Origin of the sequence: Pseudomonas sp. AM8 (genome assembly GCF_036346475.1) — a bacterium.
GTDB classification, from domain to species: Bacteria; Pseudomonadota; Gammaproteobacteria; order Pseudomonadales; family Pseudomonadaceae; genus Aquipseudomonas; species Aquipseudomonas marginalis.
This window is the reverse complement of the sequence record NZ_JAOTNX010000008.1, coordinates 230,152-340,583: the sequence shown is the minus strand read 5'-3', so window position 1 is coordinate 340,583 and position 110,432 is coordinate 230,152. Positions and strand designations below refer to the sequence as shown.

The following is a 110,432-nucleotide window of genomic DNA, read 5'->3' as shown; positions in this document are numbered from 1 at the left end:
TCGACGATGAGGCCATTGTGCAGACCCCGGGAGGTGAGGTGTGCTGGTGGATCACCGCTATCGAGTACGTGAAGTAAGCGACATTGACCCGCCCCCCGTGAGGCAGGCGGGTCATGGACCGCTCAGCCCTCGCGCAAAACCGTCAGCGGGCTGGCATTCAGCGCACGGCGCGTGCCGAACACCCCGGCACCGCCGATCAATGCGGCGCCGATCACAGGCAGCAGCAACAGCCAGGGGTGCGGTTGCCAGGCCAGGTCGAAGGCATAGCGGTACAGCACCCACGTCACCAACTCGGTACCCAGTGCCGCCAGCAAGCCGCTGACTGCGCCCAGCAAGCCAAACTCGATGCGCCGCGCCTTGACCAGCAGCTTGCGCTCCGCGCCCAGTGCCCGGAGCAGTGCACCTTGGCGAATACGCTCATCCAAGGTGGCTTGCAGGCCGGAGAACAGCACCGCCATCCCAGCGGCCAGCACAAACAACAACACGTACTCCACCGCCAGTGTCACTTGGGCGAGGATGCTGCGCAGTTGCTCCAGCAGCGCCTCGACCTGCAGGATGGTCACCGCCGGGAAGGCGCGGGACAGATCAACGATCTGCTGATCATGCCCTGGCGCGAGGTAGAAGCTGGTCAGGTAGGTGGCCGGCAGGTCCGTCAAGGTTCCCGGTTGGAAAATCATGAAGAAGTTCGGCTGGAAGTTATCCCAGTTGATGGTTCGCAGGCTGGCAACCCGCGCCTCACGGTTTTCCCCGGCGATGGTGAACACCAGGTGATCGTTCAACTTGAGCTTGAGGCTCTGCGCGACCTTGGCTTCTACCGAGACTCCGGGCATTCCATCGGGGGGGTGTTGCGACCACCATGAGCCTTCGGTCAGGGTATTGCCCGGCGGCAGGTCGGCGGCCCAGGTCAGGCTCAAGTCGCGTTGTACGGCGCGGTCACCGCTGGAGTCCTTGCTGACTATTTCCTGTACCGGCTCGCCATTGATACTGATCAACCGACCTGGCACGACCGGGTACAGCGGCGCGGATTGCGCCTGCACTTCCAGCAGGCGAGCACCAAAGGCGTCCTTATCGGCCGGCAGGATATTCAGGGCGAAATAGTTGGGGGCGTCCTTGGGCAGCTGGTTTTGCCAGGTGTCCAGCAATTCGCCACGCAGCAGGGCGATCAAGCCCATGGACAACAGGATCAGGCCGAACGCCAGGGACTGGCCCGCCGCCGCCAGCGGGTGGCGCAGCAATTGGCCCAGGCCCAGGCGCCACGGCAGGGACGCCCGGGCCAACAGACGTCGCAGGCTTTGCAACAGCAGCAGAAGCAAGCCCCCCAGAACCAGCGCGGCGACCACGCCGCCGCCCAGCAGGGCGAAGGTCAGCACCAGGTCGAGGCTCAGGCGCCACATGATCAGGCCCAGGGCGAACAACGCGGCGCCGTAGACCATCCAGGTGCTGGACGGGATAGGCAGCAGGTCGCGCCTCAGCACTCGCAGCGGCGGTACGCGACCGAGGGCGGCCAACGGTGGCAGCGCGAATCCCGCGAGAGCAACCAGCCCGGTGCCGATCCCGGCAATGGCCGGCAACAGTCCACCAGGCGGAACATCCGCCGGCAACAGGTCGTGCAGGAAATAGAACAGGCCAAACTGTGCCAGCCAACCGAGCAGGGCGCCGGCCAGGCTCGCCAGCAACCCCAGTACGCTCAATTGCAGGCTGAACAGCAACATGGCCTCGAGTCGCGATAACCCAAGGCAACGTAGCAACGCACTGGCGTCGAAACGGCGGGTGGCAAAGCGGTTGGCCGACAGGGCCACGGCGACGCCGGCCAACAGCACGGCCACCAGGCTGGCCATGTTCAGGTAGCGCTCGGCTTTGCCCAGGGCGCCGCCGATCTGCTGGTTGCCGTCCCGTGAATCCTGAAGACGCTGGTTGGCAGCGAGCCCCGGCTTGATCAGGTCACGATAGGTTTGCAGCGCGGTGCTGGCCTGCGGGCCACGCCACAACTCGCGGTAGCTGACGCGACTGCCTGGCTGGACTACGCCGGTGGCGTCCAGGTCCGCCAGGTTGATCATCACCCTGGGCGTCAGGCTATAGAAGTTGCCGGCGCGATCCGGCTCGTAGGTCAGTACGCGTGCCAGGCGCAAGGTCTTCATACCCACATCGATAGTGTCGCCGACGTTCAGGTCCAGTGCCGTCAGCAGCCGCGACTCGACCCAGGCTTCACCGGGTTTCGGCCCGCCGCCCGGGGTTTCGTCCCCAAAGGGGGCTGCTGCGCTCTTGAGTTGACCGCGTAGCGGATACTGCTCGTTGACCGCCTTGATGCTGGAGAGCTGGATACCATTATCGGTGGCAATGACGCTGGAAAACTCAACCACACGGGCGTGATCCAGGCCCAGTTCGGTCCCGGATCTGATTTGTTCGGGGCGTGCTGGTGAGCTGCCTTCGAGTACCAGGTCGGCGCCGAGGAACTCCGTGGCGCGCAACAGCATGGCGCCGTTGAGGCGGGCGCCGAAATAACCGATGGCGGTGCTGGCGGCCACGGCCACCAACAGGGCGAAGAACAACACACGCAATTCGCCGGCGCGGGCATCACGCAGTAATTGGCGCAGGGCAAGGCTGAACAGGCGCAACAGCGGCAAACGTGCCATCAAGGCTCCAGGGGGGCGACCATCAGGCCGGCTTCAAGGCGGATCAGGCGTCGGCAACGATGAGCCAGGCGCTCGTCATGGGTAACCAGCACCAGGGTCGTGCCGCTTTCTTTATTGAGCTCGAACAGCAGGTCGCTGATGCGCTCGCCGGTGTGGCTGTCGAGGTTGCCGGTGGGCTCATCGGCAAACAGCACGTCCGGTTCGGCGGCAAAGGCGCGGGCAATCGCTACCCGTTGCTGTTCGCCCCCGGAAAGCTGGCGTGGGGAGTGGGTCAGGCGCTGGCCGAGGCCCACGCGCTCCAGCAGGTGTCTGGCGCGTTCGCGGGCGTCCTTGCGGCCATCCAGCTCCAGCGGCAGCATGACGTTCTCCAGCGCATTGAGGCTGTCGAGCAGTTGGAACGACTGGAACACAAAGCCCACGTGTTCGGCACGGATGCGCGCGCGCTGGTCTTCGTCGAGGGTGCTGAGCGCCTGGCCGGCGAGGGTGACTTCACCGCTGCTGGGCAGGTCGAGGCCGGCGAGCAGACCGAGGAGGGTGGATTTACCGGAACCGGAGCTGCCGACGATAGCCAGGCTATCGCCCTTGTTCAGTTCCAGGCTCAGTTCGTGCAGGATAGTCAGTTCACCTTCCGCGCTGGGAACCACTTTGCTGAGGTTCCGCGCGGTGAGAATGCTTGCGCCCATGGAGAATCCGATGCGAATGTGGTTTTTGAGTGCTGGCCTGGCCTTGATGTGCATGGCCCAGAACGCAGCGGCGGGTACAGTCCTGATCGTTGGCGATAGTATCAGTGCCGGTTTCGGCCTGGATACCAGCAAAGGGTGGGTCGCATTGCTGCAGCAACGGCTCAAGAAGGAAGGTTTCGACGATAAAGTGGTCAATGCCTCCATCAGCGGCGACACCAGTGCCGGAGGCCTCGCGCGCCTGCCGGCGGCGCTCGCAGCGCATAAGCCGGACGTGGTGGTGATCGAATTGGGTGGTAACGACGGCTTGCGCGGGCAGCCGCCGGCGCAATTGCAACAAAATCTTGCGTCGATGATCGAGCAGTCCCAGGCCAGCGGTGCGAAGGTACTGTTGCTGGGCATGCAGATTCCGCCCAATTACGGGAAGCGCTATGTCGATGCATTCGCCAAGGTATTCAATGACGTCGCAACGGCTAAAAAGGTGCCGTTGGTGCCATTTTTCCTGGAGGGTATCGGTGGCAACCCGGCGTTGATGCAGGCTGATGGACTGCACCCGGCTGTCGGCGCCCAGGGCAAATTGCTGGAAAATGTCTGGCCGACGCTAAAACCGCTGCTATGACGCTTTTCTACCGGCAGGCTTTCGGCTAAGGTGGCGCCCCCCCGATCTGGAGCCCCCGATGTCGCGTCCTGCCTGGTCCCTGTTTAACTACCAACTGATCGAGCCGGACGAGCAGCTGGATCTGTTCGCCTGCCAGGAAGTGCGGGTGCATCTGGTGACGCGTCAATTGGAACTGGGTGGCTCCATCGACCGCACCCTGTGCGGTACGTTATTGCCGGCGCAGCCGCGTTGGTCCCTGGTCGACCGTTCGATCTTCCAGGACCAGCGCCTGTGCCCTTTGTGCCGGGCGATCCTGGAGTCGCAGAAGCGTGGCACGCCGCCAATCTGGCCCGAGTTGCGTTTCGAGTTGTAGGGGGCAGCTAGAAGTCCGCTTCACGTATACAATCGATTTTTACCTACCCGTCGTTCTGCGAAGGATTTTCCGGATGTTGTCGCGCCTTTCCGTCGTCACCTGCTGCCTGTCTCTTGCTGCCTTGTGTGCGGCCGGTCCTGCCGCCGCCTTGCAGTTGCCCCTGCCGCCACCCGGCGAAGACATCGTCGGGCAGGTCCAGGTGATCAAGGCCAAGTACGAAGACACCTTTGCCGACCTGGGTACCACCTACGACCTGGGCTATTCGGAAATGGTCGCGGCCAATCCGGGCGTCGATGCCTGGTTGCCGGGGGCGGGGACCGAGATCGTCCTGCCGACACGCTTCATCCTGCCGCCGGGCCCCCGTGAGGGCATCGTGATCAACCTGGCGGAATACCGGCTCTACTACTTCCCCAAGGGGCAGGATGTGGTCTACACCTTCCCGCTTGGGATTGGCCGTGAAGGCTGGGGCTCGCCCATTGCGCACACCAGCATCATCGCCAAGACGCCGAACCCGACCTGGACGCCGCCGGCCTCGATCAAGGCCGAGCACGCCGCCAACGGCGACCCGTTGCCCAATGTGGTGCCGGCCGGCCCGGACAATCCCCTGGGGCCGTTCAAGTTCACCCTGGGGACGCCGGGTTACCTCATCCACGGTTCCAACATGAAGTTCGGCATCGGTACCCGTACCAGCCACGGTTGCTTCCGCATGTTCAACAACAACGTACTGGAAATGGCCGGCATGGTCCCGGTGGGGACGTCGGTGCGCATCATCAACGATGCCTACAAGTTCGGCAGCAGCGGCGGCAAGGTCTATCTCGAGGCGCATACGCCCTTGAACGACGATGGCACGCCGTCGGTGGTCGATAAGCACACAGCGGTGATCAATGCCTTGCTCAAGCGTGAAGACCTGGCCAATAACCTGCGGGTGAACTGGGATCAGGTGCGTGATGTCGTCGCGGCCGAAGATGGCCTGCCCACCGAGATCGGTGTGCCAGGTGCTGCACCGATAGCTTCCAGCGCGCCGATCGACCTGCAGCAATAAGCGACTGGCCCGCTCCTGAGCCCGCCAAGGCCTTGCGCTGCGGCGGGCTTTTTATTGCGCGGGGTTCTGGTCCGAATCGCAGGCAATAAAAAAGCCGATCCAAGAATGGATCGGCTTGATAACAATCCCGAGGGATTATTACTTGCGGCTAGCTTTTTCAAGCATACGCAGAGCGCGCTCGTTAGCTTCGTCAGCAGTCTGTTGTGCTTTTTGAGCAGCAGCCAGAGCTTCATCAGCTTTACGGTAGGCTTCGTCTGCACGGGCCTGGGAGCGAGCTGCTGCGTCTTCAGTTGCAGTCAGACGAGCTTCGGTTTCTTTGGAGACGCTGCTGCAACCGGTAGCCAGAACTGCGGCCAGAGCCAGAGCAGAGAATTTCAGAACGTTGTTCATCGTGTTCCCCTTCAAGGACTTTCTATTAAATGGCTACTTTCTCAGAGTGAGCTAATAGCCGGCGTACATACTACCCATTACTTGTAGTAAGTAAACTGACGTAGCGCAAGAAGCAAAAAAAATTCTTGTACCGAATCTATTTTGGCTAACCTTTTTGAGGTTTGTATAAAAACTGTCCAGTTTTTTTCATTCGGATGAAAATTGGATCCAGGCTGAAAGGGCCGGCCCGCATGTGCCGGGCCTGGCAACCAGATGAAAATTTATATATCCACGCCGACACTTTGGTTAGGCTTGAGGTTGCTTGCCCGAGCATCTTTTACGCATGTAGAGGTGACTTTAAGAGCGTCTGTTCGTCTCAAGGTTCAACTGCCGGCAATGTTCAGGCTTTCGGTCACCGGTTGATCGAGGCCCTTTCTATATCCACCAGCGGCAGGGATGACGGGTACGCCTTGAGCAATTAAAGGATTGGTGCCTACTATTCCCTACGTGCTGGTTGTGAGCGCTCAAGGTTTTCTCGTTGTCGAAACCGGCACGGGGTGGCGTAGATGTTCCTTCGCCGGAAAAACATCGGTAAGGTAGGGGTCAGAATCCAAGACCCGCGAGGAGTAGTGATGAGCGAGGCGTTGTCCATCCACCATGACCAGGCTGGTCATCAGTTCGAGACCAATGTGGACGGTCATCGTGCCTATCTGACCTATATGGACCTCGGGAAGCAGACCCTGGACATCTATCGGACCTTCGTGCCGAACGCACTGCGCGGCCGTGGCATTGCAGCTGCGTTGACCGAGGAAGCGTTGAAGTTTGCCGAAGAGCAAGGCTACACGGTGATCCCGTCATGCTCCTATGTCGAACGCTACATGGAGCGCCACCAGCGCCATGCCGCGAAGCTATAACGCACAACATAAAATGCAGCATGAAAAACGCCGGGCTCAGCCCGGCGTTTTTGTGTGCGCATCCTTCAGGTACAGGTTCAGCTGCGTTTGCGTTTCGGCAATACGTCCTTGAGCTTGGCGTGCATGCTGCGCAGGGTGTTCTCGGTGGCGGACCAGTCGATGCAGGCATCGGTGATCGATACGCCGTACTGCAAGTCGGCCAGGTCCTTTGGAATCGCCTGGCAGCCCCAGTTCAGGTGGCTCTCGACCATCAGGCCGATAATCGACTGGTTGCCTTCGAGGATCTGGTTGGCGACGTTTTCCATCACCAGCGGCTGCAGGGCCGGATCCTTGTTGGAGTTGGCGTGGCTGCAGTCGACCATGATGTTCGGCTTGATCCTGGCCTTGTTCAGCGCCTGCTCGCAGAGCGCAACGCTGACCGAGTCATAGTTGGGCTTGCCATTGCCGCCGCGCAACACCACGTGACCGTAGGCATTGCCCTTGGTGGTGACGATGGAGACGCCGCCTTCCTGGTTGATACCCAGGAAACGGTGAGGACTGGAGACCGATTGCAGCGCGTTGATCGCCACGGTCAGGCCGCCGTCGGTGCCGTTCTTGAAGCCTACGGCCGAAGACAGGCCGGATGCCATTTCGCGGTGGGTCTGCGACTCGGTGGTGCGCGCGCCGATGGCCGACCAGCTGATCAGGTCCTGCAGGTACTGCGGGGAGATCGGGTCGAGGGCTTCGGTGGCGGTGGGCAGGCCCATTTCGGCCAGGTCCAGCAGCAATTTACGACCGATGTGCAAACCGTCCTGGATCTTGAACGAGTCGTCCAGGTACGGGTCGTTGATCAAGCCTTTCCAGCCCACGGTGGTACGCGGCTTCTCGAAATACACGCGCATCACCAGGTACAAGGTGTCGGACACTTCTGCCGCCAGCACTTTGAGGCGCTCGGCGTATTCGTGGGCAGCCTTGAGGTCGTGGATCGAGCATGGCCCGATCACGACGAAGAGGCGGTGGTCGGTGCCATCGAGAATGTCACGGATGACTTCGCGGCCTTTGGTGACGGTCTGCAGGGCAGCGTCGCTCAGAGGGATTTCGCGCTTGAGCTGATCGGGTGTGATCAGGGTCTCGTTGGATTCGACGTTTAGGTCATTGATCGGTAAATCAGCCATCGTGTTACTCGCCAGGGTCACGGGTGCCGGCCGCCAGCCATCCCCGTGCGGCGGGCACAGCATGATTTGAATGCAGGGGGGAGGAACCTTAGCGCGTAACACGGGCCCGCGACAATGGGCAAAGCCCGCTTTAATCCAGCGCTGGCCGCACAAACGTCTCATGGGCGAACTCGCCGGCATGGCGCGCCACCCACTCACGGGCCAGGGCTTCGAGTTGCTGCGGGGTCGGCTCGGCATCTTCGTGCTGGCGGCAGTAGCGCTCTATCCGGCATGCTTGCTCACCCATTCGCGCACCGAACAACGCATGTTCATCGGTAAACGAAATGCCCACGCGGTAGCCGTTTTCCACCTTGCGACACCACGCCACATACCCCGGATATCGGGCCGTGGCGCCCAGGGAGGGAATGTGCAGGTCAACGGCCGTGCCCTGGCGCCATGCGCGGGGCCAATTGCAGGCAACGCCGCCCAGGCCGATAGTGTGCAGGCGTTGGCGGGGGATGGCGGGAGAGGGGCGTTGGATTAACTCGACAGCGACATCATCAGGGTGAGGTAAAAAACGACCCATGTACACGGACTCCGAGCACCGTCCAGTTGACGGCGGTGGCAGCAGTATAGTGAAGGAACTGGAATTGACCGACCTGGATATTGACCAGCAATTGCTGGGATTGCCAGGTATTTCGCTGGTGGTGTTCACCAGCGTGGGGTGTTCCAGTTGCCGTTGGGCACGCCAGCAGTTGCCGGGCTGGCGTTTGCCGGTGGACCGCGTGTGCTGGGTGGATGCCGGGCACAATGGCGGTGCGGTCGAACGCTACCAGATCTTTCATTTGCCGGCGTTGTTCGTGGTGTGCGAGGGTCAGTTCCTCGGGCAAATACAGACACGTCTTACGCTTTCTGACCTGACCGAAACCATTGACCAAGCACTTAGCCGCACTCCGGAGGAACTGCCATGACAGTACAGTCGCCACGTATCGGCATTATCGGCACCGGCGCCATCGGTGGCTTCTATGGCGTGATGCTGGCACGCGCGGGCTTCGACGTGCACTTCCTGCTGCGCAGCGAATACGCGGCGGTCAGCGAGCACGGCCTGCGCGTCAATAGCAGTGTGCATGGCAACCTGCAACTGCGCCCGGTGCAGGCCTACGCCCATGCCGCGGACATGCCGCCGTGCGATTGGTTGCTGGTGGGCACCAAGTCCACCGGCAATGTCGAGCTGGCCCCGACCCTCGCCCAGGTCGCGGCGCCGGACGCCAAGGTGGTGTTGCTGCAAAACGGCCTGGATGTCGAAGACAGTCTGCGTGAACACCTGCCGCCATCCCTGCATCTACTGGGCGGGCTGTGCTACATCGGCGTACACCGCTCCGCGCCTGGCGTCGTCGAGCATCAGGCGTTGGGCCGGGTCAACCTGGGCTACCACAGCGGCAGGGCCGCCAACGATGAGGCCCGCCAGAAGGCTATTGTCGAAGCCGGTGCCGCGTTGTTTCATAAGGCCGGCATCGAGTCCCAGGCCATGGCCAATGTGCATCAGGCCCGCTGGCACAAGCTGGTGTGGAACGTGCCCTACAACGGCCTCTCGGTGTTGCTGGGCACGGGTACCACGGCAATGATGGCGGACGAATCCAGCCGCGAGCTGATCCAGGCGCTGATGGCCGAAGTGGTGCAGGGCGCCCATGCCTGCGGCCATGAAATCCCCGCCAGTTACGCCGAGCAGATGTTCGCCATGACGGAAACCATGGACGATTACCTGCCTAGCATGTACCACGACCATATACATAAACGCCCGCTGGAACTGGCGGCGATCTATGGGCGACCGCTTGCTGCCGCCAAGGCCGCGGGTTGCGAATTGCCACGAATGCAGGCGCTGTACCAGGCCTTGAGCTTTATTGATCGGCATAACCGCTGATTCGGGGGACGTACCATGGCAAAGGGATTGGGCGACAAACTGGTGCTGGCGATTTCCTCGCGGGCACTGTTCGACCTGAGCGACAGCCACAAGGTCTACCTGGCCCAAGGGGTGGAGGCCTACCGTAAATACCAGATCGAACACGAGGAAGAGATCCTCGAGCCCGGTGACGCCTTTCCGCTGGTCAAGAAGCTGCTGAGCCTCAATGCCAGCCTGGGCCGTGCTCGGGTCGAGGTGGTACTGGTATCGCGCAACAGTGCCGACACCGGCTTGCGCGTGTTCAATTCCATCCAGCATTACGGCCTGGATATTTCCCGCGCAGCCTTTGTCGGTGGGCGTAGTCCTTATCCCTATTTGGCGGCGTTTGGCTGTCACCTGTTTCTTTCCACCCATGCTGAAGATGTACGCAGTGCCCTCGATGCCGGCTTTGCCGCCGCGACGATTCTGTCGGGCGGTCCGCGCCGGGCGTCCAGCGAGGAGCTGCGGATTGCCTTTGACGGTGACGCGGTGCTGTTCTCCGATGAGTCGGAGCGCGTGTACCAGGCCGGCGGGCTGGAGGCGTTCCAGGCCAGCGAGCGCGAGTCGGCACGCCAGCCTTTGCACGGTGGCCCCTTCAAGGGTTTCCTGGCGGCACTCAACTTGTTGCAGCGTGAGTTTCCAGACGAGGCCTGCCCGATCCGCACAGCCTTGGTCACCGCCCGTTCGGCGCCTTCCCACGAGCGGGTGATCCGGACCTTGCGTGAGTGGGACATCCGCCTGGATGAGTCACTGTTTCTCGGCGGCCTGGAAAAGTCCGCATTCCTGGAGGCGTTTGCCGCGGATGTGTTTTTCGATGACCAGGCCGGTCACTGCGAGAAAGCCAGGGAGGTGGTGGCCACCGGGCATGTGCCCCATGGCATCAGTAACGAGGTGAGGATTCAGGCCGAGACTTAGGGGCGCTGCTAAGCTCATTCAATCTCCTCCATCCTGGCCGTCCGGGAGGTTTTATGATTCGTTCGATGCTGTACGCCACGGACCTTGGTCTGTACGCGCCGTATGTGATGCAACATGCACTGGCGCTGGCGCGGACGTTCAAGGCAGACCTGGATGTGATTCATGTGGTCGAGCCCATCGGGTTGTTCGCCGAATCGGTGTTGCAGAGCTACCTTGATGAGAAGGCCTTGAGTGAATGGCAGAGCCAGGGGCTGAGCACTGTCATGGCGACCATCGAGCAGCGGGTGCTGGACAGTTTTCGCGAAGAGTTGGGGGACGGGGGGCAAGACCTGGAACTGATTCGCTCGGTACGGGTGATCCAGGGCGACCCGTGCGAAGTGATACTCGAGCAGTTGCGCAAACTGTCCGTAGACCTGTTGGTCGTCGGCAGCCACAGCCATGCCACGGCGGCCGCCACACCGCTTGGGCGTACCGCCGCACGGGTGCTGCAGTTGTCTAGCGTGCCGGTTTACCTGGTGCCTGCGTTACAGCGTCGACGCAGTGATGACGTGTGATGGGTAAAAAACGATAAAAAGTTCTAGATTTATCCGTCAAACCTTTAATATAGTTATATACCGTCGCTGATACCCGTGGCGTCTATCTGCTTTGAGGGACACATATGAAGCTTCAACAACTGCGCTACATCTGGGAAGTGGCGCACCACGACCTCAACGTTTCCGCTACCGCTCAAAGCCTTTACACCTCCCAACCCGGTATCAGCAAGCAGATCCGCCTGCTCGAAGACGAGCTGGGCGTCGAAGTGTTCGCGCGCAGCGGCAAGCACCTCACCCGTGTCACCCCGGCCGGTGAACGCATCATCACTACCGCCGGCGAGATCCTGCGCAAAGTCGAGAGCATCAAGCAGATCGCCCAGGAATTCTCCAACGAGAAGAAAGGCACCTTGTCGATTGCCACGACCCACACCCAGGCGCGTTACGCATTGCCGCCGGTGATCCGCGATTTCATCAAGCAATACCCGGACGTGGCGCTGCACATGCATCAAGGCTCGCCGATGCAGATCGCCGAGATGGCCGCCGATGGCACCGTCGACTTTGCCATCGCCACCGAAGCCCTGGAGCTGTTCGGTGACCTGGTGATGATGCCGTGCTACCGCTGGAACCGTTGCGTCGTCGTGCCCCAGGGCCACCCATTGGCCAAGTTGCCGAAGCTGACCCTGGAAGCCCTGGCCGAATACCCGATCGTCACCTACGTCTTCGGTTTCACCGGCCGCTCCAAGCTCGACGAAGCCTTCAGCCATCGTGGCCTCACGCCGAAAGTGGTGTTCACCGCCGCCGACGCCGACGTCATCAAGACCTATGTGCGCCTGGGCCTGGGCGTGGGCATCGTCGCCAAGATGGCCGTCGATACCAACCTCGATAAAGACCTGGTGGTGCTGGATGCCAGCGAGCTGTTTGAGTCCAGTGTGACCAAGATCGGCTTCCGCCGTGGCACCTTCCTGCGGGGCTTCATGTGCGACTTTATCGAGAAGTTCGCCCCGCACCTGACCCGCGAAGTCATGGCCAAGGCGATCCAGTGCCACAACAAGCAGGAACTGGAAGAGCTGTTCGACGGCGTGGAATTGCCCGTCCATTAAGGGGGTTATTTGGCCTCGGTAACCGTAAAGTGTTGCCGGGCGCCTGCCACCAGAATATCCACCTCATCACCTTCGTACTTGCCCAGCAGGCTTTTGCCCAAGGGTGAACGCGGGGTGATGACGGTCACCGGTTGCCCGACCACGTCCACCTTCAAACCCGCCGCATCCGGTGCCAGGAACAGCCACTGCTGGCGGCCGTTCTCGTCTTCCAGGCCCAGCAATGTGCCGACTTCTATGCCACGTTGATCATCGTACGCACGCAGTGGCAGGTTCTGGCACAGCGCCAGCGCCTGCTTGATTTCCTCGACGCGCCTGGCTTGCCCGGCTGCCAGGTAAGACGCCTCCAGCCCGAGGGTGTCGTATTTGTTTTCGGCGATATTTTCTTCGTGGGTCGCGGTTTCGTAGGCGGTCTGCGCGGCGCGCTGGGCGATGTCGAGGTCGACCGTGAGTTTTTCCAGGATCAGCTGGTGAACGGCGTGTTTATTCATGGTCATCAATCGCAGAATTGCAGGACATTGGCCCGGGTCTTTTCATTCGGTGCGTTCTGGTCCTGCTGCAGCCAGAACTGGCATTTTGGGTTGGACAGGTTGCGTGCGTTATTGCGGGCCTGGTCCAGGGCCTGCTGTTGTTCCTGCTTCTGCAGGTTCTGTTGGTACTGCTCGAACATACGGTTCGGCGGCTCCGGCGCAACCGCTGCAGGTTTGCCCAGTTGCTGAACGGCCTGGGCTACAGGCGCCAGGCTCTGCGGGAACAGATAGCGCGACGCCAGCCAACTGGTCAGCGCAATGGCGATAAATCCCAGCCACAGCCCCAGGGCAATGGCGAGCGTGAGTTTGGGCAGCGACAACGAGCGATCGGACATGATGGCCTCCTGGCAGGCATTAACGGCATGGCGGCGATTGTCGCACAGCCACTGTGCAGAATAATCGCGATCAAGCCTTCTGCATTGGCGCATTTATGCGGACAATCGAGCCTTTGAGCGTTGGAGCGCGGAATGAAAGCCCGCTGGGATATTTTTTGCAGCGTCGTCGATAACTATGGCGACATCGGCGTGACCTGGCGCCTGGCCCGGCAATTGGTGGCGGAGCAGGGCTGCGAGGTGCGCTTGTGGGTCGACGACCTGCGCGCCTTCGAGCGTATGTGTCCGGAGATTGATGTGCGCCTGGACCAGCAATGGCAAGAGGGTGTCGATGTGCGCCATTGGCCGGCCGTGTGGTCGAGCGCCCCGGCAGCCGATGTGGTGATCGCCGCCTTCGCCTGCCAGTTGCCGCCTGACTACATGGAAGCCATGGCCGCGCGTGAACGCACGCCGTTGTGGATGAACCTGGATTACCTCAGTGCCGAAGACTGGGTAGTGGGGTGCCATCGGTTGCCGTCGGTGAAGTTCAAGGGTGTGCAGAAGTACTTCTTTTTTCCGGGTTTCCGACCCGGCACCGGGGGGCTGTTACGCGAGGCAGGGTTGCTGGAGCAGCGTCAGGCGTTTCAGCAGGATGCCGCTGCGCAGCGGCAATTCCTGCAAGCCTTGGGTGTGTTTCCGGCAGCTGGTGCGCGGCTGATCTCGTTGTTCGCCTACGAAAACGCCGGGCTGGCCAGTTGGCTGGATGCACTTTCGACCGACGGGCACACCACTCATCTCTTGGTGCCGGAAGGGCGCATCCTCGGTGATGTACAGCATTGGCTCGGTGTCGAAGGCCTGGCGGTGGGGGACGTCCATCAACGCAACGCCCTGACCGTGCAGGTGCTGCCGTTTGTGCGCCAGGAGCAATATGACCGCCTGCTGTGGTGTTGCGACTTCAACGCCGTGCGCGGCGAAGACTCGTTCGTGCGCGCCCAATGGGCCGGGCGGCCGCTGCTGTGGCACATCTATCGCCAGGACGAAGACATCCACCTGGACAAGCTCGACGCCTTCCTGGACCTGTACACCGCCGCGCTGTCACCGGCCGCAAAGGCTGCCCTGGTCGAGCTCTGGCAAGCCTGGAACACTGATGGCGATATGGCACAAGCGTGGAAAATGCTGCTGGCGCACTGGCCTGAGTTAAGCCAGCACGCACAGACGTGGTGTCTGGAACAAGGCTTGCAGGCCGATCTTGCGACGGCGCTGGTACAGTTTTATGAAAGTTGGATATGATACGCGACCTTGATTTTTGTAATCCCATCCAAATTTCGGATATACGCAATGAAAACTGGTAAAGAACTGAAACCCGGTACAGTGATCCGTCTCGAAAACGACCCTTGGCTGGTTCAGAAAGCTGAGTTCACCAAGTCTGGTCGTAACAGCGCAATCATGAAGACCAAGCTGAAGAACCTGCTGACCGGTTACAAGACCGAGATCGTCTACAGCGCCGATGACAAACTGGACGACGTGATCCTCGACCGCAAGGAAGCGACCCTGTCCTTCATCAGCGGCGACACCTACACGTTCATGGACACCACCGACTACACCATGTACGAGCTGAACGCTGAAGATATCGAAGCTGTTCTGCCGTTCATCGAAGAAGGCATGGAAGACGTCTGCGAAGCTATTTTCTTCGAAGAGCGCCTGGTTTCCGTAGAGCTGCCGACCACTATCGTGCGTAAGGTTGCCTACACCGAAGGTTCCGCTCGCGGTGACACTTCGGGCAAAGTAATGAAGCCTGCCAAGCTGAGCAACGGTACCGAACTGCAAGTAGCCGATTTCATCGAAATCGACGACCTGATCGAGATCGACACCCGCGAAGGTGGTTCGTACAAAGGTCGCGCCAAGAAGTAATTCTGGCCCCGCCGATACGAAAAAAGCCCGACCTAGCGTCGGGCTTTTTCGTGGGCGCTGCTTTTTTACTTCAGGTGTTGCTTGAGCTCGTCGGATGCCTGCAGCAAGGCCGAACGCACCGCTGGTACCTGGCTGACCACATTGAGCAAGCCGTAGTCGTGGATCATGCCGTTGTAGCGCACGGCCGTCACTGGAACCCCGGCCTGGTCCAGCTTGCGCGCATAGGCTTCGCCTTCGTCACGCAACACGTCGGCACCGGCGGTCTGAATCAGCGCGGGCGGCAAGCCCTTGAGCTGATCCGCGGTCGCCCGCAGCGGCGAGGCGTAGATCTCGGCGCGCTGATTGGCGTCGGTGGTGTAGTTGTCCCAGAACCACTTCATCATGTTCCTGGTGAGGAAGTGCCCTTCGGCGTACTGGTTGTAGGACGCCGTCTCGAAATTGGCATCGGTCACCGGCCATAACAGCAGTTGGAACTTGATCGCAGGTGTGCCCTTGTCCTTGGCCATCAGGCTGACGACGGCTGCCATATTGCCGCCGACACTATTACCCGCGACCGCTAGGCGTTTGCCGTCGACGTTGATGTCCTTGCCATGCTCGGCGACCCACTTGGTTGCGCCGTAGGCTTGGTTGATCGCCACCGGATAGCGGGCTTCCGGTGAAGGCGTGTAGTTGACGAAGACCGCCACGGCCCCCGAACCCGCCACCAGATCGCGTACCAGGCGCTCGTGGGTCGGGTAATCCCCCAACACCCAGCCGCCGCCATGGAAGAACATGAACACCGGCAATGTGCCCTTGACCCCGGCTGGCCGCACGATGGTCAGGTCCAGCGGCTGGCCATCGACCTGAATGGTCTTCTGGCTCACGTCCGCCCTGGGCAGGGTCAACTTCACACCGGCCTGGGCACCCGTCAGTACGGCACGGGCTTGCGTGGGTGTCAGTTGTTCCATCGGTTTGCCGGTGCCGGCGTTCAACACATCCAGGAAGGCCTGGGTAGTGTGTTCAACGTCGCCATTGGCGGCAAACGCGTGAGTGACGGACAGGGCGAGCAGGCTGCCGGTCAGCACGTTGGCAAATGTGTTCATGTTCTTCTCCAGTGACAGCGGCAGTGGTTAGACGGTTACGTGCAGGCGCACATCGACGTTGCCACGGGTGGCGTTGGAGTACGGGCAGACTTGGTGCGCGGCGTCGACCAGGCTTTGCGCATCGTCCTCGGCCAGGCCTGGCAGGCTGACGTGCAGGTCGATATCCAGGCCGAAACCGCCAGGGATCTGGCCGATGCCGACGTGGGCAGTGATCGAGGCATCATCCGGGATTTTGCGTTTGGTCTGGCTGGCGACGAATTTCAGGGCGCCGATAAAGCAGGCCGAGTAACCGGCGGCAAACAGTTGTTCCGGGTTGGTGGCCTGGCCGCCGGCGCCGCCCAATTCCTTGGGGGTGGAGAGTTTGACGTCGAGGATATTGTCGCTGGAAACAGCGCGACCATCACGGCCGCCGGTGGCGGTGGCTACTGCGGTATAGAGCGTTTGCATGGTGTCGTCCTCTTGGTTTTTAGCGCTAAAGTTTTGCGCGCTAAGTAGTTGGTGAGGTAAATGTATAGCGCTAATGTTTAGTGCGCAAGATAAATGTATAAATATTTTTCAGTCGCTGCAAACCAATGTGGGAGGGGGCTCGCTCCCGATAGCGGTGTTTCAGTCAAAAGATTCGTCGACTGATAAACCGTCATCGGGAGCAAGCCTCCTCCCACAGGTTGAGTGTTTTGCCGTGTTCAGATCGCGTTCTGCAGGTTGCCCCGCAACGCAAGCAAGTCAGCCTGCAGCTTGCGCAATTGGTCCAGCTCCAAACCGCTGGCGCCGAGAATGCACTGTGGAATACCCATGGCCTTTTCCTGCAAGGCGCGCCCGGCGCCGGTCAGTTCCACCACCACCACGCGCTCATCTTCACGGCTGCGGGTGCGGCTGAGCAGGCCTTCGGCTTCCAGGCGCTTGAGCAGTGGTGTCAGGGAGCCCGGGTCGGTCAGCAGGCGGCTGCTGATTTCTCCGACGGTCAAACCATCTTCTTCCCACAGCACCATCATGGCCAGATACTGCGGGTAGGTCAGGCCGAGGGCTTGCAGCAGCGGTTTGTAGACCTTGGTCATCAGCAGCGACGTGGAGTGCAGGGCGAAACACAGTTGGTTGTCCAGCAACAGGGATTCGCACGGGGCGGGATTTTTGCTCATGGTGGTGCCTCAAAAAAGCGTGTCTGCCTGGAATCTAGCGGGCAAATCTTTAATGCGCCAGATAATTTTGTGCGGGTGGTCAGACCAGTCCGCTTTGCAGGGCCAGATCCCAAGGCGGCACGGGGCTGAATCGGGACTTGAGGTATTCCAGCAGCAACCGGCTGCGCGCATTGGGCTGCTGTTCCAGGCGCAGTGCATAGATCCCGGTGGTCTCCGGGTTGGGCAGGCCGTCTTGGCAAAACAGCGGCAGTAACTCGCCGCGCACCAGGTACTCACTGGCCAGCCAGGTGGGGAGGTGGGCGATCCCCAGCCCGGCGAGGGCGCCCGATAACAACGCTTCAGCGTTGTTGGCGCTCATGCGGATGCGCCGCGGGCGATGCGTTGCACGTCGCCCGTCCAACTCGAAGCGCCACGCGAACATCGGCGCCAGGCCGTCCCAGTCCAGGCCGTCATGCTCGCTCAATTCGCGAGGGTGGGCCGGGGTGCCACGGCTTTTCAGGTAGGCCGGACTGGCGCAGGCGATGCGCACGATACTGGCCAGGGGCGTGGCGATCAGCCGTGTATCGACGATATGCCCGGCGCGCAGCACCAGGTCGACCTTGCCCAGATGCGCGCCCTGCATATCGACAAAGCTGTCGATCAGATGCAGGTGCACATCCAGCCCCGGGTACACATTCAGAAAGTCGGCGATCACGGGTGCCAGATGCCGTCGACCAAACGCTGCCGGTGCGTCCACGCGGATCAAGCCTTCGGGGGCATGGCTCAAGGAGACCGCTTCCGCCCGCGCCAGTTGCAGCTCGCTGACAATCCGTCGTGCCCGCTCGGCGAAGGCCAGGCCCGCCGGGGTCGGCACCACCGCGTGAGTGCTGCGCTGGAACAGGCGGCTGCCCACGGAGCTTTCCAGGCTGTCGATGCGCCGCGCCACCGCCGAAGGGGTCAGCGGATGGCGACGGGCTGCGGCAGAAAAGCTGCCGGTTTCCAGTACATCGAGAAACAGGCTCAGTTGATCGGTCAGCGTGTTGGGATTCATCGATGCGCGCTTATGCGAGATTGGCACAGCCATTGTGCGTTGCTGTGCGTTTCCGCGCCAGGGTCGACTGCGTAGCATGCAGGGCCTGGGAATGTGGAGTAGCGAGCGGTGTTGGATTTAGCGGTTTACCTGGTATTGGGCGTGGCCCTCGGCACGGTCGGTGGCCTGTTTGGTATTGGCGGTGGGCTGATTGCGATCCCGGTCCTCGGCGTATGGTTCGGCCTGGACCAACAACTTGCCCAAGGCACGGCGCTGGTGATGGTGGTGCCCAACGTGATGCTCGCCCTGTGGCGTTACCACCAGCGCAATCGCATCGAACTGCGCCACGCCCTGCCGTTGGGCATCATGGGCTTCAGCTTTGCCTGGCTCGGCTCGATCTGGGCCGTGGGGCTGGACGCAGGCGCCATGCGCATCGGCTTTATCGTGTTCCTGCTGACGCTTTCGGCTTACAACCTGCTGCGCATGTTCACGCGAAATGCACCGCCGACGGCACACATGCGTTATGCCTGGCCCTGGCTTGGCGTGTTGGGCGCGGCGTCCGGTTCCATGGGCGGTTTGTTTGGGGTGGGCGGCGCGGTGGTGGCCACGCCGGTACTGACCAGTGTGTTCGGTACCACCCAGGTGGTCGCCCAGGGCTTGTCCCTGGCCTTGGCCCTGCCCAGTACCGGGGTGACCCTGGTCACCTATGCCTGGCACCACGAAGTGGACTGGCTGATCGGCATCCCCCTGGCCGTCGGTGGCCTGCTCAGTATCAGTTGGGGCGTGAAAGTCGCCCACGCCCTGCCGGAAAGGCTGTTGCGCGGCCTGTTCTGCGGCTTCCTGGTGCTGTGTGCGGTAATGCTGACCTTTAAAGTCTGAAGCCTTCGAGAATGTACTCGGCCAGGCAATCGGTGATCGGTGAGGCCATCAGGGGGTTACGCAGCAAACGCAGGTTCATTGACGGCAAGGGCGGTAACCCTTCCTCGCTGCCGAGTATGCGCAGGTCTGCAGTCACCAGGCTTTCCATGCTGACCATGGCCGCCAAGCCCGCGCTGACGACTGCCTGGATCGCCGCCCCATTGGTGCTGTGATAGGCAAGGCGATAACTGCGCTCGACCGAATCCAGTGCCCCAAGGGCCCACTGGGTATAAAGGCAGTCAGCACCGGAAATCGCCAGGGGCAGGGCGTCGTGCTCGTCTACGCAAAAGCACGGTGCTGCGGCCCATACCATGCGTTCGGAACGCAACAGCTCCCCGACATCATTCCCGGGCTCTCGGCTGATCACGGTCAGGGCCAGGTCCCGGCGCTGCATCAGCACGGTGGACGCCTCGCAGTGCATCTCAATCTGGATCAGCGGGTATGCCTTGGAAAACCGCTGGAGAATCCCCGGCAGGAAGCGCATCACGTAGTCATCCGGTGTACCGATGCGTACCAGCCCCACCATATGCGGCTCGCGCAGGGTGTTGAAGACTTCGCTGTGCAATTTCAAGATACGCCGCGCATAGCCCAGCAGCACTTGGCCCTCGGGGGTAAGCCGCACTTGCCGGCCATCGCGCTCGAACAGTTTGCGCTGCAGCACGTCTTCTTCCAGGCGCTTCATCTGCATGCTCACCGCCGATTGGGTGCGGTTGACCCGTTCACCGGCGCGGGTGAAACCGCCCTGGTCGGCGATGGCGACGAAAGTGCGCAGTACCTCAGTGTCGATGCTCGGGTAGCCGGACAATTGATCAATCTCCGAGATGTATTGCATAAGAAACATTCGTTGGATTGATCTTAAGGCCAGGCACACACTCGCGTCATCCCCATTGGAGGGCGAGAAGATGAAAGGTCAAAGAGGCTTTGTGTTGATGGCAAAACGTCCGTTTTCCGGGCTGTTTCACAGGATTGCCCGTTGGCAGGCGCTGCATGGGGAGCGTCAGGTCCTGGCCAGCTTGAGCGATGATGCGCTCAAGGACATCGGGCTCAATCGCGGCGACGTTGAGCAGGATCGCCATCTGCATTTCTGGCAAGACCCGCTGCGAAAATGAACCCGGATGCAGTAGGGTGGTTGGCGAGCCCACATGGAGAACCTCATGGCCGCCGACCTGTCTTTTTCCCTCAAGCAAGCTCGGCGCATGGCGCTGGCGGCCCAGGGATTTTCCGGGCGCCAGGCGCCCGTACTGATAAAAGCTGCTCACATCAACCGCGTGATCGAGCGCTTGGGCGTGTTGCAGATTGACTCGGTCAATGCGCTGGTGCGCTCTCATTACTTGCCGCTGTTTTCCCGCCTGGGCGGTTACTCGCCGTTGATGCTTGAACAGGCGGCCTGGAGCCAGGGCCGGCGGCGTTCGCTGTTTGAGTACTGGGGGCACGAGGCCTCGTTGCTGCCGATGGCGCTATATCCCTTGATGCGTTGGCGTATGGAGCGAGCGCAGCAGGGGCGGGGCATCTATTCGCAGATGGCGCGCTTCGGTCGTGAGCAACAGGCCACGATCCAGCGCGTTTTGCAGACTGTCGAACAGCAGGGCGTGCTGGGCGCGGGCAGTTTGTCGACCCGCGAAGAGCGAGCCGGTCCCTGGTGGGACTGGAGCGATGAAAAGCATGCGCTTGAATGGCTGTTCGCCGCCGGCCTGGTTACCGTTGCCGGCAGGCGTGGCTTCGAGCGGCTCTATGACTTGCCCGAGCGCGTCATCCCTGGCGATATCCTCCAGCAGGCGCCGTTGACCGAGGCCGAGGCCCAGCGTGGCCTGTTGCTGCACAGCGCCACCGCCTTAGGTGTAGGCACCGAAAAAGACCTGCGCGACTACTTCCGTCTTGACCCCGCCGACAGTCGCAGTCGCCTGGCGGAATTGGTCGAGGACGGGCAATTGCAGGTGTGCCAGGTGCAAGGCTGGAAGCAGGCAGCCTACTGCCTGCCCGAGCCCAAAATGCCAGGCAAGGTGTCGGCCAGCGCACTGCTGTCGCCCTTCGACTCGCTGGTCTGGGAGCGCAGCCGCACCGAGCGCCTGTTCGATTTCCGCTACCGCCTGGAGATCTACACCCCGCAACACAAGCGGGTGTACGGCTACTACGTGCTGCCGTTTTTGCACAACGAGCGGATCGCTGCACGTATCGACCTGCGGGCCGAACGCGCCAACGGGAGCCTGGCCGTGCATGGGGTGCACGAAGAGGAGCCGGGACTGGATGATGAGGGGATGCAGGCGCTGGCCCTGAACCTGCGGCAAATGGCCGACTGGCTGGGGCTGGAACATATCCAGCTCAATTGCCAGCGGCCAAGTGCCGACCGGTTGCGGGCTGCGATGATCAACGTTTGACCTGCTTCAATGTCTCGGCAATCAGGAACGCCAACTCCAGCGACTGATCAGCGTTCATCCGCGGGTCGCAATGGGTGTGATAGCGGTCCGACAAGCCATCTTCGGTGATCGGCCGTGCGCCGCCGATGCACTCGGTGACGTTCTGCCCGGTCATTTCGATATGAATCCCGCCGGCATAGGTGCCCTCGGCCTGGTGCACCTGGAAGAACTCCTTGACCTCGCCGAGGATCTGCGCAAAGTCGCGGGTCTTGTAGCCGCTGCTGGCCTTGATGGTGTTGCCGTGCATCGGGTCGGAGCTCCACAGCACCTGCTTGCCTTCGCGCTGCACCGCGCGAATCAGCTTGGGCAGGTGGTCGCCGACTTTGCCTGCACCCATGCGCGCGATCAGGTTGAGGCGGCCGGGGTCGTTGTCGGGGTTGAGGATGTCGATCAGGCGGATCAGGTCGTCCGGGTTCATGCTCGGGCCGACCTTCACGCCGATCGGGTTGTTCACCCCGCGCAGGAATTCGACATGGGCGCCATCCAACTGACGGGTGCGGTCGCCGATCCACAGCATGTGGGCCGAGCAGTCGTAGTAGTCGTTGGTCAGGCTGTCGCGGCGCACGAAGGCTTGTTCGTAGTTGAGCAGCAGCGCTTCATGGGCGGTGAAGAAGCTGGTTTCGCGCAACTGCGGCGAGCTGTCCATGCCGCAGGCGCGCATGAAGGCCAGGGTTTCGTCGATGCGGTCGGCCAACTGGCTGTATTTTTCCGCCAGGGCGGAGTTGGCGATAAAGTCCAGGTTCCACTTGTGCACCTGGTGCAGGTCGGCAAAACCGCCCTGGGCAAAGGCGCGCAGCAGGTTGAGGGTGGCGGTGGACTGGTGGTAGGACTGCAGCAGGCGGTCCGGGTCCGGCACGCGGCTTTTTTCGTCGAAACCAATGCCGTTGACGATGTCGCCACGGTAGGCGGGCAGGGTGATGCCGTCGAGGGTCTCATCGTTGGCCGAGCGCGGCTTGGCGAACTGGCCGGCCATGCGCCCGACTTTCACCACCGGGCAGCCGGCGGCGAAGGTCATCACGATGGCCATCTGCAGCAGCACCTTGAAGGTGTCGCGGATTTTTGCGGCGGAGAACTCGGCAAAGCTCTCGGCGCAGTCGCCACCTTGCAGCAGGAACGCGCGACCCTGGGTCACCTCGGCAAACTGACGGCGCAACTCGCGGGCTTCCCCGGCAAACACCAGCGGCGGATAGCTGGCCAGGCTCTGCTCCACTTGCAACAAGTGCGCAGCGTCCGGGTACTGGGGTTGTTGCTGGATTGGCAGGGCGCGCCAGCTGTCGGGGCTCCAGGGTTGGCTCATCATGAACTCGATTGGGTGGTTGACGGTCGGGCGCCAATGTTATCAGCAATTAGTGCGTGACCTGTTGCCGCCGGTTGGCCGACAATCGCGCCTTTGCCGTGGGGTAGACCCTTTAGGAGTAGTGATGAGCGAGGAGCGTGTCGAGCGCCTGCTGGCCGAAGTCCATGATGATTTCGGCATGATTCGTGTACTCGAGGTGGCCGATTACCGGTTTCTCGAGTTTGGCGACGCCATCGAGCAAAGCTGCGTGTTCACCGCTGACCCGAGCTGGCTGGAGTACGACTACACCCGCGCGATGCTGATCGGCGCGTTGTGCCATGAGCAGCCGGAGAGCGCACTGTTCCTCGGCCTGGGAGCTGGGACCTTGACCCAGGCGTGCCTCAAGTTCCTGCCGCTGGAGGATGTCGAAGCCATCGAGCTGCGCCCCGATGTGCCGCGCCTGGCCATCGAATACCTGGGGCTGGATGATGATCCGCGCCTGTATATCCGCATCGGCGACGCCTTGGAATTGTTGGAGAGCGCTGAATCGGCGGACCTGATTTTCGTCGACCTCTACACGGATGTCGGTCCCGGCGTCGGACACCTGGCCTGGACCTTCCTGGAAAACTGCCAGAAGAAACTCAACCCCGGCGGTTGGCTGGTGATCAACCAGTGGGCGACCGATGATGGCAAACCTTTGGGCGCGGCGTTGCTGCGTGGTTTGTACCACCGGCATTATTGGGAACTGCCGGTGAAGGAGGGCAATGTGATCCTGTTGGTGCCTTCGGAGCTGGACCAGGCGCTGGATCTGGATGCGCTTTCTACTCGGGCTGAGTTGTTGGCGCCGCGTCTGGGTTATTCGTTGCAGCCGTTGATCAAGGCGATTCGTCCGGCTACATAAGCTAGATGCCCTTGAACACCCCCGGCCGCTTCTCGACCATCGCCCGCACGCCTTCCTTGGCATCCTCGCTGTTCAGCAATTTATCCACCATCGGCGGCAGCGCGGCGGCGGCAACGGTTTCGCCTTCCATGTGTGCCAGGCGGGCCGACATCAAGGTGGCCTGGACGCCAAGCGGGGCCTGGCGCGCGATGCGGCTGGCGAGTTCGATGGCGCGGGGCAGCAGGTCTTCACTGGCCATGACTTCCTGCACCAGGCCCAGGCGCAGGGCTTCATGGGCGTCGAATTCATCGCCGGTGAGCAGCCAGCGCATGGCGTTGCCCCAGCCGGCGATCTGATGAAAGCGCAATGTCGCGCCTCCAAACGGAAAAATCCCACGTTGCACTTCCATCTGCGCAAAGCGGGTATTGCTCGCGCACAGGTTGATATCCGCCGCGAGCATCAACTCGATACCGATGGTCAGGCAATAGCCCTGGGCCGCGACGATCACCGGTTTGCTGACCCTGGGGCCGGCGAAAACGCCCCAGGGATCGCAACCGCCCAGGGGCGGTTGCCAGCCTCCAGCCATCACAGCGCTGACATTGGCCAGGTCCAGGCCCGCGGTGAAGTGGTCGCCGTGGGCAAATACTACGGCCACCCGTGCTTCGTCATTTCGATCAAATTCGCCATAAGCCAGGCTCAGTTCATTGAGCAAGTCCAGGTCAAAGGCGTTGCGCTTGGCGACCCGATCCAGGCCCAACAGCAGGACATGGCCCTGGAGTTCACGGCTGACGCGGCTGCTGCTGGCTTGATTCATCGGGTGTTCCCTCGGGCGCAATGAAGGGTTTCAGACCAAAGGGTCTCGATGCAAGGTGAACCGTTTAAGCGTTATGACCAGCAGGGCCGGGCCTTTGAAAAATAGACCCTGCCGCGCTTATCTGCAAAGACTGTGATGCAGCGCGGTTTATCGGCGCCTGGCGATAAAAAAAGCTCCCTTTTTCAGGTATTTCCGGTATAGTGCGCGCCGGCCTTTAACCGGGCCGCGTTTAGGTAGCGCAATTCCCCGAAGTCAGCTTCGGCTGCACGTCCGCACAGCGGACTCTCCCTTGACGAATCTTTTTCATTCATTCGTTTTCGCAAATCCCCGCCGACAAAGCAGCCAGGGCGACTCTTGAGTCTCAACACGGCATGCGCAGCTTTGGAGCATGGGTCTTTGCGGATGCACTTAGAGGCAGACCCATGACCCAGGAAACCGGCGGCTTCGCCGCTTTTAATCTTAACCCGAACATTCTCGCTGCCGTCATCGCGACCGGCTACGAAGAACCTTCGGCGATTCAGCAGCAATCGATCCCGATCATCATGGCCGGCCAGGACATGATTGGCCAGGCGCAAACCGGTACCGGTAAAACCGCCGCGTTCGCCCTGCCTATCCTACACTGCATCGATCCTGCCAAGCGCGAACCGCAAGCCCTGATCCTGGCGCCAACGCGTGAGTTGGCGCTGCAAGTAGCAACCGCTTTCGAAACCTACGCCAAGCAAATGCCAGGCGTTACCGTTGTTGCCGTCTATGGCGGCGCGCCGATGGGCCCGCAACTGAAAGCCATCCGTAATGGCGCTCAGATTGTTGTTGCCACCCCGGGCCGTCTGTGCGACCACCTGCGTCGCGACGAGAAAGTCCTGTCGACCGTGAACCACCTGGTTCTGGACGAAGCTGACGAAATGTTGAAGCTGGGCTTCATGGATGACCTGGAAGTCATCTTCAAGGCACTGCCTCCGACCCGTCAGACCGTCCTGTTCTCGGCTACCCTGCCACAGTCGATCCGTGCCATTGCCGAACGCCATCTGCGCGATCCGCAACACGTGAAGATCCAGACCAAGACTCAGACCGTTACCGCGATCGAACAGGCTCACCTGTTGGTTCACGCTGACCAGAAGACCTCGGCTGTATTGAGCCTGCTGGAAGTCGAAGACTTCGACGCCCTGATCATGTTCGTGCGTACCAAGCAAGCGACCCTGGACCTGGCCAGTGCCCTGGAAGCCAAAGGCTACAAAGCCGCTGCGCTGAACGGTGACATCGCCCAGAACCAACGTGAGCGCGTGATCGACTCCCTCAAGGATGGCCGCCTGGACATCGTTGTGGCGACCGACGTAGCGGCTCGTGGTCTCGACGTGCCGCGTATCACCCACGTGTTCAACGTTGACATGCCTTACGATCCGGAATCCTACGTTCACCGTATCGGCCGTACCGGCCGTGCCGGTCGCGAAGGTCGTGCACTGCTGCTGGTGACGCCACGTGAGCGCCGCATGCTGCAAGTGATCGAGCGTGTAACCGGTCAGAAAGTCGCCGAAGTCCGCCTGCCGGATGCCCAGGCTGTTCTCGATGCCCGCATCAAGAAACTGACCAACAGCCTGTCGCCGCTGGTGGCTGACGCTGAATCGACCCACGGCGACCTGCTGGACCGCCTGACCGCCGATATCGGTTGCACCCCGCGTGCCCTGGCTGCAGCCCTGCTGCGCAAGGCTACCAACGGTCAGGCCCTGACCCTGGCAGCCATCGAGAAAGAGCGCCCACTGGTGCCGAACAACGCGCCACGCGGTGATCGTCCAGAGCGTACCGGCGACCGTCCGGACCGTGGTGATCGTGAGCGTCGCGCTCCGGTTCCATTGGCTGAAGGCCGTGCTCGTTGCCGTACCGCGCTGGGCGCACGTGATGGTATCGCTGCCAAGAACCTGCTGGGCGCTATCCTCAACGAGGGTGGCCTGGCGCGTGAAGCCATCGGTCGCATCCAGGTCCGTGACAGCTTCTCCCTGGTGGAGCTGCCGGAAGACGGTCTGGAAAAACTGCTGACCAAGCTGAAAGACACCCGCGTTGCCGGCAAGCAATTGAAGCTGCGTCGCTACCGCGAAGATTGATCCGCCCTTGGGCTGATTGATCGCACATAAAAAATCCCCGACTGGTTCGGGGATTTTTTTTGTCCGCTGTTAACCGAAGCGGTAGATGTCCATACCCAGCGCGCCCATGGTGAACCCCTGGTGTGCAACGCTGAAGTCACCCCCTGCGCCGCGCGCAAAGTACAGCGGCAACAAATGTTCATCGCTGGGATGATTGCGCACGGCGTGGGGCGCCTGGCGACGGTAATCATGCAAGGCCGCCTCGTCGTTGGCGGCGAGTGTCTCCACCATCCAGTCACGGAAGTCGCGTGCCCAAGGCTCGATACTCTCAGGTCCGGCCTGCCAGTTCAGCTCGCCCAGGTTATGGGTGATGCTGCCGGAGCCGATCAACAGTACGCCCTGTTCGCGCAAGCTGGCCAAGGCATGCCCGACGCGGGTTTGCAGGGCAGGGCCCATGTGACTGGGCAAGGAGACTTGCACCACTGGAATATCCGCTGCCGGGTACATCAGCGAGAGCGGCACCCAGGTGCCATGGTCAAAAGGGCGGCGCTCATCGATCCGCGCATTCAAGCCGTCGGCATGAAGCAGTTCGACAATTTCGTTGGCCAATTGCAAGTCGCCCGGTGCCGGGTACTGCACGGCGAACAGCTCCCGGGGGAAACCGCCGAAGTCGTGCCAGGTCTCGGGCGCAGCACTGCCGCTGACCAGCAGTTCCTGACTTTCCCAATGTGCCGACACCACCACAATTGCCTTCGGCCGCGGCAGTTCAGCGGCCAGGCGCTGCAGGGCGGGGCCGCTGGCGCCGGGTTGCAGGGCAAGCATGGGCGATCCGTGGGAGATAAACAGGCTGGGCAACATAAGGAAGGTCCTGAGGTTTAACATGGGCCCATCTTCAATCAGATCATTGATCTAAATCTAATATAAGTTTTAGCGCTTTTTGATCGAATTTTCGGAGGTGATTCCATGGAGCCCAAATTCTGGCAGGAGCGCTGGGCGCGCAATCAGATTGGCTTTCACCTGCCCGAGGTCAATCCTTACCTGCTGCGGTATTGGCCTGCGCTGGGCCTTGCCCAGGGCGCCAAGGTGCTGGTGCCGCTGTGTGGTAAAAGCCTGGACCTGATGTGGCTGGCCAGCAACGGCTATCACGTATTCGGCGTTGAACTGTCGGAGCAGGCGGTAGAAGCCTTTTTCAGCGAGCAGAACCTGACGCCGCGCATCACTCGGCACGGCGTGTTCAAGGTGTACCAGGCTGATTTGATCGAAATATGGTGCGGCGATTTCTTTGCCTTGGACGCCCGGGCACTGGCTGACTGCACTGCGCTCTACGACCGTGCCGCACTGATCGCCCTGCCGCCGCTGATGCGCGCGCAGTACGCCGAGCAGTTGAACAGCCTGTTGCGGCCAGGCTGCCAGGGAATACTGATCACCCTGGACTACGACCAGACGCAAAAAGCCGGCCCGCCCTTTGCGGTGCCGGATGATGAGGTGAAGGTGCTGCTGGGTTTGCAGTGGAGCCTGGAGGTGCTCGAAGCCCAGGATATCCTGGGTGAGAGCTGGAAGTTCGTGCAGGACGGTGTCACGTGTCTTGAAGAGCGCGTTTATCGGCTCACCAAGGGGTAAAACCCGCGCGCAAAAAAGGGGCGATCCAATCGCCCCTTTTGCATTACCGGGTATCAGCCCCGACGACGCAGCGCGTCGATACGCTCTTCCAGCGGCGGGTGGCTCATGAACATGCGAGCCAGGCCCTGCTTGACACCGCCGTTGATGCCAAAGGCGGTCAGGCTGTCGGGCATATGCACCGGCAGGCCCTGTTCGGAGCGCAGGCGCTGCAGCGCACTGATCATTGCACTGGTGCCAGCCAGGCGCGCGCCGGCTTCGTCTGCACGGAACTCTCGTTTGCGCGAGAACCACATCACAATCGCGCTGGCCAGGAAGCCCAGTACCACTTCGGCAAAGATGGTCGCTACGAAGTAGGCGATTCCGCGGCCGCCTTCGTTCTTGAAGATCACCTTGTCGACAAAGTTGCCGATGATCCGCGCAAAGAACATCACGAAGGTGTTCACCACGCCCTGCACCAGCGCAAGGGTAATCATGTCGCCGTTGGCTACGTGGCCGATCTCGTGCGCGAGGACCGCCTTCACCTCATCGGGTGAAAAGCGCTCGAGCAGCCCTTGGCTGACCGCCACGAGGGCGTCGTTCTTGTTCCAGCCCGTCGCAAAGGCGTTGGCCTCGTAAGCAGGGAAAATCCCGACCTCGGGCATTTTTATACCTGCTTCTTGAGACAACTGCTCCACGGTCTGCATCAGCCATTGTTCATGGCGGGTGCGTGGTTGAGTGATGATCTGGGTGCTGGTGCTCATCTTCGCCATCCACTTGGAGATGAACAGCGAGAACAGCGAACCGGCAAAACCAAAGACCGCACAGAAAATCAGCAGCTGATTGAGGTTCAGATCAACCCCGTTGGCCGCCATGAACCCGTTGAAGCCGAAAAGGCTCAGGGTGATGCTGGCAATCAGCACGACCGCCAGGTTGGTGGCCAAGAACAGCAGGATGCGCATCATGGTTGTAGAGTTCTCCTCATGCTTAATATGTCGCGTACTGCGGGGTATATAAGGTGCGGCTTGGGGTGATTCAACCGAGCGACTATTTCAAACTGTGTCCTACAGCCTGAATGTAGAGCCTTGAAGGGATTTTCCGATGACGAATGTTATCCGTGAAAAGCTATTTTTTGCCTTGCGGCCCCGTAACTACAGGGGCTTGTGGATGTAGAAACGCAAATGCAGTACGGGGAAAGTGCACAGCCAGAGAAGTGTTGCCAGATAATCGCTGTACGACCGAATGCCGGTCGTACAGCGCCACGTCGGTTACTGGCGATAGGACTTGAGGAAATTGCCGATACGGCCAATGGCCATGTCCAGGTCATCCACGCGGGGCAGGGTCACCACTCGGAAGTGATCCGGCCACGGCCAGTTGAACGCCGTGCCCTGGACCACCAGCAGCTTTTCCGAGAGCAGCAGGTCGAGCACGAATTTCTCGTCGTTGAGGATCGGGCAGACCTTCGGGTCGATCCTCGGGAAGGCGTACAGCGCGCCCATGGGCTTGACGCAGCTCACGCCCGGGATTGCATTGAGCAGCTCCCAGGTACGGTTGCGCTGTTCCAGCAGGCGGCCCTGGGGCAGGATCAGGTCATTGATGCTCTGGTAGCCGCCGAGGGCGGTCTGGATTGCGTGCTGGCTCGGCACGTTGGCGCACAGGCGCATGTTGGCCAGCATGTCGATGCCTTCGATGTAGCTCTGGGCATTGTGCTTGGGCCCGGAAATCGCGATCCAGCCGGAGCGGAAGCCCGCCACGCGGTAGGACTTGGACAGGCCGTTGAAGGTCAGGCACAGCAGGTCCGGCGCCAGGGAACCGGTGCAGATATGCACCGCATCGTCGTAGAGGATCTTGTCGTAGATCTCGTCGGAGAACACCACCAGGTTGTGCTGGCGTGCCAGCTCGAGCATGCCCAGCAGCACTTCCCTGGAATACACGGCGCCGGTGGGGTTGTTCGGGTTGATGATCACCAGGGCCTTGGTGTTCGGTGTGATCTTGGCCTTGATGTCGGCCAGGTCCGGGAACCAGTCGGCGCCCTCGTCGCACAGGTAGTGCACCGGGTGGCCGCCGGCCAGGGTCACGGCAGCGGTCCACAGTGGGTAGTCCGGTGCCGGCACCAGCACTTCGTCGCCGTTGTTGAGCAGGGCCTGCATGGACATCACGATCAGCTCGGACACGCCATTGCCCAGGTAGATGTCTTCGATGCCGACGCCTTCGACCTGCTTCTGCTGGTAGTACTGCATCACGGCCTTGCGCGCGCTGAACAGGCCCTTGGAGTCGCTGTAGCCCTGGGCGGTGGGCAGGTTGCGGATCACATCCTGGAGGATTTCATCCGGCGCTTCGAAACCAAAGGGCGCCGGGTTGCCGATGTTCAGCTTGAGGATGCGATGGCCTTCCTCTTCCAGGCGCTTGGCGTGCTTGAGCACCGGGCCGCGAATGTCGTAGCAGACGTTGGCGAGCTTGTTCGATTTGCTGACCTGCATGGCGATGTGATCCTGAAAATGAACGATCCAGACGGTGTGGGCACTACCGTACTGTGAATGCTGCAAGGCCCGCACCCATAAATACGTTTGAATGCCGGTAGCGCGGGTGCCAGACTGGCGTTTTGAAGAGGCGCAATCATACGTGCCGCCTGATCCGTGGAAAAGATACAGATCAGGCTTTTTCAGTTGCCGAGGTGTACCGATGGAAAAGTTGCAGAAAACCGTTGAAGAATGGAAGGCAATGCTCGATCCGGAGCAGTACAACGTGTGCCGTCTCAAGGGCACCGAGCGTCCTTTCAGCGGCAAGTACAATGAGACCCGGACCGATGGCGTGTATCACTGTATCTGCTGCAATGCGCCACTGTTCGATTCGACCACCAAGTTTGACTCTGGCTGCGGCTGGCCGAGTTTCTACGCGCCGATCGCCGACAGTGCAATGATCGAGATCCGTGACGTCAGCCACGGCATGATCCGCACCGAAGTCACCTGCGCCAAATGCGATGCGCATCTGGGCCATGTGTTCCCGGACGGTCCGCCGCCGACGGGGCTGCGGTATTGCATCAACTCGGTGTGCCTGGAGCTTGTACCCCGTTAACTCGACTGACGGCGGGCGCCTGTAGGAGCGAGCTTGCTCGCGAAAGTCGTCAACGATTACACGGGCATTCTGGTTCAGCCCGGTGTCCTTGAGTTTTTCGCGAGCAAGCTCGCTCCTACAGAGTGCTGATGAGGTGTCATCAGTGTGGTCAATTAAATTGCACGCAATTGAATTGCCTACTATGTTTCATCCTCTTTCTTCCTTATCGAGGCACTGCCATGAGCAACAACCTGCTGAGCATCCCTTGCACCACCATCAAGGGTGAGCAAAAGACCTTGGCCGATTTCGCCGGCAAGGCCGTCCTCGTGGTCAACACTGCCAGCAAATGCGGCTTCACCCCGCAGTACAAGGGCCTGGAGCAACTCTGGCAGCAGTACAAGGACCAGGGCCTGGTGGTATTGGGCTTTCCTTGCAACCAGTTCGGCAAGCAGGAGCCCGGTGACGAAGGTGCGATTTCCGAATTCTGCGAGCTGAACTTCGGTGTCAGCTTCCCGTTGTTCAAGAAGATCGACGTCAATGGCAGCGATGCCCATCCACTGTTCGTGCAACTGAAAAAACAGGCGCCGGGCCTGCTGGGGTCCAAGGGCATCAAGTGGAACTTCACCAAGTTCCTCATCGGCCGCGACGGCCAGGTGGTCAAGCGCTTCGGTCCTGCCACCAAGCCGCAGGACTTGACCCAAGAGATCGAAGCCTTGCTCAAATGACCGACTTGCCCAGTGTGTCCCTGGCCCTGGACAACCAGCTGTGTTTCAAGCTCTACGCTGCGTCACGCGCTGTCACCCGTGCCTATAAGCCGATGCTCGACCAGTTGGGTCTGACCTACCCGCAATATGTGGTGATGCTGGTGTTGTGGGAGTGGCACGCCACGCCTGCGCTGCAGCCGACGGTCAAGGCCCTGGGGGAGCGCCTGATGCTCGACTCAGGCACGCTGACGCCGCTGCTCAAGCGCCTTGAACAGCTTGAGTTAGTGACGCGTCGGCGCAGTGCCAGGGATGAGCGTGAAGTGCACTTGAGCCTGACCGAGGCCGGTGTGCAACTGCGGGACCAGGCCCATGGCCTGAAGACCCGCCTGTTGTGTGATCGCGGCATCGACCTGAATCAAGCCGATGCCTTGCGCGATGGTCTCGACCAGTTGCTTGTGCAACTTAAAGACTTGTCGTCCCAGGCACCCACAAGTCCAGCAGGGCATTGAGTTCTTCGCGGCGGAACGGCTTGGCCAGGTAATCATTCATCCCCGCCGCACGGCAGCGCTCGCGCTCTTCGGACAGGGCATTGGCGGTCAACGCGACAATCGGCAGGTCCGGCCAGCGTCCGCTGCGCCGAATCTGCCGGCTGGCCTCATAGCCATCCATCACCGGCATGTTGCAGTCCATCAGCACCATATCGAAGCGCTGTTCTTCAAGAAACTTGAGCGCTTCGCCACCGTGGGCGGCCACGATCACTTCGCAGCCCAGTTTGCTGAGCATGCCCTTGGCCACCAGTTGGTTGACCGGGTTGTCCTCCACCAGCAGGATGCGCGCCCGATGTGCGAGCGGTGCGGCATCCACTTGGACGGGGTCAAGCACCAGGTGCGCGTCGGTGCGTAAGTTGCGTTGCAGGATCTGGTACAGCGCGTTGCGGCTCAAGGGGCGTGCCTGTTGGTGCAACGGCGCCAGTGCCGCCACTTCTTCGCTGGGCATGAAGTTGCCATAGGCGGTCACCAGCAGGATGGGCGCGGTAATGCCCGGCCGTATGCGGAACAGGCATTCCGGGCAGTCGGTAATCAGCAGGTCGGGGGTTTGCCCGCTCAAATCGTCATCCATGGTGAAACAACGCAGGGACAGTCCCCAGCAGGGCAGCAGGGTCGTGAGCAACTCTGTCAGGCCGCTGCCGGCGTTGGTGATGGCGATGACCTCGCCTTTGAGAGGCGCTGGCTGCACTGCGGGCAAATGGGCGGGCAGTGGCAGGTCTGCGCAGAACTGGCTGCCAAAGCCCACTTCCGAGCTGATACTCAAGCGCCCCTTCATCGCTTCGCACAGGTTGTGCGTCAGTGCCAGGCCCAGGCCCGTCCCGCCATACTGGCGAGTGATGCCGGCGCCGGCCTGGGTGAACGGTTGGAAGATTTTCACCTGCGCTTCCTGCGCAATACCGATGCCGGTATCGCAGACTTCAATGCGTACACCGCCGTCGTGGGTACCCAGGCGCACATCGACCCGACCAAAGCGCGTGAACTTCAAGGCGTTGGAGAGCAAGTTACTGACAATCTGCCGCACACGGGTCGGGTCACCGAGCACCTGGGCCGGGAACTGCGGGTCGATCAGGCAGCTCAGCTCCACGCTCGGTGCGGCGTTCTGCGATAACAGGTTGGCGGTGTCTTCCACCAGTGCGCCCAGGTCGAACGGGATGCGCTCCAGCTCCAACTGGCCGGCGTCGAACTTGGACAGGTCGAGAATATCGTTGAGCAGTTCCACCAGCACTTTGCCGGAGTCATGGGCGATAGACAGTTGCTGGCGTTGTTCGGCGTTCAACGGGCTGTCCAGCGACAGTGCGATCATGCCCAGCAGGCCGTTGAGCGGGGTGCGGATTTCGTGGCTCATGTTCGCCAGGAAGGCCGCCCGGGCCTGGGCCATGCCCAATGCATGCATCTTGGCGGCTTCCAGCTCATCGTTGGACTGGGTCAGCCGCTGGTTGCTGGCCTTGAGTTCAAGGGTGCGCGCGGACACGATATGTTCCAGTTGCCCCAGGTATTCGGTCAGCCGATCCTCGGCGTGGCGGCGCTGCTGGATTTCGGTTTCCATGTTTTCGAATTGCTGGTTGGCGACGTCCACCAGCACGCCGATTTCATCGTGCTCATGCCCTGGCGGGCAGTCCAGGCGTGCCTGCTTGCGGGTACTCAGCTCACGAATAATGCGCACCAGCGGTTGGGTCAGCATGACGTAGAACAGGCCCAGCAGAATCCCGGTCAGCAGCAGGCTACGCGCGAACCCGTTGAGCAGGGTGATCTCGGCGCGGCGCAGGAACCGGCTGCCAAAGGCGTAGGTGTCGACGTCCAGGCGCAGTACGCCAAGTGACTCGTTGGGCATGTGGCTCAGGAACAGTTGGTCTTCGAACTGGCGGTTGGCGCCAAACATGAAGTCACTGATAGGCCGGTAGGTGCTTTCCTTGCGTGGCCGGTCGACATCGGCCAGCACCACGCCGTTGTTGTCGATCAACTGCGCGCGAATGATGGCGGGGGAGTGCAGCAGGCCCAGGGTCAGTTCCTGGGCCAGTTCGGCATCGATGTTGTAGGCGATACGTGACGCGGGGTTATGGCTGATTTCGATCAGCGAACGTATTTCGCGGTTGATGGATGCGTCTTCGCTGGCATAATCAATGCCGATTTGGATCAGGCTGAGCAAGGTTCCCAAGACGAAACCGACCAGCACCGTCAATCTGGCTTGTTTATAAGACAAGCGGTGGGCGAACTTGATATCCATTGAGTGTTGAACCACTTCACGTTTCCCTTCGCCCGGCAAGCATAGCTGAACATCCACACGCCCAGGCCTGCCCGGCATGAAACGTTTTTTACGCAGCCCCAAGCGGTCTGTCGCAGGGTTGCCAATACGCCATCTTTTGCAAGAACTTGCCAGAGGAATAATCGTGGATTCTCGATTGAGTGCCTTTCTGGAGCGAGCCGATGCCGTGCTCGCCCGCCTGGAACCCTTGTTGCCCGCGCCGCGCCAAACCATCGACTGGAACCAGTGCCTGGCCGCCCGCTGGCAGCGTGAGGGCCGCAGTGGCTTCCTATTGCCGCTGGACGTGAGCCTGGACATGCGCTTGTCCGACCTGATCGGCGTGGACAAGCAACGTGAAACCCTGGCGCGCAACACCCAGCAGTTCCTGGATGGCCTGCCTGCCAACCATGCGTTGCTGTGGGGGTCGCGGGGCACCGGTAAATCGTCCATGGTGCGCGCTTTGCTCGCTCAACACGCCAAGGCCGGTCTGCGCCTGATCGAAATCGAGCGTGACCACTTGGCCGACCTGCCGCGTGTGGTTGAGCAACTGCTCAAGTTGCCGCAACGTTTCATCCTGTTCTGCGACGACTTGTCGTTCGAAGCCGGCGAAGGCGACTATCGGGTACTCAAGAGCGTGCTGGATGGCTCCCTGGAACAGGCCCCTGAAAACGTGCTGCTGTATGCCACGTCCAACCGCCGCCACCTGGTGCCGGAAAACCAGAGCGACAACGATAACTGGAAGCGCGTGGACGGTGAGTTGCACCCGAGCGAGGCGGTGGAAGACAAGATTGCCTTGTCCGACCGCTTTGGCTTGTGGCTGTCGTTCTACCCGTTCACCCAGGAACATTTCCTGGACGTGGTCGAGCACTGGATCGGCGAGCTGGCGAACAAGGCGGGTTTGCAGTGGCAGCGTGATGAGGACCTCGACATTCTCGCCGTGCGCTGGGCCACCGGGCGCGGCAACCGCAACGGTCGTTGCGCGTATCAATTCGCCCGTTACTGGGTGGGTCTCAAATTGCTGGAGCGTCAACCATGATCGATTTACAACAGGCCGGCACCGGCCTCGGTGGCTATGCCTTGCTGAGTGCCCAGCTGGAGTCGCTGCTGGCCGATGAGCGTGATTTCATCGCCAACAGCGCCCAGTTTTCGGCTTTCCTGTTCAGCCAGCTGGATGACCTGAACTGGGCGGGCTTTTACCTCAACCGCAATGAAGAGCTGGTGCTTGGCCCGTTCCAGGGGCAGATCGCCTGTGTGCGTATTCCGTTCGGCCGTGGGGTGTGCGGCGCGGCCGCGGCCTCGCGGCAAACCCAGCGAGTAGACGATGTGCACGCGTTCCCCGGGCATATCGCCTGTGACAGCGCGTCCAACAGCGAACTGGTGGTGCCACTGGTCAAGGACGGCACATTGATTGGTGTCCTTGACCTCGATAGCCCGTCGTTGGCCCGCTTTACCCCCCAGGATCAGGCCGGTATCGAACAGCTGGCGGCGATTTTCCTGCGTTTGACCGACTGCTGATCGAAATAGGGGGCGCAGCCCCGCCCCTTATCGGCCATCCAGTTCGTCAAGCCGCACTTGCAGCATCCTCTCCAACTCCAGCATCAGCTTCTCCAGGGATTTCACCCCCGCTTCGATCAGGGGCCGATCATCGCCCCGGGCACAGGCCTGTTCGACGGCTTCGCATTGCGAGGCCAGCGCAGAGGCTTGAACGATGCGCGCGGCCCCCTTGATCTTGTGAGCCTGTTCGATGATCTCTTCGGGCAAGGCCTGCGCAGCGATCAGTGCAACCAACTCCTGGCGATCCTGGCGACTGCTGCTCAGCAACTCCTCCAGCAAGAGGCGGCTCATGTGTGGATCGCCACCGGTAAGGGCCTCGAAGTTGCCGATGTCCAGGGTCATGCCGCTGGGTTGAGGACTGATCTTCGCCAGTTGCAGCTCCAGCGCCGTAAGGTTGATGGGTTTGAACAGGCAGTCATTCATGCCCGCCTGCGCACAGCGTTGTTTCTCTTCGGGCTGGGCATTGGCGGTAAAACCCAGTACCACGCAAGGCGTCAGTTGTTCGCGCTCCTCGTATTCGCGGATCGAACGACTCAGTTCGTAGCCGTTCATGATCGGCATGTTGCAATCGGCGATCACCAGGTCAAAGTGCTCCTGGCGCCAGGCCTGGAAGCCGGAGGCGCCGTTCTGGGCGGCGGTGTACTGATGGCCCAGGTAGCCGAGCTGCTGGCACATCAACAGGCGATTCGCCGGATGATCGTCCACCACCAGCACATTGAGCACCGGCACGTTCGAGGTCTCGGCGGGCTTGAGTTCTTCGGCCACCTGCAGCGCCTGCAGGCGATTCATCTTCAGGCTCACATGCACCTGGGTGCCCACCATGGGCACGCTGCTCAGGCTCAGTTGCCCGCCCATCATCGCGCACAGGCTGCGACAGATCACCAGCCCGAGACCCGCACCGCTCCTGGCCAGCTGTCCTGAGTTGTCCGCCTGGGCAAAGGGTTCGAACAGGCGCATCTGGTCGTCCCGGCTGATACCGATGCCGGTGTCTTCCACCACCAGTTTCATCTCGACCTGCTGCGGCAGTTCGGTGGCCGATACTTCCACCTTGATCTTTACCTGGCCACGTTCGGTGAACTTGATGGCGTTGCTGATCAGGTTGGACAGCACCTGCTTGAAGCGCAGCGGGTCGATCAGCACTTCGGTGTGCTCCAGATCAGGCGTGAACTCCAGCAACAGGCTAAGGGTCTTCTGGCGCGCCAGGCCGTCGAAGACACGCACCACCGACTCGATCACCTCCCTCAGGTTGACGCGTTCCGGTGCCAGGCTGAGGCGCCCGGATTCAATCCGCGCGATGTCCAGGATGTCGCCGATAAGCTCCAGCAGATCCTTGGCCGAGTTGTAGGCGACTTCGATGGCCGGGCGGTCGAGGTGGCCCTGGTCCGCCCGCTTGAGGGTCAGCTCGAGCATGCCGATCACCGCGTTCATCGGCGTGCGGATTTCGTGGCTCATGGTGGCGAGGAACGTGCTCTTGGCCCGATTGGCTTCGTCGGCTCGCTCCTTGGCGGTGCGGAGTTCGTCGAACAACTGGCGCCGCTCACTGATATCGATCCAGCCACCGATGATGCCCTGGACTTCACCGACGGAGTCGCGGTACGGCAGGATCCAGTGGTAGATCGTCAGTTTTTTTCCGCGAATATGCAGGGTGCGGTCCAGGATCAGCGGGTTGCCCTCGGCCACCACGCGCTGATAGTCGGCATGGTATTGCGCCGCCTCGACTGCAAGGGCTGTGCTGATCTGGATCGCGCTTTTACCTATCACATCCTCGCGCTTGACGTCGAACGCCTGCAGGTAACTGTCGTTGCAGGTCTGCAGCAGCCCCTTGTTGTCACGCACGTAGATCGGGTGTGGGGTTTCATTGACCAGGGCGCGCATGAACTCGAACTGATCATTGAGGGCGCGCTCGGCCATTTTGCGGTGCTTGATCTGGCGGCGCATGTACGCGTTCCAGCTCAGGGAAATCAGCAGCAGCAGGCCGGTCCCGATGACGATGCGCGCAATCAGTTGGTGATAGTCGCGCCAGTAACTGTCCGAGGCCGCGGTATAACCGCGCCAACGACTGTTGATCACGCCGAGTTCGTCCGGGGCGATGCTGAGCAACGCCTTGTCGAGAATCGAGCTGAGTTCGGTGGCGCTGCGGGATGTCGCCAGCCCGAAGGTGGCCGGCATCGTGCCGATGCTGAAGCTGATTTGGATCTTGTCCTGGAGTATCTGCGAGGACAGGAAGTAATTGGCGACCACCAGGGTATTCACCGCGCCCTCTACCTGGCCTTGTACCAGAAGTTCGGCTGACTTGAACGTGTCGCCGGTATCTACCAGCTGAATCTTTGGGAAGTGCTCACGCAGGAATTTTTTCAGCGGACTGCCCTGCGTGATTGCCAGGCGCTTGCCCTCCATTTCCTCAAGGCCTGTAGGGGCCTGGCCGTCCTTGCGTGTCAGCATCACGTAGGAGTTTTCCAGGTAGGGACGACTGAAGTTCAGTTGGGCTTCTCGCTCGACGCTGGGGATGATTGCGCCGACGATGTCTGCTTTGCCGGTCTCAACGTGCTCGATCATGGTGTTCACATCACGCCCGCGCTGGATCTCGAAGCGCAGCCCGGTGCGCAGGCGAATCAGTTCCAGCAGGTCGGCCGTAATGCCGCGAAAATTGCCATCGGCGTCGAAGAAGGTCAGCGGCGCAAAGGTAGGGTTCACGATCACTTTGACGACCGGGTTCTCCCTCAGCCAACGTTCTTCGCGAAGGGTCAGTTGCAGCTTTTGGTCGGTCAGGAGGATGTCGCTGCCGGCACTCCAGCGTTTGGCAATGGTTTCCCGTTCGGCAGCGGGCACGGCCCTCAGGACGGCGTCGACGATGCTCAACAGCGTCTGCTGTTCCTGGGGCATGGCAAAGCTGAATCCATAGGCTTCATGTTTGCCGAAGTTCGCCATGCGAATGTTTTTCAGGTAACCCTTGTTGATCATGTAGTGGGTGGAAATGGTATCGCCGAGAAAGACGTCTGCCTGGTCGAAGGCCACTGCATTCAAGGCGTTTTGATAAGAAGGGTAGGCACGGATGATTGCCTTGGGGTAGAGCCTTTCCACTTCGTGCAGTGGCAGATAGTGATAGACCAGTGCCAGGCGCATGCCGGCCAGCCCATCAGCCAGGCTGCGGGTTTCGCCTTCGCGGGTCACCAGCACTGGCCGGTCCACGGCGTACGGCTCCGACAGGGTCAGGTTGGGATTTGCCGCTTCAAAGCTGTTGGAGGAACCCAGTAAATCGATTTCACCCGCTTCGAGGGCATGAATGGCGGCCTCTCGGGAGGGGTAGCGCAACACTTTTACCGGCACGTCCAGCGCCATTGCCAGCAAGCCGGCGTAGTCGGCGGTGAGTCCCTCATAGTCACGCCCGCTGGAGGTGAGGTCAAAAGGCGGGTAGTCAGGAAACGCCGCGCCCAGTACCAGTTCGCGTTTGTTCTGGAGCCATTGGCGCTGGGCCTTGTTCAGGTAGGGTTCCAGCTGCACGGAGCTCGCACGACTCAAAAGGTTGAAATGCTCCGGGCTCGCTGGAGGGGTGGCAGGCACGGCGGTGCTGAAGCACAAACCGGCACTCAATATAATCAAATAGTCCTTTATACGCCTGGGCATCCTGTTTCTCACACTAGCGCGTTCCGTTTTGCCATCTCGATAAGTTCTACCAAGGACTTGGCTTGAAGTTTCTGCATCAGCCTCTTTTTATAAGTGCTTACTGTTTTGTTGCTCAAGAACATACCTTTGGCTATTTCCTTGTTGGTGCGGCCTTGTGCGAAAAGTTGCAATACCATCAACTCCCGATCGTTAACCGCCTTGAACAGTTCAAGTTCCTTGCAGGCCTCATCGTTGGTGTTCAAGGCTTGGCTGGGGAAGTAGTTATAACCGGACAGTACAGCGCGGATGGCGCTCATCAGCTCGCTCAGGTCACCTTCCTTGCACACGTAGCCATCGGCTCCCGAACGCATGCAACGCGTGGCAAACAGGGTGGGGGATTGAGCCGTCAGCACCAGGGTTTTCATCGACGCGTTCATGGCGTTGAATCGGCAAAGCACTTCCAGCCCGTCGAGTTTTGGAATGCTGATGTCGAGGATGATCAGGTCCGGCATGCATTCGCGGACCATTTGGATGGCGTCGCATCCGTTATCCGTTTCGCCGACTACTTTGAAATTTTCTTCGTGTTCCAACAACATTCGTATGGCAAGTCTTATAACCGGATGGTCGTCAATAATAAAAACTGTATTCATGATCATATTCCATGCAAGTACAAATAAAGCGGGCACATTAGCTCAGAAGCCGATGGATAAGCATGAACTTGGGGGGTGGCAGGTATAAAACAGGAAAGTTCCTACATTAAAAAAGGTAAAAGCCTACCTGTCTCTAAGGAGCTGTAACGCAAGAGGCCAAGGTTCCGCAGGGGCATGGGCCGAAGGAACATGGCAAGGACTTTACGGTGGTTATGCGCGATTTTTCCGACCGGTCGATCTGTTTAAAGTCCTACATTTATAACGTGAGTAATGTATGGGTCAAACGTGCAAGCTCATCTTTATTCAACGGCTTTGGCAAGTAACCGAGCAATGGCAGGCCACGTTTGAGGGCTTGGGTTTGCAACGCTGAAAGTTCTGCCTCGGGAAGTCCGCTGAGCAAGATGGCGGCCTTGATAAAGCATTGGCGACTGGCGATTTCAATCAACTCAAGACCGGGCAGGTCGGGCAGGCACTGGTCACAGAGGATGATGTCGAAGGGAGCCTCGGCCTGGGTCATCAAACGGATTGCCTGCTCGGCGTTTTCGGCCGGGGCCAGGTGCTCGAAGCCGAAGCTTCTCAGCAGGCATTGGGTGGCGAGGAGCTGAAAGGGATGGTCCTCCACCAACAGGATCCGAAAGGGGTAGTGGGGCATAGAAGGCACACGGTGAGTCAAGCGTCGATAGGGGGCACGTAGGAACTGTTCGCCAGACCTGCCCGGAGCGTGCGCGATTATTCTTCGGGCGCTTGTGCGAATTCGATCAGGCCGCTCTGTTCCCATCGTAGGCAGATTCTGTTCAGTGAACAGGCGGCGTGATCAGCCAGGTTATTGAGGGCTGGAGCGCCCGGTCATCTCCCGTGCCATCTCGGTGGCGTAGCTGTCGGTCATGCCGGCGATGAAGTCGATCATCCGCAGGAACGACCTGTGCAGCGGCCATGCAGGGTCCGGCGCGTTGTTGCCCAACAGGTCGAGAATGCGCCGGTTCTTGAACGACGGCGTGCGTCCGCCGTGCTGCTCCAGGGCCGCGCCGCAGAAGGCGTTCAACAGGATTTCCAGGGTGGTGTAGGCGCCGATCTCGTGGAGGGTCTTGCGCTTGTCCTGGAAGATTTTCTTGCGCGCCATGTCCTTGGCATCCAGCACGCAGCGTTTGGCGGGGCCGTGCATGTGCTCTACCAGGTCGCCGGGCAGGGTGCCGGCAAGCAAGGCCTCCTGTTGTTCGACGAAGGCGCGCGCCGCGGCGTTGGTCAAGTGCTCGATGGCCTTGCCGCGCAGGATCGCCAGCTTGCGTCGGCGCGAGTCCTGGGCGCCCAGTTGCCGGTAGGTCTGCGGCAGGTCGTCGCCCACCAGGTCGAGCAGCAGTGACTCGACTTCGGTGTACTCCAGCAGGTCCATTTCCAGGCCGTCCTCCAGGTCGATCAAGGCGTAGCAGATGTCGTCTGCCGCCTCCATCAGATAGACCAGTGGGTGGCGAGCCCAGCGTTGTTCCTCGAGTTGCGGCAGGCCGAGCTTGCTGGCGATCTGTTCGAGGATCGGCAGTTCGCTCTGGTAGCAGCCGAACTTGTGTTTCTTGTAACCCAGGGAATCGGCGTGGCGGGCGGTCCAGGGGTACTTGAGGTACGTGCCCAAGGTCGCGTAGGTCAGGCGCGTGCCGCCGTCGAACTGGTGGTATTCCAGTTGGGTCAGTACCCGGAAGCCTTGGGCATTGCCTTCGAAGTTGAGGAAGTCATTGCGCTCGGCGCTGCTCATGTCGTCCAGCCAGCCGCGCCCCGCTGCCTGTTGGAACCAGTGGCGGATGGCGTCTTCGCCTGAATGCCCGAACGGCGGGTTGCCGATGTCATGGGCCAGGCAGGCCGATTGCACCACCATGCCCAGGTCGCTCGGGTCACACCAGTCGGGCAGGGCGCTGCGCAGGGTTTCGCCCACGCGCATGCCGAGGGAGCGGCCTACGCAACTGACTTCCAGGGAGTGGGTCAGGCGTGTGTGGATATGGTCGTTGCTGGACACCGGGTGCACTTGGGTCTTGCGGCCCAGGCGGCGAAACGCGCCGGAGAAGATAATGCGGTCATGGTCTTTGTGAAACGGGCTGCGGCCTAGTTCTTCCGGGCTGTGCAGGGGTTTTCCAAGGCGTTCGCGGGTAAGCAGGGTGGGCCAATCCAAGGCGGGTACTCTCCGTACGGTGAATGACCCGCCCAGCTTCCCGGTTCCGCCTTGGCGGGGCAAGCGAAAATCTACAGGCCGGCCGCGTCGATATCGATTAACAGCAAGCGCTGACCGTTATCGAAGAATTGTCCGGCGGTGAGGCAGTACTGGTTGGTGGTGGCATCGCGGTAGGTCGAGGACAGCGTCAGGCGACGCTCCTCCCAACCTTCGGCCAGCAGGTGATAGAAGTACGGGCGCCATGACCAGTTGTGGCCCAGGTAGCGGCTGTCGGCCTGCCAGGCGTCCTGGCGCCATTCGAAGTTGGGGGTCAACTGGGTGCCATGCCGGTCGCATTGGTAAAAACGCAGCAGCCAGGGGAAGGCCGGCAGTTGGGGCAAGTGATCCAGCGGGGCTTGGGCCTGTGCCCAGGATTGCAGGATCTTCATCAGTTCGGTCAATTGCTGGCGCAGTTGCATGATGCGCCCGCGTTCGGCCAGCTTCTGCTGGACATACGCCGCGCGCAGTTGGTCAAAGCGCGGCACGAAGGCGTCGGTGGCGAACCAGTCCAATTGCGCCTGGGCAAACAGATAGCCCTGCACGTAGCGCGAACCGCATTCCAGGGCGAAGCTCAGCTGCGCCTCGGTTTCCACGCCTTCGGCAATGATCCAGCAGCCGGTCTTTTCCGCCATCTGCGCCAGCGCCCGCACGACGTCACTGCTCGGTCCGCCCCTGGCGGCTTGCTGGAACAGGCGCATGTCCAGCTTGAGGATGTCCGGCTGCAGCGCCAATACCCGGTCAAGCTGGGAATAGCCGGCGCCGAAATCATCGATGGCGATGCGCGCACCGGCCTCGCGATAACGTGCCACCACCTCGGCCAGGCGCTGGATGTCGCCGCCCAGTTCGGTGATCTCGAACACGATGCGCTGCGGGTCGACGCCATGGCTGTGGATCTGTTTGAGGCTTGGCAGCGCCTGGCCCGGACGCAATTGGTTGATCCAGCGCGGCGAGATATTCAGGCTGAGGAACCAGTCTTCGGGGGCTTCATGCAGGCGGCTTAACGCGTTGTCGCGAATCTGCCGGTCGAGACGGCGCAAGCTCGCGCCTGGCGTGCGTGGGTCGGCGAACAGCGGGCCAACGGACTGCAGGCGGCCATCAGCCTGGCGTAGACGCCCCAAGGCCTCGACGCCGGCAATGCGCCCGGTGGCGGTATCGATAAACGGTTGGAAGCAGGCGAGCGGTTGCCCGTCGATCACGGGGCCTCCTTAAAAACACTGGCGAAAAAAGACCCGGCCCTCGAAACGAGGACCGGGCCATTCTGTTAGCAAGAATGCAGCCAGCAGGCTCAACCTTTGCGTGAATTGCCCTGCATGGCCAGTTTGATCAGCGGGATCAGGCCGGCACCGAGGCGCACCAGGCGCGTCACACTGCTGATACCGCCGCCCTTGGCGCCCTTGCCGGTGAAGAAACCGATCAGGGTTACAGCGGCCACGCCCCACAGCGGCGCGTGCTTGATGCCCAGGCCGCCCTGAAAGTTTTGGCCCAGGTTGCGCACCTTGTTCAGCGGCGCCATCAATTGCTGGGATTCGTGGCGTATCTCCTGGCGGTGCATCTCCATGCGCAGGCGGATCAAGGCCTTGCGCATTTCCCGGCGGGAGGTTTGCTGGATTTCATTCGAGCTCATGGCAGCAGGCGCTCCCGATCATTGGCCAGCTCTTCAAGGGTGGCGTGGAACGGCGTGGACTCATCGAACACCGCCGCTTTCAAGCGCACCCCGCAGAAGGCAGCGGCCAGGCTGTAGAACACGCAGAGGCAGATGATCCCGGTCAGGCGGTAGCCGGTGTCCCATACCAGGATCATTACCAGTGTCGACAACCCCACCAGCAACAACAGGGCAAATACCAGCGCCAGGCCGGCAAACAGCAGCAGGCTGACGGTACGGGCCTTCTGCTCCTGCAATTCGATGCCAAACAGTTCGACGTGGCTGTGCAGCAAGCCAAGAACGGCCGCGCCCAGGCGTCGTGAGGTGGTACCCGTGGACGAGCCAGTTTCGCCGATAGACATGATTAGCGCCTTGTGGCCAGCAGGCCGATCAGAAAGCCCACGCCGGCGGCAATGCCTACCGACTGCCAAGGGTTGGCCTGCACGTAATCTTCGGTCGCGGTGACCGCCGCCTGGCCGCGTTCGCGCAGGGAGTCTTCGGTTTGCTTGAGGGTTTCGCGGGCCTGCAACAGCGTGTCATGAATCTTGGCGCGCAGTTCATCGGCCTGGTCGCCCGCAAGCACCTTGGTGTCGTCCAGCAACCTTTCGGTGTCAGTCACCAGGGTTTGAAAATCCGCCATCAGTATTTCTTGAGCAGTCTTTGCAGTTCTTCTGGCCATGGTTATCTCCGTGATTGGCTGATCGGTACGTGTGGTTTCGAGTCACCGGTATCGGTGAAGGTTCAGTGCAATTGTCTGGTACAGCTTTTGCTTTGCCTTGGTGCGCACGCCCCGTGGCTTGCGCTGAATCCGGGCGGTCGGGGCTCAGGTCTCGAAAAACCTTACCCTAAATAACTCAAACTCGCGGAAAAACCCTGTCGGCAACGGCCGGTTGTGTTGAACGCTGCGCTAAAGCGGTTCACGCCCTCTGAAGAGGGGCGGTGCCGGAGGTGCCAATTTAGTGCGCGCAACCCCTGGCTTGAACCGCTTTGGTGCTTTTTGCCTTACACAGGCCTGCCAACTTCAATGGAAAATCTGCAAAGTGCGGTGGACACTCTGGTCCACAGCTCCAATACCCTGTTTATCCTGATCGGTGCGGTCATGGTCCTGGCCATGCACGCCGGCTTCGCGTTTCTGGAAGTCGGGACGGTGCGCCAGAAAAACCAGGTCAACGCCCTGTCGAAGATCCTCAGCGACTTCGCCATCTCCACCCTGGCCTATTTCTTTATAGGCTATTGGATCTCCTACGGGGTGAGCTTCATGCAACCGGCGGCCGTGATCAGCGCCGACCATGGTTATGGCCTGGTGAAGTTCTTCTTCCTGCTGACGTTTGCGGCAGCGATCCCGGCGATCATCTCCGGCGGTATTGCGGAGCGTGCAAAGTTCGCTCCGCAGTTGTGCGCCACCGCGTTGATCGTGGCGTTTATCTATCCGTTTTTCGAAGGCATGGTGTGGAACGGCAATTTCGGTTTGCAGGCCTGGTTGCTCAAGACGTTCGGCGCCAGCTTCCATGACTTTGCCGGCTCGGTGGTGGTGCATGCCATGGGCGGCTGGCTGGCGCTGGCGGCGGTGCTGCTGCTGGGCCCGCGCAATGGGCGCTACCGGGAAGGGCGCCTGGTGGCGTTTGCGCCGTCGAGCATTCCGTTCCTGGCGTTGGGCTCGTGGATCCTGATTGTCGGCTGGTTCGGCTTTAACGTGATGAGCGCGCAGACCCTGGACGGCGTCAGCGGCCTGGTGGCGGTGAACTCGCTGATGGCCATGGTCGGCGGCACCGTCGCCGCCCTGGTGATCGGCCGCAACGACCCAGGCTTCCTGCATAACGGTCCGTTGGCCGGGCTGGTGGCGATCTGCGCGGGTTCCGACCTGATGCATCCGGTGGGCGCGCTGGTCACCGGTGTGGTTGCGGGCGGGCTGTTTGTGTGGTGCTTTATCGCCGCCCAGGACCGCTGGAAGATCGACGATGTGCTGGGGGTGTGGCCACTGCATGGCCTGTGCGGTGTATGGGGCGGGATTGCCTGCGGCATCTTTGGGCAAAAGGCGCTGGGGGGATTGGGCGGCGTGAGTCTGATCAGCCAATTGATCGGTACGGGGCTCGGTGTGGTCGTCGCGTTCGGCGGCGGCCTGCTGGTGTATGGCGTGATCAAGCGCGTACAGGGGCTGCGCCTGAGCCAGGAGGAGGAGTATTACGGCGCAGATCTGTCGATCCACAAGATCGGTGCGGTCAGTCAGGATTGATAGGCGCCTCTTCGTCGGTGCTCGGGTGCGTGTAGAAACCGTGCAGCAGGCGATAGCGGTTATGCCGGACTTCATCGACCCGCGCCTGCACCTGTTGGTCCGGCAGGCCCAGCAGGATCAAGGCGTGGGAGGCGAGCATCAGGCTTGACTCCAGCAGCTCGGGCACCACTTCGCTGGCGCCCGCGGCTTTCAATTCAGCCCACTGGCTGTCATCGCGGGTGCGCACCAGGATCGGCACGTCGGGGTTGATATGGCGGGCTTCCTTGAGCACCGCCAGGGCCACATCACTGTTGTCCACGGCAATCACCACCAGGCACGCCCGTTCCAGGCCCACGGCACTGAGCAAGGCGCCACGGCGACAGTCGCCGTAATGCACGCTGCTGTCTTCGGTGGCGGCTTCCTGGACCCGTTCCGGGTCGTCATCCAGGGCGATAAACGCCTGTTGCTCATTGCGCAGAAAGCGCCCGATGGATTGCCCGACCCGGCCATAGCCGCAGATGACCGCATGCCCGTGTAATTGGGCGTTGAGGGCGGCAATTTCTTCAAGTTGTACCTGTTGGTTGGGCTTACGATGCAGGCGCAGGGCAATCGCCGGCGCGGCGCGCAACAGCAGTGGCGTCAACAGCATCGAACAGAACGTGGCGGCGAGCAGCAGACCGTTGAATTCATCGGGTATCAGCCGGCTCTGTTGCATCTGCGCCATCAGCGCAAAACAGAACTCACCGCCCTGGGCCAGGGCCAGGCCGCTGCGCCAGGCGGTTTCACTGTCGCTGCCGCGCAGCTTGACCAGCGCAGCCACCACACTGCCTTTGATCAGCATCAGCGCGAGGGTCATGCCGAGGATCAACAGACTGTGGCTGACGAATAACTGCAGGTCGATAAGCATGCCGATGCTGACGAAAAACAGCCCCAGTAGGATGTCGCGGAAGGGCCGGATATCCGCTTCGATCTGATGGCGGTAATGGCTTTCGCCCAGCAGCATGCCGGCCAGGAAGGCACCGAGGGCAGGGGAGAGGCCCAGCAGATGCGTGAGCCAGGCGGTCAGCAAGACGATCACCAGCGCCAGCAGCACAAACAGCTCCGCCGAATGGGAAGCGGCGACCTCATGAAACAAGCGCGGCAATAACCAGCGGCTGGCGAGCAACAGGCCCACGAACAACACCACGGTTTTGCCCAGCGTCAGCGGCAACGCCCAGTACCAGGCCTGTTCGCTGCTGCCGGCGAACACCGGCACCAGCGTCAGCAGCAACACCGCCACCACATCCTGGAACAGCAACACGCCGATCGCGTTCTGGCCATGGCTGCTGAAGATTTCGCCGAGGCTGGTCAGTTCCTTGCTGACGATCGCCGTGGACGACAGCGCCAGCCCCGCACCCAGCAACAAGGCGATGCCCGGTGCCACACCGAAGGCCATCAACAGGCCCCCCAGCAGCACGCTGCACCCCAGCACCTGCAAGCTGCCGAGGCCAAACACCACGCGGCGCAGGGCGAGCATCCTGGTCAGGGAAAACTCCAGGCCCAGGGAAAACAGCAGGAACACCACGCCCAGTTCGGCAAGGTCGGGCAGCTCTTCGCTGTCATTCACCCAGTCCAGGGCAGTCGGCCCTACGGCCAGGCCCACGCACAGGTAGCCCAGCACGGGTGGTAGTTGCAGCCGGCGAAACAGCGCAATCACCACCAGGGATGAGGCCAGAATGATCAGCAGGTTGGCGAACACAAGCATCTCCGTTGCAGGGTGAGCGGGCAAAAAGCCGCGAGAATCGCTGAATCAGTTATAGGCCATGGTGATCTGGGTCAGGGTTTATTGTGGTCGGCGGATTTCCGGAGAGCGAACGCTGTACCTGTGGCTAGCCCGCTCGCCACAGGTTTTTGTCAGGCTTAGAATGCTCGTCTACTTACTGATCAGGGCCATTCGTCATGCTTCCTGAATGCCAGTTGTTCGGCACCCTGGGTTGCCATCTTTGTGAAATTGCCGAAGCCGAAATCATGCCGCTCGTCGAACGCGGGTTGCTGGTCGAGTTGGTTGATATCACCGACCCCGACGACCTGACCGACGCCTATGGCCTAAGGATTCCGGTGCTTCGGCGGGTGGACACGGGGGCTGAACTGGATTGGCCCTTCGATGCGGATCAGGTTGTCGCCTTCCTGCGCTGACGTTTATGCGATGGCGGGTTTCCGAATATTACGTTACTGTATGTTTGTACAGCGATTGAATAGAGGGAACGCCCGTGGTGAATGTTGAACAACTGAAAAGCAGCGTCAATCGCATGTCTGCCGATGTCGTGCGCGACGCGGTGAACGAGCTGCGCCTCGACGGCCTGGTCACGGAAGGCAAGACGCCGTTTAACAAAGTGCATTTCAATACCTGCTTTGCCGAGATCGAGGCGTTGTTCCAGCGCGCCGGTTATCACAAGCAGCTCGATGTGGTGGGTTACCAGGGCCTGTTGTACGCGCTTTACGATCCCGGCCGCTGGGAAGCGGTGGACGTGCTGCGCTGGCTCAAGGAGTTCACCGAGGCGGCGAGTGCTTCGCCGATCCTGCGCGCGGAATTGGCCAAGGCCTGAGATCCGCCCTAGGTTTCATCCCGCTTGATGCGGGATAATGCCCGCCTGTTTTTTCAAGGCTTCGAGCATGTCCACATCCGCTTTTTCCGCGTCCCAGCACCAAGCCAGCACCCTGTACCTGCCACCTGGCCCCTGGGCGACGGTGCTGGAGTGCCTGTGCGAGCACTTTGCGGCGATCAGTCGCGAACAGTGGCTGGACCGCATCGCCCGTGGGCGGGTGCTGGATGTCACTGGCACCCCGATCCCCCTGGACCTGGCCTACAGGGAAGGCCTGTGCATCTATTACTTCCGTGAAGTCCCCAACGAAAAAGTCATCCCGGTGCAGGAAAGCATCCTCTACGCCGATGAGCACCTGGTGGTGGCGGACAAACCGCACTTCCTGCCCGTGACCCCGGCCGGCGAGTACGTCGAGCAAACCCTGCTGCGCCGCCTGATTCGCCGCCTGGACAACCCGGCGCTGGTGCCCCTGCACCGCATCGACCGACACACCGCCGGGCTGGTGCTGTTCTCGGCCAACCCGGCCAGCCGTTCGGCCTATCAGCAGCTGTTTCCCACGCGCCGGATCGATAAATTCTACGAAGCCATCGCCCCGGCTTTGCCTGGCCTGACGTTCCCGTTGGTACACAAAAGCCGCCTGGTGGATGGCGAACCTTTCTTCCGCATGCAGGAAGGCCCCGGTGCCAGCAACACCGAAACAGCGGTGGAGGTGCGGGAAAAGAACGGCGACTTATGGCGCTACGGCCTGTTTCCCGTGACCGGCAAGAAACACCAGCTGCGTGTACACATGACCGCGCTGGGGGCGAGCATCTGCAACGATCCGTTCTATCCGGACGTGATCAAGGATGCGGTCGATGATTACGCCAATCCCCTCAAGCTGCTGGCCCAGGGCGTGCGGTTTATCGACCCGGTCACCGCTGAAGAACGCCGGTTTCGAAGCCTCATCACCCTCGACTGGTAACCCCCGGAAACGACAAGGCCCGCGCGAGGCGGGCCTTGTGTGCAAGCGCTGAGGCTTACAGGTCTTTAACGGTGCGAACCTGATCTTTGTTGATGCGGGTTCGCTTGCCATCAAGCTGTTCGAATTCGTAGAAACCCGAATCTTCGTTGTATTTCGGGGTGTCGACGGCCTGGATTTCGCGACCGTCATTCAGGGTGATCACTGTCGGCGAGGCGCAACCGGCGAGGGTAGCCAGGCCCAGTGCAAGCATGAGAGCGGCGATGGTCCGTTGAGTCATGGGTGTTGTCTCCAAGAGAATACTTTTTGATTGCTGACCTTGAGACGTGTGAGACGTCGCCAAAGTTCCTTGTGCGAAGGTTCATTCTGACACGTCAGACCTTGGGCGCAACAGCTCTGGTGTATTCAGGTTGGCCAGGCGCGGGTCATCGGTTGGGCATTCCACGCCCACGCCGCCCAATTGCAGGAGGATCTTTCGCGGGCTGCGTTCACCGGCATGCCAGGCCTGTTCTACCTCGGTTCGCAGGCCGATGGGGATGATGCAGATCAAGGGTTCCCAGAATTCACCGTGGCGCACCATCACCGGCAACAAGGGATGGCGTTGTGCGGTTTCACGCAGGTCGGCGAGGAGTCGAGCGTCGATATGGGGCACATCGCACGGCAGGATCAGCAGGTGCCCATGGCGCGCGGCGGCCAGTCCTGCGCGGATACCCGCCAGCGGCCCGGGAAAATCCGGGCTGTCGTCGCTTACCAACTGGTCGGCATAGGCGGCGTACTGCGCCTGGTTGCGGTTGCACGAGATGATCAGGTCATCGGTCAGTGGCCGTACCAGGCGCTGCACGTGTGCGATCAAGGGCAGGCCGTGCCAGTCCAGCAGGCCTTTGTCCTGGCCGCCCATGCGCTGGCCGCGGCCACCGGCCAACAGCAGGATCGAACAGGGCTGGGGGATTGAGTCGAGTGGCATGTGGGTTCCGCGCAGGCAGCTGAACAGGGGCCTGTGATATAACATCGGGCCGTTCCTTCGACAACCGGACCGTGCCATGAAAGCCAAGGCCGATGCACCCTTCGTACCCCTGAATATCGCGGTATTGACCGTCAGCGACACCCGCACCCTGGACACCGACACCTCGGGCCAGGTCTTCGTCGACCGCCTCACCGCCGCCGGCCACCACCTGGCCGAGCGCGTGCTGCTCAAGGACGACCTCTACAAGATCCGCGCCCAGGTCGCCCACTGGATTGCCGAAGACGTGGTGCAAGTGGTGTTGATCACCGGCGGCACCGGCTTCACCGGCCGCGACAGCACCCCCGAAGCGGTCGGCTGCCTGCTCGACAAACAGGTCGACGGCTTTGGCGAACTGTTCCGCCAGATCTCCGTGGCCGACATCGGCACCTCCACCGTGCAATCCCGCGCCCTGGCCGGCCTGGCCAACGGCACCCTGGTGTGCTGCCTGCCGGGCTCCACCAATGCCGTGCGCACCGGTTGGGATGGCATCCTCGCCGAACAACTGGATAACCGTCATCGCCCCTGCAACTTCGTGCCGCACCTGAAGCTGGCCGAACCCTGTGAATCCCGTGGGTAAGCCCGGCAAGACCGGCGCCCTGATGCCGGTAGAACACGCCCTGCAACAGCTGCTGGCGATGGCCGAAGCCGCGCCGATCCGCGAGCAGCACGTGCTGTCCCTGGCCGAGTGCGACGGCCGTGTATTGGCCCAGGATCTGGTCTCCACCCTCGACCTGCCGCCCTGGCCCAACAGTGCCATGGACGGTTACGCCGTGCGCCTGGTGGATTGGACCGGTGAACCCTTGCCCGTCAGCCAGCGTATTTTCGCTGGCCAGGCGCCGCAGCCGCTGGCGGCCGGCACCTGTGCGCGCATCTTCACCGGGGCGCCGGTACCGGAAGGCGCGGACTGCGTGGAAATGCAGGAAAACGCCGTGGTCCACGCCGATGAGCGCGTGAGCTTCAGCGAACCGTTGCAGCCCAACCAGAACATCCGCCCCCAAGGCCAGGAAACCACCGTCGGCGAGCGGGTGCTCACGGCCGGTACGCGCCTGGGCCCGATCGAGCTGGGCCTGGCGGCTTCCCTTGGCCGTGATCGGCTGGACGTGATCCGCCGCCCGCGTGTCGCGGTGTTGTCCACCGGCGATGAACTGATCGAGCCCGGTTTGCCCCTCGGTCCGGGCCAGATCTACAACAGCAATCGCCGCGTGTTGTGTTCCTGGCTTGAGCGCATGGGTTGCGAAGTCATCGACGCAGGCATCCTGCCGGACGACCTGGAGCAGACCCGTTCGCGCCTGGCAGGCTTGAGGGCGGTTGATCTGATTTTGTCCACGGGCGGTGTGTCGGTGGGCGAGGCGGATTTCCTTGGTATTGCCCTGCGCGAAGAGGGTGAGCTGGCGTTATGGAAGCTGGCGATCAAGCCGGGCAAACCCCTGACTTTTGGTCATTTCCGTGGCGTGCCGGTGATCGGCCTGCCGGGCAATCCGGCCTCGACCCTGGTGACCTTTGCGCTGTTGGCGCGCCCCTACTTGCTGCGCCGCCAGGGTGTGGCGGACGTGGAACCGCTGCGTTTCGACGTGCCGGTGGGGTTCGCCTGGCCCAAGCCGGGCAACCGCCGCGAGTATCTGCGCGGGCGCATCGAACAGGGCAAGGCGATCATCTACCGCAACCAGAGCTCCGGCGTGCTGCGCAGCGCGGCGTGGGCGGAGGGGTTTGTGGAGGTGTTGGAAGGGACGACGCTGGAGGTGGGTGATCGGGTCAATTTCATTCCGCTAAGCGAAGTCCTCAACTGACCGTAGATCCAAATGTGGGAGGGGCGGTGGCTATTCAGTAATCGTCGCCACGCTCCGTGACATCCCGCTCCACCGGCCGCGCATCCGGGTCATAGCCCACCGGGAACTTGCCCTTCAACGTCCAGGCAAACGCAATGATCTCGGCGATGGTGCGGTACAACTCCTCCGGGATACTGTCGCCCAGTTCCATGCGTGCCAGCAGTTTCACCAGCTCGGCATTTTCATAGATCGGCACTTCATTTTCCCGTGCCAACTTGAGGATGGCTTCGGCCAGGGCATCGTCGCCCTTGGCGGTCAGGGTCGGCGCTTGCTGGCCGTCGTACTTGAGGGCAATCGCCTGGCGCGGCGGGTTGGCGTTGTTCATGCGGTTTCATCCACCCAGCGTTGTTCAAGTCCGGTTTTCGGCCCGCGTGGCGGGGTGCCGAGGTGGCAGTCCAGGTCGCCGACATTCAGCCCTGACGACACCAGGCGCTCGCGCAGGCTGCCCAAATGGCTTTCGATCAGGCTGGCAGTGAAAGGTCGGGTTGCCCACAGTTGGCTGGACAGCTTGCCCTGAGTCAGCTGCGCCTGGACCTGCAACGGCCCCAGGGGCTCCATGTCGAAGGCCAGTTCGACGCGCCAGAGCATCTGTTTGGGCTCCTTGGAATCCTTGCGTTCGGGCTGGTCCTTGTCCGGCGCCGGCTCTTCGCGCTGGAACTTGACCTGCAACGGCACGATGTCCTGCAGGGTGCGCATGGGGATCTCCAACTGCCAGGTGGTTTGCAGGCGGCCATCGGCGGTGGTGCCGGTTTGCTCCAGGCTCGACAGCTGGTGGCTCTGCAAGCGGGAAATGGCCCCGGCGGCCAGGCGCAGCAGGTTTTCCAGGTCGCCTTCGCCCTCCAGTTTTGCCATCAGCCGCTCCGGCAGTGGGAAGCTGACCGGTGCTTGCCGCGCGCCGACCTGGCCGAGGGTGCCCAACGGGCTGCGCACGAAGTTGGGCAGCACCTGGGCCAGGGTGTTGGCGGCAAGAATGGCATTCAGGTTGGTGCTGGCGGGCAAGGCAGGCAGCAGGTCGGCGACCAGGCGCAGCAGCGCGCCCTTCATATCCAGCGGTGGCACCTGCGGGTTTTGCCCGGCGAGTAACTTGGCTTCAAGAAAGGCGCCGCTGTTCTGGATCACCTGGGCCAGCACCTTGGGGTTGCTCACCTGTGCCAGGTCGGGCAAGGCCGCCAGCAAACGGTCGGCGGCGGCGCGCAGGTCGGCGGAGGTGCTGTCGCCGCGGGGCAGATTTTGCAACGCCTTGAACACCGCATCCAGGGAGCCCTGGCGACTTTGCTGGGTCGACAATTGCTGGGTGACGGCCAGTTGATCCTTGAGCCCGCTCAACGGCACAAAATTCAGGGTTTGCGCGTTCTGCACCACGGCGCTGAGCAAGCTGCCCACGCGCAACGGTTGCGGGCTTTCCAGTGTCAGGGTCGCGCCGGCCAGGGCGCTATTGAGTACGGTCACCAACGAACGGTAGATCGCCGGCTGCGCGGTGCCTTGGGGCAGGGCCTGGGTGGTCAGCACCTTGGCCTGCAGCAGGGTGCCTTCCGGCATCCTGGCCGTATCGATACGGGTGAGGGCGGCAACGTTGGCGCTCAGGGCTTGTTGCAGGCTGATGGCCAGGTTGCCTGCGGGCGTCTGGCTCACAGCCACATTGCTGCCCAACGGCAAGGGTTGTGGGCTGCTGGCTTGCACCAGCGTCTGGCGGCCGCCTTCAAGGGTCAGCTTGAGCAACAGCTGAAACGCCTCGCCGCCTTGTTTCAGGGCGAGCACCTCGGCATTCACGGTTTTGCCCGGGTCGATCAGCCCGATCTGCGGCTCCAGCAGTTTCAGCAGCGCCCCGGGCGCAGGCGCAGGGGTTTGCCCGGTTGCCGGGGTGGGAGGAAGCGTAGGAAGGTTGATCTCGCCGGTCATCGTGCGCATCGTCTCTGGGGAAATAGCCCTCTTTAGCGTAGGGCATCGCATGTATAATGCCGCGCGTCTGCAAAGAGAGCGGTAAAAACCTCACAACTATTTGATCCAGCTCTCTAAAATCGGTCGCCAAAGCCGTTATTGTGCTTCTTTCTATAACGGCCGCTGCACCGCCGACTTGAACCGTAAAGGCCCGCGATCTCTTGACCAGCCCTCTTCTTGAAGCCGTAGCGCTCTCCTGTGAACGCGACCTGCGCCTGCTGTTCGAGCACCTCGACCTGCGGGTGGCGGGCGGCGACATGGTGCAGATCAGCGGCCCCAACGGCAGCGGCAAGACCAGTTTGCTGCGCCTGCTGGCCGGCTTGATGCAGCCCACGGCCGGTGAAGTCCGACTGAACGGCAGGCCGCTCAACGAACAACGCACCGAACTGGCACGCAACCTGATCTGGATCGGCCACGCCGCCGGCATCAAGGACGTGCTCACCGCCGAAGAAAACCTCAGCTGGCTCAGCGCCCTGCATCATCCCGCGACCCGCGACGCCATCTGGCAGGCCCTGGCCGCCGTCGGCCTCAAGGGGTTCGAAGACGTGCCCTGCCACACCCTGTCCGCCGGCCAGCAGCGCCGCGTGGCCCTGGCGCGCCTGTACCTGCCTGGCCCGCCGCTGTGGATTCTCGACGAACCCTTCACCGCCCTCGACAAACAAGGCGTCACCCAATTGGAACAGCACCTGGCGCAGCACTGCGAGCAGGGCGGCCAGGTGGTGCTCACCACCCACCACACCCTGGCGCGCATGCCCGTCGGTTACCGCGACCTCGACCTGGGGCGGTGGTCGGTATGAGTGTGTTTGCCCTGTTGGTCGCCCGCGAAGCGCGGTTGCTGTGCCGCCGCCCGGCCGAATTGGCCAACCCGCTGGTGTTCTTTGCCATCGTGATCGCATTGTTCCCGTTGGCGGTCGGCCCGGAGACTAAACTGTTGCAAACCTTGTCTCCGGGACTGGTGTGGGTCGCGGCGCTTTTGTCCGTCCTGCTCTCGCTGGACGGGCTGTTTCGCAGTGATTTCGAAGACGGTTCCCTCGAGCAGTGGGTCCTTTCGTCGCACCCCCTGCCACTTCTGGTCCTGGCCAAGGTACTGGCACACTGGGCTTTTTCCGGCCTGGCGCTAGTCTTGCTCTCGCCACTGCTGGCGATGATGCTCGGATTGCCCGGCGAATGCCTGCCGATCCTGCTGCTGAGCCTGCTGCTCGGCACCCCGGTACTCAGCCTGTTGGGGGCGGTGGGTGCCGCGTTGACCGTCGGCTTGAAACGGGGTGGCCTGTTACTGGCCCTGTTGATTCTGCCTTTGTACATCCCGGTACTGATCCTGGGCAGCGGCGCGTTGCAAGCCGCGCTCATGGGCATGCCGGCGACCGGTTACCTCCTGTGGCTTGGCAGCCTGACCGCCCTGGCGGTAACCCTGACACCCTTTGCTATAGCCGCCGGCCTGAAGATCAGCGTCGGTGAATAATGAGGTCTGACTGGGCGGTATACGCATAGTCAGTAAAGACCCTACGCTTCTTGCCAAGACAAGAAGCAACCGTGATGGAAACAGCAATGAACTGGACCTGGTTTCACAAGCTCGGCTCGCCCAAATGGTTCTACGGCATCAGTGGCAGACTGCTGCCCTGGTTCAGCATCGCCGCCGTGTTGCTGATCGGCATCGGCCTGGTCTGGGGCCTGGCCTTTGCACCGCCGGACTACCAGCAAGGCAACAGCTTTCGCATCATCTACATCCACGTGCCTGCCGCGATGCTGGCCCAGTCCTGCTACGTGATGCTGGCGGTGTGCGGCGTCGTCGGCCTGGTGTGGAAGATGAAACTCGCGGACGTCGCCCTGCAATGCGCCGCGCCCATCGGGGCGTGGATGACCGCCGTGGCGCTGGTCACCGGTGCGATCTGGGGCAAACCCACCTGGGGCTCGTGGTGGGTGTGGGATGCGCGACTAACGTCGATGCTGATCCTGCTGTTCCTGTACTTCGGTCTTATTGCCCTGGGCAACGCGATCAGCAATCGTGACAGCGCCGCCAAGGCCTGCGCGGTGCTGGCGATTGTCGGCGTGATCAACATCCCGATCATCAAGTACTCGGTGGAGTGGTGGAACACCCTGCACCAGGGCGCCACCTTCACCCTCACCGAAAAACCGGCAATGCCCGTGGAAATGTGGGCACCGTTGCTGCTGATGGTGCTGGGGTTCTACTGCTTCTTCGGCGCCGTGCTGCTGATGCGCATGCGCCTCGAAGTGCTCAAGCGTGAAGCCCGCGCCAGCTGGGTCAAGGCCGAAGTGCAAAGCTGCCTGGGAGCGCGCGGATGAGTTTTGCTTCTTTCAGTGATTTTCTCGCCATGGGCCACCACGGCCTGTATGTCTGGACGGCCTATGGCATCTGCCTGGCCGTGCTGGCCCTCAACGTCGTCGCGCCGATCCTGGCCCGCAAGCGTTACCTGCAACAAGAGGCGCGTCGTCTGCGCCGGGAGACCGAAAAGTGAATCCGCTGCGTAGAAAGCGTCTGTTGATCATCCTTGCCATCCTGGCCGGCGTCAGTATTGCCGTGGGCCTGGCGATGAGCGCCCTGCGGGAGAACATCAACCTGTTCTACACCCCGACCCAGATCGCCAACGGCGAAGCGCCGCTGGACACGCGCATCCGTGCCGGCGGCATGGTGGAGAAGGGCTCGCTGAAGCGTTCCGGCGATTCCCTCGACGTGACCTTCGTGGTTACCGATTTCAACAAGGCCGTGACCATCACCTACCGCGGCATCCTCCCGGACCTGTTCCGCGAAGGCCAGGGCATCGTCGCCCTGGGCAAGCTCAACGCCGACGGCGTGGTGGTGGCCGATGAAGTGCTGGCCAAGCACGATGAGAAATACATGCCGCCGGAAGTCACCAAGGCCTTGAAAGACAGCGGCCAGTCCGCACCCACCCCCGCCAAGGAGGGCTAAGTGATGACGTCTGCATTGTTTATTCCGGAACTGGGCCAGTTGGCGATGATCCTCGCCCTGTGCTTTGCCATCGTCCAGGCGGTGGTGCCGTTGCTCGGTGCCTGGCGCGGTGACCGCCTGTGGATGAGCCTGGCGCAGCCGGCGGCCTGGGGCCAGTGTGCGTTCCTGGTGTTCGCGTTCGGCTGCCTGACCTACGCCTTTATGACCGACGACTTTTCCGTCGCCTATGTAGCGAATAACTCCAACAGCGCCTTGCCCTGGTACTACAAGTTCAGCGCGGTGTGGGGCGCCCACGAAGGCTCGCTGCTGCTGTGGGCGTTGATCCTCGGCGGCTGGACCTTCGCGGTGTCGGTGTTCTCGCGCCAGTTGCCGCAAGTCATGCTCGCACGGGTGCTGGCGGTGATGGGCATGATCAGCATCGGCTTCCTGCTGTTCCTGATCATGACCTCCAACCCGTTTACCCGCATCCTGCCGCAGATCCCGGCGGACGGTCACGACCTCAACCCGCTGCTGCAGGACATCGGCCTGATCGTGCACCCGCCGATGCTCTACATGGGCTACGTGGGTTTCTCCGTGGCCTTTGCCTTCGCCATCGCCGCCTTGCTCGGCGGGCGCCTTGATGCGGCCTGGGCGCGCTGGTCGCGGCCGTGGACCATCGTCGCCTGGGCGTTCCTCGGCATCGGCATCACCCTTGGTTCGTGGTGGGCCTACTACGAACTCGGCTGGGGCGGCTGGTGGTTCTGGGACCCGGTGGAAAACGCGTCCTTCATGCCATGGCTGGTCGGCACTGCACTGATTCACTCGTTGGCCGTCACCGAAAAACGCGGCGTGTTCAAGAGCTGGACCGTGTTGCTGGCCATCGCGGCATTTTCCCTCAGCCTGCTCGGCACCTTCCTCGTGCGTTCGGGCGTGTTGACCTCGGTGCATGCGTTTGCCTCCGACCCGGAGCGCGGTGTGTTCATCCTGATCTTCCTGCTGTTTGTGGTCGGCGGCTCCCTCACCCTGTTCGCCCTGCGCGCACCGGTGGTCAAGAGCCAGGTCGGCTTCAACCTGTGGTCGCGGGAAACCCTGCTGCTGGGCAATAACCTGGTGCTGGTGGTGGCCGCGTCGATGATCCTGCTCGGCACCTTGTACCCCTTGGTGCTGGATGCCCTGAGCGGCGCCAAGCTGTCCGTCGGCCCGCCGTACTTCAACGCGTTGTTTATTCCGTTGATGGGCCTGTTGATGGGGGTGATGGCGGTCGGTGTGCTGGTGCGCTGGAAGGACACCCCGGTCAAATGGCTGGCCGGCATGTTGATGCCGGTGCTGCTCGGCAGCGTGGCCCTGGCCGTGGTCGCCGGTATCGCCTATGGCGACTTCAACTGGGCGGTGCTCGCCACCTTCCTGCTCGCCGCCTGGGTACTGCTGGCCGGTGTGCGTGACATCGTCGACAAGACCCGCCACAAAGGCCTGGTCAAAGGCCTGCCGACCCTCACCCGCAGCTACTGGGGCATGCAGATCGCCCACATCGGCATCGCCGTGTGCGCCCTCGGCGTGGTGCTCTCCAGCCAGAACAGCGCCGAGCGCGACCTGCGCCTGGCGCCGGGCGAGTCCATGGACCTGGCCGGTTACCAGTTCATCTTCGAAGGCGCCAAGCACTTCGAAGGGCCGAACTTCACGTCAGACAAAGGCACCGTGCGCGTAGTGCGTAACGGTAAAGAGATCGCCGTGCTGCACCCGGAAAAACGCCTGTACACCGTGCAGAGTTCGATGATGACCGAAGCCGGTATCGACGCCGGTTTCACCCGTGACCTCTACGTGGCCCTGGGTGAACCCTTGGGCGAGGGCGCCTGGGCCGTGCGCGTGCATGTGAAACCGTTCGTGCGCTGGATCTGGTTCGGCGGCTTGCTCACCGGCTTTGGTGGTTTGCTCGCGGCGCTGGATCGCCGGTATCGGGTCAAGGTCAAGAGCCGGGTGCGTGAAGCGCTGGGCCTGCAAGGAGCGGCGGTATGAAGCGTTGGTTGATGGTCGTGCCGCTGGCCCTGTTTCTGGTAGTGGCGGTATTCCTGTATCGCGGCTTGTACCTGGACCCGGCCGAGCTGCCCTCGGCGATGATCGGCAAGCCGTTCCCCGCGTTCAGCCTGCCGACCGTGCAGGGTGACAAGACCCTGACCCAGGCCGACCTGCTCGGCAAACCGGCGCTGGTCAACGTGTGGGGCACCTGGTGCATCTCCTGCCGCGTCGAGCACCCGGTGCTGAACAAGCTGGCCGAGAAGGGCGTGGTGATCTACGGCATCAACTACAAGGACGACAACGCGGCGGCCTTGAAGTGGCTGGCGGAATTCCACAATCCCTACCAGCTGGATATCCGTGATGAGGACGGCAACCTCGGTTTGAACCTCGGCGTGTATGGCGCCCCGGAAACCTTCTTCATCGATGCCAAGGGTGTGATCCGCGACAAATACGTCGGCGTGATCGACGAAGTGGTGTGGCGCGAGCAACTGGCCGCCAAGTATCAGGCGCTGGTCGACGAGGCCAAGCCATGAAGCGCCTGTTAGCCGCTGCCGTGCTGGCGCTGGGCTTGGCCGGGGTGGCCCACGCTGCCATCGACACTTACGAATTCGCCAAGGACAGTGACCGCGAGCGTTTCCGCGAACTGACCAAGGAGCTGCGCTGCCCCAAGTGCCAGAACCAGGACATCGCCGACTCCAACGCGCCCATCGCCGCCGACCTGCGCAAGGAAATCTTCCGCATGCTGGGGGAGGGCAAGGACAACCAGCAGATCATCGACTTCATGGTCGACCGCTACGGTGATTTCGTGCGCTACAAACCGGCCCTCACCGGCAAGACCGCGTTGCTCTGGTTCGGCCCCGCCGGGCTGCTGCTGGCCGGCGTGGTGGTGATGGCCGTGATCGTCCGCCGTCGCCGCGCCGCGCCTACCGATGGTTCCGACGCGCTATCCCCCGAAGAGCGTAAACGCCTCGACCAATTGCTGGACACCAAGACTGATGATTGATTTCTGGCTCGCAGCCGGCTTGCTGCTTCTGATTGCCCTGAGTTTCCTGTTGATCCCTGTGTTGCGTGGCCGCCGCGCCCAGCGTGAAGAGGATCGCACCGCGCTGAACGTGGCGCTTTACCAAGAACGTGTGGCCGAGCTGCAAGTGCAGCAGGACGAAGGTGTGCTCGACGCCGCGCAGCTCGACAGCGGCCGCGCCGAAGCCGCCCGCGAGCTGCTGGCCGACACCGAAGGCGTGGAAAAGCCCCGCGAATCGCGCCTGGGCAAGCCGCTGCCGTTGCTCGCCGCCATCCTTGTGCCGGTGCTCGGCCTTGGCCTGTATATGCATTTCGGTGCCAGCGACAAGGTTGAACTTACCCGCGAGTTTTCCCAACCGCCGGTGTCCATGGAAGACATGACCCAGCGCCTGGAACGCGCCGCCGCCGCCCAACCGGACTCGGCGGAAGGCCTGTACTTCCTCGGTCGCGCCTATATGGCCCAGGATCGTTCCGCCGATGCCGCCAAGGTCTTCGAGCGTACCGTGGCGCTGGCCGGGCGCCAGCCGGAACTGCTCGGCCAGTGGGCCCAGGCGCAGTACTTTGCCGACAACAAACAGTGGTCGCCCAAGGTCCAGGCGCTGACCGACGAAGCCTTGAAGCTTGACCCGAAGGAAGTCACCAGCCTCGGCCTGCTCGGTATCGCCGCGTTCGAAGGCCAGCGTTATCAAGAGGCAATCGACTACTGGAAGCGTCTGCTGGCCCAGTTGCCGCCGCAAGACAGTTCCCGTGTCGCGTTGCAAGGTGGCATCGACCGCGCAGCCGAGAAGTTGAAAGAGAGCGGCGGCACCGTCGCCCCGGCGCCTGGAGCGGTTCTTAAAGTGCGTGTGGATTTGTCCGCGGATGTGAAGGCCAAATCCCTGCCTACCGACAGCGTATTTATCTTCGCCCGCGCCGTCAGCGGCCCGCCGGCACCCTTGGCGGCCAAGCGCGTCACCGTTGCCGAGTTGCCCGTCACCGTCGACCTCGGCGATGCCGACGCGATGATGCCGCAGTTGAAACTGTCCAACTTCCCTGAAGTCCAACTGGTTGCGCGCATATCCCGGTCCGGTCAACCGACCACCGGCGAGTGGATCGGCCGCAGCCAACCCCTGGCCAGCAGTACCACTGCGCTGCAGCAGCTGACCATCGACAGTCCGGACAAGTAATTTCGAGGAAACGCCCATGACCGCATTTGCACGCATCACCCTGCTCAGCCTGGTAGTGGGCCTGAGCGCCTGTGCGGTCCACCGCCCACCTCCCGCGCCGACCGGCCCGACCATCCCGCCGTCAGGCCCTTCGACCCAGCCGAGCACCAAGCCCTCGGGCCCGGTGACCCCGCCGCCGAAGCCACTGCCGACCAAATCGCCCACCTTCGCCCCACCACCGGGCGCCGCCAGCCACTGGGACGGCAAGATGCAGGTGTACGTGCTGGACGACCAGCCCGACACCTTCTACCGCCAGCGCACCTACTACCGCTGGAGCAACGGCTGGAGCCGCTCCATCAGCCCCAACGGCCCATGGGAAGACACCGACGTGCAAGGCGTGCCGCCGGGATTGAGCAAGCAGTACGCGCAATGACAAAAGGCGATCTTCGAGTCGCCTTCTTCATGCCTGTGAAACCCATTCTTCCAGACACTGGAGGGCAAATGTAGGAGGGGGGCTTGCCCCCGATAGCGGTCTTTAAGTTGATTAATGCCTGACTGACCTCCCGCTATCGGGAGCAAGCCCCCTCCCACAGGAGATCTCCTCGGCCATCAAGCCACAGTACACTCCCGCTCCAGTGCCGCACCCCCTAACAACTGCGCAATCTCAACCATCCGTACCACCGCTAGCACCTGCTTGCGGCTTGAATCATCTTCAAATGGGGCGATGTTGGCTCTGGAAGATTTTGAATTGAAGATACTTCCGGCTGTCTCGCCCTTTGAAACGGACTGAATCACCGCCACAGGCGACTTTCAAAAAACTCACCAACCCATCAGGGTTGAGCAAGCACTACGCCCAGCAAATATTGAGGCGGCGCGCACTTCAGTAACGTGGTCGCTGCCGAGGGATTGCTGGATATACTTTCCAGTGCGGGGAAAATCGCCATTGGCCTGCGCGCCGACCAGGTCCAAGCCAGGAGTCGCGCAGGGCTACCCGTGGTGCAACCAATCTGGCAACAAGCGAAGAGGATGTTTTGATGGCGGGCAGGTTGATCTATCTCATCGGGCCATCGGGTTCGGGCAAGGACAGCCTGCTGGAGGCTGCACGCCCGCGGTTGGCCGAGCGCGGTTGCCGGATTGTGCGCCGCGTGATCACGCGCTCGGCGGAAGCGGTGGGCGAGGCGGCCCAGGGCGTCAGCCCGGAGCAATTCGCCGTGATGCAGGCCGAGGGTGCGTTTGCCCTCAGCTGGCACGCCAACGGGTTGTCCTACGGCATCCCCAAGGTCATCGACGAATGGCTGGCAGCGGGGGAGGACGTGCTGGTCAATGGTTCTCGCGCGCACCTGGCGCAGACCCGTGAGCGCTACCCGGATGTGTGGGTGCTGTTGCTGGCGGTGGATCAAGCCGTATTGCGCCAGCGCCTGGTGGCGCGGGGGCGTGAGGCCCAGGCGGATATCGAGGAGCGTCTGGCGCGCAATGCACGGTTCACCGCCGAACTGATCGCCGGCAATGGCTCGGGGTTGTTTGTGCTGGATAACTCCGGGCCACTGGAACACACGGTCGAGCGCCTGCTGTGTTGCCTGAACCAGGGGCATTGCGTATGGGCCTGACCCTGCCTGCACCGGTGACGTGCGGGGCATGTCAAGCGGCGAGATCCTGACATGCAGCGAATTCGGCGGAAAACCTTAAGTGCATGTATCTGGGTGAGGCCGGATTTGGTGTAGTCAAATCAGCACGGTTTTGTAGGATTATGTTTTTTTCCTGAAAATCCAATAAGTTTTTTTGCGCGAAAGTGTGTGTTCAGTTGTTTAAATTGCAAGTGGTTTAGTGCCTGTCTTAGCGCATGTTGCGCCGCCTTAGTGTGTTTCAGTACGAACTAAATCAGCGCTGTCCTGAGCGTTTTCTGCATGGGAGTTTATTGCGTCGATTCTGATTGACTCGACTCATTAACTTACTATAGGGAGCGCACTGCCCATGATTTGCTCTGAACGTTCTCGGCTCAACTTCTCACTTGAAAACCTGCCGCCTTCCGATCCTGGCCCCTATGGTGTGGGCGCCGGTCGCAAACCAACCTTCACGACGGAACAGGCCGGAAAGTACATCACCCGCAATAATCTGCATTTCCACGACCGTAATGGCGACAAGCGGATCGACCTCTCCTATACGGTAGACCCGACGTTCAGCGTCGCGCAGCAACGCCGAGTGCGCCAGGCGGTGCAATATTGGGAGGACGTGGCCAACATCAGTTTCAAGGAACGGGCAGCCGGCGCCGACGGCACGGTCCACATCAAAAACAATCCGCGCGGTGACCGTGGCGTCGCCAGCTCACCCTCCCGCGGCATTACCACCACCACGGCCACGGTCGGCACACTGCGAGAAAGTAGTTCGCCGGCGCAGGGCAGTCACTTTTCAGTCACTACCGTGCATGAAATCGGCCACGCCATCGGCCTGCAGCATCCGGGTGACTACAATGGCGGCGGTGCTGATTACAACAATGGTGCCAGGTATGCCGGCGATACAAAGGCACGCAGTGTGATGAGCTACTGGTCGGAGACGAACCAGGCCGGCCATGATTTTCGGTATTCGAATCCCTCTGCCCCGATGATGGATGACATCGCAGCCGTTCAGCGGCTCTATGGGGCCAATCACAAAACCCGCAACACCGACACCACCTACGGTTTCAATTCCAATACCGGCCGCGACGCCATGACCCTCACCAGTGCCAGGGATAAAGCTATCTTTTGCATATGGGATGGGGGCGGTAACGACACCCTGGATTGTTCCGGGTTTTCCCAGAACCAGAACATCAATTTGAACGCCGAGTCGTTTTCCGATGTGGGCGGCTTGAAGGGCAATGTTTCCATCGCCAAGGGCTGCGTGGTTGAAAACGCCATCGGTGGGGCCGGACGTGATGTCTTGACGGGGAATGAGGCGGACAATCGGCTCAAGGGCGGCTTGGGTGCAGACAGGCTGCGGGGCGGCGGCGGGGCGGATATTTTTGACTACGACAAGGCCAGCGACTCCACACCGCAGCAGCCTGACCTGATCGAGGACTTTACCAGCGGGACGGACAAGATTGACGTCTCGGGTGCATTGAAAGAGGCGCGCGTCGGTGCCCTGACGTTCACTGATCGATTCTCTGGTCGCGCCGGCGAGGCATTGCTCAGGCACGACGCGGCCACCGGGCGTTCAAGCCTGGAGATAGATCTGAAGGGGAGCGGCAGCGCCGACCTGGTGGTCAAGAGCATTGGCCAGATCAAACCCGGCGATGTGCAGTGGCAGGGGCAAAAGCCGGAGGTTAAACCCGCACCGAAGGTTGTCCCCACACCGGCCCCTGCGCCGCCGCCGGCGCCCCCGCCGGATAGCAGCACGGACCCGCTTGCAGCGTTACGCGAGGTAATGATCAAGGCGTTCTCAGCCTTGTTGCAGTGGATACAAAACATCGTCCAGCCGTCGGATGCCCGCAGATAACACTGCCATGACGAGGCGCTGACAGGCTCAAGCCTTGATCAGCGCCTGCCATGGTCGGCAAACGCCAGCGCCTTGGCCCTTGCAACGCACAGACAAGCCTGTGGGGAATGCCCATGGCATGTCACTCGGTTGGCGGTTTTCAACATCGCGCAAAACAACCATCAGTCAGCCTGACCTATTTTGTGCTTGAGTAAAGATAACTCTAGGGTTACTTTTATTTAGGCCGAGCCAAGGAGGCTGGTGTGCAAAGCAGGCTATTGATCAAGGAGCTGCAAGAGGCGGGTTGGGTGCTGGATCGGGTCACGGGCAGTCATCATATTTTTACCCACCGCTATAACCCGTACACGATCCCGGTGCCGCATCCGAAGAAGGATCTGCCGCTGGGCACCATCAGAAGTATCAGGAAACGTGCCGGGCTGTTTCAGTTTTAAGGAGAGCATTCATGCAATACCCAATCTGTATCGAATGGGGCGATGACTTCACCGCCACCGGAATCCAGATCCCCGATATTCCAGGCGCAGTCACCGCCGGGGACAGTTTCGAAGAGGCCTACAACGCCGCGGTAGAAGTCGCGCACATCCTGCTGCAGGAGATCGCCGCAGAGGGCGGGGTGATTCCGATGCCAACGTCGGTGGCCGATCATCACACCCACGAAGATTACGCCGGGATGGGCTGGGGCATGCTGGAACTGGACATCTCGCCCTATCTGGGCAAGACCGAGAAGGTCAATGTGACCTTGCCCGGCTATGTCATCCAGCGAATCGACCGGTATGTGCGCGAGCACAAGGTCAAAAGCCGCTCGTCATTTCTGGCGGATGCGGCTTTGGAGAAGTTGGTGCGTTCCTAGGCGGTGGCGACAGCCGTTTGCCGCGACGCACTGAGGAACCGCAACAACGCCACCAGCGGGAACGCGCTGCCCACCAGCATCACACCCAGCCAGCCGCCGTGTTCGTACACGCTGCTGGCAATCGCCGAGCCGAAGGCACCGCCGATGAAGATGCTGGTCATGTACAGCGCGTTCAAGCGGCTGCGGCTGTTGGCGTCGAGGGCGTAGATGGCGCGTTGGCCGAGGACCATGTTCATCTGCACGCAGAAGTCCAGGACCACGCCGGTCACCGCCAGGCCGATGACGCTGTACAGCGGGTGCACGAAGGCCGGCAGGAAGCTCAACACCGCAAAGACCATGGCCAGCAGCGACGCGCGGTGGGTGTGGCCGGCATCGGCCAGGCGCCCGGCGATGGGGGCGGCAATGGCGCCGATGGCACCGACCAGGGCGAAGAGCGCGATCTGGGTCTGGCTCAGGCCGTGGTTGCGCACCAGCTCCAGCGGGGCGGCGGTCCAGAACAGGCTGAACGTGGCGAACATGCAGCCTTGGTAAAACGCACGTTGGCGCAGCAGCGGTTGTTCTCGCAACAGGGTGCCCAGGGAGCGCAGCAATTGGCCATAGCTGGCGCTGTGGTCCGGCTGGCGCTTGGGGATGGTCAGCATCAGCACCACGCTGATAAACGCCATTAACGCGGCAGCGGCCATGAACATCGCGCGCCAGCCAAAATGGTCAGCCACGACGCTGGACACTGGCCGCGCCAGCAGGATGCCCAGCAGCAGGCCACCCATGATGCTGCCGACCACCCGGCCCCGAGACTCGGCAGGCGCCAGGTGTGCGGCCAGGGGGATCAGGATCTGTACCGACACCGAACTGAAGCCGATCAGCAACGACACCAGCAGGAACAGGTTCGGTTGTTCGGTAAAGGCCGCGCCCAACAGGCTGGCAATCGCCACCACGGTCGTAATGATCATCAGCTTGCGGTTTTCCAGCAGGTCGCCCAGGGGGACCAGGAAAAACAGGCCGAGGGCATAGCCGATCTGCGTCAGGGACACAATCAGGCTGGCCATCGCGGGGGTGAGGCCGATGTCGGGGGCGATCAGTTCGATGATCGGCTGGGCGTAGTAGATGTTGGCGACGATGGCGCCGCAGCAAAACGCAAACAGCATCACCATTGCGCGGGTCATGGTGCTCGTAGCGTGTGGGGTAGCATTCATGGTGTTCTCATAAAAGCGAAGGTAGATGGCGAGCGAGAGTAAAGACAAGGCTCAACGGCGAGTAGGCCGTTTGTGGTGATATCACTTATGCCGGGTGATGATACATTCAGAAACAACTGCTGAAACAGGAAATCCAGCGCCATGAAAATCACGTTCAACAAGATACTCCTGGCTTCAAGCCTCGCTGCTGCAATGGCCCTGGGCCTGGCCAATGCCGCCGATGCCCCGCGCGTAGGCGTACGCGGGGCAATCACCGCGATGGACGGGGATGCGATGCAGGTCAAGGTCAACAGCGGTGAAGACGTCACCGTGCACCTGACCAAGGATACCCAGGTGCGCGCCGTTACCCTGGCCAGGATCGACGAAATAAAACCCGGCAGCTACATCGGCTCGGCCGCCATGCCCAACGCCGACGGTACTCTCACGGCGCTGGAAGTGCATGTGTTCCCGCCAGCCATGGCTGGCACGGGGGACGGGCATCGGGCGTTTGACCTGAAGGAAGGCAGCAGCATGACCAACGGCACCGTCGGCGACCTGGTGGTCAGCAAAGGGCGGACGTTGACCGTGAAATACAAAGGCGGCGAACAGAAGATCGTGGTGCCGGAGGATGTGCCGATCGTCAACCTGGAACCGGGGGACCGCAGCTTGCTCAAGCCGGGGGTGAAGGTGGTGTTGTTTGCCGCGCAGGGGGCGGATGGGAAAATCACGGCCCAAGCCATCTCAGCCGGCAAGGATGGCGTGACACCGCCGATGTAGCTGCAAAACCCAGATCTAAATGTGGGAGGGGCGAGCCTCCTCCCACATTTGTCAGTTACTGACCGGAGTAGATCTGGTCGAAAACCCCACCATCATTGAAGTGGGTTTTCTGCACGGTGCGCCAGTCACCAAAGGTCTTCTCCACCGACAGGAAGTCGACTTTCGGGAAGCGGTCGGTGTACTTGGCCAGCACCTTCGGGTCACGCGGGCGCAGGTAGTTGTTGGCGGCGATTTCCTGGCCTTGCGGCGACCACAGGTACTTCAGGTAGTCTTCAGCCGCCACGCGGGTGCCTTTCTTCTCGACCACTTTATCCACCACCGACACCGGCGGCTCGGCTTCGGCGGAGACGCTTGGGTAGATCACTTCGAACTGGTCACGGCCGAATTCACGCGCGATCATTTCCGCTTCGTTCTCGAAGGTCACCAGCACGTCGCCGATCTGGTTGGTCATGAACGTGGTGGTGGCGGCGCGGCCACCGGTGTCCAGCACGGGCGCCTGTTTGAACAGCTTGCCGACAAAGGCCTTGGCCTTGTCTTCATCGCCGCCGTTCTTGAGCACATAACCCCAGGCCGACAGGTAGGTGTAGCGGCCGTTACCCGAGGTTTTCGGGTTGGGCACGATCACCTGCACGCCATCTTTCAACAGGTCAGGCCAGTCTTTCAGGGCTTTCGGGTTGCCCTTGCGCACGATGAACACGGTGGCCGAGGTAAACGGCGCGCTGTTGTTCGGCAGGCGGGTGACCCAGTCGTCCGGCACCAGTTTGCCGTTGTCGACCAGAGCGTTGATGTCGGTGGCCATGTTCATGGTAATCACGTCAGCCGGCAGGCCGTCGATCACCGAGCGCGCTTGTTTGCTGGAACCGCCGAAGGACATCTGCAGGGTCAGCTTGTCGTTCGGGTGCTCGGCCTCCCAGTGCTTCTGGAAGGCGGCGTTGTAGTCCTTGTAGAAGTCGCGCATCACGTCGTAGGAGACGTTGAGCAGAGTGACCGGGGCGGCCTGGACGGCGCCCGCCAGGGCAAGGCCGGCGGCCAGGAGAGAGGCGCTTACGAGTTTTTTCACTGCTCATTCCTTGTTGTTCGGGAGAAGAGGGGAGGCACATTGCCAGCGACTATAGCCGGGGGCACTTAGTCGCTTAAAGATTAAAAAGAACTTTGCTTATTCCACTTTCTTAAAAAGATTGCTGCCGCAGCGCGAACAGAACGCCGCGTTGGGCTCGTGGCTGTTTTTCCTGCACACCGGGCAGTCGTGTTGCAGTTGCTCACCGCGCATGGCACTGGCCAGCTCGGCAGTAAAAATCCCCGTGGGCACGGCGATGATCGAGTAACCGGTGATCATCACCAGCGACGAAATCACCTGGCCCAACGGCGTCTTGGGCACGATATCGCCAAAGCCCACGGTGGTCAGCGTCACGATCGCCCAATAGATGCCCTTGGGGATACTGGTGAAGCCGTGCTCCGGGCCTTCGATCACATACATCAAGGTACCGAACACCGTGACCAGGGTGCACACGCTCACCAGGAACACCACGATCTTCTGCTTGCTGCCGCGCAGCGCCGCCATCAGGTAGTTGGCCTGCTTGAGGTACGGGCTGAGCTTGAGCACGCGAAAAATCCGCAGCATCCGGATGATGCGGATGATCAGCAGGTACTGCGCGTCGCTGTAGTACAGCGCAAGGATGCCGGGCACGATGGCGAGCAGATCCACCAGCCCGTAAAAGCTGAAGGCGTAGCGCAACGGCTTGGGCGAGCAGTACAGGCGCAAACCGTACTCGATCAGGAAGATCAGGGTGAAGCCCCATTCAATGTAGGCCAGCACATCGGCGTAGTTCTGGTGGACCTGGTCGATGCTGTCGAGCATCACGATCACCAGGCTGGCGAGGATGATCAACAGCAGGATGCCGTCAAAGCGCCGCCCGGCGACGGTGTCGCTTTGAAAAACCATGACGTAGAGCCGCTGACGCCAGTCGTTGTTGCTGTCCATAAAGCCCGCCTGAATCGAATATCGAGCAAGCCTAGGGGGATTCGAAGGGGCTGTCCATGCGGTGTTTCCTGAGTATTCGGGCGCCGGCGAGTACCAGCCAGCAGGCAAGGACAAACGGCGCGGTGAGTGCCGGCAGATGCAGGGCAGCAAAGCCCGGTGTGAGAAGGATCGCCAGCAGGATGCCGAGCAGCGGCAGCCAGGGTTGGCGCCGTGCCTGGCTCAGCGCCAGGGCCGCGAGAGCCGGGTTGTAGCTGTGCAGGCCGAGGAGGGCGGCGCTGGTGTCGTCCAGCAGCAAGGCGATCATTACGCCGCTGCTGGCGCCGATCACGGCCCAGACCGCGGCACGCCGGTTCGCCAGCCACAGGCCGAGGGCAATCAGCGCGCCCGCCAGCGGCTGGTCCAGCAGCATGATTTGCGCGAGGCCGGTGAACGGCGCGCCGAGCACCGCCAGGGTATCGGGCTCGCCGAGGGCGAAGGCACTGTGTGGGACGCTGCCCAGCAGCAGCCAGCCCAGGCCGACAAAGGGCGCGGTGTAGGCGGGCAGGTCGTGCGGCCGACTGGCGTGTTTCAGCCACTGCCGCGTGAGGATCGCGCTCAAGCCGCCGCACGCGAGGATCAGCGGTGGCAACAAGGCCGACCAGGCGAAATGCTGGCTGATCAGCAAACCAAGCAGCACGCCGTTGTAGCTATAGAGTCCAGCCTGGCGCTCGGCCTTGGGATAGTCGCGACGCTGGGCCGTGAGCAACCCGGCGACCCCACCCAGCAGCGCACCGCCGAGCAAGGCCGGGGCGCCGATCAGGATCGCCAACAGGCACAGCAGGCCGCACAACGGATGGCGTTGCAGGAAGATCTGGCTGAAGCCGTTGAGCAGGGCTTCGGCCCAGTCGGGGCAGGTTGGGGTGTGCATTTTTAGTGAGTCAGTGGGACCGAGTTGGGCCCATCGGGGGGCAAGCCCTCTTCCACACTTGATTGGGTTCACATAGTTAAATGTGTGAATGCCGTCCAATGTGGGAGGGGGCTTGCCCCCGATGGGGCCTCTACAGGCGCTAGATCAGCGTCTCTATACGCAAGGAGTTGGTCGACCCCGTCTGCCCGCGCTGCGCCATGCCCTGGGCCTGGGCAATCTCCAGCGCCGTGGAACACACTTCATCCACCTGGCGAATCCAGTGGTAACGCCGGGCGTGATCGGCATGCTCACCGTGGCTGAAGTTGAGGCGAAAGATATTCACCCCGGCTTGCACCAGCTCGCGGATGTCGTCGATACCGTCGGTGGCCGGGCCCAGGGTGGCGAGGATCTTGACCTTCTTGTCAGGCGTCATGGCGGGCAGTCTCAAGGATCAGGATGGCGCGCACGTCATTGACATTGGTGCGGGTCGGCTCGGTAACGATCAAGCCGTCGAGGGCGGCGAAGTAGCCATAACCGTTGTTGTTATCCAGCTCGTCGCTGGCCGACAGGCCCAGAGCTTCGGCGCGCGCATAGCTGCACGGGGTCATGATTGCGCCGGCGTTGTCTTCCGAGCCGTCGATGCCGTCGGTGTCGCCGGCCAGGGCGTACACGCCCGGCAGGCCTTTGAGGCTGTCGGTAAGGCTCAACAGGAATTCGGCGTTGCGCCCGCCACGGCCGTTGCCGCGCACGGTGACGGTGGTTTCACCGCCGGAAAGGATCACGCACGGCGCCGCCAGCGGCTGGCCGTGCTGCACGATTTGCCGCGCGATGCCGGCGTGCACTTTGGCCACGTCCCGCGCTTCGCCTTCCAGGTCGCCGAGGATCAGTGGGCTGAAACCGGCCTGGCGCGCTTTCACCGCCACCGCTTCCAGGGATTGTTGCGGGCGCGCGATCAGTTGGAAGTGGCTGCGGACGAGTACCGGGTCGCCGGGCTTGACGGTTTCCGAGGCTGGATTCTGCAACCAGCTGCGCACGGCGGCCGGTGCGTCGATGCCATAGCGCTTGAGGATCGTCAGGGCCTGTTGCGAGGTGCTGGGGTCGCCGACCGTGGGGCCGGAGGCGATGACCGTGGCCTGGTCGCCCGGCACATCGGAAATCGCGTAGGTGTAGACCGTCGCCGGCCAGGCCGCCTTGGCCAGGCGACCGCCCTTGATCGCCGAGAGGTGCTTGCGTACGCAGTTCATCTCGCCAATGGTGGCGCCGGATTTGAGCAGGGCTTTGTTGATGGCCTGCTTGTCGGCCAGGCTGATGCCTTCGGCAGGCAGTGCCAGGAGTGCCGAGCCGCCGCCGGAGAGCAGGAAGATCACCCGGTCGTCTTCGCCCAGGTTGCTGATCAATTCCAGCACGCGCTTGGCCACCGCCAGGCCGGCGGCATCGGGCACCGGGTGGGCGGCTTCGACCACTTCGATTTTCTGGCAAGGGGCGCCGTGGCCGTAGCGGGTCACCACCAGGCCCGAGACTTCGCCTTGCCAGCAATTCTCGACGACCAGCGCCATGGCGGCCGCCGCCTTGCCGGCGCCGATCACGATCACGCGGCCGCTGCGGTCGGCGGGCAGGCAGGGTTCGAGGACGTGCCGGGGGTGGGCGGCGTCGATGGCTGTGGCAAACAGCTCGCGAAGCAGGTGTTGCGGATCGACCGACATAAGCGGGCTCCCGGGGGATTTTTGTTATTAGAGGTGCAGCCCTTTCAAAGGGGGGTTACTTATCGCGAATCGAGAAGTTCGCCATATGCTCCAATCCCTTGATCAGCGCCGAGTGGTCCCAATTCCCGCCACCAAGCGCCGCGCAGGTGCTGAACACCTGCTGGGTGCCGGCGGTGTTCGGCAGGTTGATCCCCAGTTCCCTGGCACCGGCCAGGGCCAGGTTCAGGTCCTTCTGGTGCAGGGTGATGCGGAAACCCGGATCGAAGGTGCCCTTGATCATGCGTTCGCCATGCACTTCGAGGATCTTCGACGAGGCAAAGCCGCCCATCAGCGCTTCACGCACCTTGGCCGGGTCGGCGCCGTTCCTGGCGGCGAACAGCAGCGCTTCGGCCACCGCCTGGATATTCAGCGCGACGATGATCTGGTTGGCCACTTTGGCGGTCTGGCCATCGCCATTGCCGCCCACCAGGGTGATGTTCTTGCCCATGCTCTGGAACAGCGGCAGGGCGCGTTCGAAGGCCTGTGGTTCGCCACCGACCATGATGCTCAAGGTCCCGGCCTTGGCGCCGACTTCTCCGCCGGACACCGGGGCGTCGAGGTACTGCGCGCCGTGCTCGTTGATCTTCGCCGCAAACGCCTTGGTGGCCGTGGGAGAGATCGAACTCATGTCGATCACCACCTTGTTCGGCGACAGGCCCGCCGCCACACCGTCTGCGCGGAACAGCACGTCGTCGACCTGCGGGGTGTCGGGGACCATGACGATAATGAACTCGGCTTCCTGGGCCACTTGCTGCGGGGTGGCCAGGGCCACTGCGCCGGCGCTGATCAGCTCGGCCGGTGCCTTGCCGTGGTGTTCGGAAAGAAACAGTTGATGACCGGCCTTCTGCAGGTTCGCGGCCATGGGTTGGCCCATGATGCCGGTGCCGATAAATCCGATTTTAGCCATGATGAAATCCTCTTTTTATGCTCTGTGGGCGCTGGGCTTGCGGTGGTGAGCGGGCTTGTTGTGGTGAGGAGGCTTGTTGTGGTGAGCGGGCTTGTCCCGCGCTGGCTGCGTAGCAGCCCCATGGGGTCTGTGGTGAACCCGTCGGGGGACAAGCCCCCTCACTACAGCAACCCCCTCCCACAAGGTTTTGTATGGTGTCGGTTAGATGGCGTTGTGGGTTTTAAGCCAGCCCAAACCCGCTTCGGTGGTGGTCAGCGGCTTGTATTCACAGCCGACCCAACCCGCGTACCCGATGCGGTCCAGATGTTCGAACAGGAAGCGGTAGTTGATCTCCCCGGTTCCCGGCTCATTGCGCCCAGGGTTGTCCGCCAGTTGGATGTGATTGATCTCCTCCAGATGCGCCGCCATGGTCCGGGCCAGGTCGCCTTCCATGATTTGCATGTGGTAGATGTCGTACTGCAGGAACAGGTTGTCACTGCCCACCTGTTCGCGAATCGACAGGGCCTGTGCCGTGTTGTTGAGGTAGAAACCCGGAATGTCGCGGGTGTTGATCGCTTCCATCACCAGCTTGATGCCCGCCGCCTGCAGCTTGTCGGCGGCGTACTTGAGGTTGGCGACAAAGGTCTTTTCCACGGTTTCATCATCCACACCCTGGGGCCGAATCCCCGCCAGGCAGTTGATCTGGGTATTGCCCAGCACCTGGGCGTAGGCGATGGCCAGGGTGACCCCGGCGCGGAACTCCTCGACCCGGTCCGGGTGGCACGCCAGGCCGCGTTCGCCCTTGGCCCAGTCACCGGCCGGCAGGTTGAACAGCACCTGGGTCAGGCCATGGGTGTCGAGCTGGGCCTTGATGTCAGCCGAGCTGAATTCGTAGGGGAACAGGTACTCGACACCCTGGAAACCGGCATCGGCAGCGGCTTTGAAGCGAGCGAGAAAGTCCTGCTCGGTAAACAGCATGGACAGGTTGGCGGCAAAGCGCGGCATAGGGTTCTCCTTAATCGAGCAGGGAAATGGCAGTCGGTGCATCGTTGCCGACCAGGGCCAGGTCTTCGAATTCGTTGACGGCGTTGATTTCGGTGCCCATGGAAATATTGGTCACGCGCTCCAGAATGATCTCGACGATCACCGGTACCTTGAACTCCTCGATCATTTGTTCGGCCTTGCGCAACGCCGGCGCGATCTGTCCCGGTTCGAACACGCGCAGGGCCTTGCAACCCAGGCCTTCGGCAACTGCGACGTGGTCGACGCCATAGCCGTTCAGCTCGGGAGCGTTGAGGTTGTCGAAAGACAACTGCACGCAGTAGTCCATTTCAAACCCGCGCTGGGCCTGGCGGATCAGCCCCAGGTAGGAGTTGTTCACCACTACATGGATGTACGGCAGCTTGAACTGTGCGCCCACCGCCAGCTCTTCGATCATGAACTGGAAGTCATAGTCGCCGGACAGCGCCACCACCTTGCGGCTCGGGTCGGCCTTGACCACGCCCAGCGCCGCCGGAATGGTCCAGCCCAACGGGCCGGCCTGGCCGCAGTTGATCCAGTGGCGGGGCTTGTACACATGCAGGAACTGCGCGCCGGCAATCTGCGACAGGCCGATGGTGCTGACGTAGCAGGTGTCTTTGCCGAACACCTGGTTCATCTCTTCGTACACCCGTTGCGGCTTGACCGGCACGTTGTCGAAGTGGGTCTTGCGCTGCAGGGTCGCCTTGCGCTGCTGGCAGTCATGCAGCCAGGCACTGCGGTCCTTGAGCTTGCCGGCGGCTTTCCACTCGCGGGCCACTTCAATGAACATCGTCAGCGCGGAGCCGGCGTCGGACACGATGCCCAGGTCCGGGGTGAATACGCGACCAATCTGGGTTGGTTCGATGTCGACGTGAATGAATTTACGCCCTTCGGTGTATACCTCCACTGAACCGGTGTGGCGGTTGGCCCAACGGTTACCGATCCCCAGCACCACGTCGGACTTGAGCAGCGTTGCGTTGCCGTAGCGGTGGGACGTCTGCAGGCCGACCATGCCGACCATCTGGGGGTGATCGTCGGGAATGGTGCCCCAGCCCATCAGCGTCGGGATCACCGGGATGCCGGTCAGTTCGGCGAACTCCACCAGCAGCTCGCTGGCATCGGCGTTGATCACGCCGCCGCCGCTCACCAGCAACGGGCGTTCCGCCTGATCCAGCAGGGCCAGGGCCTTTTCGACCTGGATGCGCGTGGCCAGTGGCTTGGCCAGTGGCAGCGGCTGGTAGGCGTCGATGTCGAATTCGATCTCGGCCATCTGCACATCGAACGGCAGGTCGATCAGCACCGGGCCAGGGCGGCCGGAGCGCATTTCATAGAAAGCTTTCTGGAACGCGTACGGCACTTGGCCCGGCTCGAGGACGGTGGTCGCCCACTTGGTCACCGGCTTGACGATGCTGGTGATGTCCACGGCCTGGAAGTCTTCCTTGTGCATGCGGGCCCGTGGCGCCTGGCCGGTGATGCACAGGATCGGGATCGAGTCGGCCGAGGCGCTGTAGAGGCCGGTGACCATGTCGGTGCCCGCCGGGCCCGAGGTGCCGATGCACACGCCGATATTGCCGGCCTTGGTGCGGGTGTAACCCTCGGCCATGTGCGAGGCGCCTTCAACGTGGCGAGCAAGGACGTGATCGATGCCACCCACCTTCTGCAAGGCTGAGTACAGCGGGTTGATCGCAGCGCCTGGGATACCGAAGGCGGTGTCCACGCCTTCACGGCGCATGACGAGGACGGCGGCTTCGATTGCTCTCATTTTGCTCATGATTTTGGTGCCTCTTGCGTTTTGTAATTGTATACAAGTTGTGTCTGTCCAAAGTGTATTCACGGCGGGCTGCGCAGGTCAATCCATTTTATTGATTGGTCTTTGCGTTCGTCGGAACGGCTTTTTTCGACGTATTGAGTCTTTGTTTGAAAATATTGTATACAAAAATAAATGTCATTGTGTTCTATTTGTTTGATCGAGCATCTGATCAAACAGACTTCCACCGCTTTCCCAATAACAAAAGAAGGACGGCACCATGAGCGCTTTAACCTTGAAGATTGCCACCCAACTGGCCGGCCAGGCCCTCAGCGCAGGGCGCACGATCTCAGCCGCACCGCTGACCGTTGCGGTCCTCGACTGCGGCGGCCACTTGATCACTCTGCAGCGCGAAGACGGCGCCAGCCTGCTGCGCCCGCAGATCGCCATCGGCAAGGCCTGGGGTGCGATTGCGCTGGGCAAGGGCTCGCGCTTGCTGGCGCTGGACGCACAGCAACGGCCGGCGTTTATCGCAGCGTTGAACAGCCTGGGGCAGGGCAGCGTGGTGCCGGCGCCGGGTGGGGTGTTGATTCGGGATCAGGCGGGGGCGGTACTGGGGGCGATCGGGATCAGCGGGGACACGTCGGATATTGATGAGCAGTGTGCGATCACGGCGATCGAGGGGCTGGGGTTGAGGGCGGATGCGGGGGTGTCAGCTTAAGCATTGAGTGACTATCAGGGCCTCATCGGGGCATAAGTATCTACACATCTTGAGCCGAGCCCCCTGCGTAGCAGCTGTCGAGCCTTGGCGAGGCTGCGTCGGCGGTGTGTCAGACGCGCCGCAAACGCAGCCTCGCCAAGGCTCGACAGCTGCTACGCGTTATCCTACTGAAGTTGTGTAGATACTTATGCTCATCGGGGGCACCTCAGTGTGTCAGTCGGGTTCACAGCCCTTGAGCACCAACCGGATAATCGTCTGCGCCGCCGCTTCATAATCGGCCTCATCCAGCTTGGCTTTGCCGGTCACCGCGGAAATCTGCCAGTCGAAATCCGCATAGGTCTGCGTCGCCGCCCAGATGCTGAACATCAGGTGATGAGGGTCGATAGCTGCAATCAACCCGCGATCCACCCAGCTCTGGATGCAGTCGATATTGTGCTTGGCCTGGGCGTTGAGTTGTTGGACCTGCTCGGCACTCAGGTGCGGTGCGCCATGCATGATTTCGCTGGCGAACACCTTGGAGGCGAAGGGCAGGTCGCGGGAGATGCGGATTTTCGAGCGGATGTAGTTGCTCAGCACCGCTGAAGGCTCGCCCTCGGGGTTGAACGGCGTGGACGCCGCCAGGATCGGCTCGATAATGCTTTCGAGCACCTCGCGGTAGAGGTTGTCCTTGGACTTGAAGTAGTAATAGACGTTGGGCTTGGGCAGCCCGGCCTTGGCGGCGATGTCGCTGGTTTTGGTCGCGGCGAAGCCCTTGTCGGCAAACTCCTCGCTCGCCGCCCGCAGGATCTTTTCTTTGTTGCGCTCGCGAATGGTGCTCATAAAGTGCTCAGTCTCACAGATACTGTTTCTTTTTGACGGCGTCTGTTGCCGCCATTCTGCGTCGCCGCTCCTCCCCATAGCGAGCGATGAGTCGTCGCGGTTCCTTGCCTGACGACAACAGCCACTCGCCAAAAGAGAAACGTATCTATGAAACTGAGCACGGGGAGTTTCCTTGCCAGGACAGGCGGTTGCGCATGGTAGCACCGGCTATCCGCGGGCCTCAACAATGTGCCCGCAAAGCCCTGCGCCGCGTTATGCTCCGCCCATCCCTCTCTTAAGGAAGCCCGATTCATGGCAGGAAGCAGCTTGTTGGTGTTGATCGACGACATCGCCGCAGTACTCGATGACGTTGCCCTGATGACAAAAGTAGCGGCAAAAAAAACCGCCGGAGTGCTCGGCGATGACCTGGCGCTCAACGCCCAGCAGGTTTCCGGCGTGCGTGCCGAGCGGGAAATCCCGGTGGTATGGGCCGTTGCCAAGGGGTCCTTCATCAACAAGTTGATCCTGGTGCCCACTGCGCTGTTGATCAGCGCCTTTGCCCCTTGGGCCGTCACACCGTTGTTGATGCTCGGCGGCGCCTACCTGTGTTTCGAAGGCTTCGAGAAGCTCGCGCATAAATTCCTGCACAGCAAGGCTGAAGTCCAGGCCGACCATGCGCAGCTGGTTGAAGCGGTGGCTAACCCGGCTACTGATCTGGTGGCCTTTGAAAAGGACAAGATCAAAGGCGCTATTCGTACCGACTTCATCCTCTCTGCGGAAATCATCGCCATCACCCTCGGCACCGTGGCCGATGCGCCGTTGATGCAGCAAGTGATTGTCCTGTCGGGCATCGCCATCGTCATGACCATCGGCGTCTACGGGCTGGTGGCCGGTATCGTCAAGCTGGATGACCTGGGCCTGTGGCTTACCCAGAAGCCTGGCCAGATGGCTCGCAGTATCGGTGGCGGCATCCTGCGCGCGGCGCCGTACATGATGAAGAGCCTGTCGGTGATCGGCACGGCGGCGATGTTCATGGTCGGCGGTGGCATCCTTACCCATGGCGTGCCGGTGGTGCATCACTGGATCGAGGGTGTGAGCCAGAGCACAGGTGCATTGGCGTGGTTGATGCCGACGTTACTGAATGCGGTGGCGGGGATTATTGCCGGGGCGGTGGTATTGGCAGTGGTCAGCGTGGTGGGCAAGAGCTGGAAAGCGCTCAGGGCATAAATCGCCGCCACAAAAAAAGGCCATTCAATCGAATGGCCTTTTTTACGGGCGTTATTTACTCGGCAATCTGCAACTTGCGTGATTCCGTATAGATATACCGCACCTTCTCATACTCGAACGGCGAGTTCATCTGACCGTAGCGGAAGCTGGTCTGGTAGCGCTTGTCCACCGCACGCAGGGCCCAGATTTCCGGGTGGTTGGAGCTGACTTCGGAGACGTTGAGGAAGTTGATCTGGGACTCGGCGGTGTAGTCCACCAGCAAGCCGCCGGTGTCGCGCAGGTTCGACGGACCGAAGATCGGCAGTACCAGGTAGGCACCGCCGGGCACGCCGTAGAAGCCCAGGGTCTGGCCGAAGTCTTCGCTCTGGCGCGGCAGGCCCATGGCGGTCGCCGGGTCCCACAGGCCGGCTACGCCGACGGTGGTGTTGAGCAGCAGGCGCCCGGTGGTTTCCAGGGAGCGGTGGCCCTTGAGTTGCAAGAGGCTGTTCAACAGGTTGGGCACGTCGCCCAGGTTGTTGAAGAAGTTGCTCACGCCGGTGCGCAGGAAGCTTGGCGTGACGTAGCGGTAACCGTCGACCACCGGCAGGAACACCCATTGGTCAAAGCGGTAGTTGAAGTGGTACACGCGGCGGTTCCACGATTCGAGCGGGTCATACACGTTGAGGGCGTTGACGGACGAGCGTTCGAATTCGCGTTGGTCCAGGCCCGGGTTGAACTTGAGTTTGCTCAACGGCTCCTTGAAACCGTCGGAGTCCATCACCACAGGCGCGTGAGCCTTGCTGTTGTCGGCATTGGCTACGCCCGCACACATCAGGGCGGCGAGCAGCAGAAGATATTTAGCCACGGAAGAACTCCAGCATGGCGTCGGCGTTGACGCGGTAATTAAGGTTGCCGCAATGGCCGCCCAGCGGGTAGACGGTCAAGCGATCGCCGAAGGTTTTACGCAGGAAGCCGAGGTCGCCCGGGCCGAGGATCACGTCGTCGGCGTTGTGCATGACGGCGATTTTCGGGCTGGCGTGCAGGTAGTCCTTGAGGGCGTACAGGCTGACCTGGTCAACCAGTTGCAACAGGCTGCCGCCGTCGGAGCGGGCGCGCCACATCGGGATTACCTGTTCGGTGAGGTAGCAATCGAAGTCGCATTGCAGTGCACGCTTGAGAAACGGCGTGAGGCTGGTGCCTTCGGTGATCGGGTACTTCGGCGGGATGATCAGGCCGCGGCGGTTGATCAGGTCCGAAGTAAAGGCGATGTCGGCCGCCGAGAAGCGGAACGAGGTGCCGATCAGCATGGCCATCTGTTCGTTGGTCAGGTGCTGCTTGGATTGCTGGAAGTCGTAGAGCAGGGCGTCGTTGAGGTCGATGTAGCCCTTTTGCTGGAAGTAACGGGTCAGCTTGTTCAACACCAGTTCATAGAAGGTGGTGGTGTTGTTGATGCCCTTGACCTCGGTCTGTACCAGCTTGTCGAGGTTGGTGATCGAGGTGTAGAGGTTGACCGGCGGGTTGAGCAGCAGCACTTTCTTGAAGTTGAAGCTGCGGCGGGTCTCGTCGAGCTTGCTGACAAACGCCGCATCCAGCGCGCCGAGGCTGTAGCCGGTGAGGTAGAAGTCGGTCACCGGCAGCGAGGCATTCTGGGCACGCACGGCCTGCATCACGCGGTACATGTCTTCGGCATCTTCCTGGCTGATGCCGGGGGTGGCGAAGCGCGAAGCCGAGGCGATGAAGTCGAAGCTGGTGGGCGACGACAGTTGCACCACGTGGTAGCCGGCCTGGTAATACAGTTTTTTCAGGTATTCGTTGATGCTGCTGTCAAACCGCGCACCGGTGCCTGCGATCAGGAAGATCAGCGGCGCGGCGCGATCCTGCTTGGCGATGCGGTAAGTGAGCTTCTTCACTGCCCAGAAGTTGTCCGGCAGGCTGAACTCGCGCTCGGGGCGCATATTCAGGGTGTAGTCGGACTGGTTGATCTCGTCATCGGTCGGCAATGTAGGCCGAAGGTCAGGCGGTGTGGTGGCGATGGTCGCTTCGAACGGATTGGTCAAAGGGTAGCCATAGCTGGCTTGGTCGATATCGACGGCCAGCGCTGACGCACTCAAAAAAAGGCTGCCCAGTAAGGCAGCACAGCGCAAGGAACGGAGCATGACTTAATCCCTAAGAGGAAACGTGCTTAATGAAGTTCGCAGGCTATGACCACCGCGTTGCCACCGAAGTGCCAGCTCTCGGCACGAAAAGTCGGAAAATAACGTCGGAATCGGGGTAATAGTAGCGAGACGATACACTTTGCCATGCATTAGTGAACACTAATTGTGTGTACGCACCTTGCTAACGGCCGCCGGCGCATTAAGCTGAGCGCCGTTTTTGCCTATCGGAGTGCTCCATGTCCCGCCGCTTGCCGTTGATTTTGCTGCTTATTGCCCTGCCGTTATGGCTGGTTGCCAGTTATGGCGCGCGTTACGGCTTTATGGAAGATGGCCAGTGGGTCGGCATCTGTGCCGACGAGGCCAGCCGCTGGGAATGCCAGGTGCGTTCGAACCTGGGTTTGATGATTCACTTCAAGGTGTTGGGGTGGGCGGCGCTGGTGACCTCGGTGCTGGCGTTTTTCGTGCCGGGCCGTGCGGGATGGGGCTTGGCGGTACTGGGGCTGGCGTTCGGGCTGCCGGCCCTGGCGTTGTACAACACCACGTTTGCGGTGTTTGCGGTGGTGATTGCGGGGTTGCGGTTGGTCAGGCAGTCGCGGCGCGCCTGATAAGGCCAACCGGGGCAAGCCCCCTCCCACATGAGAACGCAGTCCAAAGGTGGGAGGGGGCTTGCCCCGATGGCGCTCTTAAGCCTTGCGCATCCGCAAGCACCGCCACAAAGCCGTAACCATCAACCCGCTTACCAATGCCCAACCCCATGCCTGCTGGTTCAGCAGGCCTTCACGGTACAACTGCGGTGCAATGCCGGCCCCGATGATAAAGGTCAGCAAGGCAATCTCCCGGCGTGGCCCGGTCACTGGACGAACCAGGTACACCAACGCCGGCAGCAGCAGCGCCGCACTCGGGAAGCTGCGGTAGCGTGGGTCAAACACCAGTGCCAGCATCATCACGGCGCCCGCGAATCCGGCGATTGCCACCAGCCAGCCGGCACGTTGTTCCAGCCAGTTGAACAGCCGTTCGCGCCAGCCTTCACGGGTACTCAGGGCCAGTGCGGCGTGGGCCAGCACCAGCAGGTTCAGCGCCACGAGTAAGCCGGCCCATGCCCATTCATCGTTGAAGCGCGCAGTCACGCGGGTCAGTTCGGCCCAGGTGCCGATGGCGCAGGCAGCCACTGCACCCAACAGGGGCAGGGCCATCGCGGCGCGAGTGCTGCGGACGCGACCACCGAGCACCAGCGTGCCCAGCAGGATAATCCCGCCGACCCCCAGCCACAGCGGCCAGTGCGGCACATTGGTCACCGGCCCGGCGAGGATGCCCTTGTCCTGGCGGTCGGCATCGAACAGGCCCCAGTAGCCGCCCACGGCACCTTCACTGGCGCGCTTCCACGGCTGGTCAAACGCTTCGATCAGGTTGTAGTGCCAGCCATTGGCTTCGGCCATGGCCACGAAACCGCGCATGAACTTGGCTTCATTGACCCGGCTTGGCACTGCGGTTTCGCGCTGGCGGCCTTCGCTGGGCCAGCCGGTCTCGCCGATCAATATGTCCTTGGGCGCGAATTTGTTGCCAAAGGTCTGGCGTACATCGCCCACATGCTTGAGGGCCTGGTCGATACCGGAGGGGTCATCTTCCCAGTAGGGCAGCAAGTGGATGGTCAGGAAGTCCACCGCCGGCGCGATTTCCGGGTGCTGCAGCCAGAACTCCCAGACGTCGGCGTAGGTGACCGGCTGCTTGATCTGGCTTTTGACCTTATGGATCAGCGCCACCAGCTGTTTGGCGGTGACTTCCTTGCGCAGCAGCGCTTCGTTGCCGACGATCACCGAGGTGACCACATCGGGGTTGGCGTTAGCCGAGGCGATCAGTTGGTCGACTTCTTTTTCGGTCGCGACCGGGTCGCTGCTGACCCAGGCGCCCGCCATCACCTTTAACCCATGCTTGCGCGCCAGGTCCGGCAAGGCTTCCAGGCCGGTCATGGAGTAGGTGCGGATGCATTCGAAGCGGGTGGCCAGCAGGGCCAGGTCGGCGTCCATGCGCGCGGGGCGCAGTGTGAACGGTTGGTCGAAGGGCGATTGGTCTTTGTCGAACGGTGTGTACGACGCGCATTGCAGCTTGTGACTGGCACTGGCCACATCCGGCAGCACCACCGGCCGGCCGAGGCCATACCAGTAGCCGACAAGGATCAGCAGGCCGAGGATCAAAGCGAAGCAGTAGGGCAGGGCAGGGAAGCGGGCAGTCGCGGGCATGGTCGGCTTATCTGGGGGAGCAAAGGCGCGCATCTTACCCGGATTTGCCCTATCCCAGTGGGGCTGCATAATTTTGACATGCAAAGTTCAGGCGGGATCGTGGGGTTAAGTCCTACAAAAAGTCCTACTGGCGATGTGATGTCGTTTCTTGCTTGCATGAGGTCGCTGACAGAGCAGGTCGAAGGCTGTGGCAGGTTGATGATCGACGTGTCAGCACTCCACTGATGTCGCAGCAGCCGGATCGATGCGCGTGAAGGGGGCGCGGCGCACCACATAACAACAGGTTGACGTCGCTCGACATCCGTCGGGCGCAGCACTTTCGGGGAAGTACGATGAAGATGCGACGACTCTTGGGCGCAGCTGCCACTCTGGTAGTTGCGATGAGCTCCACACTGGCCAGCGCCGACAGCAAAACCCTGAGCATCGGTTATGTAGATGGTTGGTCCGACAGCGTTGCCACCACGCATGTGGCGGCAGAGGTGATCAGGGAAAAGCTCGGTTATGACGTCAAACTGCAAGCGGTCGCCACCGGGATCATGTGGCAGGGCGTGGCCACCGGCAAGCTCGATGCCATGCTCTCCGCCTGGCTGCCGGTAACCCATGGCGAGTATTGGACCAAGAACAAGGACAAGGTGGTCGACTACGGCCCCAACTTCAAGGATGCGAAGATCGGCTTGATCGTGCCGGACTACGTCAAGGCCAAGTCCATCGAAGACCTCAAGACCGACACCACCTTCAAGAACAAGATCGTCGGCATCGACGCCGGTTCAGGCGTGATGCTCAAGACCGACGAAGCCATCAAGCAGTACGGCCTCGACTACAAACTGCAAGCCAGTTCGGGTGCGGCGATGATCGCCGAGCTGACCCGTGCCGAAGACAAACAGGAATCCATTGCGGTCACCGGCTGGGTGCCACACTGGATGTTCGCCAAGTGGAAACTGCGTTTCCTGGATGATCCAAAAGGGATTTATGGTGCTGCTGAAACCGTCAACAGCATCGGCAGCAAGGGCCTGGAGAAGAAAGCGCCGGAAGTCGCGGCGTTCCTGAAGAAATTCCAGTGGGCCTCCAAGGATGAGATCGGCGAAGTCATGCTCGCTATCCAGGAAGGCGCCAAGCCTGATGCAGCGGCTAAGGACTGGGTGGCCAAGCACCCTGAGCGCGTAGCCGAGTGGACCGGTAAATAACCCCCCCAATGCCTTGATACAACCCCTGTGGGAGGGGGCTTGCTCGCGATTGCGGTGTGTCAGTCGTCAATGATCTGACTGGTTCACCGCTATCGAGAGCAAGCCCCCTCCCACATTATTTTCGTCACCCGCAAATGTTTCTGCGCCCTCTCAATCCCTCGCTACACTCCGTCTAATACTAAGGTCGTCTGGAACCTGTTCCGCAGCCGCATACAGTGGATACGTTCCAATAATAAAAAAGCTGTGCTGCGAGGATAAAAACAATGAACGACAGCATTTACCTCTCGATTCAAAACAGCCCGCGTTTCAAGGAGCTGGTGAGAAAAAGGGAAAGGTTCGCCTGGATTCTCTCGGCGATCATGCTAGGGCTGTACTCCGGCTTCATCCTGTTGATCGCCTACGGGCCACAAGTACTGGGGGCCAAGCTCAGTCCCGGTTCGTCCATCACCTGGGGCATCCCCATCGGTGTCGGGCTGATTGTCTCGGCCTTTGTCCTCACCGGCATCTATGTGCGACGCGCCAACGGCGAATTCGACGACCTGAACAATGCGATTCTCAAGGAGGCTGCGCAATGATCCGTCGTCTATTGGCTGTATTCGGCGCTTCGGTCTTTGCACCCGCTGTTTGGGCGGCGGATGCATTGACCGGTGAAGTGCACAAACAACCGCTGAATATCGCAGCGATCCTGATGTTCGTGGCCTTTGTCGGCGCGACGTTGTGCATCACCTACTGGGCGTCCAAGCGCAACAAGTCGGCGGCCGACTACTATGCGGCCGGCGGCAAGATCACCGGTTTCCAGAACGGCCTGGCGATTGCCGGCGACTACATGTCGGCCGCGTCCTTCCTGGGTATTTCCGCACTGGTGTTCACCTCCGGCTACGACGGCCTGATCTACTCGATCGGCTTCCTGGTGGGCTGGCCGATCATTCTGTTCCTGATCGCCGAGCGCCTGCGTAACCTGGGCAAGTACACCTTTGCCGACGTGGCGTCCTATCGCCTCGGGCAAACCCAGATCCGCAGCCTGTCGGCCTGTGGTTCCCTGGTCGTGGTGGCGTTCTACCTGATCGCGCAAATGGTGGGGGCGGGCAAGCTGATCCAGCTGCTGTTCGGCCTCGACTACCACGTGGCGGTGATCCTGGTCGGGATCCTGATGTGCATGTACGTGCTGTTCGGCGGCATGCTGGCGACCACTTGGGTGCAGATCATCAAGGCGGTGCTGTTGCTGTCCGGTGCCTCGTTCATGGCGCTGATGGTGATGAAGCACGTCAACTTCGACTTCAACATGCTGTTCTCCGAGGCGATCAAGGTTCACCCTAAAGGTGAAGCGATCATGAGCCCCGGCGGCCTGGTGAAAGACCCGATCTCCGCGTTCTCCCTGGGCCTGGCACTGATGTTCGGTACCGCCGGCCTGCCGCACATCCTGATGCGCTTCTTCACTGTAAGTGACGCCAAGGAAGCGCGTAAGAGCGTGCTATATGCCACGGGCTTCATCGGCTACTTCTACATCCTGACCTTTATCATCGGCTTCGGCGCGATCCTGCTGGTCAGCACCAACCCGGCGTTCAAGGATGCTGCAGGCGCCTTGCTGGGCGGTAACAACATGGCGGCGGTGCACCTGGCCAACGCGGTGGGCGGCAGCATCTTCCTGGGCTTCATCTCGGCTGTGGCCTTCGCCACCATCCTGGCAGTGGTTGCCGGCTTGACCCTGGCCGGTGCTTCGGCGGTGTCCCATGACCTGTACGCCAGCGTGATCAAGAAAGGCAAGGCCAACGAAAAGGATGAGATTCGCGTATCGAAGATCACCACTATCGCCCTGGCAGTGCTGGCGATTGGCCTGGGCATCCTGTTCGAAAGCCAGAACATCGCGTTCATGGTCGGCCTGGCGTTCTCGATTGCCGCCAGCTGTAACTTCCCGGTGTTGCTGCTTTCCATGTACTGGAAAAACCTCACCACCCGTGGCGCGATGATTGGCGGCTGGCTGGGCCTGATCAGTGCCGTTGGCCTGATGATCCTGGGTCCGACCATCTGGGTCTCGATCCTGCATCACGAAAAAGCCATCTTCCCGTACGAGTACCCGGCGCTGTTCTCGATGATCATTGCGTTCATCGGTATCTGGTTCTTCTCCATCACCGACAAGTCGGCGGCGGCAGAGAAAGAGCGTGCGCTGTACTTCCCGCAGTTTGTGCGTTCGCAGACTGGCCTGGGGGCGAGTGGGGCGGTTAATCACTAAGGTTGTAGCTGGATAAAGAAATGCCCCGGTCGAAAGGCCGGGGTATTTTTTTGCCTGGGGTTTATGGGGGGCTGCTACTGGCCTCATCGGGGGCAAGCCCCCGATGGTGGTAGATCAGTCGACACAAATAAAAACGGCCTCCACTGAGGGAGGCCGTTTTCGGTGCTGCTGAAAGGTGCTTACTTGCGATCTTCCAGCTTGGTAATGTCACGCGACTCGTAGCCGGTGTACAGCTGGCGCGGGCGGCCAATCTTGTACGGGCTGGAGAGCATTTCTTTCCAGTGGGAGATCCAGCCCACGGTCCGTGCCAGGGCGAAGATCACGGTGAACATGCTGGTTGGAATGCCGATCGCCTTGAGGATGATCCCCGAGTAGAAGTCGACGTTCGGGTACAGCGAGCGTTCGATGAAGTACGGGTCGGTCAGGGCGATCTCTTCCAGGCGCATGGCCAGTTCGAGTTGCGGATCGTTGTTGATGCCCAGTTCCTTCAGCACTTCGTCGCAGGTCTGCTTCATGACGGTGGCGCGTGGGTCGCGGTTCTTGTAGACCCGGTGACCGAAGCCCATCAACTTGAACGGATCGTTCTTGTCCTTGGCCTTGGCAATGAACTTGTCGATGTTGGACACATCGCCGATTTCATCGAGCATGGTCAATACGGCTTCGTTCGCACCGCCGTGGGCAGGGCCCCACAGCGCGGCGATGCCGGCGGCGATACAGGCGAACGGGTTGGCACCCGAAGAGCCTGCCAGGCGCACGGTGGAGGTGGAGGCGTTTTGCTCGTGGTCGGCGTGGAGGATGAAGATCCGGTCCATTGCCTTGGCCAGCACCGGGCTGATCGGTTTGATCTCGCACGGGGTGTTGAACATCATGTGCAGGAAGTTTTCCGCGTACGTCAGGTCGTTGCGCGGGTACATCATGGGTTGGCCCATGGAGTACTTGTAAACCATTGCGGCCAGGGTCGGCATCTTGGCAACCAGGCGGATCGCGGAAATTTCGCGATGCTGCGGGTTATTGATGTCGAGGGAGTCGTGATAGAAGGCCGACAGGGCGCCGACCACGCCGCACATGACGGCCATCGGGTGGGCGTCGCGACGGAAGCCGTTGAAGAAGGTCTTCAACTGCTCGTGAACCATGGTGTGGTTCTTCACGGTGCTGACGAACTGGGCTTTTTGCTCGGCTGTTGGCAATTCGCCATTTAGCAGCAGGTAGCAGGTTTCCAGGTAGTCCGATTTTTCCGCCAGTTGCTCGATCGGGTAGCCCCGGTGCAGCAGGATGCCATTGTCGCCGTCGATATAGGTGATCTTCGACTCGCAAGAGGCGGTCGACATGAAGCCTGGGTCGAAAGTGAAACGGCCCGTGGCCGTCAGGCCCCGTACGTCGATAACATCGGGACCAACGGTGCCGGTTAAAATGGGCAGCTCGACGGGGGCTGCGCCCTCGATGATCAACTGCGCTTTTTTGTCAGCCATGTGGCCTCCTATTTATGCTTCAAATCATCAGACAGACCCCCCACGCAGGGCCCGCACCACTATAGTGAGATAAATTCAGATGTCAATTTGCCTAAAGTCTTGCCCCAGAAGGCTTTAACCGTACTTTTTCCTCGAAATTGCCCGCCATTTACGCCTTTTATCCCGCCAGCGCAATCCGCTATTAGGGTGAGGTGCGCGCGTTGTCATTAGTAACCTAACTGTCTATACTCGGCCACCGACCGCCAAGGGCTTTTGGGCTTGCTTTCATTGGGGGTCGCACTCCCTGGGTGGTGCTTACCTGACCAGTCGCACTCCCCAACAACTTTGCCCTGATTGTTAGGGGCTCTTCAGTGTGAAAAAAAGCCGTGAATAGCCAACGACCTGTAAACCTAGACCTAAGGACCATCAAACTCCCCATCACCGGCGTTACGTCGTTCCTGCACCGTGTTTCCGGCATCATCCTGTTCCTGGGCTTGGGCATCATGCTTTATGCATTGAGCAAATCCCTGGGTTCCGAGGAAGGATACGCCGAGGTGAAGGCATGCTTGACCAGCCCGCTGGCCAAGTTCGTAGCATGGGGCCTCCTGTCCGCTCTGCTGTATCACCTGGTAGCCGGTGTGCGCCACTTGATCATGGACATGGGCATCGGTGAGACGCTGGAAGGCGGCCGCCTGGGCTCGAAAATCATCATCGCCATTTCCGTGGTGCTGATCGTTCTGGCAGGAGTTTGGATATGGTAACCAGCGTTACGAACCTATCGCGTTCGGGCCTCTATGACTGGATGGCGCAGCGTGTGTCTGCGGTCGTTCTCGCGGCTTATTTCATTTTCCTGATCGGATACCTCGTCGCAAACCCGGGCATCGGCTACGAGCAATGGCACGGGCTGTTTTCCCACAATGCGATGCGAATCTTCAGCCTGCTGGCCCTTGTAGCCCTGGGCGCTCACGCCTGGGTCGGCATGTGGACCATCGCGACCGACTACCTGACGCCGATGGCGCTGGGCAAGTCCGCGACCGCAGTCCGTTTCCTCTTCCAGGCAGTATGCGGCGTCGCGATGTTCGCTTACTTCGTCTGGGGTGTGCAGATTCTTTGGGGTATCTGATTCATGGCTAACATTCCAACTATTTCCTTCGACGCCATCATCATTGGTGGCGGCGGTGCCGGCATGCGCGCAGCGCTGCAGCTGGCCCAGGGCGGTCACAAGACTGCCGTGATCACCAAGGTATTCCCGACGCGCTCCCACACCGTGTCGGCCCAGGGTGGCATCACCTGCGCCATCGCGTCCGCCGACCCGAACGATGACTGGCGCTGGCACATGTACGATACCGTCAAGGGTTCCGACTACATCGGTGACCAGGACGCTATCGAATACATGTGTCAGGAAGGCCCGGCCGCGGTGTTCGAGCTGGACCACATGGGCCTGCCGTTCTCCCGTACCGAACAAGGTCGTATCTACCAGCGTCCATTCGGCGGCCAGTCGAAGGACTACGGTAAAGGCGGCCAGGCTGCCCGTACCTGCGCTGCGTCCGACCGTACCGGTCACGCGCTGCTGCACACCCTTTATCAGGGCAACCTGAAAGCCGGCACCACGTTCCTGAACGAATACTACGCAGTGGATCTGGTGAAGAACGCCGACGGTGCATTCGTTGGCGTGATCGCCATCTGCATCGAAACCGGTGAAACTACCTACATCCGCGCCAAGGCTACCGTTCTGGCGACCGGCGGTGCAGGTCGTATCTACGCTTCCACCACCAATGCCCTGATCAACACCGGTGACGGCGTCGGCATGGCACTGCGTGCCGGCGTGCCGGTGCAGGACATCGAAATGTGGCAGTTCCACCCGACCGGCATCGCCGGCGCCGGTGTACTGGTCACCGAAGGTTGCCGTGGTGAAGGTGGTTACCTGATCAACAAGCACGGCGAGCGTTTCATGGAGCGTTATGCTCCGAACGCGAAAGACCTGGCGGGTCGTGACGTCGTTGCCCGTTCGATGGTCAAGGAAATCATCGCCGGTAACGGCTGTGGCCCGAATGGCGACCACGTACTGCTGAAGCTCGATCACCTGGGCGAAGAAGTGCTGCACAGCCGCCTGCCGGGTATCTGTGAGCTGTCCAAGACCTTTGCCCACGTTGACCCGGTTGTTGCTCCGGTTCCGGTTGTCCCAACCTGCCACTACATGATGGGCGGTGTTCCGACCAACATTCATGGCCAGGCGATCACCCAGAACGCCGAAGGCGTGGACGAGATCATCCACGGTCTGTTCGCGGTAGGCGAAGTGGCCTGCGTATCGGTACACGGTGCCAACCGTCTGGGCGGCAACTCGCTGCTCGACCTGGTGGTATTCGGCCGCGCGGCTGGCCTGCACCTGGAAAAAGCCCTGACCGACGGCATCGAATACGATGACGCCACCGACGCCAACATCGAGGCCGCCCTGTCGCGCCTGAACGCTCTGAACGAGCGCACTGATGGCGAAGACGTGGCAACCCTGCGTCGCGAGCTGCAAAGCTGCATGCAGAACTACTTCGGTGTATTCCGTACCGGCGAATACATGCAGAAGGGTATTGCCCAGCTGGCCGATCTGCGCAAGCGCATCGCCAACGTCAAGATCAACGATAAGAGCCAGGCGTTCAACACCGCTCGTATCGAAGCCCTTGAACTGCAAAACCTGCTGGAAGTGGCTGAAGCGACTGCGATCGCCGCCGAGGTTCGTAAGGAATCCCGTGGTGCCCACGCTCGTGAAGACTTTGAAGATCGCGATGACGAAAACTGGTTGTGCCACACCCTGTACTTCCCGGGTGACAAGCGCGTAACCAAGCGTGCCGTGAACTTCTCGCCGAAGACGGTTCCGACGTTTGAACCGAAGATTCGGACTTACTAAGGGTGGCTGCCATGTTGAAAGTCAGTGTTTATCGCTACAACCCTGATCAGGACGCTGCGCCGTTCATGCAGGAGTTCCAGGTCGATACCGGTGGTAAAGACCTGATGGTGCTGGATGTATTGGCACTGATCAAAGAGCAGGACGAGGGTTTCTCCTATCGTCGCTCTTGCCGTGAAGGTGTTTGCGGTTCCGACGGCATGAACATCAACGGCAAAAACGGCCTGGCGTGCATCACGCCGCTGTCCGCTGTTGTCAAAGGCAACAAGCTGATCGTTCGTCCTCTGCCAGGTTTGCCGGTTATCCGTGACCTGGTCGTCGATATGAGCATCTTCTACAAGCAATACGAGAAAGTTAAGCCGTTCCTGCAGAACGACACGCCGGCTCCGGCCATCGAGCGTCTGCAGTCCCCGGAAGAGCGTGAAAAGCTCGACGGTCTGTACGAGTGCATCCTGTGCGCCTGCTGCTCGACCTCGTGCCCGTCCTTCTGGTGGAACCCGGACAAGTTCCTGGGTCCAGCTGCCCTGCTGCAAGCGTATCGCTTCCTGGCAGACAGCCGTGACACCAAGACGTCCGAGCGCCTGGCTTCGCTGGATGACCCGTTCAGCGTATTCCGCTGCCGCGGGATCATGAACTGCGTCAACGTATGTCCCAAAGGCCTGAACCCGACTAAGGCCATTGGTCACATCCGTAACATGCTGCTGCAAAGCGGCGTGTAACTGACGTTGTAACAAGGCAGGACCGTTGTGCCCGTAAATGCTACGGCGCAGGCTTCAACCGGCGCCGTAGTTTTAACTTGAGCAGCGACTTACAAAGCCGCGGCTCTTATTTTGAAGAAATGAGACAAGCAGGGGCATTCGGGTTGGTACCCGAACTATCAGCGTGATCCTAAGTGGCTTGTTTTGGTCGCTGCACTTGGCCTTTTGCAAGCAAACTCGGTGTTTTCGCCGGTGGTGTCCCCAAATCGAGGGTGACCAAGCATGCAAGAAAGCGTGATGCAGCGCATGTGGAACAGCGGCTATCTTTCAGGTGGTAACGCTGCCTATGTGGAAGAGCTTTATGAGCTCTACCTGCACGACCCTAACGCTGTGCCAGAAGAATGGCGCACCAAATTTCAGACGTTGTCTTCAGACGGCAACGCTGCCACCGATGTATCGCACGCAACAATTCGCGATCAGTTCGTGCTGCTGGCAAAGAACCAGCGCCGCGCCCAGCCGGTTTCCGCCGGCAGCGTGAGCAGTGAGCACGAGAAGAAGCAAGTTGAAGTACTGCGACTGATCCAGGCCTACCGGATGCGTGGCCACCAGGCGGCCCAGCTTGACCCGCTGGGGCTCTGGCAGCGTCCTGCACCTGCAGACCTGTCGATCAATCATTACGGCTTGACCAATGCCGATCTTGATACGACCTTCCGTGCCGGCGACCTGTTCATCGGCAAAGAGGAAGCGAGCCTACGCGAAATTCACGAAGCGTTGCAGCAGACATATTGCCGCACCATCGGCGCCGAGTTCACGCACATCACCGATTCCGAGCAACGCCACTGGTTCCAGCATCGCCTGGAAGGCGTGCGTGGCCGTCCGGTATTGTCCGCCGACGTGCGCAGCCACCTGCTTGAGCGCGTGACCGCAGCCGAGGGCCTGGAAAAATACCTGGGTACCAAATACCCGGGCACCAAGCGTTTCGGCCTGGAAGGCGGCGAGAGCCTGATTCCGATGCTCGACGAGCTGATCCAGCGTTCCGGTTCCTACGGCACCAAGGAAATCGTGATCGGCATGGCCCACCGTGGTCGCCTGAACGTGTTGGTCAACACCTTCGGCAAGAACCCGCGTGAGCTGTTCGACGAGTTCGAAGGCAAGAAGAAGGTCGAGCTGGGTTCCGGTGACGTTAAATACCACCAGGGCTTCTCGTCCAACGTGATGACCACCGGCGGTGAAGTTCACCTGGCCATGGCGTTCAACCCATCCCACCTGGAAATCGTTTCTCCAGTGGTCGAGGGTTCGGTCCGTGCTCGCCAGGATCGTCGTAACGACACTACCGGTGAAAAGGTCCTGCCGATTTCCATCCACGGTGACGCGGCATTCGCCGGTCAAGGCGTGGTCCTGGAAACGTTCCAGATGTCGCAGACCCGCGGCTTCAAGACCGGCGGTACCGTTCACATCGTCATCAACAACCAGGTTGGCTTCACCATCAGCAACCCGTTGGATGCGCGTTCCACCGAGTACGCCACCGACGTTGCCAAGATGATCCAGGCGCCGATCCTCCATGTGAATGGCGATGATCCGGAAGCCGTGCTGTTCGTGACCCAACTGGCTGTCGACTACCGCATGCAGTTCAAGCGTGACGTGGTGATCGACCTGGTTTGCTACCGCCGTCGCGGTCACAACGAAGCCGACGAGCCAAGCGGCACCCAGCCGTTGATGTACCAGCAGATCACCAAGCAGCGCACCACCCGTGAGCTGTATGCCGAAAGCCTGACCAAGGCCGGTATCGTTGACGATGAACGGGTTCAGGCGAAGATCGATGAATACCGCAACGCGCTGGACAATGGTCTGCATGTCGTAAAAAGCCTGGTCAAGGAGCCGAACAAAGAGCTGTTCGTTGACTGGCGTCCGTACCTGGGTCACACCTGGACGGCGCGTCACGACACCTCGTTCGATCTGAAGACCCTGCAGGAACTGTCCGCCAAGCTGCTGGAAATCCCGGATGGCTTCGTGGTGCAGCGCCAGGTTGCGAAGATCTACGAAGACCGTCAGAAGATGCAAGCCGGCGGCCTGCCGATCAACTGGGGTTATGCCGAAACCATGGCGTACGCGACCCTGGCGTTCGAAGGTCACCCGATCCGCATGACCGGCCAGGACATCGGCCGTGGTACGTTCTCGCACCGTCACGCGGTACTGCACAACCAGAAAGACGCGGGCACCTACATCCCGCTGCAGAACCTGTACGAAGGCCAGCCGCGTTTCGACCTGTACGATTCGTTCCTGTCCGAAGAAGCCGTACTGGCGTTCGAATACGGTTACTCGACCACCACGCCGCAGGCGCTGGTGATCTGGGAAGCCCAGTTCGGCGACTTCGCCAACGGTGCCCAGGTGGTTATCGACCAGTTCATCACCAGCGGCGAGCACAAGTGGGGCCGTCTGTGCGGTCTGACCATGCTGCTGCCACACGGTTATGAAGGTCAGGGGCCGGAGCACTCCTCGGCCCGTCTGGAGCGTTACCTGCAGCTGTGCGCCGAGCACAACATCCAGGTGTGCGTGCCGACCACCCCGGCGCAGATCTACCACTTGCTGCGTCGCCAGGTGATCCGCCCGCTGCGCAAGCCGCTGGTAGTGCTGACCCCGAAATCGCTGCTGCGTCACAAATTGGCCATCTCGACCCTGGAAGATCTGGCGGATGGTTCGTTCCAGACCGTGATTCCAGAGATCGATACGCTGGACGCGGCCAAGGTCACTCGCCTGATCCTGTGCAGCGGCAAGGTCTACTACGACCTGCTGGAAAAACGCCGTGCCGAAGGCCGCGAAGACATCGCCATCGTGCGTATCGAGCAGCTTTACCCGTTCCCGGAAGATGACCTCATGGAGATCATCGCGCCTTACACCAACCTCACCAATGTGGTGTGGTGTCAGGAAGAACCGATGAACCAGGGCGCTTGGTACAGCAGCCAGCATCACCTGCGCCGCAGCATCGGTAACCACAACAAGGCCCTGGGCCTGGAATACGCCGGCCGTGATGCTTCCGCTGCACCTGCGTGTGGTTATGCGTCGATGCACGCCGAGCAGCAGGAAAAACTGCTGCAAGATGCTTTCACTGTTTAACGCCTTCGCGCTGACTGAAACCGAATTTTAAGGACCCACAGATAATGGCTATCGAAATCAAAGCCCCGTCATTCCCGGAATCGGTTGCCGATGGCACCGTTGCCACCTGGCACAAGAAACCAGGTGAGGCCGTCAAGCGTGACGACCTGATCGTCGACATCGAGACCGACAAAGTCGTGCTGGAAGTGTTGGCCGAAGCTGACGGCGTGCTGGGCGCAATCGTTGCCGAAGAGGGCGCTACCGTTCTGTCGAACCAGGTACTCGGCTCGATCGAAGAGGGCAGCGCTGCCGCTGCTCCTGCTGCCGCTGCTGCACCGGCCGCTGCCTCGGCACCTGCTGCCGCTCCGGCTGCGGGTGGCGAAGATCCAATCGCTGCACCGGCTGCTCGCCAGTTGGCCGAAGAAAACGGCATCAACCTGGCTTCCATCAACGGCACCGGCAAAGACGGCCGTGTGACCAAGGAAGATGTGGTCGCTGCTGTTGAAGCCAAGAAAAACGCTCCGGCTGCCGCGCCTGCCAAGGCTGCTGCCCCGGCTGCCGCTGCGCCTGTGTTCGTTGCCGGCGACCGCACCGAGAAGCGTGTACCGATGACCCGCGTGCGTGCCACCGTGGCCAAGCGCCTGGTTGAAGCACAGTCGAACATGGCGATGCTGACCACTTTCAACGAAGTCGACATGACCGAAGTCATGGCCCTGCGTTCGAAGTACAAGGATCTGTTCGAGAAGTCCCACAACGGCGTGCGCCTGGGCTTCATGTCGTTCTTCGTGAAAGCGGCCACCGAAGCGCTGAAACGCTTCCCGGCAGTCAACGCTTCCATCGACGGCGGGGACATCGTTTACCACGGTTATGCAGACGTCGGCGTTGCCGTGTCCAGCGACCGTGGCCTGGTGGTTCCGGTCCTGCGTAACGCCGAACTGATGAGCCTGGCCGAAATCGAAGGCGGCATCGCCGGCTTCGGCAAGAAAGCCCGTGACGGCAAGCTGACCATCGACGAGATGACCGGTGGTACCTTCACCATCACCAACGGTGGTACCTTCGGTTCGATGATGTCGACGCCGATCGTTAACCCGCCACAAGCCGCGATCCTGGGCATGCACAACATCATCCAGCGTCCGATGGCCATCAACGGCCAAGTCGTGATCCGTCCAATGATGTACCTGGCGCTGTCTTACGATCACCGCCTGATCGATGGTAAAGAAGCCGTGACTTTCCTGGTGACCATCAAGAACCTGCTGGAAGACCCGGCTCGTCTGCTGCTGGATATCTGATAGAAGCAGCTGCAGGTCTCAAGTGACAGATTGCCGGATAAGGCAGTTGGGCTTGGGGCTTGCGGCTTGAAAGCTTGCTGCTAAATAGAGGAACTATTTTCATGTCGCAGAAATTTGACGTTGTAGTGATTGGTGCGGGTCCTGGCGGCTACGTTGCCGCCATCAAGGCCGCACAACTGGGCCTCTCGACTGCTTGCATTGAAAAATACACCGACAAGGAAGGCAAACTGGCACTGGGCGGTACTTGCCTGAACGTCGGTTGCATTCCTTCCAAGGCGCTGCTGGACAGCTCCTGGAAATTCCACGAAGCCCAGGACGGCTTCGCGATCCACGGCATCAACCATGCCGGCGTGACCATGGACGTGCCAGCAATGGTCGGCCGTAAAGCCAACATCGTTAAAGGCCTGACTTCCGGCGTTGCGACCTTGTTCAAGGCCAACGGCGTGACTTCCCTGCAAGGCCACGGCAAACTGCTGGCCGGCAAGAAAGTTGAAATCACCAAGCCGGACGGCTCGGTAGAAATCATCGAAGCCGAGAACGTGATCCTGGCCCCAGGTTCGCGTCCAATCGACATTCCACCGGCTCCGGTTGACCAGAACGTGATCGTTGATTCGACCGGCGCCCTGGAATTCCAGGCCGTGCCTAAGCGCCTGGGCGTGATCGGCGCTGGCGTCATCGGCCTGGAACTGGGTTCGGTCTGGTCCCGCCTGGGTTCCGAAGTGACCGTGCTGGAAGCCCTGGACACGTTCCTGCTGGCTGCCGACACCGCAGTGTCCAAGGAAGCGCTGAAAACCCTGACCAAACAAGGTCTGGACATCAAGCTGGGCGCTCGCGTGACCGGCTCTAAGGTTAATGGCGAAGAAGTCGTTGTGACCTACACCGACAAGGATGGCGAACAGACCATCACTTTCGACAAGCTGATCGTGGCCGTTGGTCGCCGTCCAGTGACCACCGACCTGCTGGCTTCCGACAGCGGCGTGAACATCGACGAGCGTGGCTTCATCCACGTTGACGATCACTGCGCTACCACCGTTCCGGGCGTCTACGCCATTGGCGACGTGGTTCGCGGCATGATGCTCGCGCACAAGGCTTCCGAAGAAGGCATCATGGTTGTCGAGCGCATCAAGGGTCACAAGACCCAGATGAACTACGACCTGATCCCATCGGTTATCTACACCCACCCGGAAATTGCATGGGTCGGCAAGAACGAACAGCAGTTGAAAGCTGAAGGCGTTGAAGTTAACGTCGGCACCTTCCCGTTCGCCGCTTCTGGCCGTGCCATGGCAGCCAACGACACCGGTGGTTTTGTCAAAGTCATCGCTGATGCCAAGACTGACCGCGTATTGGGCGTCCACGTGATTGGCCCAGGCGCAGCAGAACTGGTTCAGCAGGGCGCGATCGGTATGGAATTCGGCACCAGTGCCGAGGACATCGGCATGATGGTCTTCTCCCATCCGACCCTGTCCGAAGCGCTGCACGAAGCCGCGTTGGCAGTGAATGGCCATGCCATCCACATCGCCAACAAGAAGAAGCGCTAAGCGAGATAATAAGAAACCACGGCGGAGTTGCCCGTCGTGAGCCTTGCGCGCAAGACTCACCGCGGAATATCCGCTGGACGCAGTCTTGCGCAGCTTTACGGGCCTTGAGCCCCGCAAGTTGCGCAAGCAGCAGTCACAGGTGGCGCGGCACTCATAATGAGCGCAGCGCCGAATGCGCAGTACCTAACGAAGACGGTAAAAAGCATGAATCTTCACGAGTATCAGGGTAAGCAGCTGTTCGCTGAATACGGCCTGCCAGTTTCCAAGGGCTACGCAGTAGACACCCCGGAAGCAGCAGCAGAAGCTTGCGACAAAATCGGCGGCACCGAGTGGGTTGTCAAAGCCCAGGTCCACGCTGGTGGTCGCGGTAAAGCGGGCGGCGTTAAGCTGGTTCGCAGCAAAGAAGACGCCAAGGCCTTCGCACAGCAGTGGCTGGGCAAGCGTCTGGTGACTTACCAGACTGATGCCAATGGCCAGCCAGTCACCAAGATCCTGGTTGAATCGTGCACTGATATCGCTAAAGAGCTGTACCTGGGCGCTGTCGTTGACCGTTCGAGCCGTCGCATCGTGTTCATGGCTTCCACCGAAGGTGGCGTGGACATCGAGAAGATCGCTCACGAAACCCCAGAAAAAATTCTGAAAGCCACTATCGACCCACTGGTTGGCGCCCAGCCATTCCAGGGTCGCGAGCTGGCTTTCCAGCTGGGCCTGGAAGGCAAGCAAGTTGCCCAGTTCGCCAAGATCTTCGTAGGTCTGGCCAAACTGTTCCAGGATCACGATCTGGCCCTGCTGGAAGTGAACCCGCTGGTGATCAAGGCTGACGGCGATCTGCACTGCCTCGACGCCAAGATCAACATCGACGCCAACGCCATGTACCGTCAGCCTAAGCTGAAGACTTTCCACGATCCGTCGCAAGACGATCCGCGCGAAGCGCACGCTGCCAAGTTCGAACTGAACTACGTAGCCCTGGAAGGTAACATCGGTTGCATGGTCAACGGTGCCGGCCTGGCCATGGGTACCATGGACATCGTCAACCTGCATGGCGGCAAACCAGCCAACTTCCTCGACGTGGGCGGTGGTGCTACCAAGGAACGCGTAACCGAAGCCTTCAAGATCATCCTGTCCGACTCCAACGTCGCTGCAGTACTGGTCAACATCTTCGGCGGCATCGTTCGTTGCGACATGATTGCCGAAGGCATCATCGGCGCAGTGAAAGAAGTCGGCGTTAAAATCCCGGTTGTTGTTCGCCTTGAAGGCAACAACGCTGAACTGGGCGCTAAAGTACTGGCAGAAAGCGGTTTGAACATCATCGCGGCTACCAGCCTGACCGACGCTGCTCAACAAGTTGTCAAAGCTGCGGAGGGCAAATAATGAGCGTCCTGATCAATAAAGACACCAAAGTTATCTGCCAGGGTATTACCGGTTCGCAAGGTAGTTTCCACACCCAGCAAGCCATCGAATACGGCACCAAGATGGTTGGCGGCGTAACCCCGGGCAAAGGCGGCACCGAGCACCTGGGCCTGCCAGTGTTCAACACCGTGAAAGACGCTGTAGCTGCCACTGGCGCCACCGCCAGCGTGATCTACGTTCCAGCTCCTTTCTGCAAGGACTCGATCCTGGAAGCGGCATTCGGCGGCATCAAGCTGATCGTGTGCATCACCGAAGGCATTCCTACCCTGGACATGCTGGACGCTAAAGTTAAGTGCGACGAGCTGGGCGTAGTCCTGATCGGCCCTAACTGCCCAGGCGTGATCACTCCAGGCGAATGCAAGATCGGCATCATGCCAGGTCACATTCACTTGCCAGGTAAAGTCGGTATCGTTTCCCGTTCCGGCACCCTGACCTACGAAGCTGTGAAGCAAACTACTGACGCCGGTTTCGGTCAGTCGACTTGCGTCGGCATCGGCGGTGACCCGATCCCGGGCTCCAACTTCATCGATATCCTGAAGCTGTTCCAGGAAGACCCGAAGACCGAAGCGATCGTGATGATCGGTGAGATCGGCGGTTCGGCTGAAGAAGAAGCGGCTGCCTACATCAAGGCACACGTGACCAAGCCGGTTGTTTCCTACATCGCTGGTGTGACTGCCCCTGCGGGCAAGCGCATGGGCCATGCTGGCGCAATCATCTCTGGCGGCAAAGGCACTGCAGACGAGAAATTCGCTGCACTGCAAGACGCAGGCGTTAAAACCGTGCGTTCGCTGGCAGACATCGGCAAGGCCTTGGCCGAGCTGACCGGTTGGGCTGTCAAGTAAGCCTCGCGCTTAGCTGACGCTTTACCAGCAAAGGCCACCTTCGGGTGGCCTTTGTGCATTCTGCAGATTGTTGACGATTCAAATGTGGGAGGGGGCTTGCCCCCGATTGCAGTGCATCAGCCAGCTGATGTGGGACTGACGCACCGCTATCGGGAGCAAGCCCCCTCCCACAATTTTGTTTGTATTGCCAAATTAAGTATGAAAACGCGACATCGAGATGTCGCTTATCGGACAGTACGCCCCGCAACAGTGCGTTTGTCAGGCTAATTCTGTACCCTAGCCGCCTCTTTATGCGTCCGCCTCCCAAAAGGAAGCTGCGCGCTAGACCGGTCGGTGCCCATAAGGGCCGGCAGCATTTCCCTCATCCATAGGGAATCCCTCTCTAAATTCCGATTCAGTAGTGTGGTATTTCCTCAAATGAAAGTGTTGAAAAGCCAGGACATCCTGGCGTTGGGCTTCATGACCTTCGCCCTGTTCGTGGGCGCCGGCAACATCATCTTCCCGCCTATCGTTGGTTTGCAGTCCGGGCCTCATGTCTGGATGGCGGCGCTGGGCTTCCTGATCACCGCCGTTGGCCTGCCGGTGGTCACCGTGATCGCCCTGGCCAAGGTCGGTGGCGGCATGGACGCGCTGAGCAGCCCGATCGGCAAGATCGCCGGTGGCCTGCTCGCGGCGGCGGCGTATCTGGCGGTAGGGCCGCTGTTCGCCACCCCGCGTACCGCGACCGTGTCGTTTGAAGTGGGCCTGGCGCCGCTGACCGGCGAAAGCCCGCTGGCGCTGTTCCTCTACAGCTCGGTGTATTTCCTGGTGGTGTTCTTTGTCTCCCTGTACCCAGGCCGACTGCTGGACACCGTGGGTCGCTTCCTGGCGCCGCTGAAGATCATCGCCCTGGCCATCCTCGGCATTGCCGCGTTTGCCCTGCCGGCAGGTGAGGTGGGTGTCGCCACCCCGGAATACGTCGCCGCACCGTTTTCCCAGGGCTTTATCAATGGCTACCTGACCATGGATACCCTGGGGGCGCTGGTGTTTGGCATTGTGATCGTCAATGCGATCCGTTCCCGTGGTGTCGAATCGCCCAAGCTGATCACCCGCTACGCGATCATTGCCGGGTTGATTGCCGGCGTCGGTTTGGCGCTGGTGTATGTCAGCCTGTTCCGCCTCGGGTCGGGCAGCCATGAAGTCGCTGCCGGCGCTGCCAATGGCGCCGCAGTGCTGCACGCTTATGTTCAGCACACCTTCGGTTCCCTGGGCAGTGGGTTCCTGGCTGTATTGATCTCCCTGGCATGCCTGGTCACTGCCGTCGGCCTGACCTGCGCATGTGCCGAGTACTTCAGCAAAATCCTGCCGCTGTCCTACAAGACCCTGGTAGTGATCCTGGCGCTGTTCTCGCTGTTCGTGTCGAACCTGGGCCTGACCAAGCTGATTGCGTTCTCGATCCCGGTACTCACCGCGATCTACCCGCCGTGCATCGTGCTGGTGGCCTTGAGCTTCTGCAAAGACTTCTGGCAGGAACAGGGCCGTATCGTCGGGCCGGTGATGCTGGTGTCGTTCATCTTTGGTTGCATCGACGCGCTCAAGGGCGCAGGCCTGGCAGGCTGGATGCCTTCGCAGCTGGCGAACCTGCCGCTGAGCGAGCAAGGCCTGGCGTGGCTGGTGCCGTCGGTGATGACGCTGGTTGTGGCGGTCGTCATTGATCGCATGCTGGGTAAGCGCAGCGAAGCCATCGCATAACAAGCGGGTTTCATGCAGTACGGAAATGCCTCGTATCAATCGATACGGGGCATTTTTTTTGAGCGCAAGGCAGTGTCTTTTTCTTTGCGCTAACGTCGAACAGACGCAAAAAGTTTCTCAATCTTCTTTCTGCAAGGACCCGCATGTCGTTCGTCGAAGCCAATCAGATCCACCTGCTTGCCGCCCTCTGGTTCATCCTGTGCTGGGGCGGCTACACCCGTTATGCCACCTGGAAAGCCCGAGACACCGCGTGCCTGGCCAGCGTGCTGCATTTGTATCGCGAGGACTGGATGCGCCGCATGCTGCTGCGTGACAACCGCATCGCCGACGCCAGCGTGATCGGCAACCTGGAGCGTAATGCCTCATTCTTCGCCTCCAGCACCTTGATCATCCTCGCCGGCATTCTCACGGTGCTGGGGGCTTCCGAGCGGGCGGTGTCATTGCTGGCGGACATACCCATGGTGCAGCAGGCCTCCCAGGGCATGTCGGAGATCAAGCTGCTCTGCCTGGCGCTGGTCTTCGTGTATGCCTTCTTCACCTTCAGTTGGTGCATGCGCCAGTACAACTTTGCCGCGGTGCTGGTCGGGTCGGCACCGATGATCGGTGAACGGCATGTGTCGGAGCAGGAGCGCAAGGCGTTTGCCCTGCGTGCGGCGCGGGTGATCTCCATGGCCGCCAACCAGTTCAACTTTGGCCTGCGTTCTTATTACTTCGGCATGACCATGCTGGCGTGGTTCGTCAGCCCCTGGTTGTTCATGTTGATGAGTGCCGGGGTGGTGTTTGTGTTGTATCGCCGGGAGTTTCATTCCGACGTACTGCAAGTGATGGTGTATACGCAGACGGATACACCGATGCCTGAGCCCGCCAAAGAGGAGATTTAATGCGTGACGCGCTGAGTTAAAAACAACAGGCAAAGTAAAGCCCGCTATATAAGCGGGCTTTCTTTTTGCAGCGAAGCTATTTCATGCCGCGGTATCAGGAACCGGTGGCAGGAGTAGCTGGTGCTGCTTCTTTTGCGGCGGCTTCGTTCGATTCAGCCTGAGCTTTGGCAGCATCGGCGTTTTCTTTCGCAGCGTCGTTCACTTTATCCTGAGCTTTCGCCATGTCTTTTTGAGCTTGCTCAGAATGCGCTGCGGCATCTTGGGCTTTGTCTTCGGATTTCTTGTCGCAAGCAGCGAGACCGAGGGCAGCGGCCAACATCATGGAAATAGCTAAAGTCTTACGCATGGGGTGTTTCTCCTTAGTGAAGATATCTACTGGCCTTTCGAGCATGGCCGTTCAGCATTAGTTCCTTTTATTCCACAGATATATAAACAACGACCTCAAAGGAACTTTCGCCCGCACCGTCTATTTCGCCCATCAACACTAATAAGAGTCTGCAACGAATGACCGAAAATCCCTTGTTAGAGCGCGCGACGCGCTTTGTCTCGGCCTTGCGCCATTGTCAGGTGCTGGGTATCAGCGTTCATCATGCCAGCGAGGAGGGCATCACGTTGGCCATGCCTTACGCCCCGCAGTTGGTGGGTGATCCCCAGACCGGCGTGATCCACGGTGGCGCGTTGACATCCTTGATGGATACCGCCTGCGGCATGGCCACCCTGTGTGTCCTGCCGGAGTTCGAGGTGTGCCCGACCCTGGACCTGCGTGTCGACTATATGCATCCCGCCGAGCCGCATAAGCCGGTATATGGTTTCGCCCAATGCTACCGGGTGACCACCGACGTGATCTTCACCCGTGGTTTTGCCTACCAGGACGATCCGCAACAACCCATCGCCCATGTGGTGGGCACTTTCATGCGCATGGGCAAGCGTCTCAAGGGCACCCACGGGTTGGGGCGCGCGATCAAGGGAGAGCAGGCATGACCCATCGATTCAAGACCCGCCTGGAACAGGCTCATCAGCGCGGCAACTACGAGGCGCTGCTGGACCTGATCCCCTACGCCAAACTGATCGGTATCGAATGCACCCGGCTGGGGGATGAATTGCTGTTTCGCCTGCCGGCCCACAAGGACAATATTGGTAACCCCATATTGCCGGCGCTTCACGGCGGGGTGATTGCCGGCTTCATGGAACTGGCAGCGGCGTTGCACCTGCTGGTGTTTACCGGAGCGCCGGGCCTCCCGAAAATCATCGATTTCTCCCTCGATTACCTGCGCGCCGGCCAGTTTCGCGACACTTACGCCAAATGCCAGGTGTGGCGCCAGGGCCGACGGGTGGCGAATGTGGCGATCACCGCCTGGCAAACCACCGCCGCCGAGCCCATCGCCACCGCCCGTGCGCATTTCAAGATCGAGGACGTGGTCCGCCCTTGAAATCCTGCTCTTAGCCCCCAACTTTGATGACAACCCGCCGCCAACCCTTCAGGGCGCGGCCACTGCCATCCAATTGGAGTTTGATGACCATGAGTGTGGAAACTCAAAAGGAAACCCTGGGCTTCCAGACCGAGGTGAAGCAACTGCTGCACCTCATGATCCATTCGCTGTATTCCAACAAGGAAATCTTCCTTCGCGAATTGATCTCGAACGCCTCTGACGCTGTCGACAAATTACGTTTCGAAGCCCTGTCCAAGCCTGAACTGCTGGAAGGCGGCGCGGAACTGAAAATCCGTGTGAGCTTCGACAAAGACGCCAATACCGTCACCCTCGAAGACAACGGTATCGGCATGAGCCGTGAAGATGCGATCACCCACCTGGGGACCATCGCCAAATCCGGTACCGCCGACTTCATGAAAAACCTGTCCGGCGACCAGAAGAAAGATTCGCACCTGATCGGCCAGTTCGGTGTGGGCTTCTACTCGGCCTTCATCGTGGCCGACAAGGTTGAAGTGTTCAGCCGTCGTGCCGGCCTTGACGCCAGCGAAGGCGTGCACTGGGCTTCCAAGGGCGAGGGCGAATTTGAAATCGCCACCATCGACAAGGCTGACCGTGGTACCCGCATCGTCCTGCACCTCAAATCCGGTGAAGACGAGTTCGCCGACGGCTGGCGCCTGCGCAATATCATCAAGAAGTACTCCGACCATATTGCCTTGCCGATCGAGCTGCCGAAAGAACAAGCGGCTGCCGAAGGTGAAGAGAAGCCTGCCCAGGAATGGGAAACCGTCAACCGCGCCAGTGCCCTGTGGACCCGTCCGCGTACCGAGATCAAGGACGAGGAATACCAGGAGTTCTACAAGCATATCGGCCACGACTACGAAAACCCGCTGAGCTGGAGCCATAACAAGGTCGAAGGCAAGCTGGAATACAGCTCGCTGCTCTACGTGCCGGCCCGTGCGCCGTTCGACCTGTACCAGCGTGAAGCGCCAAAAGGCCTGAAGCTCTACGTGCAGCGCGTGTTCGTGATGGACCAGGCGGAGTCGTTCCTGCCGCTGTACCTGCGCTTTATCAAGGGTGTGGTCGACTCCAATGACCTGTCGCTGAACGTGTCGCGGGAAATCCTGCAAAAAGACCCGATCATCGATTCCATGAAGTCGGCGCTGACCAAGCGCGTACTCGACATGCTGGAAAAACTGGCGAAGAACGAGCCAGAGCAATACAAGGGTTTCTGGAAAAACTTCGGCCAGGTCATGAAAGAAGGCCCGGCGGAAGATTTTGCCAACAAGGAAAAAATCGCCGGTCTGCTGCGCTTTGCTTCCACCCAGGGTGAAGAGGGCGAGCAGGTGGTGTCCCTGGCCGAGTACCTGGCACGTGCCAAGGAAGGCCAGGACAAGATTTACTACCTCACCGGCGAAACCTACGCACAGGTCAAGAACAGCCCGCACCTGGAAGTCTTCCGTAAGAAAGGCATCGAAGTGCTGCTGCTGACCGACCGTATCGATGAGTGGCTGATGAGCTACCTCAACGAGTTCGACGGCAAATCCTTTGTCGACGTGGCCCGTGGCGACCTGGACCTGGGTAACCTGGACTCCGAGGAAGAGAAGAAAGAAGCCGAGGAGGTCGCCAAGGCCAAAGAAGGCCTGGTTGAGCGGATCAAGGCGTCCCTGGGCGATGCCGTCAGCGAAGTGCGGGTTTCCCACCGTCTGACCGATTCCCCGGCGATCCTGGCCATCGGCGAGCAGGACCTGGGGATGCAGATGCGCCAGATCCTCGAAGCCAGCGGCCAGAAGGTCCCGGACTCCAAGCCGATCTTCGAATTCAACCCGGCTCACCCGTTGATCGAGAAACTCGACGGCGAGCAGAGCGAAGAGCGCTTTGGCGACCTGTCCCACATCCTTTTCGACCAGGCGGCCCTGGCCGCTGGCGACAGCTTCAAGGACCCGGCCGCCTACGTGCGCCGACTGAACAAGCTGTTGGTTGAACTGTCGGTTTGATACCGTTGTAGAAAAACCCGCTTCGGCGGGTTTTTTCGTTTGTAGGAGCGAGCTTGCTCGCGAAAAAACTGCGGGCGGCGCTGGGTGTCAGGTTGCCCGCGTGATCGTTGAGGTTCTTCGCGAGCAAGCTCGCACCTACAGCCTATTTCCGTTCTAGTGATCTTCAACTGGAGAAAATGATGAGCCAAGTCACTGTGCGTTCCGTGGTCTATCAGATTGATGGCCAGTCTTATGAAAGCCGCCTGGCGTTCGATGCCAGCCAAAAGAACCCGCTGCCCGGCCTGCTGATGGCGCCGAACTGGATGGGGGTGAGTGCGGGTGCCGAGGAGATCGCCAAGAGCGTTGCCGCCAAGGGCTACGTGGTGCTGATCGCCGACCTCTACGGGCAAACCGTGCGCCCGTCGAATGGCGATGAAGCCGGCGCCGCAATGATGCCGTTGAAGAATGATCGCCCGTTGCTGAACAAACGCATGCAGGCTGCCCTTGAGCAGCTGCAGGGCCAGACCGAAGCGGCAGTGGACACCTCGAAGCTGGCCACCTTTGGTTTCTGCTTCGGCGGTTGCTGCTCCCTGGAGCTGGCACGTACCGGTGCGCCATTGAAGGCTGCCGTATCGTTCCACGGCACCCTCGACACGCCGAACCCGGCAGACGCGAAAAACATCAAGGGTCCAGTGCTGGTACTGCACGGTGCTTCCGACCCGTTGGTGCCGAAAGAGCAACTGCCGGCGTTCGAAGATGAAATGAACGCGGCCGGCGTGGATTGGCAATTGCTGAGTTACGGCGGTGCGGTGCATTCCTTCACTGACCCGGATGCCAATGTGCCGGGCAAGATGATGTATGACGCCAAGACCGCTGCACGGGCGTTCCGGTCGATGCATAACTTGCTGGATGAAGTGTTCAAGGGCTGAATCTTCAGCGCCTGTTCCGGCGTCATCGGGGGCTTGCCCCCGATAGCTATCTCACCGGCAACTCAATTCTTTCAGTTTCACCCGGCACCGTCGGCCAATCCCCAGCGGCCCAGCGTTGCCTGGCCTGCTCGATCTTCAACGGATCGCTCGCGACAAAATTCCAATTGATCCGCCGTGGCCCATCCAGCGGTGCTCCGCCAAACACCACCAACTGGCAATCGCTCTCGGCGAACAGGGTCATTGCCTGCCCGGCCGGCAATACCACCAGGCTGTGCACCTCAAGCCGCTCACCCTCCAACTGGGCTTCACCCTCCAGCACATACACCGCGCGTTCCTCGTGCTCGTCAGGAATCAGCAGGGTCGTGGCCGTTTGCATGTGTACATCTGCATACAACGTAGGCGACAGCACCGGCACCGGTGATTTGAGGCAGAAGCCACTGCCGGCGATCAGGCGAATCCGCACGCCTAGGTTGTCACTCACCGGCAGGCTCGCTGCAGGGTGATGGCTGTAGTGTCCCGGCCCCGCTTCGTGGTCCTTGGGCGACGCCAGCCACACTTGCAGGCCATGCATGCTGAAACCGTGGGCCTTGAGTGCCTCGGGTGTGCGCTCGACATGGGCGATTGCACCGCCTGCAGTCATCCAGCTGACATCACCGGCCTCTACCACTTGATCCGACCCCAGGCTGTCCTTGTGCTGCAGTGCGCCTTCGAACAGATAGGTGAGGGTGGACAGGCCGATATGCGGGTGCTGGCGGATGTTCATGCCGCTGCCCGGTGCATAGCGGGTAGGCAGCATATGGTCGAAAAACACAAAGGGCCCGACGCTGCGACATTCCCGCGAGGGCAGCGGGCGCAGGATCGGCTGGCCTTCGACATCTTCGGGGCGTGGGCGGATCACGGTGAGGGTGGTCATGGTGCGTCCCAGTCTGAGCGGGTTGTAGGGTAATGAGCATAACCCGCTCGACGGGAGGTTGCCGCTATTGGCTGAACGCGCCTTCAGAGAGGCGGGTTTCGATGGTGACCTCGGCGGTGGTCATCAGCTTGTGTACCGGGCAGCGATCGGCCACACGGTGCAGCTCGTCGCGCTGTTCGTCGGTGAGTACGCCCTTGAGCGTCAGCTTGACGTTGAGCCTGTATTTGCCCTTTTGCTCTTCGCTGGCGTCGTGGGTGACTTCCACGGTCACGCCGGTCAGGGGGATGTCTTTTTTCTGGGCATAGAGCTTGACGGTCAGCGCCTTGCACGATGCCAGCGCGGCGTCGAAGTAATCGTGGGGGGAGGGCGCCGAGTCGTCACCACCCAGGCTCTTGGGCAGGTCGGTAAACAGCTCGTGGTTATTGATATTGACGCTGTGGCGGAAGTTGTCGGCGTTCAGCGTATTGACGGTAACAGGCATGGCAAACCTCACGGGTTGGCAGAAGGAAGGTCATGCAGTTATAGAGCATGCTGGCACGGGGGTGTTCCACATTTTTTTGCCGGCTGAACCCCGGTACGACACGCAAGGTCTACCGGTATTCGCCCTTATCGAGGTTATACCGTGCCCTGGACCCGCTTGAGTCTCGCCCTGTTGCTCGCCGCCAACAGTCTTGCCGCGCAGGCTCGCGACTATGCCTACAGCGATGCCCACCTGCATTACGTGGATTTCTTCCAGGAAACGGCGGGGATGGACACGTTGCTCAAGGCGATGGCAGAAAATCGCATCGAGCATGTCATGATTTCCGGCATTCCCGTCGCAAAGAAATGGCACGAAGACGAGCCCAAGCGCCCGCGCTACTACACCGGTGATGACGCTGATGCCTATTGGTACAGCGCCACGGACGTGATTGTTGCCGCAGCGGTAAATAAACTGACACCTGAACAGCGCCAGCACTTTCATCCATTTCTGTCCGGCTTCAACCCCAATGACAAGAATTCGGATGCCCATATCCAGCGCATGCTCGACCTCAACCCGGGGCTGTGGCAGGGCATCGGTGAAGTGTTTACCCGTCACGACGACCTTACCGCCCTCACATCGGGGGATACCCCGCGCGCCAACAACGAGGCCATGACGCGTATCTATCACCTGGCGGCGGAAAACGACTTGCCGGTGATGCTGCACTCCAACATCACCTCCAAGCGCGAGCGTAACCCGCTGTACCTCGCCGAAGTGGAAGAGCCGCTGCGCAACCACCCGCACACCCGCTTTATCTGGGCTCACGCCGGCACTAGCAAGGAAATTCACCGCCACCAGGTGCAAATGGACTTTTTGCTACCCACCTTGAACCGTATGCTCGAGGCTTACCCCAACCTGTATATCGACCTGTCCTGGAGCATGCTCACGCCGTACTTGCTGGATGATGGGGGCAAGCCTCGGCCGGAGTGGGTAACGCTGGTGGAGCACTTCCCGGAGCGCTTTATGCTGGGTTCGGATGTCGTCGGGCGTTTCAACAAGCTGGGTGAGGAAATGCACCGCTTTGATGTCTTCCTGGATGCATTGCCTGAAGACGTTGCCCGCAAAGTGGCGAGGGACAACTTCCTGGCCATCCTGCCTAAACCTCGCGGCGATGAGGGTGCGCGTTGATATTGCGTTTTCGTCTCACGCAAATGCGGTTGCGGTCTCAAATCCCGTCGCCCATAAAAAAGCCCCGAACCAGTCGGGGCTTTTCATGTGATCAACCTGCGGGGCTCACTTACCCTGCCAGCGTTTCAGCACCAGGGTGGCGTTAGTGCCACCGAAGCCGAAGCTGTTGCTCATCACGGTGTCGACTTTGACGTTTTCAACCGTCTTGGTCAGGATCGGCATATCGGCGACGACCGGGTCGATCTCGTCGATGTTGGCCGAACCGGCCATGAAGTTGCCTTCCATCATCAGCAGGCAGTAGATCGCTTCGTGAACGCCGGCGGCGCCCAGGGAGTGACCCGACAGGCTCTTGGTGGAGCTGATTTTCGGAGCCTTGTCGCCGAATACCGCGCGTACACCTTCCATTTCCTTGGCGTCGCCGACCGGAGTCGAGGTGCCGTGGGTGTTCAGGTAGTCGATCGGGGTATCCACGGTGGACATGGCCATCTGCATGCAACGGATGGCGCCTTCACCGCTTGGCGCAACCATGTCGTAGCCATCGGAAGTGGCGCCGTAGCCGACGATTTCCGCGTAGATCTTGGCGCCACGGGCCAGGGCGTGCTCCAGCTCCTCGACCACCACCATGCCGCCACCGCCGGCGATGACGAAACCGTCACGCTTGGCATCGTAGGCGCGGGAGGCCTT

General features: G+C 61.0%; 114 protein-coding genes and 1 pseudogene (2 of these 115 only partly in view). 66 read left to right on the top strand and 49 right to left on the bottom strand.

Annotated features, from left to right (window positions below; all coding sequences use genetic code 11):
• Window positions 1-77: the final stretch of a transcription elongation factor GreB gene (gene greB, locus V3W40_RS20700; protein ID WP_027606972.1), read on the top strand. 397 nt of this gene lie to the left of the window's left edge; 77 of the gene's 474 nt are visible here — the last part of the coding sequence; its start codon lies beyond the left edge, outside the window; the stop codon is at window positions 75-77.
• Between the two features lie 45 nt (window positions 78-122).
• Here greB and V3W40_RS20695 read toward each other — a convergent pair whose 3' ends face one another.
• Window positions 123-2,633 carry an ABC transporter permease gene (locus V3W40_RS20695; RefSeq protein WP_330215565.1) on the bottom strand — a complete coding sequence of 837 codons (2,511 nt, stop codon included), beginning with the start codon at window positions 2,631-2,633 and terminating at the stop codon, window positions 123-125.
• Window positions 2,633-3,316 (bottom strand): ABC transporter ATP-binding protein, encoded by a 684-nt coding sequence (locus tag V3W40_RS20690; protein WP_005786391.1) that lies wholly within the window; start codon window positions 3,314-3,316, stop codon window positions 2,633-2,635. Before V3W40_RS20690 ends, V3W40_RS20695 begins: the two co-directional genes overlap by 1 nt.
• A 10-nt stretch (window positions 3,317-3,326) precedes the next feature.
• Here V3W40_RS20690 and V3W40_RS20685 point away from each other — a divergent pair, with 10 nt between their 5' ends.
• The 3 genes from V3W40_RS20685 (at window position 3,327) to V3W40_RS20675 (ending at window position 5,326) form a co-directional block, all read left to right on the top strand.
• Window positions 3,327-3,932, top strand: coding sequence for an arylesterase (locus V3W40_RS20685; protein ID WP_027606974.1), 606 nt, complete (start codon window positions 3,327-3,329; stop codon window positions 3,930-3,932).
• A gap of 58 nt (window positions 3,933-3,990) precedes the next feature.
• Window positions 3,991-4,284 carry a hypothetical protein gene (locus V3W40_RS20680; protein ID WP_003172705.1) on the top strand — a complete coding sequence of 98 codons (294 nt, stop codon included), beginning with the start codon at window positions 3,991-3,993 and terminating at the stop codon, window positions 4,282-4,284.
• A 73-nt stretch (window positions 4,285-4,357) separates the two neighbouring features.
• The gene (locus V3W40_RS20675) at window positions 4,358-5,326 is read left to right on the top strand and encodes a L,D-transpeptidase family protein (protein WP_027606975.1); all 969 of its coding nucleotides are present in this window, start codon (window positions 4,358-4,360) and stop codon (window positions 5,324-5,326) included.
• Between the two features lie 138 nt (window positions 5,327-5,464).
• Here the strand turns inward: V3W40_RS20675 and oprI are convergent, their stop codons facing one another.
• Window positions 5,465-5,716 (bottom strand): outer membrane lipoprotei OprI, encoded by a 252-nt coding sequence (gene oprI, locus V3W40_RS20670; protein ID WP_003172710.1) that lies wholly within the window; start codon window positions 5,714-5,716, stop codon window positions 5,465-5,467.
• A gap of 611 nt (window positions 5,717-6,327) precedes the next feature.
• Between oprI and V3W40_RS20665 the strand changes: the two genes are divergently transcribed.
• Window positions 6,328-6,609: a GNAT family N-acetyltransferase gene (locus V3W40_RS20665; RefSeq protein ID WP_027606976.1), complete on the top strand. Its 282-nt coding sequence runs from the start codon at window positions 6,328-6,330 to the stop codon at window positions 6,607-6,609.
• A 77-nt stretch (window positions 6,610-6,686) separates the two neighbouring features.
• On the opposite strand, the gene V3W40_RS20660 is transcribed toward V3W40_RS20665, so the two are convergent.
• Window positions 6,687-7,763 (bottom strand): 3-deoxy-7-phosphoheptulonate synthase, encoded by a 1,077-nt coding sequence (locus tag V3W40_RS20660; RefSeq protein WP_027606977.1) that lies wholly within the window; start codon window positions 7,761-7,763, stop codon window positions 6,687-6,689.
• A gap of 130 nt (window positions 7,764-7,893) precedes the next feature.
• On the bottom strand, window positions 7,894-8,328 hold the full coding sequence (locus V3W40_RS20655) for a PilZ domain-containing protein (protein WP_065924429.1): 435 nt from the start codon (window positions 8,326-8,328) through the stop codon (window positions 7,894-7,896).
• Here V3W40_RS20655 and V3W40_RS20650 point away from each other — a divergent pair.
• The 5 genes from V3W40_RS20650 (at window position 8,327) to cysB (ending at window position 12,229) form a co-directional block, all read left to right on the top strand.
• A complete protein-coding gene (locus tag V3W40_RS20650) occupies window positions 8,327-8,713 on the top strand; it encodes a thioredoxin family protein (RefSeq protein ID WP_027606979.1) in 387 nt (128 codons plus the stop codon). The genes V3W40_RS20655 and V3W40_RS20650 overlap by 2 nt on opposite strands.
• Window positions 8,710-9,663, top strand: a complete 954-nt coding sequence (locus V3W40_RS20645) for a putative 2-dehydropantoate 2-reductase (RefSeq protein ID WP_330215564.1) — start codon at window positions 8,710-8,712, stop codon at window positions 9,661-9,663. Before V3W40_RS20650 ends, V3W40_RS20645 begins: the two co-directional genes overlap by 4 nt.
• A gap of 15 nt (window positions 9,664-9,678) precedes the next feature.
• On the top strand, window positions 9,679-10,596 hold the full coding sequence (locus V3W40_RS20640) for a 5'-nucleotidase (protein ID WP_027606981.1): 918 nt from the start codon (window positions 9,679-9,681) through the stop codon (window positions 10,594-10,596).
• A gap of 53 nt (window positions 10,597-10,649) precedes the next feature.
• Window positions 10,650-11,150 carry a universal stress protein gene (locus tag V3W40_RS20635; protein WP_065924431.1) on the top strand — a complete coding sequence of 167 codons (501 nt, stop codon included), beginning with the start codon at window positions 10,650-10,652 and terminating at the stop codon, window positions 11,148-11,150.
• Between the two features lie 104 nt (window positions 11,151-11,254).
• A complete protein-coding gene (gene cysB, locus V3W40_RS20630; RefSeq protein ID WP_003189876.1) occupies window positions 11,255-12,229 on the top strand; it encodes an HTH-type transcriptional regulator CysB in 975 nt (324 codons plus the stop codon).
• Between the two features lie 5 nt (window positions 12,230-12,234).
• Here the strand turns inward: cysB and V3W40_RS20625 are convergent, their stop codons facing one another.
• Window positions 12,235-12,717, bottom strand: coding sequence for a GreA/GreB family elongation factor (locus tag V3W40_RS20625; protein ID WP_315871335.1), 483 nt, complete (start codon window positions 12,715-12,717; stop codon window positions 12,235-12,237).
• Between the two features lie 5 nt (window positions 12,718-12,722).
• Window positions 12,723-13,091 carry a hypothetical protein gene (locus tag V3W40_RS20620; RefSeq protein ID WP_330215563.1) on the bottom strand — a complete coding sequence of 123 codons (369 nt, stop codon included), beginning with the start codon at window positions 13,089-13,091 and terminating at the stop codon, window positions 12,723-12,725.
• Between the two features lie 132 nt (window positions 13,092-13,223).
• On the opposite strand from V3W40_RS20620, the gene earP reads away from it, so the two are divergent.
• Both earP and V3W40_RS20610 read left to right on the top strand, forming a co-directional pair.
• On the top strand, window positions 13,224-14,357 hold the full coding sequence (gene earP, locus V3W40_RS20615; RefSeq protein ID WP_065924433.1) for an elongation factor P maturation arginine rhamnosyltransferase EarP: 1,134 nt from the start codon (window positions 13,224-13,226) through the stop codon (window positions 14,355-14,357).
• Between the two features lie 48 nt (window positions 14,358-14,405).
• Window positions 14,406-14,978, top strand: a complete 573-nt coding sequence (locus V3W40_RS20610; protein ID WP_003172723.1) for an elongation factor P — start codon at window positions 14,406-14,408, stop codon at window positions 14,976-14,978.
• 65 nt (window positions 14,979-15,043) lie between these two features.
• On the opposite strand, the gene V3W40_RS20605 is transcribed toward V3W40_RS20610, so the two are convergent.
• From V3W40_RS20605 to V3W40_RS20590, 4 genes are all read right to left on the bottom strand, one after another.
• Window positions 15,044-16,060, bottom strand: a complete 1,017-nt coding sequence (locus tag V3W40_RS20605; RefSeq protein ID WP_330215562.1) for an alpha/beta hydrolase — start codon at window positions 16,058-16,060, stop codon at window positions 15,044-15,046.
• A gap of 27 nt (window positions 16,061-16,087) precedes the next feature.
• Window positions 16,088-16,507, bottom strand: a complete 420-nt coding sequence (locus tag V3W40_RS20600) for an organic hydroperoxide resistance protein (RefSeq protein WP_027606987.1) — start codon at window positions 16,505-16,507, stop codon at window positions 16,088-16,090.
• A 236-nt stretch (window positions 16,508-16,743) separates the two neighbouring features.
• Window positions 16,744-17,196: a MarR family winged helix-turn-helix transcriptional regulator gene (locus V3W40_RS20595; RefSeq protein WP_027606988.1), complete on the bottom strand. Its 453-nt coding sequence runs from the start codon at window positions 17,194-17,196 to the stop codon at window positions 16,744-16,746.
• A 79-nt stretch (window positions 17,197-17,275) separates the two neighbouring features.
• On the bottom strand, window positions 17,276-18,226 hold the full coding sequence (locus V3W40_RS20590) for a LysR family transcriptional regulator (RefSeq protein ID WP_065924436.1): 951 nt from the start codon (window positions 18,224-18,226) through the stop codon (window positions 17,276-17,278).
• A 108-nt stretch (window positions 18,227-18,334) separates the two neighbouring features.
• Between V3W40_RS20590 and V3W40_RS20585 the strand changes: the two genes are divergently transcribed.
• On the top strand, window positions 18,335-19,084 hold the full coding sequence (locus V3W40_RS20585; protein ID WP_074844663.1) for a sulfite exporter TauE/SafE family protein: 750 nt from the start codon (window positions 18,335-18,337) through the stop codon (window positions 19,082-19,084).
• On the opposite strand, the gene V3W40_RS20580 is transcribed toward V3W40_RS20585, so the two are convergent.
• Window positions 19,074-19,955 carry a LysR family transcriptional regulator gene (locus tag V3W40_RS20580; protein ID WP_065924438.1) on the bottom strand — a complete coding sequence of 294 codons (882 nt, stop codon included), beginning with the start codon at window positions 19,953-19,955 and terminating at the stop codon, window positions 19,074-19,076. The two genes, V3W40_RS20585 and V3W40_RS20580, sit on opposite strands and share 11 nt — an antisense overlap.
• A gap of 70 nt (window positions 19,956-20,025) precedes the next feature.
• Here V3W40_RS20580 and V3W40_RS20575 point away from each other — a divergent pair, with 70 nt between their 5' ends.
• Together V3W40_RS20575 and V3W40_RS20570 are read left to right on the top strand one after the other, a co-directional pair.
• Window positions 20,026-20,232 carry a DUF1127 domain-containing protein gene (locus V3W40_RS20575; protein ID WP_065924439.1) on the top strand — a complete coding sequence of 69 codons (207 nt, stop codon included), beginning with the start codon at window positions 20,026-20,028 and terminating at the stop codon, window positions 20,230-20,232.
• 45 nt (window positions 20,233-20,277) lie between these two features.
• Window positions 20,278-21,498 carry a winged helix-turn-helix domain-containing protein gene (locus tag V3W40_RS20570; protein WP_330215561.1) on the top strand — a complete coding sequence of 407 codons (1,221 nt, stop codon included), beginning with the start codon at window positions 20,278-20,280 and terminating at the stop codon, window positions 21,496-21,498.
• On the opposite strand, the gene V3W40_RS20565 is transcribed toward V3W40_RS20570, so the two are convergent.
• Window positions 21,488-22,834 carry a class II 3-deoxy-7-phosphoheptulonate synthase gene (locus V3W40_RS20565; protein ID WP_027606994.1) on the bottom strand — a complete coding sequence of 449 codons (1,347 nt, stop codon included), beginning with the start codon at window positions 22,832-22,834 and terminating at the stop codon, window positions 21,488-21,490. The genes V3W40_RS20570 and V3W40_RS20565 overlap by 11 nt on opposite strands.
• 124 nt (window positions 22,835-22,958) lie before the next feature.
• On the opposite strand from V3W40_RS20565, the gene V3W40_RS20560 reads away from it, so the two are divergent.
• On the top strand, window positions 22,959-23,714 hold the full coding sequence (locus V3W40_RS20560; protein WP_065939972.1) for a spermidine synthase: 756 nt from the start codon (window positions 22,959-22,961) through the stop codon (window positions 23,712-23,714).
• Between the two features lies 1 nt (window position 23,715).
• Here the strand turns inward: V3W40_RS20560 and V3W40_RS20555 are convergent, their stop codons facing one another.
• Window positions 23,716-24,507, bottom strand: coding sequence for a crotonase/enoyl-CoA hydratase family protein (locus tag V3W40_RS20555; protein WP_065924442.1), 792 nt, complete (start codon window positions 24,505-24,507; stop codon window positions 23,716-23,718).
• Window positions 24,508-24,929: 422 nt separating this feature from the next.
• Between V3W40_RS20555 and V3W40_RS20550 the strand changes: the two genes are divergently transcribed.
• Window positions 24,930-26,603, top strand: coding sequence for a DEAD/DEAH box helicase (locus V3W40_RS20550; protein WP_027606997.1), 1,674 nt, complete (start codon window positions 24,930-24,932; stop codon window positions 26,601-26,603).
• A gap of 69 nt (window positions 26,604-26,672) precedes the next feature.
• On the opposite strand, the gene V3W40_RS20545 is transcribed toward V3W40_RS20550, so the two are convergent.
• Window positions 26,673-27,440, bottom strand: a complete 768-nt coding sequence (locus tag V3W40_RS20545; RefSeq protein ID WP_065924443.1) for a DODA-type extradiol aromatic ring-opening family dioxygenase — start codon at window positions 27,438-27,440, stop codon at window positions 26,673-26,675.
• 105 nt (window positions 27,441-27,545) lie between these two features.
• On the opposite strand from V3W40_RS20545, the gene V3W40_RS20540 reads away from it, so the two are divergent.
• Window positions 27,546-28,202 (top strand): thiopurine S-methyltransferase, encoded by a 657-nt coding sequence (locus V3W40_RS20540; protein WP_330215560.1) that lies wholly within the window; start codon window positions 27,546-27,548, stop codon window positions 28,200-28,202.
• A gap of 53 nt (window positions 28,203-28,255) precedes the next feature.
• Here V3W40_RS20540 and htpX read toward each other — a convergent pair whose 3' ends face one another.
• Window positions 28,256-29,143 carry a protease HtpX gene (htpX, locus tag V3W40_RS20535; protein ID WP_027607000.1) on the bottom strand — a complete coding sequence of 296 codons (888 nt, stop codon included), beginning with the start codon at window positions 29,141-29,143 and terminating at the stop codon, window positions 28,256-28,258.
• 303 nt (window positions 29,144-29,446) lie between these two features.
• Complete coding sequence (locus V3W40_RS20530; RefSeq protein WP_065924445.1) at window positions 29,447-30,658, bottom strand: pyridoxal phosphate-dependent aminotransferase; 1,212 nt, start codon at window positions 30,656-30,658, stop codon at window positions 29,447-29,449.
• 202 nt (window positions 30,659-30,860) lie between these two features.
• Here V3W40_RS20530 and msrB point away from each other — a divergent pair, with 202 nt between their 5' ends.
• From msrB to V3W40_RS20515, 3 genes are all read left to right on the top strand, one after another.
• Window positions 30,861-31,253 carry a peptide-methionine (R)-S-oxide reductase MsrB gene (msrB, locus tag V3W40_RS20525; RefSeq protein WP_065924446.1) on the top strand — a complete coding sequence of 131 codons (393 nt, stop codon included), beginning with the start codon at window positions 30,861-30,863 and terminating at the stop codon, window positions 31,251-31,253.
• A 218-nt stretch (window positions 31,254-31,471) separates the two neighbouring features.
• Window positions 31,472-31,957: a glutathione peroxidase gene (locus V3W40_RS20520; protein ID WP_027607003.1), complete on the top strand. Its 486-nt coding sequence runs from the start codon at window positions 31,472-31,474 to the stop codon at window positions 31,955-31,957.
• On the top strand, window positions 31,954-32,445 hold the full coding sequence (locus tag V3W40_RS20515) for a MarR family winged helix-turn-helix transcriptional regulator (RefSeq protein ID WP_065947252.1): 492 nt from the start codon (window positions 31,954-31,956) through the stop codon (window positions 32,443-32,445). Before V3W40_RS20520 ends, V3W40_RS20515 begins: the two co-directional genes overlap by 4 nt.
• On the opposite strand, the gene V3W40_RS20510 is transcribed toward V3W40_RS20515, so the two are convergent.
• Window positions 32,399-34,708, bottom strand: coding sequence for a hybrid sensor histidine kinase/response regulator (locus V3W40_RS20510; protein ID WP_065924448.1), 2,310 nt, complete (start codon window positions 34,706-34,708; stop codon window positions 32,399-32,401). The genes V3W40_RS20515 and V3W40_RS20510 overlap by 47 nt on opposite strands.
• 163 nt (window positions 34,709-34,871) lie before the next feature.
• On the opposite strand from V3W40_RS20510, the gene V3W40_RS20505 reads away from it, so the two are divergent.
• Together V3W40_RS20505 and V3W40_RS20500 are read left to right on the top strand one after the other, a co-directional pair.
• A complete protein-coding gene (locus V3W40_RS20505; protein WP_027607006.1) occupies window positions 34,872-35,762 on the top strand; it encodes an ATP-binding protein in 891 nt (296 codons plus the stop codon).
• Entirely contained in the window at window positions 35,759-36,241 is a 483-nt protein-coding gene (locus V3W40_RS20500) for a GAF domain-containing protein (protein WP_065924449.1), read from the top strand. The genes V3W40_RS20505 and V3W40_RS20500 overlap by 4 nt, the downstream gene beginning before the upstream one ends.
• A gap of 27 nt (window positions 36,242-36,268) precedes the next feature.
• Here V3W40_RS20500 and V3W40_RS20495 read toward each other — a convergent pair whose 3' ends face one another.
• The 8 genes from V3W40_RS20495 to V3W40_RS20460 all read right to left on the bottom strand — a co-directional run bounded on the left by V3W40_RS20495 (window position 36,269) and on the right by V3W40_RS20460 (window position 45,048).
• Window positions 36,269-39,904: a transporter substrate-binding domain-containing protein gene (locus V3W40_RS20495; RefSeq protein ID WP_330215559.1), complete on the bottom strand. Its 3,636-nt coding sequence runs from the start codon at window positions 39,902-39,904 to the stop codon at window positions 36,269-36,271.
• Between the two features lie 8 nt (window positions 39,905-39,912).
• Window positions 39,913-40,533, bottom strand: coding sequence for a response regulator transcription factor (locus tag V3W40_RS20490; protein WP_065924451.1), 621 nt, complete (start codon window positions 40,531-40,533; stop codon window positions 39,913-39,915).
• A 256-nt stretch (window positions 40,534-40,789) separates the two neighbouring features.
• Window positions 40,790-41,185, bottom strand: a complete 396-nt coding sequence (locus tag V3W40_RS20485) for a response regulator (RefSeq protein WP_065924452.1) — start codon at window positions 41,183-41,185, stop codon at window positions 40,790-40,792.
• Window positions 41,186-41,356: 171 nt separating this feature from the next.
• A complete protein-coding gene (locus V3W40_RS20480) occupies window positions 41,357-42,688 on the bottom strand; it encodes a deoxyguanosinetriphosphate triphosphohydrolase (protein WP_065924453.1) in 1,332 nt (443 codons plus the stop codon).
• Between the two features lie 71 nt (window positions 42,689-42,759).
• Window positions 42,760-43,923, bottom strand: a complete 1,164-nt coding sequence (locus V3W40_RS20475) for an EAL domain-containing protein (protein WP_027607012.1) — start codon at window positions 43,921-43,923, stop codon at window positions 42,760-42,762.
• Window positions 43,924-44,012: 89 nt separating this feature from the next.
• Window positions 44,013-44,351 (bottom strand): hypothetical protein, encoded by a 339-nt coding sequence (locus V3W40_RS20470; RefSeq protein WP_027607013.1) that lies wholly within the window; start codon window positions 44,349-44,351, stop codon window positions 44,013-44,015.
• Complete coding sequence (locus tag V3W40_RS20465; protein ID WP_012723020.1) at window positions 44,348-44,731, bottom strand: phage holin family protein; 384 nt, start codon at window positions 44,729-44,731, stop codon at window positions 44,348-44,350. Before V3W40_RS20465 ends, V3W40_RS20470 begins: the two co-directional genes overlap by 4 nt.
• 2 nt (window positions 44,732-44,733) lie before the next feature.
• Window positions 44,734-45,048: a DUF883 family protein gene (locus tag V3W40_RS20460; protein ID WP_012723021.1), complete on the bottom strand. Its 315-nt coding sequence runs from the start codon at window positions 45,046-45,048 to the stop codon at window positions 44,734-44,736.
• Between the two features lie 345 nt (window positions 45,049-45,393).
• On the opposite strand from V3W40_RS20460, the gene V3W40_RS20455 reads away from it, so the two are divergent.
• Window positions 45,394-46,602 (top strand): ammonium transporter, encoded by a 1,209-nt coding sequence (locus tag V3W40_RS20455; RefSeq protein WP_074844674.1) that lies wholly within the window; start codon window positions 45,394-45,396, stop codon window positions 46,600-46,602.
• Here V3W40_RS20455 and V3W40_RS20450 read toward each other — a convergent pair.
• Window positions 46,589-48,325, bottom strand: a complete 1,737-nt coding sequence (locus V3W40_RS20450) for a cation:proton antiporter (RefSeq protein WP_330215558.1) — start codon at window positions 48,323-48,325, stop codon at window positions 46,589-46,591. The genes V3W40_RS20455 and V3W40_RS20450 overlap by 14 nt on opposite strands.
• Before the next feature lie 194 nt (window positions 48,326-48,519).
• On the opposite strand from V3W40_RS20450, the gene V3W40_RS20445 reads away from it, so the two are divergent.
• From V3W40_RS20445 to V3W40_RS20435, 3 genes are all read left to right on the top strand, one after another.
• Window positions 48,520-48,756 carry a glutaredoxin family protein gene (locus V3W40_RS20445; protein WP_027607016.1) on the top strand — a complete coding sequence of 79 codons (237 nt, stop codon included), beginning with the start codon at window positions 48,520-48,522 and terminating at the stop codon, window positions 48,754-48,756.
• 74 nt (window positions 48,757-48,830) lie between these two features.
• Window positions 48,831-49,166 (top strand): hypothetical protein, encoded by a 336-nt coding sequence (locus V3W40_RS20440; RefSeq protein ID WP_010565034.1) that lies wholly within the window; start codon window positions 48,831-48,833, stop codon window positions 49,164-49,166.
• 67 nt (window positions 49,167-49,233) lie between these two features.
• Complete coding sequence (locus V3W40_RS20435) at window positions 49,234-50,124, top strand: pseudouridine synthase (RefSeq protein ID WP_065924549.1); 891 nt, start codon at window positions 49,234-49,236, stop codon at window positions 50,122-50,124.
• A 55-nt stretch (window positions 50,125-50,179) separates the two neighbouring features.
• Here the strand turns inward: V3W40_RS20435 and V3W40_RS20430 are convergent, their stop codons facing one another.
• Together V3W40_RS20430 and mobA are read right to left on the bottom strand one after the other, a co-directional pair.
• Window positions 50,180-50,401 (bottom strand): YgdI/YgdR family lipoprotein, encoded by a 222-nt coding sequence (locus V3W40_RS20430; protein WP_010211805.1) that lies wholly within the window; start codon window positions 50,399-50,401, stop codon window positions 50,180-50,182.
• Window positions 50,402-50,482: 81 nt separating this feature from the next.
• Window positions 50,483-51,085, bottom strand: coding sequence for a molybdenum cofactor guanylyltransferase MobA (gene mobA, locus V3W40_RS20425; protein ID WP_330215557.1), 603 nt, complete (start codon window positions 51,083-51,085; stop codon window positions 50,483-50,485).
• 76 nt (window positions 51,086-51,161) lie between these two features.
• Here mobA and moaB point away from each other — a divergent pair, with 76 nt between their 5' ends.
• Both moaB and V3W40_RS20415 read left to right on the top strand, forming a co-directional pair.
• Window positions 51,162-51,701 carry a molybdenum cofactor biosynthesis protein B gene (moaB, locus tag V3W40_RS20420; RefSeq protein WP_027607019.1) on the top strand — a complete coding sequence of 180 codons (540 nt, stop codon included), beginning with the start codon at window positions 51,162-51,164 and terminating at the stop codon, window positions 51,699-51,701.
• Window positions 51,685-52,911 carry a molybdopterin molybdotransferase MoeA gene (locus V3W40_RS20415; RefSeq protein WP_330215556.1) on the top strand — a complete coding sequence of 409 codons (1,227 nt, stop codon included), beginning with the start codon at window positions 51,685-51,687 and terminating at the stop codon, window positions 52,909-52,911. Before moaB ends, V3W40_RS20415 begins: the two co-directional genes overlap by 17 nt.
• Before the next feature lie 34 nt (window positions 52,912-52,945).
• On the opposite strand, the gene V3W40_RS20410 is transcribed toward V3W40_RS20415, so the two are convergent.
• Both V3W40_RS20410 and fliK read right to left on the bottom strand, forming a co-directional pair.
• The gene (locus V3W40_RS20410; protein ID WP_027607021.1) at window positions 52,946-53,275 is read right to left on the bottom strand and encodes an EscU/YscU/HrcU family type III secretion system export apparatus switch protein; all 330 of its coding nucleotides are present in this window, start codon (window positions 53,273-53,275) and stop codon (window positions 52,946-52,948) included.
• Window positions 53,272-54,849 carry a flagellar hook-length control protein FliK gene (gene fliK / locus V3W40_RS20405; RefSeq protein ID WP_330215555.1) on the bottom strand — a complete coding sequence of 526 codons (1,578 nt, stop codon included), beginning with the start codon at window positions 54,847-54,849 and terminating at the stop codon, window positions 53,272-53,274. Before fliK ends, V3W40_RS20410 begins: the two co-directional genes overlap by 4 nt.
• A gap of 200 nt (window positions 54,850-55,049) precedes the next feature.
• Between fliK and ccmA the strand changes: the two genes are divergently transcribed.
• The 14 genes from ccmA to V3W40_RS20330 all read left to right on the top strand — a co-directional run bounded on the left by ccmA (window position 55,050) and on the right by V3W40_RS20330 (window position 66,289).
• Window positions 55,050-55,685: a cytochrome c biogenesis heme-transporting ATPase CcmA gene (gene ccmA, locus V3W40_RS20400; protein ID WP_065947258.1), complete on the top strand. Its 636-nt coding sequence runs from the start codon at window positions 55,050-55,052 to the stop codon at window positions 55,683-55,685.
• Window positions 55,682-56,350 carry a heme exporter protein CcmB gene (gene ccmB / locus V3W40_RS20395; protein WP_065924458.1) on the top strand — a complete coding sequence of 223 codons (669 nt, stop codon included), beginning with the start codon at window positions 55,682-55,684 and terminating at the stop codon, window positions 56,348-56,350. The genes ccmA and ccmB overlap by 4 nt, the downstream gene beginning before the upstream one ends.
• Window positions 56,351-56,436: 86 nt before the next feature.
• Window positions 56,437-57,192, top strand: a complete 756-nt coding sequence (locus V3W40_RS20390) for a heme ABC transporter permease (RefSeq protein ID WP_065924459.1) — start codon at window positions 56,437-56,439, stop codon at window positions 57,190-57,192.
• Window positions 57,189-57,365, top strand: a complete 177-nt coding sequence (gene ccmD, locus V3W40_RS20385; protein WP_065924460.1) for a heme exporter protein CcmD — start codon at window positions 57,189-57,191, stop codon at window positions 57,363-57,365. The genes V3W40_RS20390 and ccmD overlap by 4 nt, the downstream gene beginning before the upstream one ends.
• Window positions 57,362-57,817, top strand: a complete 456-nt coding sequence (ccmE, locus tag V3W40_RS20380; RefSeq protein ID WP_027607026.1) for a cytochrome c maturation protein CcmE — start codon at window positions 57,362-57,364, stop codon at window positions 57,815-57,817. The genes ccmD and ccmE overlap by 4 nt, the downstream gene beginning before the upstream one ends.
• A 3-nt stretch (window positions 57,818-57,820) precedes the next feature.
• Window positions 57,821-59,809 (top strand): heme lyase CcmF/NrfE family subunit, encoded by a 1,989-nt coding sequence (locus V3W40_RS20375; RefSeq protein ID WP_074844683.1) that lies wholly within the window; start codon window positions 57,821-57,823, stop codon window positions 59,807-59,809.
• The gene (locus V3W40_RS20370; RefSeq protein ID WP_010211784.1) at window positions 59,806-60,342 is read left to right on the top strand and encodes a DsbE family thiol:disulfide interchange protein; all 537 of its coding nucleotides are present in this window, start codon (window positions 59,806-59,808) and stop codon (window positions 60,340-60,342) included. Before V3W40_RS20375 ends, V3W40_RS20370 begins: the two co-directional genes overlap by 4 nt.
• Window positions 60,339-60,812: a cytochrome c-type biogenesis protein gene (locus V3W40_RS20365; RefSeq protein WP_065924463.1), complete on the top strand. Its 474-nt coding sequence runs from the start codon at window positions 60,339-60,341 to the stop codon at window positions 60,810-60,812. The genes V3W40_RS20370 and V3W40_RS20365 overlap by 4 nt, the downstream gene beginning before the upstream one ends.
• On the top strand, window positions 60,805-61,995 hold the full coding sequence (gene ccmI, locus V3W40_RS20360) for a c-type cytochrome biogenesis protein CcmI (RefSeq protein ID WP_330215554.1): 1,191 nt from the start codon (window positions 60,805-60,807) through the stop codon (window positions 61,993-61,995). Before V3W40_RS20365 ends, ccmI begins: the two co-directional genes overlap by 8 nt.
• A gap of 16 nt (window positions 61,996-62,011) precedes the next feature.
• Complete coding sequence (locus tag V3W40_RS20355; protein WP_027607031.1) at window positions 62,012-62,407, top strand: hypothetical protein; 396 nt, start codon at window positions 62,012-62,014, stop codon at window positions 62,405-62,407.
• A gap of 601 nt (window positions 62,408-63,008) precedes the next feature.
• Window positions 63,009-63,581: a phosphonate metabolism protein/1,5-bisphosphokinase (PRPP-forming) PhnN gene (gene phnN / locus V3W40_RS20345; RefSeq protein WP_065924466.1), complete on the top strand. Its 573-nt coding sequence runs from the start codon at window positions 63,009-63,011 to the stop codon at window positions 63,579-63,581.
• 364 nt (window positions 63,582-63,945) lie between these two features.
• On the top strand, window positions 63,946-65,442 hold the full coding sequence (locus V3W40_RS20340) for a M10 family metallopeptidase C-terminal domain-containing protein (RefSeq protein WP_137212959.1): 1,497 nt from the start codon (window positions 63,946-63,948) through the stop codon (window positions 65,440-65,442).
• Between the two features lie 242 nt (window positions 65,443-65,684).
• Window positions 65,685-65,873 (top strand): type II toxin-antitoxin system HicA family toxin, encoded by a 189-nt coding sequence (locus V3W40_RS20335; protein WP_065947262.1) that lies wholly within the window; start codon window positions 65,685-65,687, stop codon window positions 65,871-65,873.
• An 11-nt stretch (window positions 65,874-65,884) separates the two neighbouring features.
• Window positions 65,885-66,289, top strand: a complete 405-nt coding sequence (locus V3W40_RS20330; RefSeq protein WP_065924469.1) for a type II toxin-antitoxin system HicB family antitoxin — start codon at window positions 65,885-65,887, stop codon at window positions 66,287-66,289.
• Here V3W40_RS20330 and V3W40_RS20325 read toward each other — a convergent pair.
• Entirely contained in the window at window positions 66,286-67,482 is a 1,197-nt protein-coding gene (locus V3W40_RS20325; RefSeq protein WP_330215553.1) for an MFS transporter, read from the bottom strand. The genes V3W40_RS20330 and V3W40_RS20325 overlap by 4 nt on opposite strands.
• A gap of 141 nt (window positions 67,483-67,623) precedes the next feature.
• Here V3W40_RS20325 and V3W40_RS20320 point away from each other — a divergent pair, with 141 nt between their 5' ends.
• Entirely contained in the window at window positions 67,624-68,238 is a 615-nt protein-coding gene (locus tag V3W40_RS20320) for a DUF5666 domain-containing protein (RefSeq protein WP_065924471.1), read from the top strand.
• 55 nt (window positions 68,239-68,293) lie between these two features.
• Here the strand turns inward: V3W40_RS20320 and V3W40_RS20315 are convergent, their stop codons facing one another.
• The 8 genes and pseudogenes from V3W40_RS20315 to gcl all read right to left on the bottom strand — a co-directional run bounded on the left by V3W40_RS20315 (window position 68,294) and on the right by gcl (window position 76,524).
• Complete coding sequence (locus V3W40_RS20315) at window positions 68,294-69,298, bottom strand: sulfate ABC transporter substrate-binding protein (RefSeq protein ID WP_065947265.1); 1,005 nt, start codon at window positions 69,296-69,298, stop codon at window positions 68,294-68,296.
• Between the two features lie 96 nt (window positions 69,299-69,394).
• On the bottom strand, window positions 69,395-70,219 hold the full coding sequence (locus V3W40_RS20310; protein ID WP_065924473.1) for an ion transporter: 825 nt from the start codon (window positions 70,217-70,219) through the stop codon (window positions 69,395-69,397).
• Window positions 70,220-70,250: 31 nt separating this feature from the next.
• Window positions 70,251-71,126 carry an urea transporter gene (locus V3W40_RS20305; RefSeq protein ID WP_330215552.1) on the bottom strand — a complete coding sequence of 292 codons (876 nt, stop codon included), beginning with the start codon at window positions 71,124-71,126 and terminating at the stop codon, window positions 70,251-70,253.
• Window positions 71,127-71,340: 214 nt separating this feature from the next.
• A pseudogene (locus tag V3W40_RS20300) lies at window positions 71,341-71,538 on the bottom strand (pyruvate kinase); the annotation flags it as partial.
• The gene (locus V3W40_RS20295; protein WP_330215551.1) at window positions 71,528-72,808 is read right to left on the bottom strand and encodes a glycerate kinase type-2 family protein; all 1,281 of its coding nucleotides are present in this window, start codon (window positions 72,806-72,808) and stop codon (window positions 71,528-71,530) included. The gene V3W40_RS20295 and the pseudogene V3W40_RS20300, both read right to left, overlap by 11 nt.
• A gap of 55 nt (window positions 72,809-72,863) precedes the next feature.
• A complete protein-coding gene (locus V3W40_RS20290; protein WP_330215550.1) occupies window positions 72,864-73,754 on the bottom strand; it encodes a 2-hydroxy-3-oxopropionate reductase in 891 nt (296 codons plus the stop codon).
• Between the two features lie 201 nt (window positions 73,755-73,955).
• The gene (hyi, locus tag V3W40_RS20285; protein ID WP_141605872.1) at window positions 73,956-74,738 is read right to left on the bottom strand and encodes a hydroxypyruvate isomerase; all 783 of its coding nucleotides are present in this window, start codon (window positions 74,736-74,738) and stop codon (window positions 73,956-73,958) included.
• A 10-nt stretch (window positions 74,739-74,748) separates the two neighbouring features.
• On the bottom strand, window positions 74,749-76,524 hold the full coding sequence (gene gcl, locus V3W40_RS20280) for a glyoxylate carboligase (protein ID WP_065924479.1): 1,776 nt from the start codon (window positions 76,522-76,524) through the stop codon (window positions 74,749-74,751).
• Window positions 76,525-76,780: 256 nt separating this feature from the next.
• Here gcl and V3W40_RS20275 point away from each other — a divergent pair, with 256 nt between their 5' ends.
• Complete coding sequence (locus V3W40_RS20275; RefSeq protein WP_065924480.1) at window positions 76,781-77,221, top strand: GlcG/HbpS family heme-binding protein; 441 nt, start codon at window positions 76,781-76,783, stop codon at window positions 77,219-77,221.
• A gap of 213 nt (window positions 77,222-77,434) precedes the next feature.
• On the opposite strand, the gene V3W40_RS20270 is transcribed toward V3W40_RS20275, so the two are convergent.
• Window positions 77,435-78,040, bottom strand: coding sequence for a TetR/AcrR family transcriptional regulator (locus V3W40_RS20270; protein WP_065924481.1), 606 nt, complete (start codon window positions 78,038-78,040; stop codon window positions 77,435-77,437).
• 291 nt (window positions 78,041-78,331) lie between these two features.
• Between V3W40_RS20270 and V3W40_RS20265 the strand changes: the two genes are divergently transcribed.
• Entirely contained in the window at window positions 78,332-79,246 is a 915-nt protein-coding gene (locus V3W40_RS20265; protein WP_065924482.1) for a DUF808 domain-containing protein, read from the top strand.
• A gap of 55 nt (window positions 79,247-79,301) precedes the next feature.
• Here V3W40_RS20265 and V3W40_RS20260 read toward each other — a convergent pair whose 3' ends face one another.
• Together V3W40_RS20260 and V3W40_RS20255 are read right to left on the bottom strand one after the other, a co-directional pair.
• Window positions 79,302-80,090, bottom strand: a complete 789-nt coding sequence (locus tag V3W40_RS20260) for an MlaA family lipoprotein (protein ID WP_065924483.1) — start codon at window positions 80,088-80,090, stop codon at window positions 79,302-79,304.
• Window positions 80,083-81,381 (bottom strand): serine/threonine protein kinase, encoded by a 1,299-nt coding sequence (locus V3W40_RS20255; protein ID WP_330215549.1) that lies wholly within the window; start codon window positions 81,379-81,381, stop codon window positions 80,083-80,085. The genes V3W40_RS20260 and V3W40_RS20255 overlap by 8 nt, the downstream gene beginning before the upstream one ends.
• A 236-nt stretch (window positions 81,382-81,617) precedes the next feature.
• On the opposite strand from V3W40_RS20255, the gene V3W40_RS20250 reads away from it, so the two are divergent.
• Window positions 81,618-81,986 carry a hypothetical protein gene (locus V3W40_RS20250; RefSeq protein WP_330215548.1) on the top strand — a complete coding sequence of 123 codons (369 nt, stop codon included), beginning with the start codon at window positions 81,618-81,620 and terminating at the stop codon, window positions 81,984-81,986.
• Between the two features lie 78 nt (window positions 81,987-82,064).
• Here the strand turns inward: V3W40_RS20250 and V3W40_RS20245 are convergent, their stop codons facing one another.
• Complete coding sequence (locus V3W40_RS20245; RefSeq protein ID WP_330215547.1) at window positions 82,065-83,618, bottom strand: glycoside hydrolase family 17 protein; 1,554 nt, start codon at window positions 83,616-83,618, stop codon at window positions 82,065-82,067.
• Between the two features lie 332 nt (window positions 83,619-83,950).
• Here V3W40_RS20245 and V3W40_RS20240 point away from each other — a divergent pair, with 332 nt between their 5' ends.
• The 3 genes from V3W40_RS20240 to V3W40_RS20230 all read left to right on the top strand — a co-directional run bounded on the left by V3W40_RS20240 (window position 83,951) and on the right by V3W40_RS20230 (window position 87,032).
• A complete protein-coding gene (locus V3W40_RS20240; RefSeq protein ID WP_330215546.1) occupies window positions 83,951-84,802 on the top strand; it encodes a glycine betaine ABC transporter substrate-binding protein in 852 nt (283 codons plus the stop codon).
• Between the two features lie 263 nt (window positions 84,803-85,065).
• A complete protein-coding gene (locus tag V3W40_RS20235; protein WP_027607054.1) occupies window positions 85,066-85,377 on the top strand; it encodes a DUF485 domain-containing protein in 312 nt (103 codons plus the stop codon).
• Window positions 85,374-87,032: a cation acetate symporter gene (locus V3W40_RS20230; protein ID WP_065924486.1), complete on the top strand. Its 1,659-nt coding sequence runs from the start codon at window positions 85,374-85,376 to the stop codon at window positions 87,030-87,032. The genes V3W40_RS20235 and V3W40_RS20230 overlap by 4 nt, the downstream gene beginning before the upstream one ends.
• Before the next feature lie 179 nt (window positions 87,033-87,211).
• Here the strand turns inward: V3W40_RS20230 and gltA are convergent, their stop codons facing one another.
• Window positions 87,212-88,501, bottom strand: coding sequence for a citrate synthase (gene gltA, locus V3W40_RS20225; protein ID WP_003222994.1), 1,290 nt, complete (start codon window positions 88,499-88,501; stop codon window positions 87,212-87,214).
• A gap of 365 nt (window positions 88,502-88,866) precedes the next feature.
• Between gltA and sdhC the strand changes: the two genes are divergently transcribed.
• The 11 genes from sdhC (at window position 88,867) to V3W40_RS20170 (ending at window position 102,858) form a co-directional block, all read left to right on the top strand.
• Entirely contained in the window at window positions 88,867-89,241 is a 375-nt protein-coding gene (gene sdhC, locus V3W40_RS20220; protein ID WP_003172804.1) for a succinate dehydrogenase, cytochrome b556 subunit, read from the top strand.
• Window positions 89,235-89,603, top strand: coding sequence for a succinate dehydrogenase, hydrophobic membrane anchor protein (gene sdhD, locus V3W40_RS20215; RefSeq protein ID WP_003172805.1), 369 nt, complete (start codon window positions 89,235-89,237; stop codon window positions 89,601-89,603). Before sdhC ends, sdhD begins: the two co-directional genes overlap by 7 nt.
• Before the next feature lie 3 nt (window positions 89,604-89,606).
• Entirely contained in the window at window positions 89,607-91,379 is a 1,773-nt protein-coding gene (gene sdhA, locus V3W40_RS20210; protein WP_065924487.1) for a succinate dehydrogenase flavoprotein subunit, read from the top strand.
• 11 nt (window positions 91,380-91,390) lie between these two features.
• Window positions 91,391-92,095: a succinate dehydrogenase iron-sulfur subunit gene (locus V3W40_RS20205; RefSeq protein WP_003172807.1), complete on the top strand. Its 705-nt coding sequence runs from the start codon at window positions 91,391-91,393 to the stop codon at window positions 92,093-92,095.
• Window positions 92,096-92,356: 261 nt separating this feature from the next.
• Window positions 92,357-95,188, top strand: coding sequence for a 2-oxoglutarate dehydrogenase E1 component (locus tag V3W40_RS20200; protein WP_065924488.1), 2,832 nt, complete (start codon window positions 92,357-92,359; stop codon window positions 95,186-95,188).
• A gap of 44 nt (window positions 95,189-95,232) precedes the next feature.
• Entirely contained in the window at window positions 95,233-96,456 is a 1,224-nt protein-coding gene (odhB, locus tag V3W40_RS20195; protein ID WP_330215545.1) for a 2-oxoglutarate dehydrogenase complex dihydrolipoyllysine-residue succinyltransferase, read from the top strand.
• Between the two features lie 101 nt (window positions 96,457-96,557).
• Window positions 96,558-97,994, top strand: a complete 1,437-nt coding sequence (lpdA, locus tag V3W40_RS20190) for a dihydrolipoyl dehydrogenase (protein ID WP_065924490.1) — start codon at window positions 96,558-96,560, stop codon at window positions 97,992-97,994.
• Between the two features lie 204 nt (window positions 97,995-98,198).
• On the top strand, window positions 98,199-99,365 hold the full coding sequence (gene sucC / locus V3W40_RS20185; RefSeq protein ID WP_003233235.1) for an ADP-forming succinate--CoA ligase subunit beta: 1,167 nt from the start codon (window positions 98,199-98,201) through the stop codon (window positions 99,363-99,365).
• Entirely contained in the window at window positions 99,365-100,246 is an 882-nt protein-coding gene (sucD, locus tag V3W40_RS20180) for a succinate--CoA ligase subunit alpha (RefSeq protein WP_003172813.1), read from the top strand. Before sucC ends, sucD begins: the two co-directional genes overlap by 1 nt.
• Before the next feature lie 417 nt (window positions 100,247-100,663).
• Entirely contained in the window at window positions 100,664-101,977 is a 1,314-nt protein-coding gene (gene brnQ / locus V3W40_RS20175; protein ID WP_065924491.1) for a branched-chain amino acid transport system II carrier protein, read from the top strand.
• A 143-nt stretch (window positions 101,978-102,120) separates the two neighbouring features.
• A complete protein-coding gene (locus tag V3W40_RS20170) occupies window positions 102,121-102,858 on the top strand; it encodes a DUF599 domain-containing protein (protein ID WP_027607062.1) in 738 nt (245 codons plus the stop codon).
• Between the two features lie 94 nt (window positions 102,859-102,952).
• Here the strand turns inward: V3W40_RS20170 and V3W40_RS20165 are convergent, their stop codons facing one another.
• Entirely contained in the window at window positions 102,953-103,204 is a 252-nt protein-coding gene (locus V3W40_RS20165) for a hypothetical protein (RefSeq protein ID WP_010211724.1), read from the bottom strand.
• 158 nt (window positions 103,205-103,362) lie between these two features.
• Here V3W40_RS20165 and V3W40_RS20160 point away from each other — a divergent pair, with 158 nt between their 5' ends.
• The 4 genes from V3W40_RS20160 (at window position 103,363) to V3W40_RS20145 (ending at window position 107,190) form a co-directional block, all read left to right on the top strand.
• Window positions 103,363-103,839, top strand: coding sequence for a PaaI family thioesterase (locus V3W40_RS20160; protein WP_065924492.1), 477 nt, complete (start codon window positions 103,363-103,365; stop codon window positions 103,837-103,839).
• Window positions 103,836-104,288: a PaaI family thioesterase gene (locus V3W40_RS20155; protein WP_065924493.1), complete on the top strand. Its 453-nt coding sequence runs from the start codon at window positions 103,836-103,838 to the stop codon at window positions 104,286-104,288. The genes V3W40_RS20160 and V3W40_RS20155 overlap by 4 nt, the downstream gene beginning before the upstream one ends.
• A gap of 89 nt (window positions 104,289-104,377) precedes the next feature.
• Window positions 104,378-106,282 carry a molecular chaperone HtpG gene (gene htpG, locus V3W40_RS20150; RefSeq protein ID WP_330215544.1) on the top strand — a complete coding sequence of 635 codons (1,905 nt, stop codon included), beginning with the start codon at window positions 104,378-104,380 and terminating at the stop codon, window positions 106,280-106,282.
• A 179-nt stretch (window positions 106,283-106,461) separates the two neighbouring features.
• A complete protein-coding gene (locus tag V3W40_RS20145) occupies window positions 106,462-107,190 on the top strand; it encodes a dienelactone hydrolase family protein (protein WP_065924495.1) in 729 nt (242 codons plus the stop codon).
• Window positions 107,191-107,236: 46 nt separating this feature from the next.
• Here the strand turns inward: V3W40_RS20145 and V3W40_RS20140 are convergent, their stop codons facing one another.
• Together V3W40_RS20140 and V3W40_RS20135 are read right to left on the bottom strand one after the other, a co-directional pair.
• On the bottom strand, window positions 107,237-108,103 hold the full coding sequence (locus V3W40_RS20140; protein WP_065947273.1) for a pirin family protein: 867 nt from the start codon (window positions 108,101-108,103) through the stop codon (window positions 107,237-107,239).
• Window positions 108,104-108,167: 64 nt separating this feature from the next.
• On the bottom strand, window positions 108,168-108,584 hold the full coding sequence (locus V3W40_RS20135; RefSeq protein WP_065924497.1) for an OsmC family protein: 417 nt from the start codon (window positions 108,582-108,584) through the stop codon (window positions 108,168-108,170).
• A 141-nt stretch (window positions 108,585-108,725) separates the two neighbouring features.
• Here V3W40_RS20135 and V3W40_RS20130 point away from each other — a divergent pair, with 141 nt between their 5' ends.
• Complete coding sequence (locus tag V3W40_RS20130; protein WP_330215543.1) at window positions 108,726-109,748, top strand: amidohydrolase family protein; 1,023 nt, start codon at window positions 108,726-108,728, stop codon at window positions 109,746-109,748.
• A gap of 105 nt (window positions 109,749-109,853) precedes the next feature.
• Here the strand turns inward: V3W40_RS20130 and fabB are convergent, their stop codons facing one another.
• Window positions 109,854-110,432 carry the 3' portion of a beta-ketoacyl-ACP synthase I gene (gene fabB / locus V3W40_RS20125; RefSeq protein ID WP_074844724.1) on the bottom strand. It continues 642 nt past the right edge of the window, so 579 of the gene's 1,221 nt are visible here — the last part of the coding sequence; its start codon lies beyond the right edge, outside the window; the stop codon is at window positions 109,854-109,856.

Coding starts and splice junctions, on each gene's coding strand:
- V3W40_RS20310 (WP_065924473.1), bottom strand. CDS start 70,219: ATGGACAGCAACAACGACTGGCGTCAGCGGCTCTACGTCATGGTTTTT.
- V3W40_RS20690 (WP_005786391.1), bottom strand. CDS start 3,316: ATGGGCGCAAGCATTCTCACCGCGCGGAACCTCAGCAAAGTGGTTCCC.
- V3W40_RS20560 (WP_065939972.1), top strand. CDS start 22,959: ATGAGCGAGGAGCGTGTCGAGCGCCTGCTGGCCGAAGTCCATGATGAT.
- V3W40_RS20595 (WP_027606988.1), bottom strand. CDS start 17,196: ATGAGCAAAAATCCCGCCCCGTGCGAATCCCTGTTGCTGGACAACCAA.
- V3W40_RS20695 (WP_330215565.1), bottom strand. CDS start 2,633: ATGGCACGTTTGCCGCTGTTGCGCCTGTTCAGCCTTGCCCTGCGCCAA.
- odhB (WP_330215545.1), top strand. CDS start 95,233: ATGGCTATCGAAATCAAAGCCCCGTCATTCCCGGAATCGGTTGCCGAT.
- V3W40_RS20445 (WP_027607016.1), top strand. CDS start 48,520: ATGCTTCCTGAATGCCAGTTGTTCGGCACCCTGGGTTGCCATCTTTGT.
- V3W40_RS20135 (WP_065924497.1), bottom strand. CDS start 108,584: ATGCCTGTTACCGTCAATACGCTGAACGCCGACAACTTCCGCCACAGC.
- V3W40_RS20590 (WP_065924436.1), bottom strand. CDS start 18,226: ATGAATCCCAACACGCTGACCGATCAACTGAGCCTGTTTCTCGATGTA.
- moaB (WP_027607019.1), top strand. CDS start 51,162: ATGAAAGCCAAGGCCGATGCACCCTTCGTACCCCTGAATATCGCGGTA.
- V3W40_RS20270 (WP_065924481.1), bottom strand. CDS start 78,040: ATGAGCACCATTCGCGAGCGCAACAAAGAAAAGATCCTGCGGGCGGCG.
- cysB (WP_003189876.1), top strand. CDS start 11,255: ATGAAGCTTCAACAACTGCGCTACATCTGGGAAGTGGCGCACCACGAC.
- msrB (WP_065924446.1), top strand. CDS start 30,861: ATGGAAAAGTTGCAGAAAACCGTTGAAGAATGGAAGGCAATGCTCGAT.
- htpX (WP_027607000.1), bottom strand. CDS start 29,143: ATGATGCGCATCCTGCTGTTCTTGGCCACCAACCTGGCGGTCGTGCTG.
- ccmI (WP_330215554.1), top strand. CDS start 60,805: ATGATTGATTTCTGGCTCGCAGCCGGCTTGCTGCTTCTGATTGCCCTG.
- V3W40_RS20510 (WP_065924448.1), bottom strand. CDS start 34,708: ATGGATATCAAGTTCGCCCACCGCTTGTCTTATAAACAAGCCAGATTG.
- ccmD (WP_065924460.1), top strand. CDS start 57,189: ATGAGTTTTGCTTCTTTCAGTGATTTTCTCGCCATGGGCCACCACGGC.
- brnQ (WP_065924491.1), top strand. CDS start 100,664: ATGAAAGTGTTGAAAAGCCAGGACATCCTGGCGTTGGGCTTCATGACC.
- sucC (WP_003233235.1), top strand. CDS start 98,199: ATGAATCTTCACGAGTATCAGGGTAAGCAGCTGTTCGCTGAATACGGC.
- V3W40_RS20265 (WP_065924482.1), top strand. CDS start 78,332: ATGGCAGGAAGCAGCTTGTTGGTGTTGATCGACGACATCGCCGCAGTA.
- V3W40_RS20570 (WP_330215561.1), top strand. CDS start 20,278: ATGGCCGCCGACCTGTCTTTTTCCCTCAAGCAAGCTCGGCGCATGGCG.
- htpG (WP_330215544.1), top strand. CDS start 104,378: ATGAGTGTGGAAACTCAAAAGGAAACCCTGGGCTTCCAGACCGAGGTG.
- V3W40_RS20245 (WP_330215547.1), bottom strand. CDS start 83,618: ATGCCCGCGACTGCCCGCTTCCCTGCCCTGCCCTACTGCTTCGCTTTG.
- oprI (WP_003172710.1), bottom strand. CDS start 5,716: ATGAACAACGTTCTGAAATTCTCTGCTCTGGCTCTGGCCGCAGTTCTG.
- V3W40_RS20355 (WP_027607031.1), top strand. CDS start 62,012: ATGACCGCATTTGCACGCATCACCCTGCTCAGCCTGGTAGTGGGCCTG.
- V3W40_RS20450 (WP_330215558.1), bottom strand. CDS start 48,325: ATGCTTGTGTTCGCCAACCTGCTGATCATTCTGGCCTCATCCCTGGTG.
- sdhA (WP_065924487.1), top strand. CDS start 89,607: ATGGCTAACATTCCAACTATTTCCTTCGACGCCATCATCATTGGTGGC.
- V3W40_RS20515 (WP_065947252.1), top strand. CDS start 31,954: ATGACCGACTTGCCCAGTGTGTCCCTGGCCCTGGACAACCAGCTGTGT.
- V3W40_RS20430 (WP_010211805.1), bottom strand. CDS start 50,401: ATGACTCAACGGACCATCGCCGCTCTCATGCTTGCACTGGGCCTGGCT.
- ccmB (WP_065924458.1), top strand. CDS start 55,682: ATGAGTGTGTTTGCCCTGTTGGTCGCCCGCGAAGCGCGGTTGCTGTGC.
- fliK (WP_330215555.1), bottom strand. CDS start 54,849: ATGACCGGCGAGATCAACCTTCCTACGCTTCCTCCCACCCCGGCAACC.
- V3W40_RS20200 (WP_065924488.1), top strand. CDS start 92,357: ATGCAAGAAAGCGTGATGCAGCGCATGTGGAACAGCGGCTATCTTTCA.
- V3W40_RS20500 (WP_065924449.1), top strand. CDS start 35,759: ATGATCGATTTACAACAGGCCGGCACCGGCCTCGGTGGCTATGCCTTG.
- V3W40_RS20575 (WP_065924439.1), top strand. CDS start 20,026: ATGAAAGGTCAAAGAGGCTTTGTGTTGATGGCAAAACGTCCGTTTTCC.
- V3W40_RS20240 (WP_330215546.1), top strand. CDS start 83,951: ATGAAGATGCGACGACTCTTGGGCGCAGCTGCCACTCTGGTAGTTGCG.
- V3W40_RS20685 (WP_027606974.1), top strand. CDS start 3,327: ATGCGAATGTGGTTTTTGAGTGCTGGCCTGGCCTTGATGTGCATGGCC.
- gltA (WP_003222994.1), bottom strand. CDS start 88,501: ATGGCTGACAAAAAAGCGCAGTTGATCATCGAGGGCGCAGCCCCCGTC.
- V3W40_RS20295 (WP_330215551.1), bottom strand. CDS start 72,808: ATGTCGGTCGATCCGCAACACCTGCTTCGCGAGCTGTTTGCCACAGCC.
- V3W40_RS20520 (WP_027607003.1), top strand. CDS start 31,472: ATGAGCAACAACCTGCTGAGCATCCCTTGCACCACCATCAAGGGTGAG.
- V3W40_RS20255 (WP_330215549.1), bottom strand. CDS start 81,381: ATGCTCCGTTCCTTGCGCTGTGCTGCCTTACTGGGCAGCCTTTTTTTG.
- V3W40_RS20230 (WP_065924486.1), top strand. CDS start 85,374: ATGATCCGTCGTCTATTGGCTGTATTCGGCGCTTCGGTCTTTGCACCC.
- V3W40_RS20610 (WP_003172723.1), top strand. CDS start 14,406: ATGAAAACTGGTAAAGAACTGAAACCCGGTACAGTGATCCGTCTCGAA.
- V3W40_RS20580 (WP_065924438.1), bottom strand. CDS start 19,955: ATGCAATACATCTCGGAGATTGATCAATTGTCCGGCTACCCGAGCATC.
- V3W40_RS20680 (WP_003172705.1), top strand. CDS start 3,991: ATGTCGCGTCCTGCCTGGTCCCTGTTTAACTACCAACTGATCGAGCCG.
- V3W40_RS20365 (WP_065924463.1), top strand. CDS start 60,339: ATGAAGCGCCTGTTAGCCGCTGCCGTGCTGGCGCTGGGCTTGGCCGGG.
- V3W40_RS20485 (WP_065924452.1), bottom strand. CDS start 41,185: ATGCCCCACTACCCCTTTCGGATCCTGTTGGTGGAGGACCATCCCTTT.
- V3W40_RS20410 (WP_027607021.1), bottom strand. CDS start 53,275: ATGAACAACGCCAACCCGCCGCGCCAGGCGATTGCCCTCAAGTACGAC.
- V3W40_RS20435 (WP_065924549.1), top strand. CDS start 49,234: ATGTCCACATCCGCTTTTTCCGCGTCCCAGCACCAAGCCAGCACCCTG.
- V3W40_RS20145 (WP_065924495.1), top strand. CDS start 106,462: ATGAGCCAAGTCACTGTGCGTTCCGTGGTCTATCAGATTGATGGCCAG.
- V3W40_RS20660 (WP_027606977.1), bottom strand. CDS start 7,763: ATGGCTGATTTACCGATCAATGACCTAAACGTCGAATCCAACGAGACC.
- sucD (WP_003172813.1), top strand. CDS start 99,365: ATGAGCGTCCTGATCAATAAAGACACCAAAGTTATCTGCCAGGGTATT.
- V3W40_RS20370 (WP_010211784.1), top strand. CDS start 59,806: ATGAAGCGTTGGTTGATGGTCGTGCCGCTGGCCCTGTTTCTGGTAGTG.
- V3W40_RS20645 (WP_330215564.1), top strand. CDS start 8,710: ATGACAGTACAGTCGCCACGTATCGGCATTATCGGCACCGGCGCCATC.
- V3W40_RS20390 (WP_065924459.1), top strand. CDS start 56,437: ATGAACTGGACCTGGTTTCACAAGCTCGGCTCGCCCAAATGGTTCTAC.
- V3W40_RS20340 (WP_137212959.1), top strand. CDS start 63,946: ATGATTTGCTCTGAACGTTCTCGGCTCAACTTCTCACTTGAAAACCTG.
- V3W40_RS20665 (WP_027606976.1), top strand. CDS start 6,328: ATGAGCGAGGCGTTGTCCATCCACCATGACCAGGCTGGTCATCAGTTC.
- V3W40_RS20655 (WP_065924429.1), bottom strand. CDS start 8,328: ATGGGTCGTTTTTTACCTCACCCTGATGATGTCGCTGTCGAGTTAATC.
- V3W40_RS20250 (WP_330215548.1), top strand. CDS start 81,618: ATGTCCCGCCGCTTGCCGTTGATTTTGCTGCTTATTGCCCTGCCGTTA.
- V3W40_RS20205 (WP_003172807.1), top strand. CDS start 91,391: ATGTTGAAAGTCAGTGTTTATCGCTACAACCCTGATCAGGACGCTGCG.
- gcl (WP_065924479.1), bottom strand. CDS start 76,524: ATGAGCAAAATGAGAGCAATCGAAGCCGCCGTCCTCGTCATGCGCCGT.
- V3W40_RS20155 (WP_065924493.1), top strand. CDS start 103,836: ATGACCCATCGATTCAAGACCCGCCTGGAACAGGCTCATCAGCGCGGC.
- V3W40_RS20545 (WP_065924443.1), bottom strand. CDS start 27,440: ATGTTGCCCAGCCTGTTTATCTCCCACGGATCGCCCATGCTTGCCCTG.
- mobA (WP_330215557.1), bottom strand. CDS start 51,085: ATGCCACTCGACTCAATCCCCCAGCCCTGTTCGATCCTGCTGTTGGCC.
- V3W40_RS20275 (WP_065924480.1), top strand. CDS start 76,781: ATGAGCGCTTTAACCTTGAAGATTGCCACCCAACTGGCCGGCCAGGCC.
- lpdA (WP_065924490.1), top strand. CDS start 96,558: ATGTCGCAGAAATTTGACGTTGTAGTGATTGGTGCGGGTCCTGGCGGC.
- V3W40_RS20495 (WP_330215559.1), bottom strand. CDS start 39,904: ATGCCCAGGCGTATAAAGGACTATTTGATTATATTGAGTGCCGGTTTG.
- V3W40_RS20460 (WP_012723021.1), bottom strand. CDS start 45,048: ATGGCCAGAAGAACTGCAAAGACTGCTCAAGAAATACTGATGGCGGAT.
- V3W40_RS20555 (WP_065924442.1), bottom strand. CDS start 24,507: ATGAATCAAGCCAGCAGCAGCCGCGTCAGCCGTGAACTCCAGGGCCAT.
- V3W40_RS20675 (WP_027606975.1), top strand. CDS start 4,358: ATGTTGTCGCGCCTTTCCGTCGTCACCTGCTGCCTGTCTCTTGCTGCC.
- V3W40_RS20605 (WP_330215562.1), bottom strand. CDS start 16,060: ATGAACACATTTGCCAACGTGCTGACCGGCAGCCTGCTCGCCCTGTCC.
- V3W40_RS20565 (WP_027606994.1), bottom strand. CDS start 22,834: ATGAGCCAACCCTGGAGCCCCGACAGCTGGCGCGCCCTGCCAATCCAG.
- V3W40_RS20470 (WP_027607013.1), bottom strand. CDS start 44,351: ATGAGCTCGAATGAAATCCAGCAAACCTCCCGCCGGGAAATGCGCAAG.
- V3W40_RS20305 (WP_330215552.1), bottom strand. CDS start 71,126: ATGCACACCCCAACCTGCCCCGACTGGGCCGAAGCCCTGCTCAACGGC.
- V3W40_RS20530 (WP_065924445.1), bottom strand. CDS start 30,658: ATGCAGGTCAGCAAATCGAACAAGCTCGCCAACGTCTGCTACGACATT.
- V3W40_RS20650 (WP_027606979.1), top strand. CDS start 8,327: ATGTACACGGACTCCGAGCACCGTCCAGTTGACGGCGGTGGCAGCAGT.
- V3W40_RS20625 (WP_315871335.1), bottom strand. CDS start 12,717: ATGAATAAACACGCCGTTCACCAGCTGATCCTGGAAAAACTCACGGTC.
- sdhD (WP_003172805.1), top strand. CDS start 89,235: ATGGTAACCAGCGTTACGAACCTATCGCGTTCGGGCCTCTATGACTGG.
- V3W40_RS20540 (WP_330215560.1), top strand. CDS start 27,546: ATGGAGCCCAAATTCTGGCAGGAGCGCTGGGCGCGCAATCAGATTGGC.
- V3W40_RS20330 (WP_065924469.1), top strand. CDS start 65,885: ATGCAATACCCAATCTGTATCGAATGGGGCGATGACTTCACCGCCACC.
- V3W40_RS20140 (WP_065947273.1), bottom strand. CDS start 108,103: ATGACCACCCTCACCGTGATCCGCCCACGCCCCGAAGATGTCGAAGGC.
- V3W40_RS20235 (WP_027607054.1), top strand. CDS start 85,066: ATGAACGACAGCATTTACCTCTCGATTCAAAACAGCCCGCGTTTCAAG.
- phnN (WP_065924466.1), top strand. CDS start 63,009: ATGGCGGGCAGGTTGATCTATCTCATCGGGCCATCGGGTTCGGGCAAG.
- V3W40_RS20170 (WP_027607062.1), top strand. CDS start 102,121: ATGTCGTTCGTCGAAGCCAATCAGATCCACCTGCTTGCCGCCCTCTGG.
- V3W40_RS20620 (WP_330215563.1), bottom strand. CDS start 13,091: ATGTCCGATCGCTCGTTGTCGCTGCCCAAACTCACGCTCGCCATTGCC.
- V3W40_RS20640 (WP_027606981.1), top strand. CDS start 9,679: ATGGCAAAGGGATTGGGCGACAAACTGGTGCTGGCGATTTCCTCGCGG.
- hyi (WP_141605872.1), bottom strand. CDS start 74,738: ATGCCGCGCTTTGCCGCCAACCTGTCCATGCTGTTTACCGAGCAGGAC.
- V3W40_RS20375 (WP_074844683.1), top strand. CDS start 57,821: ATGACGTCTGCATTGTTTATTCCGGAACTGGGCCAGTTGGCGATGATC.
- V3W40_RS20455 (WP_074844674.1), top strand. CDS start 45,394: ATGGAAAATCTGCAAAGTGCGGTGGACACTCTGGTCCACAGCTCCAAT.
- V3W40_RS20165 (WP_010211724.1), bottom strand. CDS start 103,204: ATGCGTAAGACTTTAGCTATTTCCATGATGTTGGCCGCTGCCCTCGGT.
- V3W40_RS20600 (WP_027606987.1), bottom strand. CDS start 16,507: ATGCAAACGCTCTATACCGCAGTAGCCACCGCCACCGGCGGCCGTGAT.
- V3W40_RS20290 (WP_330215550.1), bottom strand. CDS start 73,754: ATGGCTAAAATCGGATTTATCGGCACCGGCATCATGGGCCAACCCATG.
- V3W40_RS20465 (WP_012723020.1), bottom strand. CDS start 44,731: ATGTCTATCGGCGAAACTGGCTCGTCCACGGGTACCACCTCACGACGC.
- earP (WP_065924433.1), top strand. CDS start 13,224: ATGAAAGCCCGCTGGGATATTTTTTGCAGCGTCGTCGATAACTATGGC.
- V3W40_RS20160 (WP_065924492.1), top strand. CDS start 103,363: ATGACCGAAAATCCCTTGTTAGAGCGCGCGACGCGCTTTGTCTCGGCC.
- V3W40_RS20490 (WP_065924451.1), bottom strand. CDS start 40,533: ATGAATACAGTTTTTATTATTGACGACCATCCGGTTATAAGACTTGCC.
- V3W40_RS20635 (WP_065924431.1), top strand. CDS start 10,650: ATGATTCGTTCGATGCTGTACGCCACGGACCTTGGTCTGTACGCGCCG.
- V3W40_RS20325 (WP_330215553.1), bottom strand. CDS start 67,482: ATGAATGCTACCCCACACGCTACGAGCACCATGACCCGCGCAATGGTG.
- V3W40_RS20550 (WP_027606997.1), top strand. CDS start 24,930: ATGACCCAGGAAACCGGCGGCTTCGCCGCTTTTAATCTTAACCCGAAC.
- V3W40_RS20320 (WP_065924471.1), top strand. CDS start 67,624: ATGAAAATCACGTTCAACAAGATACTCCTGGCTTCAAGCCTCGCTGCT.